Below are 113,150 nucleotides of genomic sequence, written 5' to 3'. Positions count from 1 at the left end.
GAAACTGGTCCAGCAAGGCATCCATCGATACGCGCGTCAAGGCATGCAGGGCGGCCGGATACAACATCACGACAAACGAATGCACGGGGCCGGGATTGTAGCTGACCAACGGATACGAGCGGGGGCCGCCGAACAGCGCGGTCGGCATGCGCACGTCCCGCAACGACAGGCCCGGCGCAGCCGCTTCCACGTCGCCCGCGACGGTCCAGATGATGCTGCACATGGGCGCGGCGGGAAAGCGGTTCAGGCGCTGCACCGGCGGCAAGGGCGCGCAGCCCGTGGTATCGCGCACGAGGAAGGCGCGCACGCAGGAAGCGAGCGCGGTGCGCGGCGCGATCAGGCGGGTCAGGGGCGGTGGGGCGGCAGGCATGGCGACGATTGTACCGGCAATTTCCGGCCGCACCCGATGTCGTATTCGTTCAAGACGCGGGCGCGCAAGCGCGCTACAGTGAGGTCATTGTCGCCATCCACCTGGAGTACGCCATGCCCCCGCTCGATCACGCCGCCGCACCCGCCACCGCCCTGCGCCAGATCCGCCACTTGCCTGGCCCCTTCGCCCTGCCCATCGTCGGCAACAGCCTGCAGATCAAGCTCCCGCGCATCCACCGCGACGTGGAAGCGTGGGTGCGGCGCTACGGCCCCTACCTGCGCGCCTGGTTCGGCCGCACGCTGGTGCTGGTGGTGGCCGACAGCGAGGCCGTCGGCGCCGTGCTGCGCGACCGGCCCGACGGTTTTCGCCGCCCCCTGAGCAGCTCCGTCGTGTCCGAGGAAATGGGTGGCATCCCCGGCCTGTTCCTGGCCGAGGGCACGGAATGGCGCAACCAGCGTCGCATGGTCATGGCCGGCATGGCGCCCGGCGCCATCAAGGCCTACTTCCCGGCGCTGGTGACGGTGGCGCAGCGCCTGCAGCGGCGCTGGCATCTTGCCGCCACGCAAGGCCAGGCGATCAACCTCGATGGCGACCTGAAACGCTACACGGTCGACATCATCGCCGGCTTGGCCTTCGGCACCGAGGTCAACACGCTGGAAGCGGGCGAAGACGTGATCCAGCGCCACATGGACGACATCCTGCCCGCCGTGGCGCGGCGCAGCCTGTCGATGTTCCCGTACTGGCGCTACCTCAAGCTGCCCGTCGACCGCCGGCTGGACCGCGACGTGGCGGCCCTTTCCGCCGCCGTGGCCGACCTGGTGCAGCAGGCGCGCACGCGCATGGCGCGCGACCCGGCGCGCCGCGAGCGTCCGCCCAACCTGCTCGAAGCGATGATCGCCGCCGCCGACCTGGAAGGCAGCGGCGTAACCGACCGCAACGTGGCCGGCAATGTGCTGACCATGCTGCTGGCCGGTGAAGATACGACGGCCAACACGGTGTCCTGGATCATTTACCTGCTGCAACGCCATCCGCACACCCTGGCGCGGGCGCGCGAGGAAGTGCGGCGCCTGGCGCCCGACGTGGCCCATTTCACCATCGAGCAGATGGATAGCCTCGACTACCTGGGCGCCTGCGCCAGCGAAGCCATGCGCTTGAAACCGGTGGCGCCGTTCCTGCCCGTCGAGGCGCTGCGCGACACGGTCATCGGCGATATCGCCGTACCGGCCGGCACCCTCGTATGGTGCGTGATGCGCCACGACACGGTGTCCGATGCGCACTTTCCCGACGCGCAAGCGTTCCAGCCCGAACGCTGGCTGGCCGAAAGCGGCGAGGCGAACAACAAGCGCGCCGCCATGCCCTTCGGCGCCGGCCTGCGCACATGCCCAGGCCGCTACCTGGCCTTGTTGGAAATCAAGATCGCCATGGCCATGCTGCTGGGCAGCTTCGACATCGCCGGCGTCGATACGCCCGATGGCGGCGAGGCGCAGGAGCTGATGGGTTTTGTCATGTCGCCCATCGGCCTGAGCATGCGCCTGGCGCGGCCGCAGTGATACCATGGGGGGAATCTCAGTCAACGTGCTTCCCCCATGCAAATTCACCTGGAATCGCCGCAGCAAGCCGACGTGCAAACCCTGATCGCCGAGCTTGATGCATATCAACAAACCCTGTATCCGGCCGAGTGCGTCTACTCGCTGGACCTGGCGTCCTTGCCGCCTGACACCCTGCTGTTCGCCGTCGCCCGCGATGCGGCAGGCGCGGCGCGGGCCTGCGGCGCCATCGTCGTCACGCCCGCATTCGGCGAGGTCAAGCGCATGTACGTGCACCCGGACAGCCGCGGCCTGGGCCTGGCCAAGCGCCTGCTGGCCTTGCTGGAAGAGCAGGCGCTGGCGCGCGGCTGCCGCTTGCTGACCCTGGAGACGGGCATCCACCAGCCGGAAGCGATCGCCCTGTACGCACGCCACGGCTACCAGCGGCGCGGACCGTACGGCGACTATCCAGACGATCCGTTCAGTGTATTCATGGAAAAACCGCTGCAGGCGGCCGCATGAACACGCCTGCCGACAGCCTGTTTGATATCCGTGCGCGCCTGCGCGCCTTTGCCGACGAACGCGACTGGGATCAGTTCCACACGCCGAAAAACCTGGCGATGGCCCTGTCCGTGGAAGTGGCGGAACTGGTGGAGCACTACCAATGGCTACCCACGGGCGCGGATGCAGAACTCGACGATGCCAAACGCACGGGCATCCGCCACGAACTGGCCGACGTGCTGATGTATCTGGTGCGCCTGGCCGACAAGAGCGGCGTCGACCTGCACGCGGCCGCCCTGGAAAAGATGGAACTGAACGCACAGAAATACCCGGCGCAGCAGGTGCGTGGCGACGCGCGCAAATACAGCGAATACTGATGCCCCCAGCCGTGCGTGGCTGCCGCGCAAAAAGGCGTAGCATCAAGCCATGCGTACTCCTGTTTCCCTGCTGCTCGTTGGCTTGCTCCACGGCCCAGTTGCGCTGGCGCAAACCGCGCCCGTGCCGCAGGTGAAAGTGGACGCCACGCGCGACCCCGTCGACAAATCCTACCGCAAGATGCTGCAGGGCGTGGACCGCTTCGAGCGCGACCATGCGTTGGCGCCGCAGGCGGTGCTGCGCTTTCGTTTGCTGCCACGCCAGCCCGGCGTGGACATGACGGGCGTGCAGCTGCGCATCGCCGGCGACACGGTCAGCATCCCCTTGCCCTTGGCCGAGGATAACAGCTTTGCCCCCGTGCGCCATGCGCAAGCGGCGCGCGAAGACGCCGTGCTGATCGCCAACCGCAAGGCCACCACCATGAGCTGGCGCGCGCAAGTGATCACGCCCGGCTTGCCGCCCGGCACGCGGCGCCTGGGCGATTTGCGCCTGGAATGCCGCGCCGGCATGGATTCGGGCCTGATCTCGAACGACCCGCAAATCATCGCCTGGCTGTCCAGCATGCTCTACAGCACGGACAAGGTGTGTTCCGAGCCGGACGGCAATTATCTGTTCTTCACGGACCGCCCCCTGTTCGGCGTGACCCTCGTGCATGGCGAACGCAGGGTTTCGCTACCGTTCAACATGCTGTACGCGGGCGGCGAGCAAACGACCGCCTCGCTGCCCTACTGCGATTGTCAGGTCTTGCTTGACCGCACGTATTACGCGCCCTTGTGGGACGCGAGCTGGCCCGACGATACCCTGCTGGAATTTAGCTATATGGACGAGGTGGCGCCATGAAGTGGCTCAGTGTCTTCGCGCTGGCGCTGCTGGCCGCCTGCTCCGGCACGCGCGCCTTGCAGGCAAGCAAGAACGTGCCTTACGCTACGCTGGAACAGACGGTGCAACCGGGCAGCAGCACGCGCGAACAGGTGCGCGCCGCGCTGGGCGACAGCACCGCCATCCGTTTCGACAGCGGCAATGAAATGTGGATGTACAGCTACCCGGCAGCCTCGGGCGCGCAGGGAGAATATGTGATTCTGTTTGGCGGGGATGGGGTGGTGAAGAAGGTGCGCAGCGGGGAAGTGTACCGGGTACAGAAGTAGCTCCCGCCAGCGTTGCGCTGGCGGGATGATGGTCTTAGCGTGCCTTCAGCAAGGCGCGCGACGCCACGCCCGTACCCACGCTGCGGCCCACGCCGGCAACCTTGCGCTTGGGCGACGCCTTCAATTTGAAGATGCCGATCGACTGGGCCACGCTGTCGGTGCGCTGCGCCAGGTTGGTGGCGGCCGCGGCCGCCTGCTCCACCAGCGCCGCATTCTGCTGCGTGATGCCATCCATGTGGATGACGGCCTGGTTGACTTGGCCGATGCCCTGGTTCTGTTCGCGCGTGGTCGAGGAAATCTCGTCCATCACTTCCGTCACGCGGGCGACTGAGGCGATCACCTCCGCCATGGTGGCGCCCGCATTGCTGGTCAGCACGCTGCCCGCGTTCACGGTGGCGATCGAATGGTCGATCAGGTTTTTCACCTCTTTCGCGGCCGTTGCCGAGCGCTGCGCCAGGCTGCGCACTTCGCCGGCCACGACGGCAAAGCCGCGGCCATGCTCACCCGCGCGCGCCGCTTCCACGGCCGCGTTCAAGGCGAGGATATTCGTCTGGAAGGCGATGCCGTCGATGAGGCCGATAATGTCGAGAATCTTGCGCGACGAGCTGCTGATCTCATCCATCGTGGTGACCACTTCACTGACGATGGTGCCGCCCTTGGCCGCAACAGTGGACGCCTGCGCCGCCAGATCATTGGCCGTGGCCACGTGGTCGGCGCTGTTTTGCACGGTCGACGTCAGTTCTTCCATGCTGGCCGCCGTCTGCTCCAGGCTGGACGCTTGCGATTCCGTGCGGCTGGACAGGTCCATGTTCCCCGTGGCAATCTCCGCCGTGGTGATGCGGATATCCTCGAAGTTGGCGCGTACATCGCCGATGATGCTGTGCAGATTGATATTGGTCTGGCGCAAGGCCGCCATCAATTGACCCATGTCATCGTCGCGCACCTTGTCGATGACGCCCGTCAAGTCGCCACCGGCCATCTTGCGCGCCATCGTGACGGCGTCGCCCAGCGGAGCGACGAGGGAATTGTGCAGATGGGCCCAGAAATACAACAGCAGCGCCACGGCGGCAGCAGCAGCGCCGCTGAGCCAGCTGCGCGTGGCCGTGCTCGTGTCACCGTCGATATTCCACACGGCGCAGCCGAGGATGGCCAGCACCACGCCAAAGACGATGCAATGCAGGGCCAGGTCTTGCGACAGAGTCAGCTTGCGCCACTCGGCCAGCTTGGCGGCCCAGCCCTGGCGCACGACGCGGCCATTGCGGATCGCCAGCTTGGCGGTATTTCCATCCTTAAAACTTTTATACAGGGCTGCCGCTTCGTTGATCTGCTCGCGCGTGGGCTTGGTGCGCACGGACATATAGCCGATCGGACGGCCGTTTTCGATGACGGGCGTGATATTGGCGAACACCCAATAAAAATCGCCATTCTTGCAGCGGTTCTTGACCATGCCGGTCCAGGGCATGCCCGTCTTGATCGTGTCCCACAGGTCGGCAAACGCTTCGGCCGGCATATCGGGATGGCGCAGGATATTCTGTGGTGCACCCAGCAGTTCCATTTCTGAAAAACCGCTGACTTCAATGAAATACTGATTGGCGTAATTGATGTTTCCCTGTAAATCCGTGGTGGAAACAATCGTCATGCCTTCATTTAATACGTATTCATTTTGCGTGATAGGCGTATTGACCCGCATCGTCGCTCCTCTATTTTTTTCAACTAGCATAACAAAAACATAAAAACAATATACCACATCAAGCACCCATGATATATCGCCCCGGCGACAGTGACGCCAGTCAAACAATTTAATAAAAGCCAATTTATTTATGTTTTAGAATTTACTTTGATTCAACTTGATTGATTTTATTGAAATGCAAAATTTAAATTGCGCGCACACACAATAATTAATAAAAAATTATGTATCGCTGCACCAGGCAATAAAGATGGCGTTTGCGCCGACAAAAATAGGTAAAGAAGCCGCGACCATTGCCAGCACATGACGAATCCTGCCGCCAACCATAACGCGGCAACCATGAACATTTCTTGAGGGAAAATAAAAACTGGCGCGAATGCGCCAGTGGGGGATGTGTCTCCAATCCGCGACACAGGCGCTGGAGCGCCCGTGGGGATGGCTTACTTGAACGTTTTGCGCGGTGGCGACTTCGGACGCGGTGGCGCAGGCTTGCGCTCCGTCGTGCCATCGTCCAGGCTGATGCGCAGTTTCTGACCAGAAACGACGACCGATTTCAGGTGGTCGAGGATTTCCGGCGGCATGCCTTCCGGCAGGTCCAGCACGCTGTAATTGTCAAAGATATCGATACGGCCGATATGCTTGGCTTCCAGGTTCGCTTCGTTGGCGATGGCGCCGACGATATTGCTTGGCGTTACGGCGTGCTCACGGCCCACTTCGATGCGGTACGCCGTCACGCCCGGGCGTGGACGTTCCTTCTTCGGCGCGCGCGGCGCTGCTGCTGCATCGCCCGCATCCGCTGGCGCATCCTTGAACGCTGGCGCGGACTTGGCGGCAAACGGCTTGCGCGGCGCGGCTGGCGGCGCCAGGTCCGGTGCATCGCCGTCACGGCTGATGCGCAGCTGCTGGCCCGCGACCCACACGGTTTTCAACTGGTCCAGCAATTCTTTCGGCATGCTGTCCGGCAAGTCCAGGACGCTGTAGTCGTCATAGATTTCGATGCGGCCGATGTTTTTCGAATCGATGCCCGCTTCGTTGGCGATGGCGCCCACGATATTGCCTGGTTTCACGCCATGCTGATGACCGACCTCAATGCGGAAAGTCTGCATGCCGGCGTCGGCTGGACGCTGGATGCGTTCCTTTTTCGGGAAGGCCGGGCGTTCGCCACGGTCGCTGCGCTCGTTACGGTCGAAGCGGTCGCCCCGTTCCGGACGGTCATTGCGTTCGAAACGATCCTGGCGCACAGGACGGTCGTCTTGCCACGTGGCTTGCTCGCGCGCCTTGTTCTTGTCCAGCAGCAGCGGCGTGTTGCCACGCGCCATCTTCGCCAGGGCGGCGGCAATTTCGATGGCGGGAATGTTTTGTTCGCGTTCGAAATCCTCGATCAGCGACTGGAACTGCTCCAGTTCGCCCAGGGCCAGGGTTTCGCTGATTTGTTCCTTGAACTTGGCGATACGCACGTCGTTGACGGCCTGGATCGTTGGCAGTTCCAGCATGCCGATCGGCTGACGGGTCGAACGTTCGATGGCTTTCAACAAGTTCTTTTCACGCGGGGTGATGAACAGGATCGCTTCGCCGCTGCGGCCGGCGCGGCCCGTGCGGCCGATACGGTGGGTATAGCTTTCCGGATCGTGCGGCACGTCGTAGTTGACGACGTGGCTGATGCGCTCGACGTCCAGGCCGCGGGCGGCCACGTCGGTTGCCACGAGGATGTCGATCTTGCCGTCTTTCAACTGCTGGATCGTGCGCTCGCGCTGGGCTTGCTGGATGTCGCCATTGATGGCGGCAGCCGAGAAGCCACGGGCTTGCAGCTTGCCGGCCAGCTCTTCCGTACCCAGCTTGGTGCGGGCGAAGATGATCATGCCGTCAAACGCTTCCGCTTCCAGGATGCGGGTCAGCGCGTCGAGCTTGTGCATGCCCGATACCAGCCAGTAACGCTGGCGGATGTTGTCGGCCGTGCCCGTCTTGGCGGCAACCGTCACTTCGGCCGGGTTCACTAGGTAAGTGGTGGCGATGCGCTTGATGACGGAAGGCATGGTGGCCGAGAACAGGGCCGTTTGATGGCCTTCCGGGGTTTCTTTCAAGATACGTTCGACATCGTCGATAAAGCCCATGCGCAACATTTCATCGGCTTCGTCCAGCACCAGGGTTTTCAGCTTGGACAGGTCGAGCGAACCCTTGTCCAGGTGATCGATGACGCGGCCTGGGGTGCCGACGATGACGTGCACGCCGCGGCGCAGGGCCGACAGCTGCGGGCCGTAGCTTTGGCCGCCGTAGATCGGCAGCACGTGGAAGCCGGGGATGTGGGCAGCGTACACCTGGAACGCTTCGGCGACCTGGATGGCCAGTTCGCGCGTCGGTGCCAGGACCAGGGCTTGGGGTGAGCTTTGTTTCAGATCAATGCGCGACAGGATCGGCAAGGCGAAGGCGGCGGTCTTACCCGTGCCTGTTTGCGCCTGGCCCAGCACGTCGCGGTTAGCGAGCAACAATGGAATCGTGGCCGCCTGGATAGGCGACGGTGTTTCGTAACCGACATCCTTGAGCGCGCGAATCAGCGGCTCGCTCAGGTTAAGGTCGGAAAATAAGGAAATTGGTGTATCAGACATGAAATCACTCACAAGTTCGCTCGAATCGCCCAATGCGAAAGAGTGTATCTGCTAGTTTACTCTTTACTGGACCTTACCGGGTGGCTGCATGCCGCAGAACGCCGTTTTTTGCGCCATATCTACGTAAAAAAGGCAGAAAAATCGGCGATCCGCACGCAATTGGCCCGTGATTTTGCCAACATTAAACGATACACAACAATATGCCGCCTGCGCCTGTTCTGCGTGGCAACAGCAATGGCAGGCGCCTCGCCGCCATGGCGCCCGCCCCTGTTTCAGGTGCGCAAGAACTCCAGCAAGTCCTCGTTCAGCCTATCCTTGTGCGTCGTCGCCAGGCCGTGCGGCGCGCCCGCATACACGAGCAGCTTGCTGCCGATGATGAGCTCGGCAGTGCGCCGCGCCGAGGCGGCGATCGGCACGATCTGGTCATCGTCGCCATGGATCACCAGGGTCGGCACGTCGAATTTGGCCAGGTCGCCGGTGAAATCCGTCTCGGAAAACTGCTTGATGCACAGGTAAGACGCCGGCATGCCCGCCTGCATGCCTTGCCGCCAGAAACCATCGCGCACGCCCTGCGAGGGCTTCGCATCGGGCCGGTTGTAGCCATAGAACGCCTCGCTCAGGTCGCGGAAGAATTGGCTGCGGTCAGCCTGCACGCCGGCGCGGATGGCGTCAAACGCGGACAACGGCAAGCCCAGCGGATTGTCCGGCGTCTGCAGCATCAATGGCGGCACGGCGCCCACGAGAACGGCGCCTGCCAGGCGCCCGGTGCCATGGCGGCCGATGTAGCGCGCCACTTCGCCGCCGCCCGTCGAGTGGCCGACGAGGGTGGCACCCGTCAAGTCCAGCGCGGCGATCAGCGCGGCCAGGTCGTCGGCATAGGTATCCATATCGTTGCCGCCGAACGGCTGGCTGGAGCGGCCATGGCCGCGCCGGTCGTGCGCGATGACGCGGTAGCCGCGCGAGGCCAGATAAAACATCTGGTCTTCCCACGCGTCGGACGACAAGGGCCAGCCGTGGCTGAAGACGACGGGCGGGCCGCTGCCCCAGTCCTTGTAGTGGATCAATGTGCCGTCGGCGGTACGCAGGGTATTGCTCGATTGCAAGTCAGGGGGTGTCATGGAACGCTCCTTGTCGGTGAACCAGCGGCCATTGTGGCCGCAATCGGCTTGCACGCGCCGCGCGCTACGCCAGGGCATTGCGGTAGAGTAAGATTGCCGCTGCTTTGCTTTCCCGTATTCACTTTTGGAGTTGTCATGCGTTTTCCCATCGTCCTCGCCGCCAGCCTGTTCAGCACGGCTACCTTCGCCCAACCGCTCGTTGCCGAGGCGCCCCTGCGCGCCCACCTGTCCTTCCTGGCCGACGATTTGCTGGAAGGACGCGGCACGGGCCAGCGCGGCGGCGACCTGGCCGTGCGCTACCTGGAAACACAGGCGGCCGTGGCCGGCTTGCAGCCCTTGCCGGACGGCACGTATCGCCAGGCGCTGACCATCGTCGGCAGCAAGGCCTTGCCATCGAGCACAGTGACCTTCAGCGCGGGCGGCAAGACCTTGTCTCCCGCCTTCGGCCAGGACATCGTCTTTGGCGCGGCGAATGGCCAGCAAAAAGTGGCGTTCGACGCGCCCGTCGTGTTTGCCGGCTACGGCATCCGCGCCCCGGAAGAGAACTGGGACGATTTCAAGGGTGCCGACTTAAAGGGGAAGCTGGTCATCATGATGGTCAACGACCCGCAGCCGACCACCGCCGAACCGAACCGCTTTGCCGGCAAGTCGCTGACCTGGTACGGGCGCTGGGTCTACAAGTACGAGGAAGCGCTGCGCCAGGGCGCGGCTGGCGTGCTGCTGATACACACGACGGCATCGGCGTCGTATCCGTGGTCAGTGCCGGCCAACGGTTTCGGCCATGAGCGCTTCAACCTGGCTGGCGCGGGCAATGCGATGGAAGGCTGGCTGCAGGAAGACATGGCACGCGCGTTGTTCCAGGCCGGCGGACAGGACCTGGACGCCTTGCGCGCGCAAGCGGAAACGCGCGCATTCCGCCCCGTGGCCCTGAACGCGACGGTCAAGGTGGCATTGAACAGCCAGATCCGCAGCATCGAGCAATTCAACGTGGCCGGCATCGTGCCGGGCACGGACCCGAAGCTGAAGGACGAAGCCGTCATCTACTCGGCCCACTGGGACCACCTGGGCAAGGATGACGAAGGCAGCCAACGCGCCGGACAAAGCGACCATATCTACAACGGCGCCATCGACAACGCTTCGGGCGCGGCGGCCCTGCTGGCCATGGCGCAAGTGGCCGTGAAACAACCGGCACGCCGCACGCAGATCTTCCTGTGGCCGGCCGGCGAAGAAACGGGCATGCTGGGCAGCACGGCCTATACGCGCAAGCCCCTGTGGCCACTGGCCAAGACGGCCGCCGACCTGAACCTCGACAGCATGAATTTTGTCGGCAAGACGCACGACATCGGCGTGGCCGGCGCCGAGCGCAGCAGCCTGTACGCGAGCGCCGCCAAGGTGGCCAAGCGCATGGGCCTGCGACTGGCGCCGACCATCCCCGACCTGTCCGGCGCGTTTTACCGGGCCGACCATTTTGCCTTCGCCAAGGCTGGCGTGCCCGCCTTCAACGTGGGCTCGGCCGTGTTTTCCGGCGATGGCTCGTTCGACTTCGTCCAGGAGCCGAAAGCGTCGGGCGAACGCCTGGTGGCGTTTAAAAAGGACTACCACCAGGTCACCGACGAGTACAACCCGTCGTGGGACTTGTCCGGCATGGTGCAGCAGGCGCAGTTCACCTTGAACCTCGGTTACGAAGTGGCGAACGACAAGAACTTGCCTACTTGGAACAAGGGCGAGGCGTTTGGCAAAGTAAAACGCTAGGCACCATGAAAAACACCGGCCTTGGCCGGTGTTTTTCATTCAAATCGCCATGATGCGTTTGAGGTCGACGAACGCCGTTTCATACAGGTGTTGAAATGCGCCCACCATGACTTCTTCCACGCCTTCGGCCGCGTCGAATTCGCTCGACCATTCCGCCACGCAAGAAGCGCCACCCGGTTCGCCCGTGACGCGCAGGGTAGAACGGTAGTTCTTGACGGGGATCGGGCCCGAGACGATGGTGTAGGTGTAGCTCTTGTCCGCCTCGCTGTAGCTTTGCAGGCGTTCGGCGATGATGGCGCCGTCCGTGGTTTTCAGGCGGCGCACGCGGCCGCCGTGCTCGGACAGGCTAGTCTTGATGGAGCTCGACCATTCATTCAGCGACTGGAAGCCACCGATAAAATCCCACACGCGTTCGGCGCTTGCCGCCAATGTTACAGAAACAATTACTTGGGCCATCTTTAATTCGGTTCCTCATCCAGGTTTGCCGGGCGCCGCGCCCGGCCGGCCGGAGTTGCCCGGCACAGCCGCTATTTTAGCGCCCATGCGGCTTTGCTGCTGAGCAAACCATGGCAACTGGCCAGCCTGGCGAGGCAGTCTTACAGATTTTCCGCGAGGAAAATCAAGGAATTGCCATGCGCGTGGGCGGCGGCGCGCTGCTGGTAACTGTCGCGGTGGGTGCAATTAAAACCGTGCTCGGCGCCCGGGTAGATATGGATTTCCACGTCTTGCCGGTCTTCGAAACGCTCGGCGATCTTTTGCACGGCTTCCGGCGGAATATGGCTGTCCTGGCCGCCGAAATGCATGAGCAGCGGCACCTTGATGTTGTCAGCCAGGTCCAGCTTGTTCTGGATGCCGCCGCCGTAATAGGCGATGGCGGCATCGACCAGGCCAGCCGCGGCCGTCTGGAACGACAGCCGGCCGCCGAAGCAGTAGCCGACGGAAGCCAGCTTGCCCGTCACTTCCGGGCGCGCGCGCAGGACAGCGACGGTGGCCTTGATATCGATCAAGGCATGTTCGTTATCGGTAGCCTGCATCAGCTCGACGGCGCGCTTCCAGCCGTCCGCGTCATAGCCGAGCTCGATGTGCGCGCCGGCGCGCCAGAACAGGTCGGGCACCAGCACCACGTAGCCATCGGCCGCGTACTGGTCGGCCACGGCGCGGATGTGCTCGTTGACGCCGAAAATTTCCTGCAACAGGATGATGGCGGGGCCCTTGCCCACATGCGGCACGGCCAGGTAAGCCTGGAAGCTGCCGTCCGGGCCGGCGATATCGATCCACTGCGAAGTTGTGCTCATAGGAAACTCCAGTCTGAGGTTGGGGGAGGAAATGCCACAGCCAGGCATGTTACTGGTTTTTCGCGCTGCCTGCCCCCGTCCTTGGTTCAGGCTAATACATCTCGCGCAGGTAAATCACGGGACCCGACTTGAAGACGCCAAAGACGACGGTGCCCACGGTGCTGGGCAAGTACGCAATGCCGGGCACGGAAACATCGACGCTGCCGCTCTTGCCGACGCCGGGCGCCGCCAGGGTCAGGCGTTTGCTCGGCGGCAAGATGCCCTTGTCGACCGTATAAGTAACAATAGTGTTATTGGGTAATAAAAAGTCCTTGCATACCAGGGTTTTCTTGCAATTGGCAAACACCACCAGCGTGTTGTCGAACGCACTGATGCTGTCCAGCAGACTGGTAACCCAGGTCTTGCCATCCCAGTACTGCGTCTGCACCGCCAGACGCACGGGATAGCGCTCGGAACCGTAGTCATGCGGCACCATCAGGCGGCCCGTGAGCACGGTCAGTTGCGCTTCCTTGCCATCGGCCGGCGCCGAGCTCACACTCCCGGCTGCCGGATAGGCATACGTCGCGCGCAGCAGCAGCCCCGTCGGCGATGCCAGTGCCTTTGGCTCTTTGGGCACGGCATAGGCGGCGGGGAAACTGTAGGCGATGGAGCGCGTGGCAACGCCATTGCTGAAACTGGTGACGGGTACGCCCGTCACGGCCGCAGGTGCTTTTGCCCCATCCGTCAGCGTGCTGCCCGATGGCGCCGTGGGCGGATAGCTGTTCTTCTCCGTGGCCGCGTCATACGGGACCAGCGTCACTTGCGTTTTGTTGATGACGTCATTCCTGGCGTCAAAATTCTTGGTGTCCACGCCACCCGAGGTCTGGGCGCGGATGGTCAGATCGAAAGGCTGGCGCGAATACACGGCACGGTCGCCGGCACACACGAACGGCGCGCTGCATGGGAAAGGAAACTCCGTCTTCGCCCCCCCCGGGAGGTCCACTTTCTTGACCACCAGTTCCGTCACAAAGTGGTGCGGATAGAAGAGCACGGCATCGCTCGTCCCCGGCGACGTCAGGCCGCTGCCCAGATAACCGTTTTCGTCTTGCAGCGCGGCCGTGAAATTGATCTTGCCCACTTCGGGCCAGACCAGCGGCGGCGCCGCGATGACGCCCCCTTTTTTCACGAAATCGAGATCGCCGCCGACTTCTGGATTGCTTACGCCTGTGTAGACCGGCGCCAGCAGATTACGGCCGAGCACGACTTTTTGCACGGCGACACCACTTTCGTTGCCAAAGTTTTTCGTCACGGCACCGAGCGCGTTGACGGCCGATAACGTGATGGGCGTCCCCGCCACGAGGGGCGCTGCCGCCAGGCCAGCGCGCTGCGTCGGCGCCAGCTTCGTCAACAGGAATTGCTGCGGCGCCACGATGACCGTGCCGCTGCCGCTCATGTCCAAACCTTTGTCGCTGCCGCTGTCGGGCTTGTAAGAGGCCGTCAGGAGCAGCGCTCCCGCATCGGCATACAGCATGTTCGGCTTGGCCACGCCATTGGCGCCGAACGTCACCCTCACCTTGGTGCTCGTCCCGCTGCAGCTGCTCTGGTCACTGGCCGCCAGGGCAACATAGTTATTTTTGGCGCTGTCAAAGATGCGCGCAGGCAATGTACCCGCATTCGGATTGCTGTACGCGCAACTCAGGTTCAAATCCTTGCTCTGGCCGGCGAACATGGGCACGCAAACGTCCCTATTGCCGGACGAGGTCTGCAAGGCGCTGATTTCCAGTGCGCCCGCCTCTTCCGCGTAGCGCGGAGCGCCGCTCACCTGGAAGCCGCTGGAGAGAAAGCTGATCTGGCAATTGCTCGTGCTGCCGCCGCTCTTGCACACCAGCGCCCCCGTCGTGGCGGGCGTGCTGACCAGGCCGAGGGTGGCGATGCCCACCGTAGTCTGGCGCACCGTGACATTGGGGTTGATGCCGCTGGTATCGATCTGCGTCGGCTCGCCGCCCGGGCTGACGGTGACATTCACGCCATTTTTGTAGACCGCGCTGCAACTGGCATCGGCGCAGGCTGTCACCGTCACCGTGGGCACCTGGCAAGTGAGCGCCGTCAGCGGGTGCTCGATCTGGAAATGGTGCAGTCCGCTCGGCGTACCGGGTCCGCATTTCGGCCCCATCGGTTCATTGAAGGCCCAGCCGCTGTTGTTCGTCACGCAGCTGCACGGGTTCGATGGCGTATACGCCTTGCAGGTGATGGTTTGCTGCACCCGGCCCTGCCAGCCCAGGGTGATGTGGTCGACCTTGGCGTTGCCCGTGATATAGGCGTTGGACGAGTCGAGCGTCACCTGGCCGGCGTCCACATTGCCCTTGATGCCATTGCCTGAGGCGATCGACAAGGAATTACTGGCGTCCACGTCCCCCGTGACGAGCAGGCCGGACGCCTTCAGGTCGATCGTCGGCGATTTCAGGTTGCCCGTCACCTGGCTGCCGGAACCGATGGTCAGCGATACGCTGGCCGTGATATCGCCCTGGATGCGGGTACTGGCGGGCAGGATATTGACGACGGTGCCGCTGATCGGCCCGTTGATGACGGAACCGGAGGCGATTTCCACGGGGCCCTTGGCGCTGATCTTGCCCGTCACCTTGACGTTGTTCGAGCCCATCTTGATGGTCGTGGCGGAAATATTTGCCGTGATGGTCTGTTCCTGAGAACCCATGAGGAAAGTGCCGCCCTCCGCTGTCAGGTTGCCGCCCGTAACTTTCAGGTTCGGCGGATTGATGTCCTTGATATCGAGATTGCCCTTGACCGTCAGCGTGGCATTGCCGCTCATCGTCAAGCCCTGGTTGTAGCTCATCGCCAGCGAACTGTTGACCGTCACGGCATACGCGCTGCCGATGACGATGACGTCGGTGGAGCTCAGCGCCAGCGAGGCGCACGTGTATTGCAAGCCATCCTGGCTCTGGCTGCAGTTGCTGACGGTGCCGCCATTGAAGTTGAGCGTGGCCGCGTGGGCAAGGGATGAGCCCAGCAGCAATGTCAGGGCGGCAAAAATGTGAAGTAAGCGCACGATATCGAGGAATCCGGTGGGTGGGGAGCCAGCGGGCGCGCCAATTATTTCATGCTAACCTACGCCATCGCTGTTGTTGCATTATGGCAGTATTTATCCCCCTCACGCATATCGCATGATCAAGCAAAGCCCCAAAGAATTCCCTCTGCGCACCGTCGACATCATCGTCTATCCCGGCTTCAAGGCACTCGAAGCCATCGGCGCCATGAAAGTGTTTGACTACGCCAATACCCATTTGCGCCTGCGCAATCTGCCCGGCGGCTACGACGTGCGCATCGTGTCGACAGCCATCGGCCCGGTCGAGTCGGACACCCTGATGTCGCTGCACGCCAGCAAGGCGCTCGATGCCAGCCGCCTGCCCGACTTGGCCGTCATCGTCGGCTGCCACCACGTCGAGCAAGTCTTGCAAGACATTCCCGCCCTCGCCGCCTGGGTGGCCGAGGCGGCGCCGCGCATCGACACCCTGGCGGCCCTGTGCACAGGCTGCTTCTTCCTGGCCGAGGCCGGCGTGCTCGACGGCAAGAGCGCCGCCACGCACTGGAGCGCCGTGGACAGCCTGCGCCAGCGCTATCCATTGATACAGGTCAATGCCGATGCGATTTTCGTGCGGGAAGGGAAATTCTGGACGTCGGCCGGCGTGACGGCCGGCATTGACCTGGCGCTGGCCCTGGTGGAAGACGATTTCAGCCGCGATATCGCGCTGGAAGTGGCGCGCGACCTGGTCGTGTATCTGAAGCGGCCCGGCGGCCAGTCGCAGTTTTCCGTGCACCTGTCGAGCCAGATGACGACGCATCCCACCATCCGCCAATTACAGGGCTGGATCATGGAACACCTGGCCGAAGAGCTCACTGTGCCGCTGCTGGCGGCCAGGCTGGCCATGAGCGAGCGCAATTTTACGCGCGTGTTCCAGCGCGAAACGGGCACCAGCCCCACGGAATTCATCGACACGGCCCGCTTTGAAGTAGCGCGCCGCTTGCTGGAAGACAATGTGTCTTCCTTAAAACAGGTGGCCGTGCAAGCGGGCTTGCATACCGAGGAGAGGCTGCGCCGCCTGTTTCAAAAGAAACTTGCCATCACGCCCCGCGATTACCGCGAGCGCTTTTCCAGCACGGCGCGCTAAGACGTCAGCGCGGCTTGCCGTGACGCACGTGGCGCGTGGCCAGCTGGCGGCTCTGCCGGGCCAGCGGTGTAAACAAGAGTGCGCACAGCAGATACGTGGCCAGCAGCGCCAGCCAGATGGCGGGCGTGGCGAGGCTGGCGGCATTGCTCCACCACAAGGCCAGCAGGGAAGACAGGGCAGCGCCGAGGAAGACGGGCAGCATGCGGCGCAAGGTGGCGAGGTAGGCAGTGGCAAACATGAACGGCTCCCAAAGCAAGGCGGTGATATCTTCACACTAGCAGGGGCAGGCAGCGAAGTACAGCCTGCCGCCCTGCCCCGTCCGTCAAGTGTTGCGCAATGAGTACATCCGTTAATATTAGTACAACACGACGGAACGGATCGACTCGCCGCTCTTCATCAGGTCGAAGCCTTCGTTGATGCGTTCGAGCGGCAGGCGATGCGTGATCAGGTCGTCAATATTGAGCTTGCCTTCCATGTACCAGTCGACGATCTTCGGCACGTCCGTGCGACCGCGCGCGCCGCCGAAGGCCGAACCGCGCCATTCGCGTCCCGTCACCAGCTGGAATGGACGTGTGGAAATTTCCTGGCCAGCCGCTGCCACGCCGATGATGAACGATTTGCCCCAGCCCTTGTGCGTGCACTCGAGCGCCTGGCGCATCAGGGTCGTATTGCCCACGCATTCGAAACTGTAGTCGGCACCGCCATCCGTCAGTTGCACGATGGCATCGACGACGTTTTCCACTTCGTTCGGATTAATAAAATGCGTCATGCCGAACTTGCGCGCGATAGCCTGGCGCGCCGGGTTGATGTCGATGCCGATGATTTTATCGGCGCCGACCATTTTGGCAGCCTGAATCACGTTCAGGCCGATGCCGCCCAGACCGAAAACGGCCACGTTGGCGCCCGCCTCGACCTTGGCCGAGAACAGGACGGCGCCCACGCCCGTCGTCACGCCGCAGCCGATGTAGCACACCTTGTCGAACGGCGCGTCGGAGCGGATTTTTGCGAGAGCGATTTCCGGCACGACGATGTAGTTCGAAAAGGTGGACGTGCCCATGTAGTGGAACAGCGGCTGGCCATTCAGCGAGAAGCGGCTGGTGGCGTCCGGCATCAGGCCGCGGCCCTGCGTGGAACGGATGGCCTGGCACAGATTCGTCTTTTGCGACAGGCAGAACTTGCACTGGCGGCATTCCGGCGTGTACAGGGGGATGACGTGGTCGTCCTTTTTCAGGGTCATCACGCCCGGCCCCACGTCGACGACGACGCCGGCGCCTTCATGGCCGAGGATGGCGGGGAAGATGCCTTCCGGATCAGCGCCGGACAGGGTGTAGTAATCGGTATGGCAAATCCCGGTGGCTTTCAGCTCGACCAGCACTTCGCCGGCGCGCGGGCCGGCCAGGTCGACTTCTTCGATCGTCAGCGGGGCACCCGCTTTCCAGGCAATCGCGGCTTTGGTTTTCATGTGTGTCATTCCTGCTCGGTTTCAGATGCGCCATTATCGGGCGGCAACGGACGTGACGGTGCGACTGGCCCTGCGCTTGTCTGAAAACGCGGCGCATTTGTCCGATGCCGCCGTACCGTGCAGCAGCGCACGGAAGCGTGACCCATGCGAGGCGTACGCTTGCGCAAGCTCAATCGTGCCGACGCCAAAAACGCGCATTCTTGCAGCAAACCTAGCGCCATACCGAGCAGCCAGCAGGAGACTGACATGCGCCACTTCCTATCCCGGCTTTCCCCTATCTGGCCAGCCCTGCTGCTGGCGTGCTGCCTGAGCCTGCTGGCATCGTGTGGCGGGGGCGGCGGTCACCATCCGCCTGCAGCCGGCACCGGCAGCCTGACAGTCACCATCGGCGGCTTGCCGGCCGGCGTGGCGGGCGCCGTCACGGTGAGCGGGCCTGCGACGTACAGCAAGACGCTGACGGCGAGCACCACCTTGACAGACCTGGCGCCCGGCGCCTACACGCTCAGCGCCGCCAGCGTGGCGCAAGGCACGCCCACGCCCGTCACGCAGCAGGTGCAAGTCAATGCGGGGGCGACGGCCAGCGCCAGCGTCACCTATGCGGCCAACGCGCCGCTGGCCCTCTCCCTGCAAGAGGTGGCCAGCGGCTTGAACGCCCCCATCTTCCTCACGGCGCCGCCCGGCGACAGCCGTTTGTTCATCATTGAACGGGCCGGCCGCATCCGCGTGGTGCAGAACGGCAACCTGCTGGCCACGCCCTTCCTCGACATCAGTACGCTCACCACCACCAGCGGCGAGCGGGGCTTGCTGTCGCTGGCCTTCCATCCGCAATACGCCAGCAACGGCTATTTCTTCATTTATTACACCAACCTGGCCGGCGATATCGTCATCGAGCGGCGACAAGTGTCAGCTGGCAACGCCAACATGGCCGATCCCCTGTCCGCGCTGGGCATCCTGACAATTCCCCATCCCACGTTCAGCAACCACTATGGCGGCTTGCTCAGCTTTGGACCGGACGGCTATCTGTATGCGGGCACGGGCGACGGCGGCAGCGGGGGCGATCCGCCCGGCAACGCGCAAAACACCAACGTGCTTCTGGGAAAACTGCTGCGCCTGGACGTCAACGCCAGCAGCGTCGCCCAACCGTATGCCATTCCACCCGGCAATCCATTTGCCACGGCAGGCGGGCGCCCTGAAATCTGGGCCTACGGCTTGCGCAACCCATGGCGCTACGCCTTCGACGTGCCGGCCCAGCTGCTGTATATCGCCGATGTGGGCCAGGCCAACTGGGAAGAAGTCGACGTGCGGCCCATGGGCCAGGCGGGCAACAACTATGGCTGGAACATCATGGAAGGCACGCACTGCTACAACAGCGCCAGTTGCAACCAGGCGGGGCTGGTCCTGCCCGCCATCGAATACGGCCACGATGCAGCCGGCGGCTGCTCGATCACGGGCGGCTATGTCTACCGCGGCGCGGCCCTGCCGGAACTGGCGGGGCACTACCTGTATTCCGACTACTGCAGCGGCTGGCTGAAAAGTTTCAGCTACAGCAATGGGATGGCCTCGGCCTTAACGGACTGGGGCATCACGAACGTGGGCAACATCCTGTCGTTTGGCCAGGATGCGCAAAACGAGCTGTACATGCTGAGCGGCACGGGCAAGGTGTACAGGATAGTACGCAGGTAAGCGTACGCAAGCAGTCATGGCGGCGCACGCCTGGGGCGGCATTTTTCGACGGGGCGCGGGGAACCGGCTAGAATTGATATTTCCGCCGCGCCCTGCGCCCCAGCCCAAGAGAACACCATGGCCCGTTTGAAACTTGAATTTCCCGAAGACCAGTACTGCTATTCCTCGCAACTGACGGTACGCACGACGGACATCAACGCCGGCAACCATCTCGGCAATGATTCCATGATTTCCATGATTTCCGAAGCCCGCGCCCGCTTCCTGTTCGAATATGGCGTGCGCGACATCGAAGCGGACGGCACCGGCATCATCGTCACCGACCTGGCCACCACCTACCGCGCCGAAGCCCATGCGCGCGACCAGCTGTTGTTCGAAGTGGGCGTCATGGATTTCAACAAGTATGGCGGCGACATCACCTTCCGCATTACCCGCCCGCGCGACAGCACCCTGATCGCCATGGCCAAGTCCGGCTTTGTCTTCTTCAACTACAAGCGCAGCCAGGTCGTGCCCATGCCGGAAGATTTTGGCAGCAAGTTTCCGCAGGTGAACTGGATCGACTGAGGCGCGGTACATTCTGCTCATCATCCTGTATGCTTGTCAGGATGATATGCAAAATTAACCTGCGCCGCGCCGGCGCCTGCCTGCTGGCCGCCTGCGCGATGGCGTCACCCGGCATCGGCCATGCCGCGCCGCAAACCGTCATCCTGTACGGCGACGACGACTATGCACCGTACAGCTACGTGGAAAACGGCGTCTTCAAGGGCATGTATATCGATATCCTGCGCCAGGCGGCCAGCGCGATGCCCGATTACCGCCTGGAACTACAGCCGCGCCCCTGGAAGCGGGGCCTCGATGCGCTGGAAAAGGGCCAGGTTTTCGGCCTGTTTCCACCCGGACGCAAGACGGAAAGGCCGTACGTGCAACCGTATTCGGCCATGCTGTACCGCGAATCGGTGGTGCTGTTTTGCCATGAGGCCGTCATGCGCACGCCGCGCACGCGGTTTCCCGCCGACTTTGCAGGCCTGACCATCGGCGTCAACACGGGTTTTCTGCTCTCAGAAAAATTGATGGTGCCGGCCCGCGAAGGACTGCTGCGCCTGGAAGCGGCCAAGGGCAATGAAGCCAATCTGAAAAAACTGGCCTTGCGGCGCATCGATTGCTACGCCAGCGACCGCGGCGCGGCACGCCACACGGCGCGCCAGCTGGGCGGCGAACTGGCCAGTTACGGCTTTCAATTGTACGAAGTGCTGGAACTGTCGTCCGAAGCCACCTATATCGCCTACAGCGCGCGCAACACGCCGGCCTACAAGGCTGATTTCGTCGCGCAAATGAATGCCGCCCTGCTGGCCCTGCGGCAGAGCGGCCAGCTGGCGCGCATCGAACAGGCTTACTTGCGTTGACTACTTGCGTTGACTATTTACGTTAATTAGCCCGGCACTGCGCCCGGCGGCAAGATCATTTGCGTACCGGACGCTTCACTTGCGTGCCAAACGTGTCCGAGAACCAGTCATCGATCATCTTCTTCTCGTAGCGCAGCTTGTCGCCGCTCGCATAGCGATTGATGCGCGTCAGATAGGACATATCGGACAGGGCCGCATCCGCACTGCCGATGACCTTGCCATCCTGCTCCAGCACATAATGCAAGCGCATGCGCGGCCAATCGGCCTGACCGGTCATCACGCGGAAATCCTGCGTGGAGCGCATGGAGGTATTTTCACGGCCAGCCATGTCCAGATCCGTCACATCGATCTTCAGGGTCAGGCCAGGCTTGAGCGACTCTCCCAGTTTCTCGAAATGCGCCGTCAAGTCCTTGAGCACTTTGTCACGCTCCGTCTGATCGAAAGACACGTCCGAAAATTGTTCCGGCTTGGTGAAATGAACTTCCGTGCCCGCCCAGGCGGCAGTGCTCGCCAGCAAGGCAAGACCAGCAATGAAGGTACGCGTCGTTTTCGTTTTCATGATGAGTCCTTTCAAGAATGTGGATGGCACTCCGGCCACTTTTTACGTCTTACTATAGCGCGATGAGTTTCATTCTAAAGGGAAACTAATACATTGTTACTTTTCTTGCACCGCGTAACGAACAGGGCTCAGGCCACAGACTTTTTTTACAGATTCATTGGCAATATTAATTAAAACAAAGTATTGTCTTGAAAATATAGTTGCCTAAGCGATAAAGTATAGATAGTGTCGCCAGCGTGGATTTAAAGTGCTTTTTTGATATGCATGTTGCATGAATTTAGTCAATTATTCTTGCTTGTTGTTAATACTTGGCTGTCAGTCTACAATCGATAAAATGCGCCCGAAAAACGCGCAACGCCAGTAGTGGCGCACAGGCAAGCCTGGCGCAGGCGTCTCAGCATTGCGTCAGTTATGCCTTTTAGCGGAACTCGCCCTTATGTCATTTTTGTCTTCAGCCTCGCCCAAGTTACCTCCCTGGAAAGTCCTGCTCGTCGACGATGAACCCGACATCCACGACATCACCAAACTGACGCTGAGCCGTTTTCGCCTCGAGGGCCGCGCCCTGAGTTTCGTGCATGCCTACAGCGGCGCCGAGGCCAAGCAGGTGCTGGCGCGCGAAGAAGGCATCGCGCTGGTGTTTCTCGACGTGGTGATGGAGCGCGAAGACAGCGGCCTGGAAGTGGCACGCTGGATGCGCGAAGACCTGGGCAACCAGTTTACGCGCATCGTGCTGCGCACGGGACAGCCGGGACAGGCGCCGGAAGAGCGGGTGATCGTCAACTACGACATCAACGACTACAAGGAAAAGACGGAACTGGACCGCACCAAGCTGTTCACCACCACCTTTGCCGCCCTGCGCGCCTACCGCGACATCATGAAGGTGGAAGAGGCACGCCAGGCCCAGCTCCATTACCGCGAGGGACTGGAAAGAGTCATCGCCGCCTCGGCGCACATTTTCAAGCAGCGCAACCTGCGCGACTTCGCCAGCGGCCTGCTGCAGCAAGTCGTCGCCCTGCTGCGCCTGGAAACGAGCATGTTGCTGCGCCTGCGCGGCGCCAGCGCCATCTCGGGCGAACAGGATTATGAAATCCTCGCGCAGATCGGCGACACGGACGACGGCATCCTCAGCCCTTCCCTGCTGTCGCAACTGGACGACGCCAAGAGCAACAAGATCTCGCGCCTGCACGGCGACACCTATGTCGGCTATTTCCCGAACAGCAGCGGCAAGGCGTCCTTGCTGGTACTCAAAGGCGTGGAAGAGATTTCCGACCTCGACGCGCAGTTGCTGGAAGTATTCTGTTCCGGCGTGGCCATCGCCTTCGACAATATCCTGCTAACGCAGGAAATCACCGATACCCAGGCCGAGCTGATCCTGCGCCTGGGTGACGTGGTCGAATCGCGCTCGCACGAAGGCGGCAACCACGTGCGCCGCATGGCCGAAGTGTGCCAGCTGCTGGCGCAGGCGTCCGGCATGTCGGAAGAGGAAACCATGGTGCTGCGCCACGCGGCGCCCATGCATGACATCGGCAAGATTTCCACGCCCGACGCCGTGCTGCTGAAACCGGGCAAGCTCGATGCGGCCGAATGGGAAATCATGAAACAGCATCCGACGGTGGGCATGTCCATCCTCGACGGCTCGCAGCGTCCGCTCTTGAAGGCGGCTGCCGTGATTGCCCACCAGCACCATGAAAAATACGACGGCAGCGGCTACCCGCAAGGCCTGGTCGGCGAAAACATCCACAAATACGCACGCATCGCCGCCGTGGCCGACGTCTTCGACGCCCTCATGCACAAACGCTGCTACAAGGATGCCTGGCCCCTGGAGCGCGTGGTCAGCTACCTGCGCGAAGTGAGCGGCAGCCACCTCGACCCGCAGTATGTGGAGTTGTTGATTGCGAACCTCGATGAAGCGCTTGCGTTGAATCAGCGTTTTCCGGATTAAGTGCCCCCCGAGCGATACGCACACCGGCAAAACACGCTTCGGCCCAAGCCCCCAACATGGGCGTTCCGGGCCAAGCGGGCCTGAAAAATGTCGAGGGCAAGGCGCAGCGACGCAGACAGTACGCATGTACGGCAAGGAGCTGCAACGCCGCCATCGGCATTTTCTCAGGCTCGCGTCTCCGGCCCGCCATTTTTGGCCGCCTGCGTCGGACTACGGCCTGCGGCCTAATCCGACCTACGTGGCTCCAGAGGGAAGCGTATCTTGTAATGCAACCCCATCCCCGCCGCACTAACCACCTTCACCGTCCCTCCCAGCGGTCCCGTCACCAGGTTGTACAGGATATGCGCACCGAGTCCGCTGCCGCCGGAACCGCGCTTGGTCGTGAAGAAGGGGTCAAACAGCTGGCCCAGGGTCGCGCTGTCCATGCCCATGCCGTCGTCGCTGTAGTCGAGTTCCAGCATCTCGCCGGCCATCCTGGCTGAAATCTTGATCTTGCCCGGCTCGCCTTCGGCAAAGCCGTGCACCAGTGAATTGACCACCATGTTTGTGACGATCTGCGAGACGGCGCCCGGATAGCTGCGCAGCTGCACCTCGGGCGCACAGTCGATCTCCACCTTGATCGGCTTGCCCTTCAGCTTGGGCTGCAAGGACAACAGGATTTCATCGAGGTATTTGCGCAAGTTAAAGCTGCGCAATTCGTCCGAAGACTGATCCACGGCCACCTGCTTGAAGCTGCGCACCAGCGCCGCTGCGCGCTGCGTATTCGTCGTCATGATGCGCAGGGTCTGGTCGATGATGTCGAAGAATTGCCGCAAGCCGTCCTCATCGAGCTGGCCGCCCTCCAGGTCTTCGCGCGTGAGTTTCAATTCCTGCACCAGGTGGCTGGTGGCCGTCACGCAAATGCCCAGCGGCGTATTGATTTCATGCGCCACGCCCGCCACCAGGCGCCCCAGGGACGCCAGTTTTTCCTGGCGCACCAGTTCCGACTGCGCTTCCTGCAAGGCGCTCAGGGCGCTGTTCAGGGCCGCGTTCTGCTCTTCCAGCGCTTCCTTGGCCTGGCGCATGGCGCTGTCGGCCTGGATGCGGGCCATCGCCACGGCCACGTGGCTGGCCATGAAGGCCAGCACGTCCAGTTCCGCCTGGCCATACACGACGGATTCGTCGTAGCTTTGCACGATGATCACGCCATATTTCCGCTTGCCCAGCAGCATGGGTGCGCCCATCCAGCTGGCGATGCTGGTATTGCCCAGCGGCTCGTCCATCTCGCCGCTGGCCACCAGCGCCGCATAGCTGCTGGCATCGAGCAAGCAAGCCTGGCGCCGCGCCAGCACATACGAACTCATGCCGATGCCGTAATGAAAGCGTTTTACGGGCGCCTGCGCATCCTTCTCGTCGACAAAATACGGGATCGTGATGTCCTTGTTGTCCGGGTGGTACAGGGCGATGAGGAAATTCTTTGCCGTCACCAGCTCGCTGATGATGGCGTGCAGGCGCGCGTACAAGGTCGTCGCATCGGCTGCCTGCGCCGACAGGTTGGCGATTTCATACAGCGCATGCTGCAGGTTTTCCGCGCGGCGCCGCTCGGCCACCTCGTGCGCCAGCAGGGCCGTGCGCTCCTGCACCGCCTTTTCCAGGCGGTCCATGCTTTGCATGCCTTGCAGCGCGCTCGATACATGCGTGGCGATCAGCGCGAATAGGGCCTGGTCTTCCAGGCTGAAGCGGTGCTGCGCGTCATAGCTCTGGATGACGATGGCGCCCAGCACCTGGTGCTGCTGGTCCAGCAGCGGGCAGCCGATCCAGTGCTCGGCCGCCGTGCCGCCGCCCCAGGCGCCGCCGCCGATGGCGCGCATGGCGTCGTCGTCGGCCGTCATCACCAGCTGCTTGCGGTTGACGATGACCCACGCCGTGGGCGACTGCGCGGCGCTGGCCAGGCGCACGCCCTCGTCCGGATCGGGCGCGGCGTCGAATTCGTCGACAAAGTAGGGAAAGCGCACGAGGCCATCGTCGTGGTCGCTGAGCGCCACGTAAAAGTTGGCCGCATACATGATGCGTCCCAGCGCCGCATGCACCGCCTGCAGGAATTCGCTGATATCGCTGCAGGTGCTCGAGCGTTGCCCGATTTCCAGCAACACGGTTTGAACGGCTTCCAGGCGGCTGAGACGGCTTTCCATGGGTGACTATGTACCTTGTGCAAGTATATGTTCTGAAAATCAATATTATCAGTTCAGCCCAGCCTTGGCACGGCATAAAACGCAGAATCTTGCCTTGAGGCAGAGCAACACACGCCACGCGCGCATTTGCCATGCTGGCAATACAGTGGCAGACTAGGCCCCTTCCTACAGACCAGACCGTCCTCATGACTGCCACGCTACGCGCCTCGCTTCGCCCCTACACCCTCGCCGGCCTGCTGGCCTTTGCCGCGCTGGGCATGCCGCCGCTGTGCGCCGCGCCAGCCAAGGCGCCGGCGGCGGAAACGGCCGATGGCGGACGCTATTTCGGCCCCCTCGTCGCGGGCAAGATGCATGGCCAGGGCCGGCTCGAATACGCGAGCGGCGCGTTCTACGAAGGAGGTTTTGCGCGCGGCGTGTTTTCCGGCCAGGGCAAGCTGCGACAGGCGTCCGGCGTCGAATACACGGGCGCGTTCCGCCAGGGCGCCTTCGATGGCCTCGGCCGCTACACCTCGCCCAAGGGCGAAATTTACACGGGCAGCTTCGTCAAGGGCAGCTTCGAGGGACAAGGCCGCTTCCAGGGCGCCGATGGCGCCACCTTCGAAGGCCATTTCAAGCACTGGCGCCCGCACGGCGCCGGCAAGCTGACCGACACGGACGGCACCGTCTTCGAAGGCGAATTCGTCCAGGGCCAGGTGCAGGGCAAGGCCAGGGTCACCACCAGCGATGGCATCCACTACGAAGGCGAGCTGAAAGACTGGAAATTCGAGGGTGTAGGCGTGCTGCGCACGGCCGACGGCGACGAATACCGGGGCGGCTTCAAGAATGGCCAGTTCGACGGCAAGGGCGTGCTGCGCTATGCCGTGGCGCAGGCAGACGGCCGGCGCGAAGACAGCGGCAACTGGACGGAAGGCCAGCTGGACGACCCGGCCTTGGACAAGCTCACGCGCGACAATATAGAGCTGGCCCTGTATAACCAGCGCGCCCTGCTCGACAGCGCCCTGGCCAGGATCGCGCCGCGCGATGCGGCGAAGAAAATCAATCTGTATCTGCTGGGCGTGGCCGGCGATGGCGCGCAGGAAGTGTTTCACCGCGAAACGGCCTTCGTGCAGCGCCAGTTCGACCGCGATTACGGTACCGTGGGCCGCTCCTTGATGCTGGTCAACAGCCGCAACACGGTGGCGCAGCAGCCGATGGCCACGCGCACCAGTATCGCAGCCAGCCTCGACGCGCTGGGCGCGAAAATGGACAAGGCCAACGACATCCTGTTTTTATTCCTCACCAGCCACGGCTCGCCCGAGCACGAACTGGCGCTGGCGCAAAACGGCATGGACCTGCACAGCCTGCCCGCGCAAGAGCTGGCGTCCATGCTCAAGCACAGCGGCATCCGCTGGAAAGTCATCGTGATCTCGGCCTGCTATGCGGGCGGCTTCATTGCGCCATTGAAAGATGACAACACCCTCATCATCACGGCCGCGCGCAGCGACCGCACCTCGTTCGGCTGCGACGACCAGAACGATTTTACGTATTTCAGCGAAGCGTATTTCAAGGAAGCCTTGCCCAAGAGCACCGGCTTTGCCGAAGCGTTCGACCAGGCCAGGGGGCTGGTGCAGGCGCGCGAGGCAGCCGATTTCCGCGAAGGCGGCATGGAGGCGGAAGAGCATTCCGAGCCGCAGCTGTTCCAGGGCAAGGCCATCGCCGCGCAGCTGAAGGCGTGGCGCGCCCAGCCACGTTAAGCGCTTCTTTCTGTACAATAGCCGTCACCATGCGACGATTCTTCCTCATTTTGCTGCTGTTCGTGCTTCCGCTCCAGATGTCCTGGGCCGCGGCGAGCGCGTATTGCCTGCACGAGGAAGGCAAGGCGGCGCAGCACCTGGGCCACCACAGCCACCAGCACAAGGCCGAGGCAGATGCGGACAAGCAACCCGCCGGTGACAAAAAGGTAGCTGACCAGCAGAAAAAAGGCCAGCCGCACAGCGATTGCAACGTCTGCCACGGCATCGGCCATGCATGGCTGCCGGCCGGCTCCAGCCTACCCATCGGTGACATGGCGTCCGTGAACGCGGACACCTCCCCCTTCTTTTACGCTTCCCACATCCCGGACGCTCCCAAGCGCCCTGACTGGTCGTCGGCCACCTAGGCCGACGGGACGTTTCAATCACTTTTCGCTGTAAGCCAGGCGCCAGCCTGCGCGTCCCGTCGAATTCTTTTTCCATACCTTGGAGAATTCGATGCACCGTTCCATCTATCTGTTATTGCTCTCCGCTGGCCTGCTGGCCGGCAACTTTGCCCATGCGCAAGCGCCACAGGAGCCTGCCGGCCCCCTGACCTTGCCCGCCGCGCTGCTGCTGGCCGAAGGCGGCAACGCCACCCTGTCGGCCGCCCGCCATGAGCTGGCGGCGCAAGGCGGCGCGTTGCAACAGGCACGCGCCCTGCCCAATCCGGAATTGCAAACCGTGCTGGAAGACACGCGGCGCGCCACGCGCAGCACCACCGTGCAGCTGAACCAGTTGATCGAACTGGGCGGCAAGCGCGGGGCGCGCGCCGCCGTCGCCCAGCGCGGCGCAGACCTGGCGCAAGCGGGCCTGTCCCTGCAGCAAGCCGACACGCGCGCGACCGTCACGTCCGCCTTTGTCGACGTGCTGGCGGCGCAGGAAGGCTTGCGCCTGGCCGACAGCGCACAGGCACTGGCCGCGCGCGCCAGCGACATCACGGCGCGCCGCGTGACGGCCGGCAAGGCCTCGCCCGTCGAGGAAACCCGCGCCCGTGTCGCCGAAGCGAGCGTGCGGCTGGAGCTGAACCTGGCCCGCAGCACCCTGGCCAGTGCCCGCAAGCGCCTGGCCGCCCAGTGGGGCAACGCCACGCCACGCTTCAGTATCGCCGAGGGACGCCTGGAAACTTTGCCAGAGCTGCCCCAGGCAAGCGAACTGGCAGCGCGCCTGGGGCAAGCCCCGGCCGTGCGACAGGCGCAGAGCGCGCTGGCCCAGCGGCAAGCCATGCTGGACGTGGAACAGCGGCGCGCCACGCCCGACGTCACGGTCAGCATCGGCATGAAGCGCTCGGAAGAACTGGGCCGCAACCAGGCCATCATCGGCCTGGCCCTGCCGCTGCCTGTGTTCGACCGCAATGCGGGCAACAAGCTCGATGCCTTGCGCCGCAGCGACAAGGCCAGCGACGAGCTGGCCGCCGCCCGCATCGCCGTGCAAACGGACGTGGCCGCCGCCATCGAACGGCTGGCCACGGCCCGGCTCGACGTGGAAAGCTTGCGCCAGGACATCTTGCCTGGCGCACAAAGCGCCTACGACACGGCCAGCAAGGGTTTCGAGTTCGGCAAGTTCGCCTTCCTCGACGTGCTCGATGCCCAGCGCACCTTGCTGCAAGCCAAAAACCAATACTTGCGCGCCCTCACCGAAGCACACCAGGCCGCCGCCGACATCGAGCGCCTGCTGGGCGCACCAGCTTCCCTGTAAGGAATCCCCGACCATGAATATCAAACTCGACAAAAAACAGACGATCGCCATCGCGTCCATCGCCGCCGCCGGCATCGTGCTGGCCATCCTCATCCTCGGCACGGGCAAATCCAGCGCCCCTTTGGTCCCTGCCGTCAAGGCGGAAGCACATGCTGAAAAGAAAGACGAACATGGCCACGAAGAAGTGGAAGGCAAGCTGGAATTGAGCGCCGCGCAAAGCAAGGCCGCCGGCGTCGTCATCGCTACGGCCGCGCCCGGTCGCATCAAGACGACGGTCGCCCTGCCCGGCGAAATCCGTTTCAATGAAGACCGCACGGCCCACGTCGTGCCGCGTCTGGCCGGCGTGGTGGAAGCCGTGCACGCGGACCTGGGCCAATTGGTGAAAAAGGGGCAAGTGCTGGCCGTCATCGCCAGCACGGAACTGTCGGAACAGCGCAGCGAGCTGCTGTCGGCGCAGCGGCGGCTATCTTTGGCCCGTTCCACGTATGAGCGCGAAGAAAAACTGTGGCGCGAGAAAATTTCGGCCGAACAGGATTATCTGCAGGCGCAGCAGGCGTGGCGCGAAGCGGAAATCGCCGTGCAGAACGCGCAGCAAAAGCTCAGCGCGCTGGGCGCCACGAGTACCAGCAAAGGGCCGCTGAACCGCTACGACATCCGCGCGCCGTTCGACGGCATGGTGCTGGAAAAACACATCACCCTGGGCGAAGCCGTCAAGGAAGACGCGAACATCTTCGTCATTTCCGACCTGTCGACCGTGTGGGCGGAAATCGCCGTGCCGGCGAAAGACCTGGCCACCGTGCGCATGGGAGGCAAGGCGGAAGTCAAAGCCAGCGCTTTTGATGCCAGCGCGCAAGGCACGATCACCTATGTGGGCGCCTTGCTGGGCGAACAGACGCGCACGGCCAAGGCACGCATCAGCTTGCTGAACCCCGACATGGCGTGGCGCCCGGGCCTGTTCGTCACGGTGGAAGTGGTGTCCGGCGAAGCGGACGCGCCCGTCACCGTGCACAGCACGGCCATCCAGACGGTGGAAGACAAGCCCGTCGTCTTCGTGCAGGTCAAAGATGGCTACCAGGCCACGCCCGTGGTGCCGGGCCGCAGCGATGGCACATTGACGCATATCAAGCAGGGCCTGGCCGCTGGCACGCCGTATGCGGCGCAAGGCAGTTTTGTCCTGAAGTCCGAGCTGGGCAAAGATTCCGCCGGCCACGAACACTGATCACGTCAAACTAAAGGAAACCATCATGTTTGAACGCTTGATCCGCTTCGCCATCGACCAGCGCTGGCTGGTGATGCTGGCCGTGGCCGCCATGGCTGGCCTGGGCATCTACAGCTATCAAAAGCTGCCCATCGACGCCGTGCCCGACATCACCAATGTGCAGGTGCAAATCAATACCCAGTCCGCCGGCTATTCGCCGCTGGAAACCGAGCAGAGGGTCACTTTCCCCATCGAGACGGCCATGGCCGGCTTGCCCAACCTGGAGCAGACGCGCTCGCTGTCGCGCTACGGCCTGTCGCAAGTGACCGTGATTTTCAAGGATGGCACGGACATCTATTTTGCGCGCCAGATGATCAACGAGCGCTTGCAGGAAGCAAGGGAAAGTCTGCCGGCCGGCATCACGCCGAAGATGGGGCCCGTCTCCACGGGCCTCGGCGAAATCTACCTGTGGACGGTGGAAACGCAGGCGGGCGCGAAAAAGCCGGACGGCACGCCGTACACGCCGACGGACTTGCGCGAAATCCAGGACTGGATCATCAAGCCGCAGTTGCGCAATGTCACGGGCGTGACGGAAATCAATGCCATCGGCGGCTACGCCAAGCAATACCAGGTGGCGCCCTACCCGGAAAAACTGGCCGCCTACGGCATCAGCCTGCAAGACGTGGTGACGGCGCTCGAGCGCAACAACAGCAACGTGGGCGCCGGCTACATCGAACGGCAGGGCGAGCAATTGCTGATACGCGCGCCGGGCCAGGTGGCCTCAAAGAGCGACATCGCCAACATCGTCGTCGCCAATGTGCAGGGCGTGGCCATCCGCATCCGCGACGTGGCCGACGTGGTGCTGGGGCGCGAATTGCGCACGGGCGCGGCCACGGAAAACGGCCGCGAAGTGGTGCTCGGCACCGTCTTCATGCTGATCGGACAGAACAGCCGCGCCGTCTCGCAAGCCGTCGACAAAAAGATGGTGGAAATCAACCGCAGCCTGCCGAAAGGCGTGCACGCCGTCACCGTGTATGACCGCACGGTATTGGTCGACAAGGCGATCAATACGGTGAAGAAAAACCTGCTCGAAGGCGCCGTATTGGTGATCGCCATCCTGTTCCTGTTCCTCGGCAATATCCGCGCGGCCGTCATCACGGCCATGGTGATTCCGCTGGCCATGCTGTTCACGTTTACGGGCATGGTGCAATACCATGTGAGCGCCAATCTGATGAGTCTTGGGGCGCTCGATTTCGGCATCATCATCGATGGCGCCGTGGTGATCGTGGAAAACTGCGTGCGCCGCCTGGCCCATGCCCAGCAAAAACTGGGACGGCCCTTGACCTTGCAGGAACGTTTTCACGAAGTGTTTGCGGCATCGCAAGAGGCGCGCCGCCCCTTGCTGTATGGTCAGCTGATCATCATGGTCGTGTACCTGCCCATCTTTGCGCTGACGGGCGTGGAAGGCCGCATGTTTACGCCGATGGCCCTGACGGTCGTCATCGCCCTGCTGGGCGCCATGCTGCTGTCGATCACCTTCATCCCCGCCGCCGTGGCGCTGTTTATCGGCGACAAGGTGGCGGAGAAGGAAAACGCCATCATGCGCGCCGCCAAGCGCTGGTATGCGCCGCTGCTGGACAAGGTGATGCGCAACACGCCCGTCGTGCTGACGGGCGCGGCGGTGGCCGTCGTGCTGTCGGGCTTGCTAGCCACGCGCATGGGCAGCGAGTTCGTGCCCAGCCTGAACGAGGGCGACATCGCCATCCAGGCCCTGCGCATCCCCGGCACCAGCCTGAGCCAATCGCTGGCCATGCAGCAACAGTTGGAAAGCAAGCTGATGGCAAACCACAAGGAAATCGCGCGCGTCTTCGCCCGCACGGGAACGGCCGAGATCGCCTCGGACCCCATGCCGCCGAATATTTCCGACGGCTACATCATGCTCAAGCCCCGCGATCAGTGGCCGGAACCGGGAAAATCGCGCGAGCAATTGCTGGCGGAAATCGAAGCGACGGCCACCAGCTTGCCTGGCAATAACTACGAGTTTTCGCAGCCGATCCAGCTGCGCTTCAATGAACTGATTTCCGGCGTGCGCAGCGACGTGGCAGTGAAACTGTTCGGCGACGACATGGCCGTGCTCGACGGGACGGCGGCGAAGATCGCCGGTGTGCTGGGCAAGATTCCTGGCGCAACAGAGGTGAAAGTCGAGCAGACGACGGGGCTGCCCATGCTGACGGTGCAGATCGACCGCGAGCAGACGGCGAGATACGGTCTCAACATTGCCGACGTGCAAGCGGCGATTGCCACGGCCATCGGCGGGCAAGAGGCAGGCACCCTGTTCCAGGGCGACCGCCGCTTCGACATCGTCGTGCGGCTGCCCGACAGCCTGCGCAGCGACCTGGAGCAATTAAAGCGCCTGCCCATCGCCCTGCCCCTGGGCGCGGCGACGGAAGGCCGTGCCCGCTTCATCCCGCTCGGTGAAGTGGCCAGCCTGCAAGTGGCGCCGGGGCCGAACCAGATCAGCCGCGAAGACGGCAAGCGCCGCATCGTCATCAGCGCCAACGTGCGCGGACGCGATATCGGCTCGTTTGTGGCCGACGCCACGCAACAGCTGCAATCGCAGGTGGCCATCCCGGCCGGCTACTGGACCAGCTGGGGCGGCCAGTTCGAACAGTTGCAGTCGGCCACGAAACGCCTGCAGCTGGTGGTGCCCGTGGCGCTGGCCCTCGTCTTCGTCTTGCTGTTTGCCATGTTCGGCAACGTGAAGGATGGCTTGCTCGTGTTCAGCGGCATCCCGTTCGCCTTGACGGGCGGCATCGTCGCCCTGTGGCTGCGCGATATCCCCATGTCGATCTCGGCCGCGGTCGGCTTCATCGCCCTGTCCGGCGTGGCCGTGCTGAACGGCCTGGTGATGATCGCCTACATCCGCCAGCTGCGCGAACAGGGCATGCCCTTGCAGGAGGCGATACGGGAAGGGGCGATCACGCGCTTGCGGCCCGTGCTGATGACGGCGCTGGTGGCCTCGCTGGGTTTCGTGCCGATGGCCATTGCCACGGGCACGGGCGCCGAAGTACAGCGCCCGCTGGCCACCGTGGTGATCGGCGGCATTTTGTCGTCGACGGCATTGACCTTGCTGGTGCTGCCGCTGCTGTACCGGCTGGCGTACCGCCGGCAAGAGGAGGTGGAAATGTCCGCCTCACGCGAAGGCGCAGCGGTGCAGATGTAGCGGCGGTGCCGGACTACGGGCGGCGGTAGCCGCCCTCGATCCAGTTCGCTGCGGACGTGGCGTTGAACTTGAACGCGGCCGAGGTACGCACCTTGGCGATCTGTTCGCCGTCGGCGTCGTAGGCACTCAGTTCCGCATACGGGTGGTCTTCGTCGGGGACGATGTCGAACATCACCTTGACTTGCCCCTCGTCCGTGGCGACAAACAGGTTCTTGTGCAATTGCGCATGCAGCTGCTGCTCATGGCGACGCAGCACTTCCGACGCCGTCTTGACCAAGGTATTGAACGCGTTGACGTCGAGCGGCTTCGGGTTTTTCTTGTCGCGGCCCATGGTCCACGGACCCACGAGGGCCGGCTCCGGTTCGCCATCCTTGATCATGGCCACGGCCCAGCCTTCATCTTCCTCGTTCTTGATCACGCGCGCCGTCCAGCCATTGCCTACCCACAGGCGCGGCTCCTGGATCGGGGCGTCGTTGTCCTGCTCGGCTGCTTCGTCGGAAAAGTCGGGGATATCGGTACTCATGGCGGTGCTCGTGATGGAAGGTCGGGGCTAGCATGATAGTCGAAAACGCCCGCCCGTGCCGCCTTGCCGCAAGGTAAGGCGCGGCCCACCATAGTCGATCCCGGCAAGAAGACAAGCTATCAATGTAGTAGCTTTACTCTAGCAATCGCGCTTTGATATTTCTCAAGTAAACCTATTATTATTTTGCAATCTGAATTGTGTTTTTTGTATTTAAATATTGCATGTAGTAATGCTTGGCCTCCAGAAACTCTTTTCTCCTGCGACGCCCCTCGTCCCCGCGCGCCGCACTGCCTCGCCACGCCGGGCACTTTCGTCGTTCCTGATAAAAATAGCTGTGTACACCAATACATTCGAGGGAATCAACATGAAAATCCTGTCCACTCTGGCCTGCGCCACGCTCGCCGTCGCCGCAGGCAGCGCCAGCGCAATTCCCACCTTCACTACCGGCGGTACGGTACTGGCAGGCGAGGGGCTGGTCACGTCGGTCGCGGGCGCCACCACCATCGATTTCAATGATGGCCTCGTACCCGGCAATTACACGGGTAACGTCTTTACCAGCGATCACCCAAGCTATGCCGCGCAGCCACCGAACGATCTGACGGCCTTCTATTCCGTCGGCGTGACGAATGGCCAGATCACCCCTGGCGTCGCTACCTTCGGTGGCGGATTGAGCTATTTTGGTTTCTACATGGGTTCGCCAGACGCGTATAACAGCGTCGTCTTCACCATGGGAGATCAAAGCACGGTCACCTTGACGGGATCGCAAATCGCCACCTTGGGCAGTGTCAGCGCCAATGGTGATCAATCGGTGGGCCTGTATGTGAACGCGTGGGCGGGCGAAGGGGCAACATTTACCACGATCGCCTTCCACTCGACAGGCCAGGATGCATTTGAAAGCGATAACCACGCCTTCATCGCCGCCGTGCCCGAACCGGAAACCTATGCCATGTTGCTGGCCGGCCTGGGCTTGCTGGGCTTCATGCTGCGCCGCAAACCATCCTGATTCCAGGCATGCACCGACAAAAGCCCGCACTGCGGGCTTTTGTCACTACCAGGCGAGGCATGTCTTGCAACGACCACGCATCAGCACATGGACATGGCAGGCCGGTTGGGCCAGGTCAGCGGTGGACCGGGCGGCACCCAGCGCGGGTCGATGGCCGGCAGCGGCGCATGGTAATTGAAGGGGTTGATGATGATCGGCGGTATCGCCGATGGCGCGCCGACGGGCTCGGCGCAGGACTGCCTGGCGCTACGCTGGCGCGTGCTTCGATGGTGGGAAAGGGATAGCGATTGATCCCCGGTATCTGCAAACAAAAGCATGTTGCCCTCCTTGCGAGACTGAGGTGTTCAGTATAGGACGGCTTGCGCACATTACAAGAAAAGAAATCTTGTTCCAGATCAGCGTTTTTCTGTCCCCAGCGCCTTCCATACCGTGAAAATGACGGCCTGTCGCACGCCACTGGCGGCCAGCCGGGCGCGCCCCTACAGTGTGACCATGCAACACCCCATCACCCACACACTGAGGCTTACCATGAAAAAATTGCTCACCTTCGTCCTCATCGTCATGCTTGCCTGCCTGTTCCTCGACAAGATCAGCGGCAGCGACATGCACATGCAGTTCCACGGCGACGATGTCGACGGGCCGCTGGAGTGGCTGTTCGGCCTGGTGTTTGCCGGCGGTGGCTTGCTGATCGCCGCCATTGCGGTGGTGTGCGCCGCCATCATCACGGGCGTGGTCCTGGCGGGAGTCGGCGTGGTGCTGATCGCCGTCGTGGCCCTGTGCGTGGTGCTGGCGCTGGCCTTGAGCACGCCCGTGCTGCTGCCGTTGCTGATTCCCGTCGCCATCGTCTGGCTGATCGTCAGCCGCAACCGCAAGCAGGCGCAAGCGCGTCAGCACAGCCTGTAATCACTGCGCCATGAACTTGCTGAGCACGCCGTCGCTGCCGCCGTCATTCTGTTCGATGCGGTTGCGCCCGCCACGCTTGGCCCGATACAGCGCCTCGTCGGCACGCGCCAGCACGGCTTCGCAATCAGCATCGGTACCGGCCATGGCGGCCATGCCGATGCTCACCGTGATGCTGATCACAATGCCACCATCGATGGTCAGCGAACTTTCCGCCACGCGCCGGCGCAACCGTTCGGCAAACACGGCGGCGGCGCTCAAATCCGTGCCGGGCAGCAAGATGGCGAATTCCTCGCCACCCACGCGGCCCGGCACGTCGACCTTGCGCAGCGCCTGGCACATCAGCGCGCCCAGGTGGCGCAGCACCGTATCGCCCACGGCATGGCCATACTCGTCGTTGACGCGCTTGAAGTGATCGATGTCGAGCATCAGCACGCTGGCGCAGCTGGCCAGTTCGCGCTGCAAGCGGGCGTGCTCGTTTTCCAGCGACGCCATGAAGTGGCGCCGGTTCGGCAAACCGGTTAAAAAATCCGTAGTGGCCAGTTGCAACAGTTCCGCGTTCATGCGTTTACGCTCGGTGATATCGAGCGAGGACACCATGACGAAATCGAGGCTGTCCGCATGGCCGGGCATCACCAGCAAGCTCAATTCATTTTGCCGCGCCGCGCCATCGAGACGCACGAAGCTGCTTTCGCACTCGAACAGGTGGGCGCCGCCAGCCAGCGCCAGCAGCGCATCGCCAAAGCGCGGCAAGGCGCTGTCGTCGAAATTCTGCGCCAGGCCCAGCGCGCCGCGGCGCTGGTCATCCTCGTTGGCGCGCACCTGCGCCAGCGCGGCGCCGTTCGCATCGATGATGCGCACCAGCCCCGCCAGTTGCCGCAGCGCATCCGGATTGGCCTGGAAGTGGGCGCCCAGGTCGTGCACGCCGGCTAGCTCGAGAGCATCGAGCGCGGCGCGCACGGCCGACCAGTCCTGTTCCCACAGGGCCACGGGCGCATGGTCGTACAGACTGCGGAAACGCGCTTCGCCCGCGCGCAGGGCCAGCGCCACCTGCGCCTGTTCGATGGCCATGCCGGCCAGGTGCGCCGCCTCGCTCAGCCGCGCCAGATGGGCCGCGCCCGGCAAGGTCGGATGGCGGTGATACGCCATCAGCACGCCTAGCAGCTTGCCCGAGCCGCCACGCACGGGCTCGGCCCAGCACGATTGCAGCTGGGCCTGCCACGCCAGTTCCATCGTCTCCTGCGCATCCGCATGCAAGTCACCGACGATCACGCGCTGACCATCGCGCACGGCTTGCGCGGCGATGCCATGCACGCCCTGCAGGGTGTCGAGGTCATGGCCATGGCTGGACAGGTTGAAAAACGCGGGCAAGCCCGGCGCCGCTCCCAGCACCAGGCGGTGGCGGCTTTCATCGAGCAGCAAGATGCTGCACAGCATGGCGGGATGGTCGGCTTGCACGCTCAGCACCACGCTTTCCAGCACCCGTTCCAGCGGCGCGCCCGTGGCCAGCATTTCCAGCACTTGCCGCCGCGTATGTTCGCGCCGCTCCATCTGGCTGCGCTCGCTGATATCGCGGAAGGTCCACAAACGCGCCTGCTCATTGCCCAGTTGCATGCTGCGCACATATTGCTCGACCACCCGTCCATCGCGCAGGTGCAGCACGTCGCGCCGTTCGCGGTGGCCATGCGGCGCATGGACGCGTGCTCCGAGGAAAGGCGCCGCCTGCTCCAGCTGGCTTTCCACATGGCGTACCAGCGCCGCGCCATCGGCTTGCCAGTCGAGCGCGTCGGGCACTTGCCACAAGTCGCGAAAACGCCGGTTCGACGTGAAGATGCGTCCCTCGGTATTGTCGACCAGAATGCCGTCGATGGTCGAATCGAGGATGCTGCGCAGCATGGCCTGGCTGCGCTGCGCCGCCTCGGCCATCGCCAGCACGCTCGCCTGCCCCTGCTCCAGCTGGCCGGTCAGCTCGCTCGAACGCGCCAGCGCCGCCTGGGCGCGGGCGCGGCCCGCCGCCAGCAGCCAGGCGGCCAGCGCCAGCACGATACTGGCCAGCACGCCGGTCAAGGCCACCAGGCGGGGCCGCGCCAGCAGTTCGCCATCAAAGCCCGGCATGGCGCGCACGCGCAAGGTCCAGGCATGGCCGGCGATGCTGATCGCTTGCTGCGAAACCAGGCTGTCCGAGGCGGCAGACGACAAGGCGCCCGGCAAGCTGTCATACATCAGGGCCGCCTCGGCCAGTTGCGCGCCGTCATAGATTTCCAGGTCCAGCTGGCGCGCGCTCTCGCCGCCCACGCCCGCCATCAGGTCGCCCATGCGAAATGGCGCAAACACCCAGGCGCGCAAGGCGGCGCGGCGCTGCTCCACGCTGGCATGCGGCAAGCCATTGTCATACACGGGCAGCACGACGAGGAAGCCATGCGCCTGGGCGCTGCCGCCATCCTGCACCAGGTGGATCTTGCCCGTCATGGCGGCTTGCCCCGTGTCGCGCGCCTGTTCGAGCGCGGCGCGGCGCACGGGTTCGGAGCCGATGTCGTAGCCGAAGGCCAGCAGGTTGCTCTCGCTCAAAGGTTCCAGATAGGTGATCGGCGCATGCCAGGCACGCTGGCCGTGCGGACGCACGGCATAGCCGGGATAGCCGTCCGCGCGCACGCCGGCCTCGTGCCGCGCCAGGGCGCCGCCGGACAACAGCGGCAGGTAGCCGATGCCATGGATGCCGGGAAAGTGGCGGTCCACCTGCTGCACCGCCAGGTAGGCATGGAATTCGCGGCGCGTGACTTCCTGCGAACTGGCATACAGTCCCTGCACCCCGTGCAGCACCTGGATATAGGTCTGCATGCGGCCGACGATGTTGCCCACCAGTTCGCGCACGCGGAAATCGAAATCGGCCTGCACCTGCTGCTCGCTGGCATCGTCGGCATTGCGCCAGGCGCCGTACGTCAATCCCAGGCACAGCGCCAGCACCAGCGCGGCCAACGCGCGCGGTCCCACCCAGTGCGATACTGGCCAGGCAAACCACGACGAAGACGCACGTGTAGGCATGACAGGTGGACAAGCAGAACGGACATCAAACCGCTACACGGCCAGCAACATGGCTGGCAGCGGGCTGCACGACTACCATCGGTAGTCGATGAGAATGATAGTACGTTACAGCGGGCGGCCATGCAATGCTGAATATTGTATTAAAAAAATCACATATTTCATCAATGCAACGATACGTACTCCAGGAAAATTCGATGCCATGAAAACCATCCCCGCCGGCTGGTATGATCGCCCCGCAATCCATCACCTGGGAGTCGCGTTTGCAACAGGATAGCTGGCAGGGAACACTTTGGCTGGCGCCGGACTTTGCCATCTTGCATGGCGCAGCAGGCGCCACGGACAGCCACGCCCATTATGCGCACCAGCTGATGCTGAGCACGGGGGAGCCTTTCACGGCCGAGCTCGACGGCATCGTCCACACGGCGCGGCACTTGCTGGTCGATAGCCTGCGCCCGCACGCCATCCTGAGCGCGCCGGCGCCCATGCTGACCATCTATGCGGAACCTCAGCGCCTGCGCGGCGCGACCCTGCTGGCCGCGGCCGGCAGCGCAGGCGTGCCCAGCCTGGACAATCTGGCTGCCGCGCTGCAGGCCCAGCCACGCGAAGACTTGCCCGATCCCCGCCTGCGGCGGGCGCTGGACAAGGTCGACGCGCTGCTGTCGGGCAAGGTCAGCGCGGCCACCGTGGCCGAGGCGGCGCATTTGTCGCTGAGCCAGCTGGAACGCCTGTTCAGCGCCCAGCTGGGCCTGCCCGTGCGGCGGCTGGTGCTGTGGCGCCGCTTGCGCCTGGCCATCCGTTTCATCTTGCTCGGCAGCACCTTGACGGACGCGGCCCACGGCGCCGGCTTTGCCGATGCCGCGCATTTTTCGCGCACCATGCGCAGCCTGTTCGGCGTGCGCGCCGACCGCAGCTTGCGCCAGCTCAACGTCAAGCTGCTCGATTGATGACGCCTTTGAGCGCCTGCTTCAAGCCGGCCGGCAACTCGGGCGCGCGCACGCCCTCTTCCGCGCGGAACGGTTCCAGCAGTTGCGCCCCATATGCGGGCGGGTAATCGGGACGGCTGCCGATGCCCAGGTCCTCGCCCCGCATGCGGTAATCCGGGGCATCGAAACGCGTGCCCAGCAGGCGGTCCCAGCAGGTAAAGAACAGGCCGAAATTCACGTCGCCGGCCGTGCCGTATTTCATGTGGTGAAAACGGTGCAGGGGCGCCCAGGCAAACACGTGGCGCAGCGGCCCCATGCGCATGTCGACATTCGCGTGCTGCAGCAGCAACTGGATCGCCACGGCAAACGCCAGCACGGCCATGACAGTTTCCGGTATGCCCAGCAGCAGCAAGGGCAGCATGCCGCCCGTCGCTTCCAGCAGCAAATGCAGCGGATGTTTCATCCAGCCATTAAAACCGTACAGGCGCGTCACGCTGTGGTGCACGGCATGCAGTTTCCACAGAAAATAATAGCGGTGGCTCAGGTAATGCACGAGCGTGATGCCGCAGTCGGCGAGAAGGATGGCCAGCAGCAATTGCAGCCAGAACGGCCAGGTGCCGGGCCAGAAGTCTCCCAGCGCCAGGTATCCGGCCAGCAAGGGAAACGCCGCCAGGCCCAGCAGGTATAGCGCTTCATTGACGAACGCATGCAGCGTATCGCGCCAGCCATCGCCGTGATCGTGGTTCCACGCGCCGTCATACGGCAGACAGCGTTCGGCAAGAAAGGAAGTGAGCAGGGCCAGCAGCAGCAAGGGCGGCAAGACCCAGAGAGAATAGTCGCACACCGCGACCAGGCAACTGGCGGCGCCGATGAAGCCGGCCCAGAACACGGGGCCGTACAGCGCGGCAAAGAGGGATTTCATGGCAAGACGCTCCTGTGGCAAAAACCACAGCATGGCGTGTCCCCCTGCCGCGCCGCTTGAAGAAACGGCGCAAGCTGTTTTTTACTTTGCTGCCTTGCGCGCAGCGTATTGCTGGTAGCCATTCGCGCGCAGGGCGCAGGCGGGGCAGGTGCCGCAGCCATAGCCCCAGTCGTGCAGCTCGCCACGCTCGCCCAGGTAGCACGTATGCGTACCGCTACGGATCAGGTCGACCAGCGGCTGGCCGCCCAGGTCTTCCGCCAGGTCCCAGCTTTGCGCCTTGTCCAGCCACATCAGCGGCGTTTCCAGCTTCAATCGTGTATTCATGCCCAGATTCAGGGCCACTTGCAGGGCCTTCATCGTGTCGTCGCGGCAATCCGGGTAGCCGGAGAAATCCGTCTCGCACATGCCTCCCACCAGCACCGTCAAGCCGCGGCGGTACGCCACGGTGGCGGCCACGGTCATGAACAGCAAGTTGCGTCCAGGAACAAAGGTGTTTGGCAAGCCGTTTTCCTGCATGACGATCTCGACGTTCTGCGTCATGGCCGTATCGGAAATGGCGGAAATGAGCGACAGGTCGATCATGTGATCCTCGCCCAGGCGGCTGTCCCACTCGGGCGACTGCTGGCGCATCTGTTCCAGTACGCCGGGCCGCACGGTCAGTTCGATCGCATGGCGCTGGCCGTAATCAAAGCCGATGGTTTCCACGCGGCTATAGTGCTTCAAGGCCCAGGCCAGGCAGGTGGTGGAATCTTGCCCACCGCTAAAGAGCACCAGTGCGGAGTCCGTTGCTAGCATAAATTTTCTTTCTATGTTTTTATCTGTTGCAATAGTGCGCGGGGAAACATGATTCCCCATGCAAAAAATACTTATTCGTCCGCCATCAGTTTACCTATTCCGGTAACATGCAGTCAGCATTTACTCATCTGGAGCACCATGTTTTCTGCACGACCCATACGGCATACGGCTGCCGGCAAGGCGATACGACCACGAATTTTGGCACAAGTAGTGACAAAAGTAATGGGGCAACTGACACTGGCGGCCGCCGGCGGTGCCATATTGCTGTTTCCCATCGCCCATGCCGGCGCGCAGGAGGCGACGCAAGAGCGCCCGCAAGACGCCGTTGCCGACAGCCCCGCCGCCACGGAAGCGGCGCCCGCCCCGCTGCAGTACGAGGTCAAGGTCAACGCGCCCGGCGACCTCGATGAGTTGCTTGAAAAAAACCTGGATCTGGAACGCTTCCGCGGCAACCCGCGCATGGACCGCGAGCAATTGCGGCGCCTCGTGCGCGCTACGCCCGAAGAAGCCAAAAACCTCATCGCCACGGCCGGCTACTACACGCCCGTCGTCACGGTGCGCGTCGATACGACGGGCGCCAAACCCGTCGTCATCGTCGACGTCGACCCGGGCCAGCCCGCGACCATCGACAAGGTCGAGCTGGAATTGCGCGGCTTCGATCCCACGCCGCCGCTGGCCGCCAGCGAGCCCTACGATACGGAAGCCCTGAAGCGCAGCTGGTCGCTGAAGACGGGCAGCGTGTTTCGCCAGTCCGACTGGGAATCGGCCAAGCGCGCGCTGCTGCGCGAAGTGGTGCAGACGCGCTATCCGCGCGCCCAGCTGGTCGATACGCAAGCCGTGGTCGACCCGGAAACGCACAAGGTCTCCTTGCTGGTGGTGCTCGACAGCGGCCCCGAACTGCGCTTTGGCGAGCTGCGCATCGAAGGCCTGAAGCGCTACCCGGAAGCCATCATCCGCAACCTCGACAAAATCCGTCCCGGCGAGTACTACAGCGAATCGGCGCTGCAATCGTTGCAGGCGCGCCTGCAGGACACCGGCTACTTTGCCAGCGTGGAAGTGAGCGCCGACATGAGCAGCATTCTCAACGAGCAGATCGAAGCGGGCCAGGAAAGCCAGCAAGCCGAGGCCGCAAGTGCCAGCGCCGGCGCCGTGCCCGAAGCCAAACCCGTCAACCGCGGCCCCGCGCCGCAGCTGCCGCTGGTGGTGCGCGTAACGGAAAACAAGCAGCAGAACGTCAGCGCCGGTCTCGGTTTCAGTACGAATACGGGGAATCGCGCCCAGCTCAACTATGACAACCTGAACGTGTGGGGCACGCGCTTCAAGAGCGCGATCACCATGGAAACGAAGAAACAGGCAGCGCACGCCAATTTCTACTTTCCAACAACCGAGCGCGGCTACAACGATAGCGCAGGCGCCTCGTTCGAGCGCAGCGACATTTCCAACGAAATCACGGCCGTCACGACCATTTCGGCCAAGCGCAACTGGGGCGGCACCAACCTCGAGCGCAGCCTGACGTTCGAATTCCTCAGCGAAGACAAGACCGTCGTCGGCCTGGAACAGACGCGCAGCAAGAGCTTGCCGCTGACCTATGCCATCACCAAGCGCAGCCTCGACAGCCTGCTGTTTCCCACCAAGGGTTATGTCATCAATGCCCAGGTGGGCGGCGCCCTGCTGCCCGTGCTGACGGACGAGCGCTTCGTGCGCGTGGCCGGCAAGGCCGTGTATTACCGTCCGCTCGGTGAAAAAGGCGAGCTGATCGTGCGCGGCGAAATGGGCGCGCTCGGTTCGAAGGAAAAACGCGGCGTGCCGGCCGTCTACCTGTTCCGCGCGGGCGGCGACCAGTCGGTGCGCGGCTATGCCTACCAGGAACTGGGCGTCAAGGAAGGCGACGCCACGGTCGGCGGGCGCTACATGCTCACCGGCAGTGCCGAATACCAGTACTGGTTCAAGCCGAAGTGGGCCATTGCCGCCTTCTATGACGCCGGCAACGCGGCCGATACCGTGAAAGCGGCCATGACGCCGAAGTCGGGCTACGGCCTGGGGGGACGCTACAAGAGCCCCGTCGGCCCCATCAATGTCGACGTGGCGTACGGCCACGCCGTCCACGCCTACCGTTTGCACTTCTCTCTGGGATTCACTTTCTGATGTCCGATATGACCACCGAGGCGCCAAACGCCGCGCCCCAGCCCCCAGTAAAAAAAACGCGCCGCTGGCCCCGCTATGTGGCGATCGCCGTCGCCAGCCTGGCCGTGGTGCTGGGCGGCGCCTTCTGGTTCCTTGGCCGCGAATCGACCTTGCAGATGCTGGTGCAAAAAGTGGCCAGCGCCAGCGGCGGCGAGATCGCAGTGTCGGGCGTGTCCGGCTCGCTGTACAACCGCATGCACCTGGGCCACGTCAGCTACCGCAGCAAGACGCAGCACATCACGGCCGACAATATCGACATCAACTGGTCGCCGTTCCAGTTCTTCTCGGAAGGCATCGCCATCAGCGAACTGCACGTGGCCAGCTTGTCCGTGGAAAGCACGGCGCCGTCCGAAGAACCGTCGACCATGCCCGCCAGCCTGGCTTCGCCGTTCAAGATCGGCATCGCCGACGCGCGCCTGGACAAGGTGACCCTGGTCAGCGCGGGCGGCAACACGGTGTTTGAAAAGATCCACTTCACCTTGTCCGGCGACAAGTCGCAATGGCAGCTGGAAGACGCTTCGGCGCTGACGCCGTTCGGCCAGGCCACGGCCAGCGCGACGATTGCCGCCACGCAGCCATTCAAACTGTCAGGCAAGGCCGGCTTGACGCAGCTCAACCCCGCCGCCGGCGAAAAACCGGCCGCCCTGGCGCTGCAGCTGGGCGGCGACTTGAACGTGCTGAACGTGACAGCCAAGGGCAGCGCGGGCGCGGCCACGGCCGACGCCCAGCTGGCGCTGGCGCCGTTCGACCCTGTCATCATCCTGCGCTCGGCCAATATCCGTGGCCGCAACATCAATCCGGGCAAGTTTGACGCCACCTTGCCGCAGGCGGACCTGAGCCTGGAACTCGACGCCGCCATCGACACGCGTCCCAACGCGCAGACCGTGTCGGGCAAGCTGGCCATCCTCAACCACGCCACGCCGGGCCCCATCGACCAGCAAAAATTGCCGCTGCGCCAGTTCGAGGCGCGCCTGGGCGGCACCCTGACGGCCACCACGCTCGAATCAGCCATCATCGACTTCGGCAACGCGGGCAAGTTCACGGGCAGCGGCAAGCTCAACCGCGAGGCGGCCGACGCGCCCATCGGCGATGCGCAATTGACCCTGCACACGGACAAAATCGACTTGCAGCATATTTACAGCAGCATCAACAGCACGAAAATCGTGGGCGATATCGTGCTCGACAGCGACGGCAAGACGCAGACCCTGCGCGCCAAGCTCGGTGAAGCCAAGCTGCGCCTGGACGTGGAAGCCACCCTCGCCGATTCCTTGGTGCAACTGCGCAAGGCGACCTTGCAAGCAGGCAAAAGCAGCGTGAATGCGACGGGCCAGATCAGCCTGAAGGATGAGCAGCCCTTCAAGGCCGTGGCCAGTACCAGCCGTCTCAATCCCGCCGACTTCGGCGCCTTCCCCGTGGCCGACCTGAACCTCGACGTGCGCGCCAACGGCCACGTGGCCCCCCAGTGGCTGGCGAATGCGGACTTCACCGTGCGCCCCAGCAAGCTGCTCGACCAGCCCCTGTCCGGCAAGGGCAAGCTGACGGCCGATGCGGCCCATTTCAGCGGCATCGACGTGCAGTTGGCGCTGGGCAAGAACAACGTGACGGCCAAGGGCAACTTTGGCGGCGCCGGCGAAAAGCTCAACTGGAACGTCGATGCACGGCAACTTTCCGCCCTGCAGGGCGATTTGCTGGGTACCGTGCTGGCCAGCGGCGTGGTGCAAGGCACCCTGCAGCAGCCGCGCACGAGCTTCGTTGCGGATGCGAAAGGACTGGGATTGACCAGCGGCAAGCGTCCCGCGCCCGACAGCGCCATCCACGCCAGCGGCGACGTGGGCCTGACGGGACCGAAGAAGGAAGCGGAACTGAAAATGACGGGTTCCTTGCAGAAGATCAACCCGGCCGCGTTTGGTGCATCACTGCCCAATGGCAACGTCAATGCGGATTTCAACGGCAACGGCCGCCTGAGCGGCGACTGGCAAGTGGCCCTCAACCTGGCCCTGCGCGAATCGACCTTGCAAAACGCCCCGCTGGCCGGCTACGCCAAACTGTCGGCCAACGCCAAGCGCATCGACAGCGTGGATACGGAACTGCGCCTGGGGCCGAACAGCCTGCTGGCCAAGGGCGCGCTGGGCGGCGCCACCGACAAGCTCACCTGGAAACTCGATGCGCCGCAACTGTCGACCCTGGGCCCGCGCTTTGCCGGCGTGCTGCAGGCGGCCGGCTCCGTCTCGGGCAAGATGGATGCACCGGCAGCGCAACTGACCTTGGATGGCCGTGACCTGACCTTCTTTGGCGACCAGCAACTGAAATCCATCAAAGGCAGCGCCAGCGTGGGCGCTGGCCAGGGCGCGCTCGACCCCATGGTCAGCAGCCTGGACATCATGGGCTACAGCACGCCCACCTTCAAGCTGGCCAGCGCCCGCCTGGCCACGACGGGCACGCGCGGCAGCCACACCGTGAACCTGGCGGCGCGCAACGACGATTTCGATGCCACCGTGCAAATCCGGGGCAGCCAGAGCGGCGCCAGCTGGACAGGCACCATCGACAGCCTGCAAAACAAGGGCCGCTATGCGCTGGTACTGCAAGCGCCCGTGCCCGTCAAAGTGGCGGGCCCTGCCGGCAGCGGCGTGGCGGGCCTGGGCCAGCCTGAACAGATCAGCGTGGGCAACACCGTCATCAAATTGCCCGCAGGCAGCATCACCATGCAAAACCTCGTCAAGAACGGCCCCCGCTGGACCAGTTCCGGCCAGGCGGCCGGCGTGGCCCTGACCTATCTGGCGCAAGTGATTCCCGCGCTGCAAGCCAATGCGCGCAGCGACCTGACCTTGGGCGCGCAATGGTCGCTCGACATGCAAGTGCCGACGGCCAAGCAGAAAGATCCATCACTGGCCGGCATGCTGCACATCTACCGCGAAAAAGGCGACGTAACGGTGGGCGTGGAACAGCCGCTGGCACTGGGCTTGCGCACCCTCGATGCAAGAGTGGACGTGGCCAACCAGCAATTGCGCCTGGCCGTGAAACTCGATGGCGCGCGCGCGGGCCAGAGCGACATCAATGCCACTGTGCAAATGCTGGGCGGACGCATCAGCAATGACAGCGCCCTCTCGCTGACGGCCACCACCAACGTCGATACACTGGCCTGGCTGGCGCCACTGACGGGCCAGCCAGGCCTGGAACTGGGCGGCGCCCTGAAAATCGCGCTGGCTGGCAGCGGCACCATCGGCGCGCCGCAATTGAATGGCGACATCAACGGCAGCAAGTTGCTGGTGAACTGGGCCGACCAGGGCTTGAAATTGCGCAATGGCGTGCTGCAAGCCAAGCTGGCCGGCGATCAATTGCAATTGCAGCGCCTGAGCTTTGACGGCGGCGATGGCAAGGTGCAGGCAGATGGCTGGGTACGCTTTGCGAATGGCGAAGCGAGCCTGGAACTGAAATTGATGGCCGACCGCCTGCAGGCGCTGTCGCGCCCCGACCGCACCTTGATCCTGTCGGGCAACAGCACCTTGGTGCGCAACGACAAGCGTTTCAGCTTCGAGGGCAAATTCAAGGCCAACCGCGCGCTGATCGAACTGGCGCCGCAGGATACCCCGACGCAAAGCGGCGACGTGGTAGTGCTGGGCAAGGAAGTCAAAGGCAGCAAGGAAGCGCCATCCTTGCCCCTGAATATCGACCTCGAGTTCGACCTGGGCAATGCCTTCCACCTGCGCGGCATGGGCATCGATGCGGACCTGGCTGGCAATGTGCGCGCCAGAGTCATCAACCGCGCCGCGCCACGCGTGACGGGCAGCATCAAGGTTACCAGCGGCCAGTACGCGGCCTACGGACAAAAGCTGTCGATCGAACGGGGCTTGATCGCCTTCACGGGCGCCTACGACAACCCGTCCCTGAACATCCTGGCCGTGCGCAAGCGTCCCGAAGGCGAAGCCTTGTCGGAAACGAATGTGGAAGCGGGCGTGGAAGTGCGCGGCACGGCCCAGGCGCCAACAGCCAAGCTGGTCTCCACGCCGAGCGTGTCGGACAGCGACAAGCTGGCCTGGCTGATCCTCGGCCACGGCGCGGAAACGGCGGCCGGCGATGAAATGGCCCTCCTGACGACGGCGGCAGGCGCCCTCTTCGGCGGCTCCGGCGGCGGCTTGCAGGGCAAGCTGGCCAGTTCGCTGGGCCTCGATGAAGTGGGCCTGTCACAGGCACAAGGGCTGGAAAGCACGGTCGTCACCGTCGGCAAGCGCCTGTCCTCGCGCGCCTACCTGACGTTCGAGCAAGGCACGAGCACGGCGACGAGTCTGGTCAAGCTGCGTTACAAGCTAAACCGCCGCATCACTTTGCAGTTCCAGACGGGCACCAACAATGCGCTGGACGTCCTTTACACCTGGGCGTTCGATTGATTCATTGATTGATTCAACGCAAGCGAAAAACACAAAGGGCGCCTCGGCGCCCTTTTCTTTGCTCTACCGCAAAAGCGATCTTACTCAGCCACGTCGAGGCCCCGCTCGATCATGCCTTCGACATACGCGCGCAGGTATTGTTCCAGCGCGGGGCCGGACAGCACGTTGGCCGTCAGCGCGCCGTGCGGCGAGCCTTTCAGCACGCCGTCGTGGTACACGCGCGCAATCCAGGCCACGTCCGTGCCCTGGGTGTAATCGAGTTCATAGTCGAACGATTCTCCGCTGACTTTGCGTGTGTAGACTTCCTTGACAATTGCCATCTAAAACAGCCTTTCTTGACGAGATTAACTGGGATGCGGGTGCGGCACGGGATCATCCTGCGGCACCGGGTGCACGGGCCCCGGATGGTGCCCGGGCGCTTCTTGCGGCTCCGGCGCCGGCATGGGTTCGTCGACGGGCGCCGGGTCGGGCGCGCGGTGGGCATGGATGACTGACATGGCTGGCCTCCCTGCAGACAAAAGAAGACCATACCACGAGATGCCCGCCGCTGCCCTTATTTGCCTGCCAGTTTGATATCGGCGGCCAGCGCCCTGCCATGACAGACCATAGTGCTTGCATGCCAAGTAAATGTCAACATGCAACTTTTACCGTTTGACAAGCATCGCCGCCTGTCCCCATCTGGCTTACAATCGCTGTTTTACCCGTACCCGATTGCATACATGGAAACCACCACCCTCGCCCTGCTGTTACTGGTCCCGCTGCTGGTCTGGCGCATTTATTCGCGCCTGAAGAAACTGGTGGCGCGCCAGAAGTCGCAGCTGTGGCGGCACTGGACCGTGGCGATCGCGTTTCCCGTACTGCTGTTGTTTCTGGCGACGACGACGAAATTCGACACCCTGCCCCTGTCCAGCCTGGGCGCGGCCGCACTGGCCGGCGGCTGGCTGGGCGTGCTGGGCCTGAAGCTGACGCGCTTCGAGCACGTCGGCAAGGATTTCTTCTTTACCCAGCACCGCTACCTGGGCCTGGCCATCACGATGTTGTTCATCGCACGATTGCTGTACCGTGGCATGGAGATCTACCTGAACTCGCGCCAGGACGTGCCCGTGCCGCCGCCACCGTTCGGCCAGAGCCCGCTGACCATGGCTGCCTACGGCCTCGTCATCGGCTACTACGCCGTGTATGCGTGGGGCCTGGTGCGCTGGCGCCAGCGCAACAAGCCCTTGCAAGCCTCAGAGTAAATCAATAGTACTGGCACAGGCCAGTACACGTCGTCACCGACAGCGCCTGGCGTATCGTCGCCAGCGCCGGCGCCAAGGCAGGGTCGAGGTCCTTGTCCGCATCGGCCAGGCTGGTCAGCAGGCGCTCGCGCAAGGGCGGCGCCATCAGATTGGCATTTGCCGTGGCATGCTGCGCCGCCGTTGCCAGCATGACTTTCTTTTGCGCCACATTCCAGAACGGCACCTGCACAAACTGCACCACATTCGCAAACATGGTGCTCGATCCCTTGCTGAAGGCGCGGGCGCGCATGCGCTCGGCACCGCTCACGTCCTGCGCCGGCTGCGTGCTGAACTCGGCTTCCATCAAACCGATCAAGTGCGCATGGCAATGCACGCCGAAGGCAAACAGGGCGGCCATTTCATCGCCATAATTGGCCAGGTTCTGCGTCACCTGCTCCCGGCGCGCCTGCTGCAACTCCGCGCCGGACAGCAGCAGCGGCCGTTGCAAGCCAAACGTGTAATACGCCTTGCCCAGGTTGGTCGCCCGCTCGCACGCGGCCACGCTCTGGTTCATGTCCTGCAGCGCGGCCACGGGCGCCTGGAACAGGCGCGGGCCATCGGCGACCTGAGCAAACAATGCCGCCACGGCAGGGTCGGCCAAATGCGGCAAGCTGCCATCGGCAGTGGACGCGGCCATCATCGCTTCCAGGCGCGTGGCAGCTTGCTGGAAATCGGTATAGCTGTCGGCGCAGGCGACGGGTGCTACGAGGGCGGAGGAAAGGCAGAACAGGTGGCCGAGGCGGCGCAGCGGCGTGGAAATCAAGAAGGACATGGGATCAGGAAAACACTATTGGAAAATTGGCAATTATAGGCAATCTGTATCCACAGTGCATTTAATTGCGTTTTACACCACATTTATCTAGGCGATGATGGTGACGCGCGGCCAGTGCGCCGCATAGTCCTTGCTGGCCAGGCGCTGCGCATAGCCGTCCAGGCTGATGCGCGCCGGGTTGCGCCGCACCACCATATTGAACAGATCATCGAGGCCATGCGGCGCGACGATGCCGATCTCGCCGTCAGGCTGCAGATAAATGCCAACCGAGGTGGCAAATTCGGGCCAGGAAGCGATGGCGTCGTCGAGCGACAGCAGCGGCGGCACGGCATAGCCAAAAGCATCTTCGAACCACAGGTGCACCCGCGCCTGATTGCAGACCTCCCACGGCACGCCGGGCAACGCAGTTTCCAGGCGCTGGCGCAGTTCCACCTCGCGCCGGGGTTGCACATCGTGCGCATCGAAATACGCCACGTCGACGTCGCTCAAGGCCGACGGTTGCGCGTAGCCGTGCAAGGCGTCCCACACGAGGTTGCGCACGGCGCCGGCACCGATGCAGCAGTGGGGCAAGCGCAGCTGCGCCACGGCTTGCAAGGCTTGCATGCACCACGGTGTGGCGCGGGCGATGGCGCGCAAACGCACCGCCAGTGCCTGCTGCTCGCTCACGTGCTCACGGCCGGATCTGCGGCGCCACGCCGTCGTGGGCACCACCGATCTCGACATTGCCAAAGTACACGTCCAGGTCCTGTTTCGGATGGAAGTTGCGCAGCTTGACTTGCAAGGTGGTGGGGTTGATTTTCGTAAACGTACCGGGGAAGCACAGGCTGACCAGCTCGTCCGACTTGCCCTTGATCAGGTTCAAGGTAAAGTCTTCGATGCCATTCTTCCATGTATTGCCCGTCGTCAGAATGTACGAGACCCACACGGCATTAACGAAGCCGCTTTCACCCTGCTTGGCCGCCAGGCGGTTCCACGTCTTGTAGAAGGCCTTGTCGCCGCAGTATTTCTTTTCAAAGGCATTGCCATCGCCCAGGTAGGAAGCGCCAGGACCGGCCGCGACGAACGGCGCATATTGATGGCGCACGCGCACGACTTTGCCGGCGGGGAATTTCTGCTGCCACAGGTAGATGACTTTCACGGTCCAGGCCGGCACCCATTCCTCGTCGTACAGCTGGGCCAGTAGGCCTTCACGTATCATGATCTTGCTCTGCGCGGCCGTCAGCGGCGTCACTTTCTTGTCGAACGGCGTGTGCGAAGGGAAATAGGCAATTTGCGCATCCGACAAGCCCAGCTGGCGCAAGCGGGCCGTCACGTCCTCGGCATCGAGCTTGGCGACAAAGGTGGTTTTATAATCCTTGCGCTTGCCATCCACGTCGACAGTAAACTGCTGCGGCTGGCCATAATACGTGGGCGAGCCGTGGTAGCCGGACGCGTATTCTGGCAAGGGGAAGAAGATCGTCTCTTCCACATCCCTGGCCGATTCATTGAGGAATTCGTACTCGACCTTGATCAAGTCCGTGCTCACGCTGAGCACTTCCTTTTTCATGGCCACGGCATCCGTCTTGCCGAACAGAATGCCGCCCGCGCTCACGGAACCGATGCCGTCGTTGGCCACGGCCGTGCCGGCCAATGCCAGCGACAGGGCCGCGGCCAGAATGAGCTTGCCCATGGCCATCACGCCACCTTGCCCGATACGGGATCGACGCGGCGCTGCAGCACGAAAATCGGTTGCGCCCATTGGGTATCCTTTTTCTTCTTGCTGGTGATCAAAGTCAGTTCCGACGGATCGTAGACATCCGTGTTGTGCGTCAACGGCGTCGTCATCAGGTATTGCGCTTCCGTGTTTTTCAGGAACTCGCCGACCAATTGAATATTGCGGATATCGAGGTGGGCAAACGGTTCGTCGATGAAGACGAAGCCGCCGGAACCGTCCTCCGATTTCAGCAAGCCGATCAGCAACACCAGCGACTTCATCACTTGCTGGCCGCCCGACGCCTCGCCATCGTTCATGCCGATGACGCCCTTGCCGTCGAACTTGAAGCGCACGTGCAAGCCCGCCTGCGACAGCTGCACGTCGTCGTTTTCCAGGCGCACGGGGTCGGCATGCACTTCGATGCCGGCCAGTTCACCCAGTTCCTTGATGTTCTTGCTGTACGTCTTGATGGTGTAGCGCAAGCGTTCCATGTAGGCGCCGCGGGCATTGCCCGTCGCTTCGATGGCGCGGTTGTTCTGGTAGCGGCGCTCGTCCGTCTCAGACTGGCGGCCATGCAACTGGTCCGACAGGCGGTGATGCTGGTCGATGACGGTAGCGTCGAGTTCCCAGTCGTCGCGCGCCAGGCTGTTTTGCAGGCTGGCCACGCGCAGATCGACCTGGTGCGCATTCTGGTGTTCGGCCACCAGTGCCGCGCGTCGGCCCGGCCTGCGCCAGCTTTTCGGCAAGTGGCGCCACGCATGGCGCAGGGCCAGCAAGGCGCGCGCATGCTCGGCGCGCTGTTCGATCTGCTTCTTGTAGCCGAGGCGCGAGCCGGCTTCCGCCTCGGACAGGGCCAGGCGCGCGTTTTGCCACACGGTATCGGCACGCGTACGCGCCACGGTGGCGTTCTTGGTGAGGTTTTGCAGTTCGCCCAGGCGGCCGCCCACTTCCAGACGCTCTTCCTTGAGCGGCTTCGAATTGCGCAGCGCTTCGGCAAATTCTTCCTGACGCGCACTGAGTTCCTTGGCCGCGTCGACGCCGGCGATGCGCGCCTTCAAGGCGCCCACTTCGGCCGCCAGTTTCGAGATCGCCAGGGTCAAGGTGTCTTCCTGTCCTTCCAGACCCGGCAGGGAGCGCAGCAGCGCTTCCAGGCGGCCGCTGCGGCCAGCCTGGCCGAAGCGGTAGCGCGACGCTTCCACGAATAGGGAGCGGCCGCCGCGGCGTTCGCGGTGGTACGCCTCGGGCGTGATCCACTCTTCGTGATTGCCCAGCTTGAAGCCCGCTTCGACGGAATCGACGCGGGAAATGCGCGACAGCTGCTCGATCAGCCAGCTAGGCACGGGCGCGGAAAATTTCACCACGGCCAGCAAGCTTTCGTCTTTCGCCACTGGCGCCGTGACCAGCTCGGGCACGATGAAGTGGCGGTAGCGTTCCTTCTCTGCCAGACGGTAGGCGCTAGACGCATCCTTGGCCTTGTCGAGCAAGACGACCGAGGCGTAACCGCCCAACACGCCCTCGACGGCACCCTGCCAGCGGCTATCCGTCACCTCGACGATATCGGACAGCATCGCGTGTGCAATCCCCGCGTCGCGCAGCGCGCGGCGCATGCCGCGCACATTGTCCGGCTCCGGCATGGCCGTCTTGCCTTGCAGTGCGGCAATCGTCGCCTGCTCGCCCGCGATGCGGGCCGACAAGGCGTCGCGCTGCTGGCGCTGGCGCAGCAGTTCCGCTTCCTTCTGTTCCAGCTGAGCCGCCACTTCGGCGATATCGCTGCCCGAGTCCGCCGCTAGCTTGTGCAGGCGGTCCTTCTGTTCCAGCAGGCTGTCCAGCGGTTTCAGCTTGCTATTGATCAGGGACAAACGGCTCTGCAAGCCTATCGATTCCTGTTCCAGCAAGGTTTCATTCATTTGCGCGTCGGACAGGGCCTTCGCCTGCGCGGCCAGCGCATTGCGTTTATCGGTCAGTTGCTGGTCCGCCTGCGCCATCGGTTTGCGCGCATCGCGCAATTGACGGCTGGCCTGAGCCGCCTTTTCGCGCGCCTCGTGGTATTGCAAGCTGGGCAGCACTTCTTCCAGCAGGTTGCGACGCTCTTTATGCAGCCCTTCCCACTGGTGGTAATTGGCCACGCGCAGGCGCAAGCCTTCCAGATTGGTTTTCGACGCTTCAAGTTCCGTCTCGAAGCGTTTCAGTTCCACTTCCGTATCGCGCTGGTGGCGCTTGGCTTCATCGTAGGCATCCAGCACTTCCTTGTCGCCGAACACCTGGAACACCAGGTCGAGCAGCTGGCGCGGCGCGTATTCGCACAATTTGTCCGTCTCGCCCTGCTCCAGCGCCAGCACTTTCGACATGGCGGGCGACAGGCCCGCATTGGCCAGGCGCTTGCGGTAGTTTTCCACACCGAGCCAGTCGTTGGCATCCGTGATGTCCTCGATCTGCACATTGCCTGGACGCATCAGATACTGGCGCTTCCAGTCGCCACCATTCTTCTGGATCTGGCAAAACAGGGTCACTTCATCGTCGCTGAAGAAGCCGGAACTGCGGAACGGGCGATTCGACAGCTGCTTGCCCACGTTCTTGTTGTCGACCACGGCGCGCAGCCAGGCCGTCTGCTGGCCCGAGTGGCGCGCATAGTGTTTATACGTGCGGCCCATCGAGCAATCGAGGCCGAACAAGGTGCGCAAGGCGTCGAGCAAGGTGGTCTTGCCGGAGCCATTCTGCCCCGCGATGGTGATGATCTTCGCGTCGAGCGGAATATTCTTGATGCGCTGCCAATAATCCCAGTGCACCAGTTCAAGTGATTTGATATGAAACATGGGCGCTTTCAGTGAGGAAGGTCGGACGACGTCGTGTCATCGACATCGCCGGCGTCTGGCAAGTCGCCGATGTCGGCGGACAAATCAGCCGACAAGTCAGCATCGAGGTCGACGGCCACCAGGCGCGCCGGCGCGCGTTTGAACACGTCGGCCAGGGCGCCGTTGATGATGCGCTCTTTCAGGACGTCGGTATCCATCATCAGGTCCAGCAGCGGACCTTCCAGGATGAAATCGCCACGCCGCTCGATGAAGCCCAGCTTGGCCAGGGTGCCCAAATTCATGTCCATGCGCGTCTTTTTGCCCAGCTTGTCGCCGAAGTCCGACAGCAGTGCCTTGTAGGAAATGCCGATCGACGCGTCTTCCGCGCGCGGCAGCGGTTTTTCCGTGCCGAACATGTCGTTCTGGTCATCGTCCGCGTGCTGGTGCGTTTCCTGGCGTTCACGCTTGGGCAGGATGATCTGCGCCCACAGCACCACCAGCAAGGCCACGCCATCGCGCGCCAAACCGAAATTATTGTTTTGCCACACGTCACGCGCGCCGAAGATCTTCGGCTCGATGGTGCGCGTCAGGGCCAGGGTGACATGGTCGGCGTACACGTTGTCGAGCAGTTTCAAGCCGCAGGCCAGCAATCGCGCATCGATTTCGGCGCGGAACAGCTCGTCGGACAGCACGCGCTTGACGAGCTTGTCGTCGCGGCGCAGGGTTTGATGCGTGAGCAGGCGCGCAATCAGGATTTGGGAATCGTCATTCATCGGCGGTGCCGCTATCTAAATCAAGTGAAACATTCAGTGAAAGCGAGGCGATCGACATGGCCGCCACATGGGGGTCGGTCAGCTGGACCATCTCGTCGGTCGGTGTAAAGGTAATCGGCAAACGGGCCAGTTCGGCCGTCGAGCCTTGCAAGCTCGCTTCGGAAACATCGCCGAGCAGCGGCAGCATGGAGGCGCGGTACGAGGCCACGGCAAAGCTGGCCGGCAGCAGCGAGTCCTGCACGGGCACCGATTTCGGCCCCTCTTCGCCGATGCTGGGGAAATTGCCCAGGCTGGCGAAGTTTGACAGGCGGTCCAACAGGTCATCGAGTTCAAGCTGCATGGCGGGTCCGTCGCTGATGGTGGTGGGCGCATCCTCGCCGCTAGGCAGGCCCGTGTTGATGACGCCTGCCGCCCGCTCGGACAGCAGTTCCGTTTCGGCCACATCGATCATTTCGGCCGGCGTGGAGAACAGCGGTACGACGGGCTGGTCGATGGCGCCTTCGGCCAGGCTGGCCAGGTCGTCGTGCAGCAAGAGCCAGCGCTTGATGTCGGTAGTCGACAGGCCCGACTGGCCCAGGTGCACGCGCTGGCGCTCGATCTGGTTCAGGGCGCGCGAAAACATGCCTTGCATGTTCAGCAATTTACTTTGCGCGCGGCCAATCGCTTGCGCCGCCTTGTGCGTGGCGCTGTCCGCGTTTTCATCGGACGTGATCGCCACGAGAATCTCGGAACCCTTCTCGACCCAGTCGCAAGCCATGTTCCACTTCGCTTGCGCCGTGCGCAGCCGGAATTCGGAACCGGAAGCGATGGCATCGGAGAACTCCTCCGTCAAGTCCACCAGGCGCCCCAGCAAATGCTGGAGTTGCTCAACGGATACGCCGCCGACGGCTTGCGCACCAGCCACCTGCGACAGCAGAAAGCCCATTTCCGCTTCATCTTCCGTCTGCCCCAGGCCCAGCAGGCTGTCGATGGCGGACAGCACATTGCGCGCCATCGGGGTCACGCGGTACACGCCCTGCTGCGCATCCCAGGCCAGCAACTGGTTCGAGCGCAGGCGCAGCAAGACCGTTTCCAGGCTTTCCGGCAACAGATACGCCAGTTTCGTGTTGATATCGGCGCGCGTATAGGCGGACGTGGCCGCATCGGACGCCAGCTCGCGCAACACCAGCAGGCGCACCAGCACGCCATCGAAACCGCCGTGGAACAGGGCTGTAAACACTTGCAGCAGGGGCTGCGCCCGCTTCAAGTGAAATACCTGCTCGATCTCGTCGGCCGAAATATTGGGCTGGAAATGCGCCTGCAAGGAATCGTGATGCTCTTGCTCTGTCTGATTTGCATCCGTAGCCACGGCTGCACTTGCCATTATATCAATCATTCTTTTCCGGATGAGTGTTCAGCGGGCGGCGCTGCGGGCTAACGCGGCGCTGCGGGGCGGGGGCGTCAGTATATCAGTTCTGACATGCAATTTAGCGCATGGGAGGGGGAGGTGCGGACACGGCGCAACACAGCCGCTGCGCCGTGCCGGGCCAGGATGATGCAATGAGGGGACAAACACGGCATGCCTGGCCCCAAACCATTAGTGAACACTTACTTCTTGACGATCTTTTGCAAGGTTTGCTCGACGTAATCGCCGTCTTCATCGGCGAACGTCACCTTCACGGGATACCATTCCAGCGACGGCGCCAGCCACAGGTCCACCTGCTGGCCCTTCTTGTCCGGCGGCGGCGCCTTGACCAGGTGCACGGCCTCCACCAAACCCTGGCCGGTGGCGACGGTCTCCTGCTTGACGACCTTGAAGGTCCACGGTTCGGCGTCATGGCGGCCGGCAACGAAGAAGCTCCATTCCGAGCCAGGCGTAAATTTCTCGGGGATGGCGCGCGCCACGCTGACCAGTTGCCAGACGGTGCTGTTACGGTCCTGCTCGCCGCCTTTCAGCGGATAGCTGTCATCGCCTTCGCTGAAGACGATGGTCTTGCTGTCGCGTTTGAAGGTGGTCGTGGCCGCTTCCTTGCGGAAGCGCTTTTCCACGAACTGGACCGGCGCCAGGCCGTAATCGTCGACCGTGCCTTCGCTGCGCTGTTCCAGTATTTTGCCGAACAGGGCGGCCTTGGTTTCGGCCAGCAGCGAGTACTTGCCATCGCCGGCGCGCCAGTTGCTGACGGATTCGCCGGACAGCGCAATGCCGCGCTGTTTCGCCTTGATCGAATAGACGAGGTCAGCCGAGGGCGCCAGTTTGTACGGGCGCTTGATGACGGGGTGATCGACGGGCTCGTCCGCCGCCATGGCGGGGGACAGGGTGGCGGCCAGCAGGCTGGCGACCAGCAATTGTTTTAAAGTTTTCAAAGTAGTCATTTATTTTCCTGTAGCGTCATTGACGCGAATTTGGGTCACGGTTTGCGTGGTCAGCGCCCCGTTCGCTTCGGTATTGCGTATTTGTACCGGATACCATTGCATGGATGGCGCCAGCCAGATATCGAGCTGCGACGAATACGTGCCGGGCTTCGGCGGGCGGCGCAGATGCCACGTCACCAGGCGGCCCATCCTGGTTTCCAGTTCTTCCTCGCCCACCAGGTGGAAGCGGAACACGGTCGCTTCCTTTTCCTCGCCGACGAGTATGTCGATATTGCCCACCAGCTGGTTGACGTCGGCGCGGCCGATGGCGGCCAGCTGGAACGGCACGGTGGCTTTGTCTTGCGCCCCCTCTTGCCATGGCACCGTGGCCGTCGTGGCCGAAAAGGTGATGGCCTTGGCGTCGCGGTTGAAATGCGTGGCCGTTTGCGCGCGGCCCTTGCGTTTCTCCGTGGCCGTGACGGGCACGATGCCGCTGCCATCGATCACGCCTTCGCTGGTCAGCACCAGCAGGTTGATGCGCGTGATTAGCATGCTCAAACCCACTTCCAGCTTCAGCTGATACGTGTCGCCCCGGTTGTCCCACGCCATCGCGGCCACGCCCTGCCATTTGGTGCCATCCGCATCGCGCCGGTCCACATGCAGGTCGAACTGGGCCGAGGCAGGCGCATTCGTCTTGTAGCGGCGTGCCTGCTCGACGGGCGGCGGCGGCGCGCTGGCCGGCACGGGTGCGGCGGCCACGGCAGGCGCCGGCGCCGTGATGGCCGGGGCAGCCACGGCGGCCGCCTCGGTCGAGGCCGGGCCTTCCGGCACGTCGCTGGCGGGCGCCGTCAACTGGGGCGTTTCGCTCGACGCCAGCTCCGTCGGGGGCGGCGGTGGCGGCGGCCTGGGCTTGGGCACTGGCCGCAGTTCAGGCGGCGGTGGCGGCACCACCGGCAGCGGTTTGGGCGGCTCGGCGATCAAGGCCATGCTGACCACCTGCGCATGATTCTGTCCCAGCGGCACCATGCTGGCACGCGAAGTGAGCCATTCCAACGCCACGTAATGCAGTACGCCGATGACCGCGACAAAGACGACGGTGCGGCGGCGCGGTGGCGAAAAGAAGGAGTCAGGCATCATAGGCCGTAGTGTAACGCTTCCGCCCCGCTTCTCGCTTCTTGCCCGTGCTCAACTCTTAATGTTTTATGTAAGAAAATGTTGGCGGCATTGCGTCAGTTGCAAGCCGATATCTGCTACGCTAAGGCTATCCACCTACCAGGAGATTTCGCATGGCAAACCCGCAAATGCCCCAAATGCCGGGCGCAGCAGTTGTGACCGATACGCTCGACTTCGTCAAAAACCTGTGGGGCAGCATGAGCGTGCCCGGCATGGGCATGCCTGGCATCACGGCGCCCACCATGTCGGTGGAAGAGCTGGACAAGAAAATCAACGACCTGAAAGCCGTCGAAGCGTGGCTGAACCTCAACACCAGCATGCTGCGCGGCAGTATCCAGGCGCTGGAAGTGCAGCGCGGCACCATCGCCACATTGAAATCGATGGGCGCGTCACTGGCGGCGGCCATCACGCAACCGGGCGCCAGCGAGAAAACCGTGTTTGAATCCGTGCCCTACGCTTCCGCGTTTTTCCAGCAAGCCACACCTGCGGCACCTGAACCGAAACCGGCACCTGCACCAGCGCCTGCGCCTGCGCCCGTACCGGAACCGGCTGCTGCGGCTGCGCCCGGCGATGCCGGCAGCCAGGCGGCAGCCCAGCTCGCCAATCCAAGTGCATGGTGGAATTTGTTACAAGATCAGTTCAAGCAAGCCGTCTCGACGGCGATGTCGCCCGACGCCACCAGCGCGGCAGCGGCCAGCTTTGGCAGCGTGAGCAAAGCCAAGCCAGCGGCCAGCAAGCCGGCCAAACCTGCCGAGGCAGGCACGGCAGCCAAGGCCAAGGCCCCGCTGCGCAAGGCGCCCGCGAAACGCGCGGCACCCAAGGCGAAAGCGCCAGGCAAAGCCTGATGCTGCAAGCCGGCAATATGATCAGGCGATACGATGAATGCGGATCGCCTCGATCATGTTGTCGGCCTGGCGTTTTACGTCACCGATCGTGATCAGGCCTTCGTCGGCCAGCGCCTTGGCGTGCTCGTACGAAGACTGGAATGTTTCCAGCGTGTCTCCCTTGGCGGCGACCGGGCGTACCCAGGCAATACTGCCGACTTTCATTTTTTTGTACACTTCATTGACCACATCACGCATAGTTTCTTCCTTATTGTTGTAAAGCAACTCAAGCACGGGCGAACCCACGCTGGCCCCTAGTTTATCATCCGGCACGCTCACGCACGGCTTTTCCCCCTTTTTCCGGCGCCAAAGGCGCATTTTCCGGCGCCACGACGGCGTCTTCCGGCCCGGGCGGCGGTGTCAGCTGCACCAGTTGCTCCATCAATTGCGCGAAGCGCTGCTGCCCTGGTGCAATTTTGTCCACATATAACAACACTTCCTTGGCCTCGGCCGCCAAGTCGGCCTGAAACCCGCGCTGCTCCAGGCACGACACGATGATTTGCGCGGAATTGAACAGGATGCGCAGGTTGTTCGGCAGTTTTTCGCGCGCCGCGCGCATCCAGGCCACCGCCTCGTTGAGCTTATCGGTCTTCCACAGCAGCACGCCCTTGTTCATCAAGTCCGACGCTTCCTTGCGCGAGGCGATGATCAGGCTCGTGCCTTCGTCGCCCATCTTCGCCTTGTCGAAAATCTTTTGCACTTCGTCCTGCACCACCTGGTTGTCGTGGTTGTTCTTCACCACGTAGCACAGCAGGCCGGCCGGCGCATCCTTGACGCCGACGGCGAACAGCAAGGTGGCCAGCTCCATGCAGATGGCCTTCTCAGGCCGCGCCGGGTCTTCAAGCAACATGGCTTCGAGCTCGTCGCCGCACTTGCGCGCACGCCGGTAATCGCCCGTTTCGTGGTGCACCATGCCTTCCGTGATCTTCGCGCGCAGCCCGATCTGCTCGGGCGAGAACTCGCGCTGCGCCAGCAGCAGCCACTGCAGCGCCTCCTTGGCATCCTTCTTCAAGCCGCACACGCGCGCCAGTCCCAGGTAAGCGTCCGGCGTCTTCATGACGGAAAACTCACCGATGGAAATACACTTGCGAAAGGCCTTTTCCGCCATGCTGACATTGCCCACTTTCAGGGCCGCGAGCCCCAGGTTGCGCTGGCGCGGCACGGAATTGGGCGACAGGCGCGCCGCCTTTTCCAGCACGCCGCACGCTTCCTCGTGCTGGCCCATCAGCTGGTAGGCGACGGCCATCTGGTCGTAGGCGTCGATGTAATACTTGTTTTCGACGATCACGCCCTGGAAGATCTGCCGCGCCGCCTCGTGCTCGCCGTTGTTCATGCGGATCTTGCCCAGGCCCGCCTTGGCCCAGCTGTAATCGCGGTCGGCCAGCACTTTTTCATACACGGCGCGGGCCTTTTCCGGCTCGCCGCTTTTCAGCAGCAAACTGGCCTTCATGCGCAGCAATTCCAGCTCGTGCAGCTTGTTGAGCTCGATCTGCGCGTCGCACAATTTCGCCGCGCGCAGATAATCCTTTTCCATGCAGGCCTGGTCGATTTCGCGGAATACCTGCTTCTTGTGCCACACGCGGTTCAAGCGCGTCAGCAGCACGCCTTCCGTGATCGGCTTGATCAGGTAGGCGTCGGGCTGGTGCTCGGCCGCGCCCATCACGGATTCCACGCTTTTCTCGGCCGACACCATCAGCCACACGCTCGATGGCGCCGTCAGGTTGCGCACGCGCGTCTCTTCCAGCACTTGCTGGCCGTTCTTGCCTTCGCCCAGGTTGTAATCGCACAGCACCACGTCGTAGCGCGTCTTGGCCAGCAGCTTCATGGCTTCGCCGCCGCTGGCCGCCTGGTCGATATGGCGCGCGCCCAGGTTGCGCAAGGATTCGCGCAGCAGGATGCGGATGCCGATGAAATCGTCGACCAGCAGATAATGCTTGTCGGCCCAGTCGGTGCTGCCCGCTTCGGCGGCGGTGGCGTGGCTGTCTGTCGTCATGGGTTCCTCGTTCAGGGCAGGCGCAGGATGAAGCAGCCGCCGCCCAGGGCGCCGCCATTTTCCAGCGCGATGCTGCCGCTGCTGCCCCGGTGCTTGTGCATCTTTGCCACTTCGCTGGAAAAATACAGGCCCAGTCCCGTGCTGTTGGTGGAAAAATTCACGCCCGCCGCCATGCCATCCATGGCTGCGCTGCCCGCGTCGAGCAAGGCCTGCGTATAGCCGTCGCCATTGTCTTCCACGCGCAGCTCGAGCATGCCGTCGTGCTCCCGCACGGACAGGCGGATCGTGTCTTTCGTGTAGCGGATGGCGTTGTTGATGGCATGCGCGAGCACGCCGATGACCAGGTCTTCATCGAGAGTCCAGATCAGCTCGGGCGCACAAGCCGTCTCCAGCTGGATGCCTTTCGAGGCCAGCAATATCTTTTCCTGGTCCACCACCTGGTCGACCACCTGGCTCACCAGTTGCGGCTGCACGTCGAAAGGGTAGCCGGGCTTGCCCACTTCCTTGTACAGGGCCAGCAGCTGGATCAGGTTATCGTTGAGGCGCTTGGTCTGGTACAGCATCTGCGCCATCTGCAGGTAGGCGGGGTCGGCCTGGGGGGCTGTTTTCGCCTGCTCGGCCGCCAGCAGCGATTCCAGCGTGCCGCTGACCACGCTGATCGAATTTTTCATGTCGTGCACGGTCGACGCCAGGAACAGGAAAAGCTCGGGCGAGCTGTGTTGATCTTCCACCGGATATCTCCTTGGGGCCGCAGCTTGATTATTGCCAAGGATAAATTATACCGCCAGCCTGCGGGCGCCTGCCAGCCACGCGCAAAGTCCGTGACCTGACGCAACAATGCCGCCCCCGCTTGTGCCGGGGCGGCATCAGATTGTCAGGCCAGCAAGATTAGCGGCGCGCGCCCGCCAGGCGTTTGACCACGACGATCATGCGGTCGATTTCCTCATACGTGTTGTAGAAGGCGAACGATGGCCGCACGGTCGCTTCCACGCCGAAGCGGCGCAGGATCGGCTGGGCGCAGTGGTGGCCCGAGCGCACGGCGATGCCCTCGTCGTTCAGGGCGCGCCCCACTTCCGCCGGCTCGTAGCCGGCCAGCACGAACGAGGCCACGCTGGCCTTGTCCAGCGCCGTGCCGATCAGGCGCACGCCGGGAATGGCCTGCAAATGATGCGTCGCGTATTCCAGCAGCGCGTGCTCGTAGGCAGCGATGTTTTCCAGGCCGATGCGCTGCACGTAATCGATGGCCGCGCCCAGGCCCACGGCATCGGCGATATTGCCCGTGCCCGCCTCGAAACGGTTCGGCACGCCCTGGTACACGGTGCGCTCGAACGTGACGTCGGCGATCATGTTGCCGCCGCCCTGCCATGGCGGCAATTGCTCGAGCAAGTCCGCCTTGCCATACACGGCGCCGATGCCCGTCGGGCCAAATACCTTGTGGCCCGAGAAGACATAAAAATCGGCGCCCAGCGCCTGCACGTCCACGCGCAGGTGCGACACGGCTTGCGCCCCATCGACCAGCACGCGCACCCCGGCCGCATGCGCCAGCGCGATGATCTGCGCCACGGGCGTGACCGTCCCCAGCGCATTCGACACCTGCGTCACGGACACCAGTTTCGTGCGCCCATTGAGCAGCTTGCGGAATTCGTCGAGCAGTATCTGGCCGCTGTCATCGACGGGAATCACGCGCAAGGTTGCGCCCTTTTCCGCCGCCAGTTGCTGCCATGGCACGATGTTGGCGTGGTGTTCCAGCTGCGAGACGATGATCTCGTCGCCGCTGCCGATGTACTTGCGCCCAAACGTATTGGCGACCAGGTTGATGCCCTCGGTGGCGCCACGCACGAAAATGATTTCATTGGCCGAGGCGGCGCCGAGGAAATTGGCCACCTTGGCGCGTGCCGCTTCATACGCGTCGCTGGCGCGCGCCGCCAATGCGTGTGCGGCGCGGTGAATGTTCGAGTTCTCGTGCGCATAAAAATACGACACGCGGTCGATCACCGACTGCGGCTTGTGCGTGGTGGCCGCATTGTCGAACCAGGCCAGCGGCTTGCCGTTGACCCGTTCGGCCAGCACGGGAAAATCGCGCCGCACGGCGTGCACGTCGAACGGCGCCGGCGTCTGGTGTTGACCAGGCTTCGTCGCCGAGGGCAGCTCGGTCTGGAAATAGAATGCGGGCTGACCGGCGGCTGGCGCCACGGGCAGCTGGCGCGCGGGCATCTGCTGCTGCGTGGAAAACAGTCCCCGCAGATCATCGGGTGCCGCCTGCCCCAGCCCCTGCTGCGCCAGGCCGTCGAGCTTGCCGTTCGACGCGGGATAGCCATGCGCGCCGCCGACAAAGTAATACGGTGACGGCGCATCGAGGCTTGACGCCCGCGGCGTGGGAATCGATGCCGGCGCCGGCGCAAGCGGCGACTCCAGAGGCGGCGTCACGGGCGGCACTTGCGCCGTCGCCACGCCGGGGGCGATCGCAGCAAACGAAGGGCCGGGCTGCGGCGGCGGGCGGTTCGCATAGCGGGGCGCCGCATCGAGCACGCTGCCGGAACCACCGAGGCTGGGCGACTTGTCAAGCACAGGCGCCACCCCCGGCAGGCGCGCAAAGAATTCACCGGCCAGGCGGTTCAGGGTCGCTTCGTCAGGTAAGAACGGGACGGCAGGCAAGCCCGCCGCGCCATCACTTGTAGGTGTCTGGGTAGTCATGGTATTTACCGATCTCCACGTCTTCCAGTACGGCCAGCGCATCGTCGGTCAGCACGGCCAGCGAGCAATACAGCGAAATCAGATAGGACGAAATCGCGTGGCGGTTGATGCCCATGAAACGCACGGACAGGCCCGGACTTTGCTCGCCCGCCAGGCCAGGCTGGAACAGGCCGATCACGCCCTGGCGCTGTTCGCCCGCGCGCAGCAAGATGATCTTCGTCTTGCCGTCTTCGATCGGCAGTTTGTCGGACGGCACCAGCGGCACGCCGCGCCACGTGAGGAACTGGGAACCGAACAGGCTGACGGTCGGTGGCGGCACGCCGCGGCGCGTGCATTCGCGGCCAAAAGCGGCAATGGCCAGCGGATGCGCGAGGAAGAAGCCCGGCTCCTTCCACACTTTCGTCAGCAGTTCGTCAAGGTCGTCCGGCGTGGGCGCGCCCGTCAGGGTAAAGATGCGCTGGTCGTCATGCACGCTGGCCAGCAGGCCGTAGTCGGGATTGTTGATCAATTCACTTTCCTGGCGCTCCTTGATCGTCTCGATGGTCAGGCGCAGCTGCTCCTTGATCTGGTCGTGCGGACTGCTGTACAGGTCCGACACGCGCGTGTGCACGTCGAGCACCGTGCTGACGGCGTTGAGAAAATACTCGCGCGGCTGGTCATCGTAGTCGACGAAAGTCTGCGGCAGTTCCGACTCGTCGCGCTGCGAGCAGGCCACGCGCACGTCCTTCGGATTTTTTACGCGATTGAGGCGGTAGATACCCGCTTCCACGGGCAGCCATTGCAGCAGGTGCACGAGCCAGCGCGGCGTGATCGTGGATAACTGGGGGACGCTCTTGCTTGCATTGGCCAGCTGGCGCGCGGCGTTATCGCCCAGCGCGAACTGGTTCTCTGTTGCTTCTGCCATGACTACTCCTGATGAGAAAAGTGAATATGCTTATCTGAAAAACGAATAAAGTATCGGACGCCCCTCTCATTTACTCAACATGCTATCGCCATCATCGTGGCGCTTAATCCACCCGCTTTAATCCACCAGCTCCGGCTCGCAGCGCGCCATCAATCCCGCCAGGCCGACGCCCAGCGCGATGGCCAGTTTTTCCACCGTCAGCAGCGACGGCGTGGCGGCGCCCCGTTCAATTTCGCCGATGAACGAGCGGTTCAAGTCGGCCGCTTCGGCCAGCCGCTCCTGCGACCAGCCATGCCCTTCGCGCAACTGGCGCACGGCCAGTCCAAACTGTTTGATCAACATGCTGTCCTCATGGGTGGTGGGCAAAAGCGGGGTGGGATGGCGCCGGCAATTCGGGCGCTTCCTGCTGGTTGTGCGCTTGCGTGACATGGCTGCCGGGCGCCACGCTGCGGGTCAGCCAGACATTGCCGCCGATGACGGAACCCTGGCCGATGGTCACCCGTCCGAGGATCGTCGCGCCCGCATAAATGACCACGTCGTCCTGCACGATGGGATGGCGCGCCAGTCCCTTTTTCAGCACGCCATCGGCGCCGGCGGGAAAGCGCTTGGCGCCCAGGGTGACGGCTTGATAAATGCGCACCCGTTCGCCGAGGATGGCCGTCTCGCCGATCACCACGCCCGTGCCATGGTCGATGAAAAAGCTGCTGCCGATGATGGCGCCAGGGTGGATGTCGATGCCCGTCTGCGAATGGGCCACTTCGGCGATGATGCGCGCCACCAGCGGCGCACCGAGCGCATACAAGGTGTGCGCCAGGCGGTAATGGATGATGGCCAGGATGCCCGGATAGCACAGCAGCACTTCATCGACGCTGTGCGCGGCCGGGTCGCCATGGAAGGCGGCCGCCACGTCCGTGTCAAGCTGGGCGCGGATGCGCGGCAGCGCGCGGGCAAAGCGCTGCACGATGGCCAGCGCCTGCTGTTCGATGGACACCGTCTGCTGCAAGCCATGCTGGCGCGCGTGATAACTGAGTTCGCGCCGCACCTGTTCGTGCAGGCCCGTCAGGGTCGTGTCGAGCGTGTGGCCGACAAAGAAATCCTCGCTCTCCTGCTGCAGGTCGAGGGGGCCCAGGCGCATGGGGAACAGGGCCGCACACAGGGCTTTGATGATGTCGTGCAAATGCTGGCGCGACGGGAATTCGCGCGCACCGCACTCCTGGTTGCTGGCCAAACCTTCGCGCCACTGCTCGCGCACGGCGCGCAATTCATCGACGATCTGGTGCAGTTCCCATTGCGGCTGCGCGGCAAGGGAGGCAGGGGGAAGGGCTCGCTGGTTCATGGTGGGTCCGGGAAGAGATTTAATCTTGCAGCCAGGGCAGCGCATGCCAGCGCCAGCCACCGCTGTGGCCACGCTGCTGCTGCTCGTCGAGGTCGCCCTCGAAGCCTTGCGCGATATTGAAGACGTGCGTGAAACCAGCCTTGGCGGCCGCTTCGGCAGCCGCGGCCGAGCGCTTTCCGCTGCGGCACAGCAGCACCACGACGGCATCCTTGCCGCCCGCCTTTGCTTCCAGTTCGCGCGTAAAGCGGGGATTGCGGTTCATGGACGTGCCGGTCGCCCACGCCACGTGCAGCGAGGCGGGCACGTAGCCGACAAAAGTGCGTTCTTCATTCGTGCGCACGTCGACCAGCACGGCCTTGCCGGCCTGCACCAGCTGCCACGCATCCTGCGCGCTGACGATGCCCGCATACGGCAAGCCCTGCGCCTGCGCCTGGGTGCGCGCGAGATTGAGCACTTCGTCAAACGCCGCCTCGCCATGCGCGGCGCGGGGATCGAAAATCAGTTCTGCAGCAGCCATCTTTCCACCTCTTTATTCCGTCGTCAAAAACCAGCACGAGTCCACTGTAGCGAACTTATGTTGTTCGGAAAACAAATTAAAAAGAGTTTGGAAAGCTGAAAAACGTATATGGGAGATTTATGCAGCGCGGCGGCGTTCGCGTAGCAGGAAGCGCGCAGGATCAAGCGCAGCGGCCAATTGACTCTCCAGCGGCAACGGCTCCCCCTCCAGCTGGCAAGCCAGCAGCTCGGCCGCCAGCGGCGCCCAGATCAGGCCGCGCGAGGCGTAACCGAGCAAGCCAAACAGGCCGGGCCAGCGCGGTACGTCGCGCAAGCGCTCGCAGCGGCCTGGCACCCCAGGGTCGGGCAAGGCGCCCGCCAGCGGCAGGCGGTCCGGCGCCATGCAGCGAAAGCCCGTGCGGCCCGCCAGCGGCGCGGCGAACGGAGCGACACCCAGGATGTCGGCGATCTTCGCGATATTGTCTTCCTGGCTCGATGGGCGCAACTTGGCGTCCGTATCCGCATCGTAGCTGGCGCCCACGCACACCACGCCCTGGTGCGCCGGCGTCATGTAGGCCTCGCGGCAGACGACGAACGGCAAGGACGGCAAGCTGCCTTCGGCCAGGTGCGTGACCTGGCCGCGCACGGCGTCGAGCGGCAGGCCGGCCGCCTGTTCGAAATCGATGGCCCCCGTGCCCGCCGCCAGGATGACGTTGGGCGCGGCCGCAATCAGGGCGCCGTCCGCATCGCGCACCAGCCACTCCTGGTCGCCGCGCTCCAGGCGCAAGGCGCTGCTGGAAAAGCGCCGCGTGAGCAAGGCGCCGCAGGCGTCCAGCATGGCCGCGCAGACGGAAGACGGGCGCGCCCAGCCGCCCTGCTCGAACCACCAGGCGCCATCGGGCGCCGGCGCGCCCAGCATGGCGGTGGCCTCGGGCGCTTCCAGCCAGCGGGCGAATTCGCGCGGATACAAGCCACTGGCGGCGATCTGCCGCTGCACCTGCGCATGCGCGCCGTCGCGCGCCAGGTGCAGCACGCCGCTTTGCGCACCCTCGATGGCCGCGCCGATGCCGCCAAGGTCTTTCCAGCGGCGCAGCGAGTACAGATAGGCGGCGCGCGTCAGGCGCGTGGCGATGTTGTCGTCCTTCGACAGCAACGGCATGAAGATGCCGGCCAGGTTGCCCGACGCTTCGCTGGCCGGCTGCGCGTGGCGCTCGATCAAGGTCACCTTCCAGCCGCGCGCGGCCAGCCGTTCGCAGGCGGCCGCGCCAGCCACGCCCGCGCCGATGACGATGGCGCGCCGCTCGGGCGCCATGGCAGCCACGTGCTCGCCGCGCCGCGCATAAAACATGGCACGCAGGCGGCTCTCGTCGAAGACAAAACCGTTCTTTTGCAGCGCCGTGCGCTGCGCCTCGTCCAGGTGCACGGCCTGCAGGCGGGCGCCGTCCATCATCAGGCGCGCCAGCACCGGCGTGGCGGCCGGCACCCAAGCCAGATGCACTTCATCGACACGCGCCGACAATTGCGCCAGGCAGGCATCGGGCTCGCCGATCAGCACGTCGAGCGTGACGAGGCCATCGTGCGAGACCATGCGGTGCAGGCCCGGCACGCAAGGCGGCCACTGTGCCCGCCACTGCTCGGGCAAGTGGCGGGCATCGACGGGACGCGGCGCCAGCGCGATGTAGTGCAGGCGGCGGCCGCCATGCGCCGCGCAGGCGGCGCGCAAACGGGCGCCGTCAAAATCCGTGTCGAGCAGGACCAGCGCGCGGCGCATCAATGCCCCGCGCGGCAAAAGCAGGCGGGCGCATGGTCGTTGACCATGCCGATGCCCTGCATGTAGGCGTAGATGATGGTCGAGCCGACGAACTTGAAACCCCGCTTGAGCAGGTCTTTCGACAACTGGTCCGACAAGGCCGTCTTGGCGGGAAACTCGCCCGGCTGCCAGCTGTTGACGATGGGCTGGCCATCGACATACGCCCACAGGAAGCTGTCCAGGGTCTGCCCTTCCGCGCGCAGGCGCAGGTAGGCTTGCGCATTCGTGATGGCGGCCGCCACCTTCAGGCGGTTGCGCACGATGCCGGGGTCCGCCAGCAGCTGCGCCACCTTGTCCGGGCCGTACGCGGCGATCTTCTGCGCGTCCCAGTTGTCGAAAGCGGCGCGGTAGGTGTCGCGCTTGTTGAGGATGGTTTCCCAGCTCAGGCCAGCCTGCGCGCCTTCCAGGTTCAGCATCTCGAACAGCCGGCGCTCGTCGTGGCAGGGCACGCCCCACTCCGTGTCGTGGTAATCGAGATAGCGGGGATTGGCCGGATTGGCCCAGGAGCAGCGGGTGATGGTCATGGTCGTGTTCTTCATGTGCAGGCAACTGCCAGTATAGTTTATCGGCCGCGCAGGATGCGTCCCAGTTCCTGCAAGCCGTGCGCCATCTCGGCCGGGGGAATCGCAGCAAAGCCCAGCAGCAGCCCGGGCGGCGTGGCGCAGGCGGCACCGGCGTCGGGGTCGGCATAGTGGCCCAGCGGACGCAATTCGATGCCGCGTGCCATACCCGCGCGCGACACCATTTCTTCATCGTGGCCAGCGCGAAAGTACGCGCACAGTTCCAGGCCGCTGTCGGCCGGGCCGCACGCGAGCTGATCGTCGAGTTCGCGCGCAAGGCCACGCACCAGCGCATCGCGTCGCTCGGCATTGCTGTCGCGCGTACGGCGAATATGCCGGCCAAAGTGGCCCTCCGCGATGAAGTCGGCCAGCGCCATCTGCGGCACGATGGCCGTGTGCCGGTCCATCACGGCCTTGGCTTGCACCAGCGCGTCGGCCAGCGCGGGCGGCGCCACCATATAGCCCAGGCGCAGGCCGGGAAACAGCACCTTCGACAGGGTCCCCACGTACACCACGCAGCCGGCCCGGTCCAGGCTTTGCAGCGAGGCCAATGGCGCGCCCGTGTAGCGGTATTCGCTGTCGTAATCGTCTTCCACCAGCCACGCTTTATGTTGCGCGGCCCAGGCCAGCAAGGCCAGACGGCGGGGCAAGCTCATGCTAACGCCCAGCGGCATCTGGTGCGACGGCGTCACGTACGCCAGCTTCGCCTGCGGGCAGTGCGCCACGCCATACGCCACGTCCAGCCCCTGCGCATCGACGGGGACAGGAAAGACGCGCGCGCCGGCCGCGCGCAGCGGACCGCTGGCGCCCCGATAGCCGGGCGACTCCATCCAGGCCGCGTCGCCCGGCGCCAGCAGGATGGTCGACAGCAGGAACAGCGCCTGCTGCGAACCGGAGGTGATGACGATCTGCTGCGGCGTGCACTGGACGCCGCGCGACGCTTTCAGATACACGCACAGCAGTTCGCGCAGCGGCAGGTAGCCGGCCGGGTCGCTGTAGCCGAAATGGTGGTCGGGCCGGCGCCAGCGCCGCGCTTCCAGGCGGTTCCACACGTCGAACGGAAAATGGTCGATGCGCGGCATGCCGACGCGGAAGGCGCGCAACGGGCCACGGTGGAAGGCCACCTGGCGCATGGCTGTCACCACGCCCTGCCCGCGCGCCGACAGGGGCCGCAGCAGGCCCGGCGCCGCGGCAGGGGCAGAGGCAGACACCGGCAGCGGGACGTCGCGACTGACAAAGGTGCCGCGCCCCACGGCGCCATCGAGATAGCCTTCGGCCGTCAGCAGCGCATACGCATTGAGCACCGTCTGGCGCGACACGGCCAGCAGGCGGCAAAAGTCGCGCGTAGGAGGCAGCTGCATGCCGGGACTCATGCGGCCATCGAGGATGGCGGCCTTGATGGCCGCATACAGCTGGCGAAACAAGGGCTCGCGGGCGCCGCGCTGCAGTGGCAAGGCGGCGATGAGCTGGTGCAGATGGGAAGATGACATGGTGGCATTCTTGAATTGGTAGTTTCAAGATAGCACTTATTGGCTGTTTTAAATAGCCAAAACTGGCGCTAAGATGGCGCATCCCCCTACTCTTGCGGAGCACCCATGCATCAATTTTTCGCCACCGTGGCCTGGCAGCGTGACGGCCAGGATTTCGCCGGCCAGCGCTACAGCCGTGGCCATGAATGGCAATTCGACGGCGGCCTGACGGTACCCGCCTCGTCGTCGCCCCTGTCCGTGCCGCTGCCCATGTCGGTGGTGGCAAATATCGATCCGGAAGAAGCGCTGGTGGCCGCCACGTCGAGCTGCCACATGCTGTTCTTCCTGTCGCTGGCAGCGCAGCGCGGCCACGTCATCGACGACTACCGCGACGATGCCGTCGGTGAACTGGGCAAGAATGCGCAAGGCCGCCTGGCCATGACGCGCATCGTGCTGCGCCCGCGCATCGCGTTTGCGGGAACGCCGCCCTCGCCCGAGGCGCTGGCGGCCCTGCACCACGACGCGCATGAACGCTGCTACATCGCCAATTCGCTGACGGCCGACGTGGTCGTGGAAGGAGCCAATTAAATGTACACGCCAGCCAGCTTTCGCGAAGAGCGCCTCGACGTGCTGCATGGCCTGATCGACGCGCATCCGCTGGGCGCGCTGGTGCGCCAGAGCGTCGATGGCCTGTGCGCCGACCATCTGCCATTCGAGATCGCCGCACCCACGCCTGACGCCCCATTCGGCATCCTGCGCGCCCATGTGGCGCGCGCCAACCCGCTGTGGCGCGCGGCCGGCGGGAACGATGAATGCATGGTGATTTTCCAGGGGCCGCACGCCTACATCACGCCCGCCTGGTATGCGGAAAAGCAGCGCAGCGGCAAGGAAGTCCCCACCTTCAACTACGCGGTCGTGCATGCGCACGGCCCCCTGCGCGTCATCGACGATGCGGCGTGGCTGCTGGGATTGGTGGAGCGGCTGACGGCGCGCCATGAAGCAGGGCTGGCCGCGCCATGGCGGGTGAGCGATGCACCGGCCGGCTATATCGAAAAACTCTTGAAAGCCATCGTCGGCATCGAAATCCCCCTCACGCGCATCACGGGCAAATGGAAGCTGGGGCAGAACCGCACGCAGGAAGATCAGGCCACGATGGCGCGCGAACTGACCGCCGGCACCCAGCCCGGCGCGGCGCAGGCCCTGGGCGCGCTGATCGCCGCCAACGTCACGCCAGCCAGCTGACGGCCGCCGAAAACGTCAGAAACGACAGCGCCGTCGACACCAGGATGATGCGGGCGATGCGCGCCGTGTTCGCCCCGAAGCGTTCGGACAGCAGCGAGACATTGCTGGCGCTGGGCAGGCAAGCCACCAGCACCATGCAGGTCAGCGCGAACGGATCGAGCGGCGCGCCCAGTGCGATGGCCGCGTGGCCGATGCCCCACACCAGCAACGGATGCAGCAGCAGTTTTTTCAGCGCCACGGGCACATATTCCCCCAGCGGCGCCGGATCGCTCGTGCTCATTTGCGAGCGGGCCAGCACGGCGCCGATGGTAAACAGGGCAACCGGCGAGGCGGCGTCGGCCAGCAGGCCCACCGTCTGCATGATCGGCTTGGGCAAGGCCAGTTCCAGCCACGACGACAGGGCGCCCAGCACGATCGCCCACGGCATCGGGTTGCCGGCCATGCCCTTCAGGGCGTTGACGACGGCGGCGCGGCTGCCGTGCGCGCCGCCGCTGCCGATACGCGACAGGGCGATGCACAGCGAGCTGGTAATCAGCATGTCGACGACGATGGTGACGATGACGGGGCCAGAGGAACGGGGACCGAGCAAGGTCAATAGCAGGGGCACGCCCATGAAGCCTGTATTCGGGAAGGCCGCCACCAGCGCACCGAAGGCGGCGTTGTTCCAGTCGATGCGGTGGCTCAGGGTCATGGCCATGGTGACGCCCACCATGATCAGCGCGCACAGCAGGTAGACGCCGAACACGCTGGCGTCGAGCAGCTGCGCGATGGGCGTGGCGGCGCCGAAGCGGTACAGCATGCACGGCAGCGCGAAGTACAGGACAAAACTGTTCAAGCCGCCGATGGCGGCCAGCGGCAGCAGCTTGCGCCGCACGGCCAGGTAGCCGCACAGCACCAGGGCGAAGAAGGGAAAGGTGATGGCGAGGATGGTCAGCATGGAGCGCCATTGTAGCGCGCTGCACTGGCTGGCCGCCTGGTTCAAAAAAAGGCCGCTCGCGCGGCCCAAGGAGGTTTCGGGGATAACGCCGCTGGCCGGCTAGGGCTTGAGCTGGGCGCGGATCTCGCCGGCCGGGTAGGCGGCGCTGTGCACGTTCACGTACAGGTTGCCGGCCTGGTAGCTCGCATATTGGGGCGGCGTGAGCATGGCGCCGGGCGGCACGGCAAACATGCCTTCGGCCGTTTTCACCAGCGGCACGATGACAGGGCCATTGGCGCCGGCGGGCGCTTCATGGATATGCGCGACGGTGGCCAGCATGCCCGTGTAGCGCACGCCGCCGCTGACGCTGCGGTCGTGGGCGACGCGAAGATTGCTGCTGCCGCTGGCCGTGCTGGTATTGGCCGGCACTTCCTGCGCGCCCGTCAAGGTGACGTCATGCCCGCCAGGGTGATGCGGGCCGTGGGAACAGGCGCCCAGCAGGGCGGCCAGCGCCAGCACGCTGGCGGTGCGGCAGGCATGTTGTTGCAGTGTGCTCATCGCAATACTCCTTCAACGGACATCGGATCACGGATGGCGCACTGCCCTGCCCGCACAGCCGAGCCGGGCGTACGCCGCACTTGCGTTGCATGGTGCGACAGTAACGCCATGCCGCCGTGTCCGCTTTGCTTTGCGCCAAACTCGGCGCACGCCCAGCACCCGACCTCAGGCCAAATGCCCTTCCGCCACCCAGCCGCGGTTGGCGGCCGGCGCCTTCGGCTTGGGTGCGATGCCGCTGCTTTTTTCCGCATCGAGGATGATGCTGCGCATGCTGTCGCTGGCGGCAGGCCCAGGCGCGAACGCGTAGTACTCGTCATTGATGGGCAAGCCCGTCGTGGCGTCGACCAGCACCGGGTCGGCGGCCAGGCCCGTGTCGCGGCTGGCGATGACGAGGCTGGCGCCTTCCGGGGCGAAGTTTTCATTACCCCAGGCAATAAACGCCAGCAAGACGGGCTTGAAGGCGCGCCCGGACTTGGTCAGCACATAGTCGTAGCGGGGCGGCTTGGCGCAATACAGGCGGCGCGTCATCAAGCCGCCCTCCACCAGGTCGGCCAGGCGGCGCGTCAGGATGGTAGGCGCGATCTTGAGGCTTTTTTCAAATTCGTCGAAGCGCGTCTTGCCATAAAACGCTTCGCGCAGGATGAGGATGCTCCACCATTCGCCCACCTTGCCCAGGCTGCGTGCGATCGGGCAAGGCAAATTATTAAAGTTGGTATGTTTCATGACCATCTCCTCACATTGATTCAACACAACAATCGAAAAGTATTTCAGTTGCAACACGGAAACTTAGTTACTATCATTTTGAAAGTTAGGTGCGTGCCCCTGTGGCGGGCTGAAAATACACGAAAACTCACACTTTCCTTGTTCAAGTACAATCATGGCTGGTTCGGCTCCCCCAATCCCGGTGCGAAAAACGGTGTCAGCCACGCCTTCCGGCGCTGCTGCCCACGCCCGTTTTTCACTCGATGCTTTCACGATGACCCCTTTGAAATTTGCCGTCCTGCCTGCCCTGCTCGCCGTATCCCTTTGCCAGACCACCACCGCCGGTACCGTGTCTTCCGCGTCGTTCCAGGCCACCTTCGCCGTCCACGAAACGTGCACCATCGTCTTGCAGCGCAACAGCACCCAGGTGCGTTGCCAGCACAACACACCCTATTTTCTGCACCAGCAGGCAACGCCATCGGGCGCTGGCCTCGTCACCGTCACGTTCTAAAAATAAATCGTTGCCGTCACCGTGTCCTTGTAGTCACCGGGGCGCGGCGACACCTGCGCCGGCACGCGGCCGTAGATCGTCAGCGGCACGCTGGCGCCCGTGCCCGTGCCCGTCACCATGCTGGTCCCAGCCGTGCCATCGCCCCATGGCGCACCATCGAGCGTGGCTGACAGCAGGTAACTGACCTTGTCCGTGGTGACGGTGTTCTTCATTTGCCGGTTGGCCACATTGAGCGCCACGCTGCCGCCGTTCAGCGCAATCTGGTAGGCATTATTGTTCACGCAACGCACCGACAAGGTGCTGGTGCTGCGCAAGTTGCCCGTCAGGATGGAGGCGTTCGCAAACGCCATCGGCGTGGCCGTGATGGTGCAATCGTTGATGGCCGTGGCATTCACCGTGAAACCGAAGCTGCCGCTGCTGGCCGTGCAACCTTGCAGGTTGATGAGGCCGTACGTGGTGTAGGTATAGGTACCCACGCCGGCAAAGCTCGACGTATAGGCGGTATTCGCATTACCCACCGTGGGCACGGCGGCCAGGGCGGTGCCGGCAGGAATCTTCGCGTACACGGTAAAGGTGGTGGAATAGGTGCCAGGCGGCGCCAGCAAGCCGGCCGACAGGATCATGCCAAAGGTCGACGGCGCGCCCGTCACGCCGGCGCCGCCCCATATCTTCGCCGTCGCATACGAACTGTCCACGTACACGTTGTATTCCATGCGATTGCTACCGTTGCCCAGCTTGCGCGGCAGGGCCGAGGTGGAATTCGTGCCCAGCCCCAGCGAAATGCACACTTGCGCATTCGGCGTGAGCAGCTGCCCCAGGTTCAGCGACGAAAACAGGCAGCTGAAGGTCCCCGTTGCCTGCGCCACATAATCGGTGCCGGAAATCGGGCTGACGGAGCCGAAATCGATATTCGTCACGCTGACTGTGCAGGTATCGGCCGCCTGCGCCACGCTGCCCCAGGCGCAGCCCAGCAGCAGGGTCAGCCATAGCAGCAGGCGGCGCATCAGCGGCCTGCCCCGGCGCTGGCGGCAGCGGCTGCGCAGCGCAACGGCCCGATCACGGGCAAGCCGCCCGACGCCGGACGCACATAGGCAAAGCGCACGGTGCACGCGCTGTCGCCCTCGCCGACTTGCAACTGATTTTGCTCGAGCAGATCGTCGACGAAAACGATGCCGTCGAATCCCACGACCGTCTGCTTGCCGCTTTGCACGTGCAACACGGGCAAGCCCGTGGCCAGCGACTTGCCCTGCGCATCCTGGACAACGACGGTGGCCGCGCTGTAACGCTCGATGGGAAAAGCCGCCAGCACGCCCGCCAGGTATTGCGGCACAACATTGATATTGCTCACAGGCACCCGCGCGTCGACGTCAAGCTCGTCGGTGGCGATGCTGATCTGGTTGTTGCCATAGGGATTCAAATTCGGTACCAGCAGATAGCCGCCCCTGCCCGTCACGCCGATCTGGCGGTTCTCATGCAGCACAGGAATATCTGCCACGCCGCCCGTGGAGACCAGCGCAAAACCGTTGCCCACCTGGCGCGCCGCCTCGACATGGCCGTCCATCAACAGCAGCGCGCCGGCCGCGCCCAGCGAGGACGCATTGCCCATGCTGCTGCTTTGCGTGCGCGCGCTCACGCGGCCATCGCTGCCCAGGTATTCCACCTGCGCCTGGCGGTAGGCATTGCTGCCCGACGTGCCAGCCTGCACGTTCCAGCCGAAACCGCCGCCAAAGTCCGCCGCGCGCTGCGCGCTGATGCTGCGGCCACTCTCGCCGTTTTGCCGGCTGCTGTTTACGCTGATGGCCAGATTGTTGTCGAAGGCCATGCTCAGGCCAAAGTAAAAGCCCCGCTTCTCGCGTTGCCGCAAATCCTGGAACAGGCTGGCGTTGAAGAACAGGCCGTGAAACAGGGTGGCCGAATAGCCCACGGTGGCCAGCTTCGATGGCGGCGCGCCGGGCGTGCGGTAACTGATATAGCTGCTGCTGATGCTGCTTCCTGAAGGCAATGGCAAGCTGACGGTAAAGCGGTCGGCCGCGCGCACCACGGGGCTGCCGTCGCGCGAGGCCAGGTCGCCAAAGCCGGCGCTGGCGCGCACGCTTTGCACGTCGACGCTGAAGCGCGGCCCCATGTACTGGTAGCCGGCGCCCAGCTGCACGCCACGGCTGCGGCCGGCGCTGGCCGACAGTGAACCGTTGAGCACGCCCGCCTGGCCCAGCCGCACCAGCGCGCCCGCCCCCGCCTGATACAGGCCGGCGGCCAGTTCCGCATGGCCTTCGAGGGTGAGATTGTCGCTGACGCCGTGGCGGCCGGAAGCGCTGGCGACCAGTTGCCGCGCATAGCCGAACAGGCGGCGGCCATAGTCGCGCCGCACGGCGCCCGCCTCGACCGAGTAATCACTCAAACCGCTGGCCAGCATGCGCGTGTCGACATACAGGGGCAGCACGGTCGTCACGCTGCGCCCCAGCGCATCGCGCGTGATGATCGTGGCTTGCCCAGCGCCATTTATGCCGGCCACCTGATTCAGCACAAACGGACCACTGGGCACGCTGGCGGCATATTGCTGCACGCCATTGACGTACAGGCTCAGCGACGATGGCACGAGCGCCGTGCCATCGACGGAGGCGACGGGAAAGGTCAGCAGGTCTGGGCGCAGCTGGAAATTCTTGCGCCACTGCACGCCACCGACGCGCACTGCGCGGCTCCAGCTCAGTGACGAGGAAATCAGGTCGCCCACCTGCCACGTTTGCAAGGTCTCGGGGTCGGCGTGGCTCCAGAAGGTGTCGAAACGCATGTATTTGCGCTGGTCCGCCCCCAGGTTCACCGTGCCGGTATTGCTGAAGACGCCGCTGTCATTGAAATAGCGCAAGTCGTTGAAGATGGCGGCGCGCCGCGTCTGCCCCAGCTCCGCATAGGCTTCGTAATTGAGGACGGCGCCGGGCGTGACGCTCGATGGCGGCGTCTGCGCCGCCGTGCGCGCGCTGATGCGGTAAGGCGAGCGCAACGCGTCCGCGACCTGCAGCGACACGCTCTGGCGCGCCGCATCATATTCATAGCTGAGTCCGGGAATCGCCTCGAGCGCCACCTCGGTCTGACCGGGTGCGACCAGGCGCGCCGGGTCCAGCCCCAGCTGCTGCAAGTTGGCCACACTGCTGCGCAAGCCTTTGCCCACCTGGGTAAAGCGCAAGATCAGCCCGGTTGATTCAGCATTCACAGTGACCTCCAGATACAGTTCATTCGGCGCCGCCGGATCGCTGGGCAAGCTGGCAGGGCCAGGATCGGCGCCCGTCAGGCCCACCGCGCCATCGGCCCTGGCCAGCGGCGCCATGGCCAGCAACAGCAACGCTGCCAGTACGCGTTTCATGGTGTGGCCGCTTGCGCCCAAGGCGCGCGGCAAGCCGGCCCGTCATGGCAGCCATGTTCAAGGTGTCGAATTCTTGGCAATGAGTGCCTTGGCATTCACATTGACCGCAATACTCAACGGCCCATCCAGTTCGGCCTCCCTGGCAACGGGCAGGCGCCAGACGCGCATGCGTGCCGCCAGGACATAACCAAACAGCCCCTTGCTGATGACAAACTCCTTGCCCGCCTGGTTCGTCAACGTCATCGCACCGATCTGCGCATGGAAATTGCCACTGTTCTTGACACGCAGCATCCACTCGCCCTGTTCGCGGAAAACCTGCCAGTCGAGCACTTCCTTGCCCGGCGCACCGGCCGGCAGCACGAATACGGGCACCGAATAGCGCAGGCGGATATCGACGCCACTGCGGCCCGCCTCATCCTCGCGGCTGACTTCATCGATGAGCACGCGATACGTCTTTTCCTGCGCGACAGGGCCAGCCTGGGCACGCACGAGGCGGATGGTCTGCCGGCTGTTGGCGGCGATTTCGACGATCGGCGGACTGGCCACCAGTTCCTGCGTTGGCGCCAGCGTTTCTTCGCCATCGCGCTGATCCCAGACAAACACCCGCACTTGCCCGTAGATGGGCTGGTCACCGAGGTTTTGCAGGTTGAGGCCGGCCGCATTCTGCGCCGCGCGCAAATTGAGCGTCACTGGCGAAATCTGCAGACTGGCGCCGTGCGCGCCCGCGGCACAGCAGACCAGCAGCGCCAGCACGCCTTTCATCAGGGAAGCAACACCGGCCTTCACGCAGCGCCTGGCTTAAAAGTAAACGGTGGCCGTGATGGTCGACTTGTAGGTATCGGGCGCCGGTGTCGCCTGCGGCGGAATATTGCCGTACACCGTGATCGGCTGCGAAGAGCCATTGCCGGTGCCGCCGACGGTATTCGTGCCCTGGGTATCGCCCCACAAGGTGCTGCCGGCCGTCTGGTACAGATTGAATTGCACCGTCCCCAGGTTGCCGCCAGTGCCGCTCAGGTAGCGTGTCGTGCCGGTCGAGCCGGTGCCCGAGCCAGCCGTCAGGCCCACGTTATACAGCGTGGTATTGGTGCAGGTGACGTTCACGGTCGTATTGACGTTCACGGCAGTAGCCAGTACACCCTGACTTTGGCCAAAGTCGAGATTGGCCGCCGCGATGGTGCAATTGGCGATGATTTTCAGGGTGACGTCAAAGGTGGTGCTGGCGCTGCCATTCAGATACACGGCGGCGTCGGCGCCACGCGGCAGGAACGCCGTGGCGGCAACAGCCACGCTGGCAGCAACGATAAGGCGGGGGAAAATAACTCGCAACATGATACCTCCTGATGATGGAACATCATTAATGAGCCCGCCAATTTGAGGGGCGTCGAGGATAGTCACGGTATTGCCGGCGTTTTCTTGGGCACGCAAACCAGGACGACAGAATACTTGCGCCGAGAGTCAGGAACCCGGGGACTCCGGCACTTTTTGCAGCATTGGCAAAACAGATTTTTTGGCAATCGACATTGCTTTAAATCAATGCATGAATGAATTATTAGCGATCTGGGAAATCGCCGCTTCTTCTGGCGGAGAAACATCTTTTGAAACACGAGAAAAGCAGAAAAAAAAGAAAAAGCAGGGCATAATAAACCACAACTTGCTTTTTGGTTAAGTCATCCATGCCATGCCATTGACCAGCGAAACCATCAAAAAGAACATCTTGATCGTGGACGATTCCGCGTTCGAGCAGCGCATGCTGATGGAGCTTCTCAGCGAGCAGCCCTACCGTTTCAGCATCGCGTTCAACGGCTACCAGGGCTACCAGCTGGCACTGGCCACGCATCCCGACCTGATCCTGCTCGATGTGCGCATGCCCGAGATGGATGGCTACACGGCCTGCCGTTTGCTCAAGGCCAATCCCGAAACGGAACAGATACCCGTGATCTTTCTCAGCGGTGCCGATGCCGCCAAGGAACGCATCATGGGCTTGCAGGTGGGGGGCGTCGACTACATTTCGAAGCCGTTCACGCCGGAAGAACTGGCCGCGCGCATCCATATCCACCTGGGTTTGATGCGTAAAAGCAACAGTACCCTGCCGGCGGCGACGCCGATCAGCGACAAGCTGCAACATCCCGACCTGGTCTTCGTCAATGCCGTCAAGCAACTCATTCTCGACAACCTGGGCAGCCTGCCCAACCTGTCCGAAATCGCCCGCAGCGTGGGCACCTACCGCGAAAAGCTGACCCTGATGTTCCGCGAGCAGACGGGCATGACGGTGTTTGCCTTCATCCGCGAAGCGCGCATTGCCCGCGGCGTGGAATTGCTGCAGCAGACGGACATCGACGTGCAGGATATCGCCCTGCTGATCGGCTTTCACAACGCGGGCAACTTCGCCACCGCCTTTCGCGAACGCATGGGCGTTCCCCCCAGCGCCTACCGCCAGCGCCTGCAGGAGCAGACGGGCCAGCGGCAGGCGGCGGGCGGTTAGAACTTGTAGTTCAGCTTGAGCGCCGCGACGCGTCCACGCGGATCGGCCTGGGTAAAGTCAAAGCCGGTGGAGGCATAGTCCCAGGGCGCGCGCTTGTTGGCCAGGTTTTGCACGATGAAGGTGACGTTTGCCTGTGGCGTCACCTGCCAGGTGCTGGTCACGTCAAACGTGCTGAAGGCGGCCACCGATTCGTCGAGGTGCTGCTGCTGCGCATAGCTGCCCACGTAGTTCCAGGTCAGAGTCGACGACCACTTGCCCTGTTCCCAGGTGGCCGACGAGACGCCGCGCCATTTCGGGATGGAACCGAAGTAATTGGTGCCGGCGCCATCGGTCAGCGGCGCGCCATCGGACAGCGGTTCGGCAAAGCGCAGCACGCGGCTCAACTGGCCGGCCAGGGTCAGCTTGCCCCAGTCCTTGTCGACGAAGCGCTGGCGCAGGTCGATATCGATGCCCGACACTTCGCGCTGACCCTGGTTGCGGAACTGGCGATACAGGGTCGTGATGCGCCCATCGGCACCGCGCGTTATCTGTTGCGGCGCCGTGCCTTCATTCTCGAGAATGGTGGTGGCGCTGGCCGTGCCGATCACGCCATCCTGCTTGATGCGGTAGTAATCGAGGCCGATGCTCGAACTGCTGGTGGGAGAGACCACCACGCCCAGGTTCAGGTTTTTCGAGCGCTCGGGGCGCAGGTTCGGATTGGCGATGGTCATCACCGTCACGCCGCGCGACTGCGTCGGCGTCAGCGGATCGCGGGCATCGATCACGCCGGTATAGCTGACGGCCGTGCTGTCGGTGATTTCCGGCAGCGACGGCGCGCGGAAGGCCCGTGAAACGGTGCCGCGCAGCAACAACCATGGCGCCGCCTGGTAGCGCGCGCTGGCCTTCGGCGAAAACGCATTGCCAAAGTCGCTGTAATGGTCGGCGCGTCCCGCCACGTTGACGGACAGGTCTTTGACGACGGGTACATTGAATTCGGCAAACAGGGCCGACACATTGCGCGAGCCGTTGATGATATTGAGTGCGGGGCGCAGTTCCGTGCCCGACAGCACGGCCGTCGAGGTTTGCGAATCCATCTTTTCGCGGCGCCACTGGGCACCGGCGGCAAAGCCCAGCGGGCCGGCGGGCAAGTCCCAGATATCCTTGGCCGCCGAGAAGTCGAGCGTGTCGAGCGTCGATTCGGCCGGGCGCAGGGTCGACAGGCGCAGGCGGTTGCGCACCGCTTCGCTGTTTTGCGACTGGTCGAAGAAATTGTAGCTGCCGTCGGCCAGCACTTTCTGGAATTCGTAGCGGTTGACGAAGTTCTGCACCGTTTCCTCCAGCTTGCTGCTGGAATGGGCCACGGCCGTATCCCAGTCCCAGCCCGCCCAGGTGCCCTTGGCGCCGGCCAGCGCACGGTAAAAGGTGACGCGGTCCTGTTTCAGGCGCGGTCCCAGGTCGAACAGGGTGGCCGTGAACGGCAAGGGCGTCGTGCCCGGATTGTTCGGATGGCCCACGGGCAGCACCACGGGAATGGTGTCGAGCAGCTTGGTGCTGTTATTCCACACGCGCGTGGCGTTATTCACCGTCAGCGGCGCGCTGAAGGTCTGGTCGGCGCGCGAATAGCTGTGCAGCAAATCGACATAGGCTTCCGTGTCCGCGTTCAGCTTGAGGGTGCCGCGCAGCGACGAGTGGATGCGCTGGATGCCCGGAATCAGCGTCTTATACGGCGCCGGATTGTAGGCCAGCACCTGGCCGCTGCGATCGGGATTGATATCGTTGTATGGCACCAGTTGCAGCGGGCCGCGCACGCCGCCGAGGGTCTGCGTAGGATCGTTGCCGGCGTAATTCGTGGCAGCCCAGCCCAGGCTGCCGCGCTGCTGCTGGCGGTAATCGGCGTCGCGCAGCCAGGCCACGTCGCTTTGCTGCAGCTTGTCGCGCTGCTGCGCGTCGACCGAGAAGACCACGCTGTAGCCATCTTCCTCGAGCTTGCCGAAACCCGTTTGCAGCGCCGCGCTCTTTTCATGCTGGCCCGTGCCTTGCGTCGAGCCGCCCCATTGCGCCGTGATGTCCGTGCCCGTGAATTCCTTGTACAGGATGATGTTGACCACGCCGGCCACGGCGTCGGAGCCATACACGGACGAGGCGCCATCCTTGAGCACCTCGATGCGCTGCACGGCCGCCATCGGCAGGCTGTTCAGGTCAACGAAGGTCTGCTGCAAATCCTGCGCCGTGGCGTAGCTGGCCACGCGGCGGCCATTCACGAGGATCAGGGTGTTTTGCTGGCCGATGCCGCGCAGCGACAGGCCCGAGGTGCCGGCCGAGAAACTGCCCGTATATTGTTCGTTGTAGCTGTTGCCGCTGTTGGCGGAGATGGCGCGCAGCACGTCCGACACGCTGGTCTTGCCGCTGGCTTTCAATTCCTTGGCCGTGATGACTTGCACGGCGCTGGCGCCCTCCTTTTCGCTGACGCGGATATTCGATCCGGTGACGTTCACGCGCAGCATGTCGTCCTCGGCATGGGCGATGGTGGAAACGGCGGGAAAGGCGGCGGCGATGGCAAGACTGATGGCGAGTGGTTTGAACATGGTTTCCTCTTATTGGGATTGCAGCCTTTTTCCGATAAAAAAGGCCGAGCAGGGGCACGCAGACCGGGTGGGCCTACGGGCAGACGACAACGAAACGGATGGATTGACTTAAGGGATGCGTGGACGGGCACGCACCGGCATCCACTGCGCCATGCATTGCATGGTCAGCTGGTGCGGGGCGGCGTAAAAACAGGCAGAAAGGGTAAAACGCAACATAAAAGACACCGGTAAGCGGGGAAAGGCCACTATATCCCGGTGTCTTTATCGCGTGAACGAATTAAAAATTGATTGTATATACGATTTGAATCTAAGGACTTGGTGTAAGGCAAGATCAGGCGTCGGCAATCACTGCAGGCGCTTGCGCCGCGCGGCGTGCCTGCACGCTCCACCAGTACCAGGAAATCACGGCGTTGACCCAGTAGGCCGCATACAGCACGGCCGTCAGGTGCAGGCCGCGGCTGTAGTACAGCGGCACGGCCACGGTGTTGACCAGCAACCAGAAAGCCCAGGTTTCGATGCGTCGGCTCATCAGCAGGAATTGCGCGATGATGCTAAATACCAACACTGCCGAATCGATGAACGGCGCGTAGGCATTCGTGAAGCGGTGCAGCAGCATGCCGTAGATCGCCACGGAGACGATGCCGGCCGGCACCACCCAGGCCAGGCTGCGCCAACCCGTGCGCGTGATCGGCAACGGCTTGCCGCCGGCGCCGCGCCGCCATTGCATCCAGCCTATAACGCAGGTGACGATGAAAAACAGTTGCAGCATCACGTCGGCGTACAGGTTGACCTGGAAAAACAGCACGGCAAACAGCACGCAGCCGACCATGCCGATCCACCAGGAATGAATATTATTGCGTCCGGCCAGGATGATGGAGGCAGTCATCAATACATTGGCGGCGATCTCGAGCGGGGCAGTCAAGCGGTCTTCCTTTGCGGGGCAGTGGTGGCACCGCGTCACTATAGCCGATTACACTGCACGGTGTTCGCCACGCCGGAGCCGACACCCATGGGGGAAAGCGGCAAAAAACGCGCAAACATCGAGGAAATGCGAACCAGGCCGGCCTTCAGCCGCCGCAGCCCTTGACTTCCGTGGCCATTCTGGCAAATTGAATAGCAAGTTGAAACTCCAGGAAGCCCCCTTATGCGCATGCGCCATCTCCTGTTTGCGGCAGTGCTCGGCGTATCTGCCCTGCCCGCCGTAGCTTGCCGCATGACGATGGCGCTGGAGCAGTGGCCGCCGTATGTCTACCGCGATGCCCAGGGCCGCCATACGGGCCTGGACCTGGAATTGCTGAAGGCCATTTTCAAGGAAGCCCGCTGCACCCTGGTCACCGTGCCGGAGCTGCCCACGGCGCGGCGCCAGCTGCTGTTCCAGAAAGGGGGGCTGGACCTGATGCTGGCCGCGTCCGAGACGCCGGAACGCCAGTCCTATGCGCGCTTTTCCCTCTCGTACCGCGATGAAGCCGTGGGCGTCTTCAGCAAATCCGGCTCGCCCGGCAACCACCAGCAGATCGCCAGCTTCGCGCAGCTCGCGCGCGGCAACGCGACCTTGCTGGCGCCCAAGGTGGGCTGGTATGGCGCGCAATACGCGGCGGCCCGGCCGGCGCTGGAAAAGGCCGGCCGCCTGAATGCATTCGGCAGTTTCCAGCAAGGCGTGCGCATGCTTGACGCGGGCCGCGCCGACCTGCTGCTGGGCGACGTGCTGGCCGTGCGCCACGAAGCGCGCCTGCAGGGCGTTGCCTTGCGCACCCTGCCCTTCCTCGTCCTGCGCGCCCCCGTGCACCTGATGCTCAATGCGCGCACGACCAGCGCCGGCGACCTGGCGCGCCTGAACGCCGCCATCACGCACCTGGAACAGCGCGGCGTACTGGCGGCGATACGCAACAGCTACGAAGCGCCGTAGCGACGGTCAGCCCTTGCCGGCCGCTTCGAGGATTTCCAGCTTGGTTTCGCGGCCATTCTTTTGCACGCCCTGCGCCTTGTCGTAGCTTTCGATCAGGGCGCGGTATGGCGGCACGATATGGTCGGTCATGATGGCGGCGAATTCCATCGCGTCGGCGCGGTTCCAGGTGCTCATCACTTCAGCCAGCACGGCGTACGTGTCGATCGGCACGGCGCCCGCCTGCGTCACGCGCGCCATGGTAATGTCGGTGGCCATCTTCGACCAGTTGCCCGAGGCATCGATGATGGCGAACACCTTGTAGCCGGCCGCCAGCGCGCTGATGGTCGGGAAGGCCATGCACACGCTGGTGAGCGTGCCGGCGATCAGCAGGGTCTTGCGGCCCGTCTTTTCGATGGCTTCGACCCAGGCCGGATTGTCCCAGGCGTTGATCTGGCCCGTGCGCGGGATGTAGACGGCGTCCGGGTTGAAATGGTGGATTTCCGGGATCAAGGGGCCGTTCGGACCGTCGGGCACGGACGCGGTGGTAAAAGTCGGCATGTTGGCCAGGCGCGACAGCTTGGCCAGCGCCGTGACGTGGCCGCGCAGCACGTGCTGCTCGATGTCGCGCACCAGCTGGAACAAACCGCTCTGGTGGTCGATCAGCAGCATGACGGCATCGTCGGGATCGATCATCGGTGGCAAACCTTGGAAGTTGGCGGGGGTGCTCATGGTGGTCTCCTGAAAAACCATGCCGCGGGATGCGGCATGGGTACTACACAAATTCACTGCACAAATTACGTCGCGATACGGGCGAAGCGGCCGCTGTTGAAATCCTCGAACGCCTGCGCGATTTCCGCCTCGGTGTTCATGACGAAGGGACCGTGGCCGACGATGGGTTCCTCGATCGGCTCACCGCTCAGCAGCAGTACCACGGCGTCGTTGTTCGCTTCGATGGTGATGCTGTCGCCATCGCGCTCGAACAGCGCCATCTGCGCTTCGCGCACCACGCTCTCGCCATTGACCAGCACCGTGCCGTGCAAAACGATCAGCGCCGTGCTCCAGCCTCGGGTCACGGGCAGCTCCGTCAGCTTGCCCTGGGCCAGGCGCATGTCCCACACCTGCATCGGCGAGAACGTGCGGGCGGGTCCATGCTGGCCAGCGAAGTCGCCGGCGATCACGCGCACGGAACCGGCATCATCGGGCAGCGCCACTGTGGGAATCGTGTCGCTGGTGATGGCCTGGTAGCCGGGCGCCGTCATCTTGTTTTTCGCCGGCAGGTTCACCCACAGCTGCACCATTTCCAGCGTGCCGCCCGACTGCGTGAAGGCAGGCGAGTGAAACTCTTCATGCAGGATGCCGGCGCCGGCCGTCATCCACTGCACGTCGCCGGGGCCGATCACGCCGCCCTGGCCCGTCGAATCGCGGTGCGCCACTTCGCCCTTGTAGACGATGGTCACCGTTTCAAAGCCGCGGTGCGGATGCGAACCGACGCCGGGCGGACGGGTGCCGGGCGCAAATTCGGCAGGACCGGCATAGTCGAGCAGCAGGAAGGGGCTCAGCTGCTTGCCATGGCCGTTATACGAAAACATCGAGCGCACGGGGAAACCGTCGCCGACCCAATGCTGGCGGGGTGCGCTGTAGATACCTGTGACTTTGTTCATCTCGATCTCCTGTTGGGGTTTGCATTACGATGAAGACAGAATACGCTTGCAACGATGAAGGCGGTAGACGGTAAAATATGCCATCAGCGTTCCATAAATAGAACGATCAAGGAGGCGACATGCAGGACCTGAATGACTTGTATTACTTTGTGCAGGTAGTCGACCATGGTGGTTTCGCGCCGGCCGGGCGCGCGCTGGGCATGCCGAAATCAAAACTGAGCCGGCGCATCGCGCTGCTGGAAGAGCGGCTCGGCGCGCGCCTGCTGCAACGCACGACGCGGCATTTTTCCGTCACCGATGTGGGGCAGACGTTTTACGAGCATTGCAAGGCCATGCTGGTGGAGGCGGAGGCGGCGCAGGAAGCGATCGAACTGACGCGCGCGGCGCCGCGCGGCACGGTGCGCCTGTCCTGCCCCATCGCTCTGCTGCACTCGCTGGTCGCCCCCATGCTGGCCGGTTTCATGCGCGAGCATCCGCAAGTGACTCTGCTATTGGAAGCGAACAACCGCCGCGTCGACCTGGTGGCCGAGGGTATCGACGTGGCCATCCGCGTGCGTCCGCCTCCGCTACCCGACAGCGATCTGGTATTGCGCGTGCTGGCCGAACGGGGCCAGTGCATGGTAGGCAGCCCGCTGCTGTTCGCCGGCGCGGCCTTGCCGAAGGCGCCGGCCGACCTGTCCGACTGGCCCAGCCTGGCCCTGGGCACGCCGCAACAGCACTACCAGTGGGATTTGCACGGCCCCGATGGCGCGCGCGCCCAGCTGCGCCACGTGCCGCGCTTCGTCACGGGCGACATGCTGACCCTGCGCGACGCGGCCGTGGCCGGCGTGGGCGTGGTGCAGCTGCCGACCATGATGATCACGGAACAGGTGGCCGATGGCAGCCTGCTGCCGCTGATGGAGCAGTGGCGGCCGCAGCGCGAAATCATCCACGCCGTGTTCCCGTCGCGGCGCGGTCTGCTGCCTGCCGTGCGCGCGCTGCTCGACTACCTGGCGCACAGCTTCGCCGCGCTGGAGGAAGAGTGAGGGTTTTCAGGTACGATGGCGTACTCTCCAATCGCCTGGATGCCGCATGCGTTTATTGATTCTGTCGGACCTGCACCATGAGTTATGGCGCGACGAAGCGCCGCAGGGCGACCTCGCGCTCAGCTGCCCCGACGCCGTGATCCTCGCCGGCGATATCGACACGGGCGCCCGCGCCGTGGCCTGGGCCGCCAGTGCATTCGCGGGACTGCCCGTGCTGTACGTGCATGGCAACCACGAAGGCTATGGCCACCACCTCGACAAGGTGCGCCAGGAACTCCACGCGGCTTGCGCCAGCACGCAGAACGTGCATTTCCTCGACTGCGGCACGCACGTCATCACCGACCAGGCAGGCCACGCTGTGCGCTTCCTGGGCGCCACCCTGTGGACGGATTTCCGCCTGCTGGGCGACGACACGCGCCAGGCGGCCATGCGCGACGCGGAAGCCGTCATGAACGACTACAAGCGCATCCGCCTGGCCAACATGGGCTTTCGCAAGCTGCGTGCGGCCGATACGGCCATGTTCCACGCGCAGCAAAAAGCGTGGCTAACGCGCGAACTGGCGCAGCCATTCGACGGCAGCACCGTCGTCATCAGCCACATGGCACCGTCGCTGCTGTCGGTCGACGATGCCTACGGCAGCGAAGGATGTTCGCCCGCCTATGCCTCGCGCCTGGACGAACTGGCTGCGCGGGCGAACCTGTGGGTGCATGGTCATATCCATGCTTCGCGCGACTACCGCATCGACCAGTGCCGCGTCGTAGCTAACCCCTGCGGTTACAAGACGCGCAGCGGCGCGCCGCAAAATCCCGCTTTTGATCCGAACTTCATCATTGACCTGCCGGCCCGCTAATCGTCAGCCTTGAGGCGGCCCGCCAGCCATTGCTGCAGGCGGTGCTTGCCGGCCCGGCGCGCCACGCGCGGCGACACTTCCGACTGGTGCGCGCCGGCGCCGCCGCGCAGCCTGGCGGCGGCCACCAGCGGATTGCGCGGCTTGGGCGCGGCTTTTACTTTGATTTTCATGCTGTTTCCTTTCAACCCAGTCGTGCAAAACAAAAAACCCCGGCGAGTTTCCTCACCGGGGTTTGAAGGACACCGGCTCGGGATCGGCAATGCTGCCGTTGGCCCCGAGCGTCATGCGCGGGGCTAGTGGTAAGTCAACTTGCTGCCAGCCTGCTCGAACATGGGTTTCCTTTCTTTTGTGTGGTTGATCTGCACTGCGGATGACGATTCTGCGCCGGATGCAGCAGTGCGTCAACCGCTTTTCATGGCACATGCGCCAACGTTGTTATTTTGTCGCAGTCTCGCCAGCCATGGCTTTTTCCTTGGCGATGCGCGCTTCGAGCTTGGCTTCATTCTTGGCAGCGTAGTTGCTGCACGCCTGCGCATCGATGAAGGGATTCGGCGTGACGCCTTCCAGCAATTGCGTCAGCTTGCGATCGCCGCCCGAGTGGTCGGGGTGGGCCGAGATCAGGATGTCGCACGGCAGTTTGGCGAAGTCCTGCATGACGCGGCGGAAGGCCGGCGTCAGGTCCGCATGGCGTTCATCGCCCAGGTAGTGAAAATCGTCGGCCGCCACCGGCGTGAGGCTGGCGCCGAACACCACGTTCAGGCAGTCCTGACGCTCCGCATCCTCGCACGACACCCAGGTCCAGCTGGTGCTGCCCGGCGTATGGCCAGGCGTGTAGCGCGCCGTGACGGTCACGTCGCCCAGTTGCAAGGTTTCGCCATCGGCGATCTCGCGCACGTTTTCCACGGCCGGCATGGGGTCGATTTCGCCCGCTTGCGGGTCCATGGCGAGCACCGAACCCGCGCGCAGCGCCTGCGCACCCAGCGGGCTGGCGACCACTTGCGCGCCGCTGTCGCGGGCCAGGGCGGCGATGCCGCCCGAATGGTCGAAATGCGCTTCCGTATTCAGGATGAACTTGATGTCTTCCAGGCGAAAGCCCAGCTCGAGGATATGTTCCTTGATGGCGGCCACCGATTGCGGCAGCGCGCCATCGATCAGGATCAAACCTTCGCGCGTGTCGATCAGCACCACGCTCAAGCCGCCCACGCCCACGTAATACGTGTCGCCGTGGATGCGCGCCGGCTGCTGCGGGCGGTTCCATTGCGCCGCATACGGCGAGGCAATCGGCTGCGTCAAGGGATCGACGGCGGGCGTGGCGGCATGCGCGGAAAACGGCAGCGCCATGGCGGCCAGCGCGATGCTGAGCAAGGTCTTGGAAAGGAAGAAAGGCGGCATGCGGCTCCAGTAATGAGTGTGCGGTAATCGATGCCACAGGGTAACGTCGCCCCCGCGCGCGGTCAAGCAGACGGGCGTGGCGACTTGCGCTACGATAGAGGCCCATTCACTGCCGTGCGCCATGCCGCGCCTCCTGCCATGCGTTTGCTGATCCTGTCCGACCTGCACCTGGAAGTCTGGGGTGACGACACGCCCGCCATCGACCTTGCCGCCTGCCGTCCCGACGTGGTGATCCTGGCCGGCGACATCGACACGGGCAACAATGCCATCGCGTGGGCCGCGCGCACCTTCGGCGCCCTGCCCGTGCTGTACGTACATGGCAACCACGAGGGTTATGGCCACCAGCTCGAACACATGCAGGACGCCGTGCGCGACGCCTGCGCCAGCGCGAATACACAGGGCGCCAACATCCGATTGCTCGACGGCGACGCCGTGGTCTTGAACGGCGTGCGTTTTCTCGGCATCACGCTGTGGACGGATTTTTTACTCTTCGGCGCCGACAGGTACGAGGAAGCCTTGAACGCGGCGCAAAGCTACATGCCCGACTACAAGCGCATCAGCACGGGCGGCGACACGCCGCGTCTCTTGTGCGCGGCCGACACGGCGCAGCTGCACGCGCAGCATCGCGCCTGGCTGGAACAGCAACTGGCGCAACCGTTCGATGGCAAGACGGTCGTCATCACGCACATGGCGCCATCGATGCAGTCGGTGGAAGAGCAATACGCGACCAATCTCGGCTCGCCCGCCTTCGCCTCGCAGCTGGACGCGCTGGTGGCGCAGGCCGACCTGTGGGTGCATGGCCACATGCACGCCTCGCTCGACTACCGCATCCAGGACTGCCGCGTCGTGTGCAACCCCTGCGGCTACAAGCGGCCGGACGGCACGCCGGAAAACGAACGTTTTGACACAGGCTTCATCGTCGACCTGGCCAGCGCTGGCTAGTTTTTGCGATAGCGTAGCTGCACCACGCCACTCGGCAACTGGCGCGTGTGGTCCAGGCGCCAGTCGCTGCGCGGCAAGCCGTCCTCGAACAGGCGCACGCCCTTGCCCAGCACCACGGGCAGCACGGACAGGGTCAGGCTGTCGATGACGCCCTCGCGCAAACCGGCACGGATGACGGCGCCGCCATCGAGATACACGTGACGGCACCCCTCCTCTGCCAGTCCCTCCAGCACTGCCCGCACGCTGCCTGCGCGGCGCTGCTCGCCATGGCGCGGCGCGAAGTCGCGGCGGCTCAGGACCACCACGCGCTTGCCCGCATACGGCCACGGCTCAAAACCCAGCACGGCGTCATACGTGGTGCGCCCGATCAGCAGGGTATCGACCTGCTCCATCAAGGCCGTGTAGCCGGTGGCGTCGGGCGAGTCGGGCGCCAGTTCGGTCAGCCAGGACAGGTCGCCGTTTTCTCCCGCGATGCAGCCATCGAGGCTGATGCCGAGAAAAACGCTGACGAAAGTTTTTTGCATGGATGCTCCTTGATTTAATTCTACGGTGTAGAATTATGCCCATGAAAACCCCAAAACTTCAAGCCGTGGCATCTCCCGTGCGCCGCGCCGGGCGTCCGCGTCGCGCCGCGCCCGCGCTGGACAACGCCAGCATCCTGCAGGCGGCCCTGGCCCTGCTGGAAGAAAAAGGCGAAGCGTTCTCCATGCGCGCGCTGGCGCACAGCCTGGGCGTCGATGCCATGGCCCTGTATCACTACTACGCCGGGAAAGAGGAATTATTGCAAGCGTTGATGGTGCAGCGTTTTGCCGCGCTCGATCCGCAGCAGCCGCCATTCACGCGGCGCCAGGCAGCGCCACGACGCCTGCTCGCGCTGTGCGCGCTGTACCTGGAACTGGTCAGCGCCACGCCATATTTCGTGCGCCTGATGGCGCGCGGGCTGGTGACGCAAGCCGATGTGGCCGAGCGGTTTACGGCCCTGTTCGAGCTTGCCGTCGAGGGTCTCGCGCTGAATAAAAAATCCCGGCTGCGCGGGCATGATGCGCTCGTCGATTTCCTGCACGGCTATGCGCTGGCCGGCAGGCCGGCCAGCGAGACGCAATGGCACGCCTCGGTCAGCCTGATCCTGGCGGGCATGGTCGCCACACACAATGCCGTGTGACGACCAGCGGCCGGACGCCCTACCCTGGCATCAGGCCAGCAGCTTGAGCAGCGCCTGGGCGGCCGCTTCCGACGATGCGGGATTCTGGCCCGTGACCAGCAAGCCATCGGTGACGGCGTACGGCTGCCAGTCGCCCAGCTTCGAGTAGACGCCGCCATTTTCCTTGAGCATGTCCTCGACCAGGAAAGGCACGATGGCCGTCAAGCCGACGGCGTCTTCCTCGGTATTCGTAAAGCCTGTCACTTGCTTGCCACGCACCAGCGGCGCGCCATCGACAGCCTTCACGTGGCGCAGCACGCCCGGTGCGTGGCAGACGGCGGCAACGGGCTTGCCGGCGGCAATCATCTGTTCGATCAGCGTGATCGAGTGCCGGTCTTCGGCAAGGTCCCACAGCGGGCCATGGCCGCCCGGGTAAAACACGGCGTCAAAGTCGGCCGCCTTCACGTCGGCCAGCTTGCCTGTGTTGGCCAGCACGGCTTGCGCATCGGCGTCCTGCTTGAAGCGGCGCGTGGCGTCCGTTTGCGAATCCGGCTCGTCGCTTTTCGGGTCGAGCGGCGGCTGGCCGCCCAGCGGCGAGACGACCGTCAGCTTCGCGCCCGCTTCTTGCAGCGCATAGTAGGGCGCGGCGAATTCTTCCAGCCAGAAGCCGGTTTTCTTGCCAGTGTCGCCCAGTTGATCGTGCGAGGTCAGTACCATCAGGATGTTCATGTTGTTTCCTTTTATGTCAGGGTTACAGTGCTGCTTCGAGGATACGGCGGCTGCGCGCGAGGTCGATATCGCGGTGTTCGCCGAGGGAGGTCATGCCATGTGCTTCCAGTTGCGTCAGTACCGCTTCCACCGCTTCCTGGCCCAGCTGATAGGCCGACAAACGGGTCGGGATGCCCAGGCCTTCGAAGAAGGCGCGGGTTCGCGCGATGGCAGTATCGATGCGCTCGTCGTCGCTGCCGCTGGTGATGTTCCAGACACGTTCGCCATACTGTAGCAATTTGCCGCGTTTCTGCTCGCGCTGTACGTCCAGCAGAGCCGGCAACACCAGGGCCAGGGTGCGCGCATGGTCGATGTCGTACAGGGCCGTCAATTCGTGGCCGATCATGTGGGTGGCCCAATCCTGCGGCACGCCGGCGCCGATCAGGCCATTCAGGGCCAGGGCGGCCGTCCACATCAGATTGGCGCGGGTATCGTAATCGTCGGGCGAGGCGATGGCCTGCGGCGCGATCTCGACCAGGGTTTGCAGCAAGCCTTCGGCAAAGCGGTCCTGCACCTTCGCCTGCACCGGATAGGTCAGATACTGTTCCGTCGTGTGGACAAAGGCGTCGACCAGGCCATTGGCCACCTGCGTGGCCGGCAAGGTAAAGGTTTTGCTCGGGTCGAGCACGGAAAACTGCGGGTACAGCAGCGGATTGCGAAAACTCAGCTTGTCATGCGTGGCTTTTTTCGTCACCACGCCGCCGCTGTTCATTTCCGATCCCGTGGCCGGCAAGGTCAGCACCGTGCCGAACGGCAGGGCGCGCTGCACATTGGCGCCGCCGCGCTCGGCGATTTCCCACGGCTCGCCATCGTACAGGGCGGCGGCAGCGACGAACTTGGTGCCGTCGATCACGGAGCCGCCGCCGACGGCCAGCAGGAAGTCCAGCTTTTCGCTGCGCACCTGCGCCACGGCGCGCATCAGGGTTTCATAGCTGGGATTGGGTTCGATGCCGCCAAACTCCTGCACGCTGCGCTGGCCCTGCGCAAGCGCAGCGCGCACTTCGGCCAGGGTGCCCGTCTTTTCCGCGCTGGCGCCGCCGTACAAGATCAGCACGCGCGCATCGTGCGGCACCAGCGTGGACAATTTGGCGATGGTATTGGCGCCGAACACAATCTTCGTTGGATTATGGAATTCAAAATTCTTCATGCTGCTGCTCCCTCATTATTAGACTGGTCGTCTAGAGTAAAATTCAAAAAACCGCGGACGTTTGCCATCCGCGTACCTAGCGTCCTTATTGATCCGGCGGCAACTGCAGCATGGACAGCGTCGCCCGCCATGCCGTTTGCAAGGCGCTGGCGTCGCGCCGCAGCTTGGTCAGCATCGCCGCGCCCAACCACAGCTGGTACAAGGTGGCAGCCATCTGCGCCGGATCGGCCACCGATGGCAGGGTATCGTCCACCCTGCCCCGCGCGATGGCCAGCGCCAGCCTGGCGATGATGCGGTGGGTGCCATCGAGCAGCGCCACGCGCATCGGTTCCGACATATCCGCCACTTCGCTGCTGAGCTTGACCACCAGGCAACGGCAGTCGCAACCGCTGCCATCGAGGCTTGCGCTCGTCCAGCTGGCCCAATACGCCATCAGCGACTGCGCCGCGCTCTGGCCCGGCTGGCCCAGCACGAGCTCCATTTCGTCCAGGTAGCCGGTGACGTAATCTTCCAGCATCGCCTCGCCAAACAATTCCTTGGACTTGAAGTAATGGTAGAACGACCCCTTGGGCACGTCGGCGGCAGACAAAATCTCATTCAGTCCCACGCCGGCAAAGCCCTTGCGCGTGATGATGGCCTTGCCCTGGTCGATAATGTGCTGGCGCACGTCGGTGTATTCAGCTTTCATGCGAAGCATTGTAGCACAATTAGACCAGTCGTCTAGATTAAATTGAACCCGGAAGAAAATGTTGGGGTCAGACCCTCGAGGCCGCTAACGCAGAGGTTTGCTCTCACGGCTAGGGGGGGGCTGCCCCCGGCAGTCAGCTTAGGCAAACTTCTTGAAATCCGGCTTGCGCTTTTCAAAGAAGGCCGTAAACGCTTCCTTCGCTTCGGCGCCGCCCAGCATGGCGCTGAACAGTTTGTTTTCCTCGGCGATGGCCGCCTTCATCGGCTCCATGCGGCTTTGTTTCATCAAGCGCTTGGTGGCGCGGATGGAGGCGGCCGGCAGGGCTACCAGCTTGGCGGCCTGGCCTTGCGCGTACGTCATCAGGTCGTACAGGGGCACGACTTTCGACACGAGGCCCATTTCCAGCGCTTCGCTCGCCGGGAAAGACTCGCCCAGCATCAGCTTTTCCGCCGCGCGCGGGTAACCGGCCAGTTGCGTGAGCAGCAGGCTGGAGCCGAATTCCGGGCACAGGCCCAGTTGCGTGAACGGCATCGAGAAGCTGGCATTGTCGGCCGCGTAGACGAGGTCGCAGTGCATCAGCAAGGTGGTGCCGATGCCAATGGCCGGGCCGGAGACGGCCGCCACCACGGGCTTGCTGCTGCCGTACAGGGCGCGCATGAACTGGAACACGGGACGGTCATGGTCGAGCGAACCATCCTTCGGGCGCGCCGTCTTCATGAAGTCATCGAGGTCGTTACCGGCCGTGAAAATCTCGCGCTTGCCGCAGATCAGGATGGCGCGTACTTCATCGTCTGTCTCGGCCGCCACCAGCGCGTCGGCCAGGGTCTGGTACATGGCGCCCGTGATCGCATTCTTGCGTTCCAGGCGGTTGAATTCCAGGGTCAGAATGCCCTCGCTCTTGCTGCACAAAATATCCATGTCATCTCCAAAAAGATAAAGGGCGCCGAGGTATCCCCAGCGCCCAAGTTTGACCAACCTAATCTGACCTCTTACGTCACGACGCCCGGCAGATCAGACGCGCTCGAAGATTCCTGCCGCGCCCATGCCGGCGCCCACGCACATGGTGACCATGCCGTACTTCTGCTTGGTGCGCTGCAGTGCGTGGATCACGGTCGCGGCGCGGATGGCACCGGTGGCGCCCAGCGGGTGGCCCAGGGCGATCGCGCCGCCCATCGGATTGACCTTCGATGGGTCCAGGCCCAGGTCGCCGATGACGGCCAAGGCTTGCGCGGCAAACGCTTCGTTCAGCTCGATCCAGTCCAGCTGATCTTGCGTGATGCCGGCGGCGGCGCACGCTGCCGGAATGGCGAATTTAGGACCGATGCCCATGATTTCCGGCGGCACGCCGCGCACGGCGAACGAGGAGAATTTCGCCAGCGGGGTCAGGTTGTGCTCGCGCAGGATTTTTTCGCTGACGATCAGCAGCGCACCGGCGCCGTCGGACATCTGCGAGCTGTTGGCGGCCGTGACGGAACCCTTGGCGGCGAAGACGGGCTTCAGCTTGGCCAGCGATTCCATCGACGAATCGGCGCGCGCGCCTTCGTCGGTGTCGACGGTGCGACGGCTCACGTCGACCTGACCGGTAGCCAGGTTCGGCGTGCGCGTGATGATTTCCACGGGCGTCGTTTCCGCCTTGAAGAAACCGGCTTGCTGCGCGGCGATGGCGCGGCGGTGCGATTCAACGGAGAACGCGTCCTGCTGTTCGCGCGACACTTTCCATTGCTGCGCCACTTTTTCGGCCGTCAGGCCCATGCCATAGGCCATGCCGATGTTCTCGTCGCTGAACATGTCCAGGTTCATCGATGGGTGGTGGCCCATCATCGGTACCATCGACATCGATTCGATGCCGCCGGCGATCATGACGTCGGCTTCGCCCACGCGGATGCGGTCGGCGGCCATGGCGATGGCCGTGATGCCCGAAGCGCAGTAACGGTTGACGGTGACGCCGCCGACGGTTTTCGGCAAGCCGGCCAGCAGCACCGAGTTACGCGCGATATTGAAGCCCTGCTCCGCTTCCGGGAACGAGCAGCCGATGATGGCGTCGGTGATCAATGCAGGGTCCAGGCCAGGTGCTTGCGCCAGGGCCGATTGCAGCACGCGCACCAGCAGGTCGTCCGGGCGGGTGTTTCTGAACATGCCGCGCGGCGCCTTGCCGATCGGGGTGCGGGTTGCAGAGACGATGTACGCGTCTTGAAGTTGTTTGCTCATTTTATGCTTTCAAAGATGTTGAACGAGGTTCGTGTTCTGTCGAATGTCCGGGATGCTGGCCTATCGCTTCTGCGACAAATACCAGTCCACCGTCACCTGTGCCGCCAGCGTGCCTTCGGAATCGAAAATATCGACTTCCACGGGAAACGCCACCTTGCCATCCTGCGCCAGCTGCGCCTTCAAGGCAGCCAGGTCGCCCGGTACCCGGCCTTCGGCGCGCGTCGCGCCCCGGGCCACCTTCTGGTACTGGATGCGCGACTCCTTGGCCACCGGGCGCAAGCCCATAATGAGCTCGGCGAAGCCGCCAGCCATGGCCGCGCCGGAAGCCGTTTCGGCCAGGGTAAATAAGGCGCCCGCATGCTGCGTGCCCAGGTGATTATTCAGTTTTGGATCTTCCGGCATCGACACCTTCGAGGTGCCGGCGCCGATGTCGTCGATGCTGATCCCCAGCAGCCGCACGAAGGGCAAGGTGTCCATCATCTGTTGTTTGATACGGTCATACACCATGCTTGGCCTCACGCGCAGCAATACTTTAAAAATAATGGACAGGATCGTCATCGACGTCAGGCTTAGTTGCGTACCGGCTTACCGGTTTGCATCATGCCCATGATCCGTTCCTGGGTTTTCGGATGGTTCAACAGCTCCAGGAATGCCTTGCGTTCCATATCCAGCAGCCACTGCTCGCTGACGAAACTGCCCTGGTCCACGTCGCCGCCCGATACGATCTCGGCGATCATCTCGCCCAGCTTGAAATCGTGCGCCGAAATGAAGCCGCCGTCGCGCATGTTGACCAGCTGCGCCTTGATGGTGCCCCAGCCGTAACGGCCCGTGACCTGGATCAGCGACGGCAGTTGCGGACGGAAGCCCGCGTCGAACATGGCGCGCGCTTCGACCTTGGCCACGTGCAGCAACTCGTAGGCGTTGAACACGATCACGTCGTCTTCTTTCAGGTAGCCCATTTTTTTGGCTTCCAGCGCCGATTTCGACACGTTGGCGGTGGCCGCATTGGTGAAGCCCGTTTTCAGGAATTGCAGGATGTCGTTACCCTTGGCTTCCTTGTAGGCGCGCTGCGCCGCTTCCTTCAAGCCGCCGCCGGCAGGAATCAGGCCCACGCCCACTTCCACCAGGCCGATGTAGGACTCGATCGAGGCCACGCGCTTCGAGGAGTGCAACGCCAGCTCGCAACCGCCGCCCAGGGCCAGGCCAGCGACCGCGGCGATGACCGGCACGTTCGCGTATTTCAGCGACATGAAGGTGTTCTGCAGTTCCGCGATGATCGGATCGACGGCTTTCACGCCGCCTTGCATGAAGGCCGGCAAGGCCGATTGCAGGTCGGCGCCGGCCGAGAAGGCACCGCCTTCGGCTGCGTCGGCATGCCAGATCACCAGACCTTTGAAGTTCTTTTCCGCTTCCGCTAATGCGAGTTTGAGTCCATTAATCACGCCTTCGCCGATCACGTGCATCTTGGTCTTGAACGAGATGATCAGGACATCGTCACCCGTATGCCAGACGCGCACGGATTCGTCTTCGAAGACGGTGGTGCCGGCGGTCTTGCCGTCGATGGCGCCGCTGCCCAGTACCGGCGCGCGGAACGGCTGGCGGTCATACACGGCCAGGGTCGAACGTGGCACGAAGCTGTTCGACACGGCGGAGTAGGAGCCTTCCGGCGTGTGCACGCCGCCTTTTTCAGCGACCGGCCCTTCGAAGACCCAGGCTGGCAGCGGTGCGTTGCACAGCGCGTGGCCGGCGTCGATGTCTTCCTTGACCCAGTTGGCCACTTGCAGCCAGTTCGATGCCTGCCACGTTTCAAACGGACCGACGTTCCAGCCGAAGCCCCAGCGCATGGCGAAGTCGATGTCGCGCGCATTGTCGGCCACGGTATCCAGGTGGATGGCGATGTAGTGGAAAGCGTCGCGGAAGATCGCCCACAGGAACTGGCCTTGCGGATTCGTCGATTCGCGCAGCGCCTTCATCTTCTTGACCGGATCCTTTTCTTTCAGGATGCGGGCGATGATGTCGGCAGCCTTGGCGCCGCCGGCCACGTATTCACCGGTGGCGAAATCGAGGCGTTGAATCTCCTTGCCGACTTTCTTGTAGAAGCCCGCGCCGCTCTTCTGGCCCAGCGCGCCTTTTTCCACCAGCTGCGCCAGCACGGCCGGCGTCTTGTAGACGGCAGCGAAGGGATCGTTCGGCAGGTAGTCCTGCATGGTCTTGATCACATGGCCCATGGTGTCCAGGCCGACCACGTCCGCCGTGCGGAAGGTGCCCGACTTGGCGCGGCCCAGCTTGGAGCCCGTCAGGTCATCGACGACGTCCACGGACAGGCCGAATTTCTCGGCTTCGTGCACGATGGCCAGGATGCCGAACACGCCAACGCGGTTGGCGATGAAGTTCGGCGTGTCCTTGGCGCGGACCACGCCCTTGCCCAGGGTGGTGGTCAGGAAGCCTTCCAGCTGGTCGGCGATTTCCGGCTTGGTAAACTCGGTCGGGATGATTTCGACCAGGTGCATATAGCGCGGCGGGTTGAAGAAGTGCACGCCGCAGTAGCGCGATTTCAGGTCGGCGTCGAAGCCTTCGGCCAGCTTGGTGATCGACAGGCCCGAGGTGTTCGAGGCAAAGATCGCGTTCGGGCCGATGTGCGGAGCCACCTTCTGGTACAGGTCATGTTTCCAGTCCATGCGCTCGGCGATGGCTTCGATGATCAGGTCGCAACCGGCCAGCAGGTCCAGGTTGTCTTCGTAGTTGGCGACCTGGATCAGCGCGGCGTCATCCTTGTTACCCAGCGGGGCAGGCGACAGCTTTTTCAGGTTCTCGATGGCGCGCAGCACGATGCCATTCTTCGGACCTTCCTTGGCCGGCAGATCGAACAGCACGACCGGCACTTTCGCGTTGATGCAATGGGCGGCGATCTGCGCGCCCATCACGCCGGCGCCGAGGACGGCTACTTTTTTAACGATGAAATTGGTCATATTTTCCTCAAGTCTTAGAACAGGTCTGCGTCGAGTGCCATCAGGTTGGCCGAACCGGAACGCGCCTGACGGATCAGGGTTGCCGTCTCAGGCTGCAAGCGGGCGAAGTAGAAACGTGCGGTAGCCAGTTTGGCGGTGTAGAACTTGTCGCCGCTGGATTCTTTTTCGAGGGCGATCTTGGCCATCTGCGCGAACAGGTAGCTGTAGATCATGTGGCCGACGACGCGCAGGTAAGGCACGCATGCCGCGCCCACTTCGTCAGGGTTCTGGAATGCCTTCATGCCGATTTCCATGGTCAGCTTGGTGACTTTGTCGCCCAGGTCGCCCAGTGGCGTGACGAATTCGCTCATCGCTTCATCGGTGCCGTTGTCTTCGACGAAAGCCTTGATCTTTTCGCCGAACTTGCGCAGCTTGGCGCCGTTGTCACCGAGGATCTTGCGGCCCAGCAGATCGAGCGACTGGATCGTGTTCGTGCCTTCGTAGATCATGTTGATGCGTGCATCACGCACATACTGCTCCATGCCCCATTCCGAGATGTAGCCGTGGCCGCCGAACACTTGCATCGCGTCCGAAGTGGCGATCCAGGCGTTATCGGTGATGAAGGCCTTGATGACGGGCGTCAGCAGCGCCACTTCGTCGGCCGCTTCCTTGCGCACGTCGGCGTCAGGGTGGTGCAGTTCACGGTCGATCTGCAGCGCCACGTAGGAAGTGAAAGCGCGCGCGCCTTCGGCGTAGGCTTTGCCCGTCAACAGCATGCGGCGCACGTCAGGGTGCACGATGATGCGGTCGGCCGGCAGTTCCGGGTTCTTGATGCCGGACAGCGAACGCATTTGCGTGCGGTCCTTGGCGTAGATCAGCGCGTTCTGGTAGGCGATTTCCGTCAGGCCCAGCGACTGCATGCCCACGCCCAGACGGGCCGCGTTCATGAAGACGAACATGGCGTTCAGGCCCTTGTTCGGCTGGCCGATGATCCAGCCTTTCGCGCCGTCCAGATTCATCTGGCAGGTCGAATTGCCGTGGATGCCCATTTTTTCTTCGATGGCGCCGCAGGTGATCGGGTTGCGCTCACCGACCGTGCCATCCGCGTTCGGCAGGAATTTCGGTACAAGGAACAGCGAGATGCCTTTCGAGCCTTCCGGCGCGTCCGGCACGCGGGCCAGCACCAGGTGCAGGATGTTTTCCGCCATGTCATGTTCGCCGGCCGAGATGAAGATCTTGTTGCCGGTGATGGTCCAGGAACCGTCCGCCTCAGGCAGCGCTTTCGAGCGCAGCAGGCCCAGGTCGGTGCCGCAGTGCGGTTCGGTCAGGCACATGGTGCCCGTCCATTCGCCCGACACCAGTTTCGGCAGATACACTTCCTTCTGGTGGTCGGTGCCGTGTTCCTTCAGGCACTCGTAGGCGCCGTGCGACAGGCCCGGGTACATGGACCAGGCCTGGTTCGACGAGTTCAGCATTTCATAGAACGAATTGTTCAGCACGACCGGCAAGCCCTGGCCGCCGTATTCCGGATCGCAAGCCAAGGCCGCCCAGCCGCCTTCGACGTACTGCTTGTAGGCTTCTTTAAAGCCTTTAGGCGTGGTCACGCTTTTAGTGACGGGATCGTGGTGGCAGCCTTCGCGGTCGCCGGAGTGATTCAGCGGGAACAATACTTCGGAAGTGAACTTGCCGCCCTCTTCCAGTACCTGGTTGATGATGTCGGCGTCGACGTCGGCGTACGACGGCATTTGCTTCAGTTCTTCTTCCACTTGCAGGAACTCATGCAGGACGAATTGCATATCCCGGATTGGCGCGACGTATTGACCCATAATTTTCTCCTGAAGGCGATTAGCTAAAGTGTTGTACTTGTGAACTGCGTATGCGTTGTTGCGGATACTGCCTGATGGCTTATTTGCTTGTGACGGAATTCTGATACGACGCCAGCAGGCGAATAAAGCCCGCTTGCGCCCGTTCGATGCTGCCCGGCACGCGCAGGAAACGCGCGTCGTGATGCAGGGCCAGGATCAGGCCATACATCTCGTACACCAACTGCTGGGCGTCCGTGTCCGCTTTCAGGTCGCCCGTGGCGATCGATTGCTCGACACAGCGCAACAGCGCGCCCTGCCAGGCCCGCACCATGGCCACGAGGGCTTCACGAATAGGACCGGGACGGTCGTCATACTCGACGGCGCCGCTGATATAGATACAGCCGGAAGCGATTTCCACGCTGACCCGCTTGACCCAGCGCGCAAACATCGATTGCAAGCGCTGGATGCCGCGTGGCTCTTTCATGCTGGGGAAAAAGACTTCTTGCTCGAAACGATAGTGGTAGAGCTTCAGCACTTCCATCTGCAAGTCTTCGCGCGAGCCAAAGTGGGCAAACACACCCGACTTGCTCATGTTCATTTTGTCCGCAAGCAGCCCAATGGTCAGGCCCTCCAGGCCGTCGCGGCTGGACAGGTCCAGCGCCACGTCGAGGATGGCTGCACGGGTCAGTTCGCCCTTGCGCATGAATTTGACTGAAGTATTCAAGATTACCGTTCTAAAAGTGATGTTGCCGATTTGGCGGACTGAAGCGAGGGTAAAAAAAAGCACGCTCCGAAAAAATCCGAACGCTCGTACTATTATCCACTACCACGTAAAAGTCAAACGGGAACTTTAGAGCCGGCGTTCTATTGGTGCAGCGCAGCATTTTTTGGCTGCGTGTTTATCGCGATTTCGGGAGGCAAAAGCGTCGCGCGCCCCTGCCATCCCAGCCCGGCGAACCTCAGGAAAGGTCGCCTGCCTTGCTCAGTTGACGGCGGTCGCGCTTGGTCGGCCGCCCCTTGATGGTGGTGCCTGGCTCGCGGAACAGCTTGCGCTCCTCGGCCAGCTGCTCGCGGCGGGCGATGCTGGCCGGGGTTTCCCCGTACAGCAGGCGCGCCACGGGTGCCGCGCCGCGCTTGTCGGACAGGCCCAGCACGGCCACTTCCCACGTCTCCGCGCCATTGTCGATGGCCAGCTCATCGCCCACGCGCAGGCTGCGCGCCGGTTTTACGCGTTCGCCGCCCACTTTGACTTTCCCCGTGTCGACAGCTTCGCTGGCCAGCGAGCGCGTCTTGAAGAAACGCGCCGCCCACAGCCATTTGTCCAGCCTGACCATTGTCATCTCGTTCATGCGTACTTGCCTACTGAAAAAATGCGCATCACCAGCCGGTACGCGAGGAATGCCGCTTCATAACCGAGCCGGCGGAAACGGCCGATGTGCTTGAAATCATCCTGGTGAATCACGATGCCGTCGGCCACGCCCTGCTCGATATGCTGGCGCAAGCTTTGCGCGAACGCCACGTCCTTGATCACGACGTTCGCTTCCTGGTTGAGGAACAGGCTCAGCGCGTCAATATTACTGGAACCGACCGTCGCCCAGTCATCGTCGACGACGGCCACCTTGGCATGCAGCTGCGTCTTGCGGTATTCGACTATCTTGACGCCGGCGGCCAGCAGTTTCGGATAAAACGAGTGCGCCACGGCATCTTGCATGCGGAATTCGCCCACGCCGATCAACAGCACCACGTCGACGCCCCGCTGGGCCGCCTGGGCCAGGGCGCGGCGCAGCTTGTGCCCGGGCGCGAAATACGGGTTGGCCAGCATCACGCTCTTGCGCGCCTGGCCCAGCGCCTGCAGGTAGGCGCGCTGGATGGTGCGGCGGTTGCGCAGGTTGTCGCGCACGACAAAGCCGGCCACCACGGGGTTCTTCGCCAGCTCCTTGCTGACGACGCGCATCTTGCGGTACAGCTTGATACGCCGCACCAGGTTCATCTTGCCCAAGCGTGCCCACTGCGCCTGCACTTCTTCATGGATGGCGTCCACCAGCGGGCCCTTCACCTGCACGGCAAAGTCCCAACGCGGCGCTTCCAGGCTGATGTTGTGGTCGTAGTCGCAAAACATGTCGTCGTTGATATTGATGCCGCCCACCAGGGCAATTTCGCCGTCGGCCACGCAAATCTTGCGATGCGTGCGCGTGATGCCGCGCCGGAACCACGGGTTGAAGATGCGGTGGTGCACGCCCGCCGCTTCCAGCTGCGCATGCATGGCGTTGACCCGGCGGTTGCCCGTGCCGAACCAGTCCGTGATCATGCACACCAGCACGCCGCGCGCGGCGGCGCGTTTCAGGGCATCGAGCACCAGGGTGCCCGTGGCGTCATCGGCAAAGATATACGTTTCAAAATACACTTCCGAGCGCGCGCCATCGATGGCCGCAATCAAGGCAGGAAAATAGTCGGTGCCGCAATACAGCAGCTGGATGTCGTTGTGGGCGATGAAATTGACTGTGCGCATGCCGGCAGTCTACGCGAGTTTCAAAGCGGCAATGATCGGCGCATGGTCCGACAATTTCGCCCACAGGGTGCCATGCATCACTTGCGCGCCTTCCACGTGGAAACCGCGCACATAGATGCGGTCCAGGCGGAACCACGGCAAGGCGGCGGGAAAGGTACGCGCCGGCACGGGGATCGGCGTTTTCGTCTGGCGCCGCGCCAGGGTGCGCACCAGGTCGCCCAGGGCCGAGTTCGACGCACGCTGGTCGAATACCTCGACCACACCGAGCGCATTGCGCAGCTTGTCGCTGAGCGTGTTGCGCCAGTCGTTGAAGTCGCCGGCAATGATGACGGGCTCGCCATTCGGCGCCGACTCCATGACGGCGTCGATCAGCGCCTGCGTCTGCCTTCCCCGCCCCGATTCGAACAGGCCCAGGTGAACGACATAACAGTGCACGTCGGCCTGCGGCGTCTGGAGCACGCAGTGCAGGATGCCGCGCTGCTCATAGGCATGGTCAGACACGTCGTGGTTGGTTTGCGAGGCGATGGGAAACTTGCTCAGCAAGGCGTTGCCATGGTGGCCATGGTCATACACGGCATTCATGCCATACGCGGAATGGTGTTCGGCGCCGGCAAAGAACTCGTGCTGCGACGCTTCCGGCCAATGCTTGTGGCCGTTTTTCTCGGCGCCATAGCGGGCCGCATTGCGGTCGTGCTTGCCTTGCACTTCCTGCAAAAAGACGACATCGGCATTGAAGAGAGCGATCGCCTGCTTCAATGCGTGCACCCTGGGCAAGCCCCGCACGGAGGAAACACCCTTGTGTATATTATAAGTTGCTACGCGGATTTTCATGCCTTGATTCTACTCCCTGACAGGCCCCGCGCGGCGCCGGCGTAGGTGCGCGTGCGCACCTAAAACCCACAATCAGGCCAGCATGCGTCCTACGCCCGCCGTCACGCTGACGATCAGCGCGGTGATGCCGGCCGCCCAGACGATTTTGACCAGCAACGGCGCGCCGCGCCAGGCCACGGTACGCTTGCCCTTGGCAAAGGCGCCCGGATGCAGCAGCCAGCCGATCGCCATCAGCGGCATGCCGATCGGCGGCGTGCGGCCAGGCACCGTAGAGCTGAACAGCAGAAAGATAAAGCACAGGCAAAAAACGATGCCCAGGGTGCCCAGCAGTTTTTGCTGCGTCGTCAAATGTAACCAGTTCAACATGGAATGCTTTCTAGGAAAATCAGGTGGGGCGCGCCAGGCCCGTCATGGCCGGCAATTGCAAAATCGCTTCCGCGTTGGAAGACGAGAAACAGCGGTCGGCCGCCGCCAGGTAAGGCAGCCACGCGTGCTGCAAGTGCTCGCGCGGGCTCAGGGTGATGGCGATGTCGCGCGGCACTTGCACGCTGAACACGTGTTCCGTGTTGCGCGTCACGCCGGGCGCATAGCGGTGGCGCCAGATCGGATAGATCTCGTACACATTCGACAAGTTCCAGTCGCGCAGCACGATGTCATGGCCATCGGCAACGATGCCGGTCTCTTCCGCCAATTCGCGCGCGGCCGTCTGCAGCAGCGGTTCGTCGACGGCATCGACGGAACCCGTCACCGATTGCCAGAAACCGGGTTGGCCCGCGCGCTCGATCAGCAAGACGTCAAGGTCAGCCGTATGAATGACGACCAGCACGGAAACAGGAATTTTATGAGTCATATCAACAATGAAAAAGGCGCCACAACAGCGCCTTTTTTTGCATAGTGGATCAAACAGCGGCCACCTGGGCAGCCGCATGCTTCATTACACTACTTTTGGCTCGGCGCTGCGCAGACGGATGTGCAGTTCACGCAGTTGCTTCTCGTCCACTTCCGACGGCGCATGGGTCAGCAAGTCTTGCGCGCGCTGGGTTTTCGGGAAGGCGATCACGTCGCGGATCGATTCGGAACCCGTCATCATGGTCACGATACGATCCAGGCCGAATGCCAGGCCGCCATGCGGTGGCGCGCCGTATTGCAGGGCGTCGAGCAGGAAGCCGAATTTCAGCTGCGCTTCTTCGGCATCGATCTTCAGTGCGCGGAAGACCTTGCTTTGCACTTCTTCGCGGTGGATACGGATCGAACCGCCACCCAGCTCCCATCCGTTCAAGACCATGTCGTAAGCCTTGGCGATGCAGGCGCCCGGATCGCTTTCCAGCATGTCTTCATGGCCGTCTTTTGGCGCCGTGAATGGATGGTGGGTCGCCGTCCAGCGGTCCGCTTCTTCGTCGTGCTCGAACATCGGGAAGTCAACCACCCACAATGGCTTCCACACGTCTTCGAACAGGCCGGCTTTCTTGCCGAACTCGCTGTGACCGATTTTCACGCGCAGCGCGCCGATGGCGTCGTTGACGACCTTGGCCTTGTCCGCGCCGAAGAAGATCAGGTCGCCGTCTTGCGCGCCCGTCTGCTCGAGGATCGTGGCCAGCACGTCGGCCGGCAGGAACTTGACGATCGGCGACTGCAAGCCTTCAGGACCCTTGGCTTTCTCGTTGACCTTGATGTAAGCGAGGCCCTTGGCGCCGTAGATGGCAACAAATTGCGTGTAGGCATCGATTTCCGAACGGGGCATGCTGCCGCCTTGCGGTACGCGCAGGGCAACCACGCGGCCGCCTTTCATGTTGGCGGCGCCGTTGAAGACCTTGAATTCGACCGACTTCATGACTTCGGTCAAGTCCGTGAAGGCCAGCTTGACGCGCATGTCCGGCTTGTCGGAACCGTACAGGCCCATCGCTTCGGCGAAATCCATCACCGGGAACGGGTTCGGCAGGTCGATGTTCAAGGTGTTCTTGAAGACGACGCGGATCATGTCTTCGAACAGGTCGCGGATTTCCTGTTCCGTCAGGAACGAGGTTTCGCAGTCGATCTGCGTGAATTCAGGCTGACGGTCAGCGCGCAAGTCTTCGTCGCGGAAGCACTTGGTAATCTGGTAGTAACGATCGAAGTTGGCGACCATCAACAGTTGCTTGAACAACTGTGGCGATTGCGGCAAGGCGAAGAAGCTGCCTGCGTTGACGCGCGACGGCACCAGGTAATCGCGCGCGCCTTCTGGCGTCGACTTGGTCAGCATCGGCGTTTCGATGTCGATGAAGCCCAGCGCGTCGAGGTACTTGCGCACTTCCATCGTCACCTTGTAGCGCAGGCGCAGGTTGTTTTGCATTTGCGGGCGGCGCAGGTCCAGCACGCGGTGCGTCAGACGCGTCGTTTCCGACAGGTTGTCGTCGTCCAGTTGGAACGGCACGGGCACGGAAGGGTTCAGCACTTCCAGCTCCGAGCAGACCACTTCGATCTTGCCCGACTTCAGGTTGTTGTTGATGGTGCCTTCGATACGGTTGGTCACGACGCCCGTCACGCGCAGGCAGAATTCGTTACGCACGGCTTCGGCGACCTTGAACATCTCCGCTTGTTCCGGGTTGCAAACGATTTGCACCAGGCCTTCACGGTCGCGCAGGTCGATAAAAATCAGGCTGCCGTGGTCGCGGCGGCGATGTACCCAGCCGCACAGGCTCACGGTTTGTCCCAGCATGGCTTCGGTAACGAGGCCGCAGTATTCAGTACGCATAGACATAAAATTCTCAGTTCAGGTTAGTGAGTGTTCAATCCGGCCACGTCCCATGTGGGACGCCTGCCTTTATTCTTTGGCTGCCGGGGCCGGTACAGCAACAACTTCCGCAGGCGCCACCACGCCCATCGAGACGATATATTTGAGCGCCGCATCGACGCTCATGTCGAGTTCGACGACATCGCTGCGTTTCATCATCAGGAAAAAGCCCGATGTCGGATTCGGCGTCGTTGGCACGTACACACTGACAAAGTCGCCCACCAGGTGGTTCGCCGCATCGCCGCCCGGCACGCCGGTCAGGAAAGCGATGGTCCAGGAGTTCTGGTGCGGATATGGCACCAGCACGGCCTTGCGGAAGGCATTGCCCGACGGGGAAAACAGGGTATCCGACACTTGCTTGACGCTCGAATACAGGGAATTGACGATGGGTATGCGTTGCAGCAATTTTTCCCACAGTTTCACCACATAATTACCGACCAGGTTATTCGTCAGCAAGCCCGTGAAGAAGACGATCAGTACCGTCAATACCGTGCCCAGGCCGGGAATGGTGCTCAGCGCGGGAATCTGGCGACCGAACCAGACGCTGGGCTGCTTACTGCCGGGCACCAGCAATAGCGACTGGTCCATCGTGCTGATCACCAGATTCAGGACCCAGGCCGTAATGGCCAGGGGCACCAAAATCAGTAATCCGGTAATAAAGTATTTACGCATCGGTTTCTCAGTAAGGGATCGTAGCGGCGCGGCGCGCTTTTCAGTCCGCTTTCGGCGCAGCGGCAGCCGGGGCGGGCGCAGGTGCCGCGGCAGGCGCGCTCTCGGTGGTTGCAGCAGGCTTGGCGCCGTCGGCCGGACCCGTCGGAATGGCCGTGGTGGGCGCCGTGCCGCCGCGGAAATCGGTCGCGTACCAGCCGGTGCCCTTCAATTGGAAACCGGCGGCCGTCAATTGTTTCTTGAAACTGGGCTTGCCGCACGACAGGCACACCGTCAGTACTGGATCGGAGATCTTTTGCAAGACGTCCTTGGCAAAACCACACTCGTCACAACGGTAAGCGTAAATCGGCATCTCTACTCCGAGAAAATCATCAAAAACCCTGAATTATAAAGCTTTTCCTTTGCTCCCAGCAGAAATTGCCCCGCCCGCCTCAGTCCGCCCGGCGGCGCCAGCTCATCCAGCGCTCCTTGCCGGCGAAGACGGCGATGGAATCATCCACGACTTCGTCGGCGAGGCAATCGAAATGCGGCGCCAGCAAGTCTTGTAATTGCTCACGCGAAATACCAAATGGTGGCCCCTTGACATTGTCGTCAAAGAAAAAGTAACCGGCCAGCATGGCGCCCGGCGCCAGCAGCTGCGCCCAGCGGGCCGCCACCTGCGGCCACATGGCGCGCGGCATGGCGCACAGGAAAGCCCGCTCATAGATCAGGTCCAGTGGCGCTGCGGGTTCCCACGCAAAGAAATCCGCTTCCAGCACCTGCCCTGCCCGCGCGCCGACGACGGCGCGCGCGGCGGCCACGGCGGCCGGCGAAAAGTCGATGGCCGTGGCATCCCAGCCGTGATCGAGCATGAAGACCAGTTCATAGGCCGAGCCGCAGCCTGGAATCAGGCAGCGCAGCGGCGCCGGGCTGCCTGCAACGAAGCTGCGCAGGCGCGACGGCACGCCACCGTGGTCCCAGGGCGTGAATTGCTTCTCGAAACGCTCGTCCCAGAAGGCGGGCGAGAGTGGATCGCGGGTATGGAAGTCAGCCATCACTTACGTCCTCAGCCTTTAAAACGGCAGTTGATGCCAGCGCATGAACACTTGCAAGCCCAGTGCGCCGAGGGCGAAAGCACCGACGAAGTACACGATAAAGCTCAGCAAGCGGTTCGTCTGGCGTTGTTCAGCCAGCAAGGTTTTCATCAGTTCCACATCGTTTTCACGCGGTTCGCCATGCACCGTCAAGGCCTGGTGCAGCAAGCGCGGCAGTTGCGGGAAAATGTGCGCATAGCGGGGCGCCTCGGCGCGCAGGCGCTCCATGAAGCCTTGCGGCCCCACTTGGTTGCTCATCCATTTTTCCAGATACGGCTTGGCCGTTTGCCACAGGTCCAGTTCCGGGTCCAACTGGCGGCCCAGGCCTTCGATATTGAGCAGGGTCTTTTGCAGCAGCACCAGTTGCGGCTGCACTTCCACGTTGAAGCGGCGCGAGGTCTGGAACAGGCGCAGCAAGACTTGCCCAAAAGAAATATCTTTCAGCGGACGGTCGAAGATCGGCTCGCAGCAGGCGCGCACGGCCGCTTCCAGCTCATCGACGCGCGTGTCTTTCGGCGCCCAGCCCGACTCGATATGCGCCTCGGCCACGCGCTTGTAGTCGCGGCGGAAGAAGGCGAGGAAGTTTTGCGACAAATAATCTTTGTCGTAGTCGTTCAAGGTACCGACGATGCCGAAATCGAGCGCGATATAGCGGCCGAACGATTGTGGCGCGATCGACACGAGAATATTGCCCGGATGCATGTCCGCATGGAAAAAGCCATCGCGGAACACTTGCGTGAAGAAAATCTCCACACCATCGTTGGAGAGTTTACGCAAATCCACACCGGCCGCCACCAGGCGCTCAGTCTGCGACACGGGGATGCCATACATGCGTTCCATGACGATAACGCTGCTGGAGCAGTAATCCCAGTGCATTTCCGGCACCAGCAACAAGTCCGAGTTGGCGAAGTTGCGGCGCAGCTGGCTCGCGTTGGCCGCTTCGCGCATCAGGTCCAGCTCGTCGTGCAGGTATTTGTCGAACTCGCCCACCACTTCTTTCGGTTTCAGGCGCTTGCTGTCGGCCCACAGGCGGCTGGTCCAGTCGGCGGCGATGTGCATCAGGGCCACGTCTTCGTCGATCAGCTTTTTCATGCCTGGACGCAAGACTTTCACGGCCACTTCACGGCCGTCTTTCAGGGTGGCGAAGTGCACCTGGGCAATCGAGGCGGACGCCACCGGCTCGCGCTCGAAGCGGGCAAATAACTGATCCGGATGCGCGCCCAGCGACTTGGTGATTTGCGCAATGGCCAGGTCGGAATCGAACGGCGGCACCCGGTCTTGCAGACGCGCCAGTTCTTCCGCGATGTCGAGCGGCATCAAGTCGCGCCGGGTCGACAGCACCTGGCCGAATTTGACGAAAATCGGGCCCAGCTCTTCCAGCGCCAGGCGCAGGCGCAAGCCCCGTGGCGACGACAGGTCGCGCCAGAAAATCAGGGTGTCGATCAATTTGGCGGTGCGGGGAACTTGCAGACCAGAAATCGCTATCTCATCCAGACCGTACTTGATGGAAACACGGATGATTTTAAACAGGCGCAGGAATTTCAATATCATGTAGACAAATCCGGTAAGGAGGACTGCGGCTGGGCGGCGGCAGCCGCCTTTTCCAGCCGGGCAAGGCGCTTGGCCAGGCGTTCGACGTCATCGCGCACGCGCGTCACGCCAGCGGAATACTCTTGCAGGGTAGAAGGACGGATCAGCATGGGCTGTTCGTCGAGAAAATATTCGGCCACGTTTTCCGCCAGCTTTTGCTGGCCCGTGCGGACAAAGGCGGCGGCATCTTTCGCCCCGGCAACGAGGCGCGTGGCCAGCATGGGCCCGACGACCTTTTCCAGGTCGTGCTCGGCTTCCCAGCGCAAGCCCTTGCTCAATTGCGAAATCGCATTGGCAAACTCGGCATCGCCTTCGATTTTCACATACGAAAACGCCCGCTCGCGGTTTTGCAGGATCAGCGGCACGTCGGACAATTTCACGCGGATGGTGACGTTGGCCGGCATGTCGGCAGGCGCCGCCTCCAGCATGCCTGCGCTGTCGACGCGCAGGCGCAAGGCCACGGCGCCCGTGTCGATGCAGGCCAGCTTGCCGGCGTGCACGGCCAGCTGCTGGCGCGCCCACGGCTCTTGCGCCAGCAAGTGGTTGAGTGTCGCGATGACGGGCGTCATCAGGGAGAGATCGGAAAGTGGTGCCATCATGTTGCGCGCTTCGCGCCCCTAAAAAGAAAAAACCGCCCGTAAAACAACGTGGGCGGTTTCGATCTTACCAGTTCAGCAGGAAATATCTGTTAAGCATCATGCATTCCGCATGGACTTAAGCCAGTATTCAGCAAGTTTTTACAATTAATTCAATTGCTGGATGCCTGCCAGGACCCAGCCGCTATTGCCGCTGACGGGTTTCGACATATTCCATACTTCCGCGAACGGTTCGGCCGCGGCGCCCGGCGCCGAACGGATCAGGCCCGTAAACTTTACGCTAGCCAGGTAATCGTTGACGCTCGTCTCGATGCCCAACAGTTCGGCATCGATGGTGACGACATCCGTAAAGTCCGGCTGCGCGCCCCGTTCCTGGATTTGCATGCGCAATTCCGCATACACTTCCGGCGACGTGAATTCGCGGATATCGTTGACGTCCGCCTTGTCCCAGGCCGCTTGCAGGCGAATGAAATTGCTTTTCGCGTGGCGCAGGAAGACATCCTTGTCGAAGTCGCCTGGTACGCCCCATGGCGCGGCAGCCGGGGCCGGCTTGTCCAGGCCTACGCCGGACGAGACAGGCTGCAGCGGCGGCAGCGGCGGGATGCGCGAACCGATGTCAGGCACGTTGCCTGCTGGCGCAGGCTGGTTGCCGCCAAAACCCGCGAACGGCGCATTACCGCCGGCATTGCTGTCACGCTTGCCGCGCACCATGCGGTAGATAAAGAAGGCTACGCCGGCCAGCAAGGCCACCATCAGCAGGGTGCTGATCATGCTGGCCAAGGCGCCGCCCAGGCCAAAATGCGACAGCAAGGCGCCCAGGCCCAGACCGAGCAAGGCGCCGCCCAATAAACCCTTCCAGCGGCTTGGTGCCTTGGCGGCAGGGGCCGGTGTGGGAGCCGGCGCAGGTTGCGCCTGGCGTGGCGCGGCGGCCGGTGCCGGGGTTGGTGCCGGTGCGGGCGCCTGGCGGCCCACGTTTTGCGACTGGCGACCAAACGAACGGCCACCGCCCATGGGACGGGCCAGCGCCTCGCCCAGCATGGATACCG

General features: G+C 63.3%; 105 protein-coding genes (2 of these 105 running past the window's edge). 33 read left to right on the top strand and 72 right to left on the bottom strand.

From position 1 onward, the window contains the following. Positions 1–370 carry the 5' portion of a helix-turn-helix domain-containing protein gene (locus tag CSQ93_RS14185; RefSeq protein ID WP_233516175.1) on the bottom strand. It extends 488 nt beyond the left edge of the window, so only the first 370 of its 858 coding nucleotides appear in the window; the start codon lies at positions 368–370; its stop codon lies beyond the left edge, outside the window. Between the two features lie 113 nt (positions 371–483). Here CSQ93_RS14185 and CSQ93_RS14180 point away from each other — a divergent pair, with 113 nt between their 5' ends. From CSQ93_RS14180 to bamE, 5 genes are read left to right on the top strand one after another with little or no spacing between them, the layout of a single operon-like run. Then, positions 484–1,920, top strand: coding sequence for a cytochrome P450 (locus CSQ93_RS14180; RefSeq protein ID WP_099378638.1), 1,437 nt, complete (start codon positions 484–486; stop codon positions 1,918–1,920). A 36-nt stretch (positions 1,921–1,956) separates the two neighbouring features. After that, positions 1,957–2,418 (top strand): GNAT family N-acetyltransferase, encoded by a 462-nt coding sequence (locus CSQ93_RS14175; RefSeq protein WP_099378581.1) that lies wholly within the window; start codon positions 1,957–1,959, stop codon positions 2,416–2,418. Further along, entirely contained in the window at positions 2,415–2,774 is a 360-nt protein-coding gene (locus CSQ93_RS14170) for a nucleotide pyrophosphohydrolase (protein ID WP_099378580.1), read from the top strand. The genes CSQ93_RS14175 and CSQ93_RS14170 overlap by 4 nt, the downstream gene beginning before the upstream one ends. Positions 2,775–2,823: 49 nt before the next feature. Next, positions 2,824–3,612, top strand: a complete 789-nt coding sequence (locus tag CSQ93_RS14165) for a hypothetical protein (protein ID WP_099378579.1) — start codon at positions 2,824–2,826, stop codon at positions 3,610–3,612. After that, positions 3,609–3,917 (top strand): outer membrane protein assembly factor BamE domain-containing protein, encoded by a 309-nt coding sequence (gene bamE / locus CSQ93_RS14160; protein ID WP_099378578.1) that lies wholly within the window; start codon positions 3,609–3,611, stop codon positions 3,915–3,917. The genes CSQ93_RS14165 and bamE overlap by 4 nt, the downstream gene beginning before the upstream one ends. A gap of 34 nt (positions 3,918–3,951) precedes the next feature. Here bamE and CSQ93_RS14155 read toward each other — a convergent pair whose 3' ends face one another. The 3 genes from CSQ93_RS14155 to CSQ93_RS14145 form a co-directional block, all read right to left on the bottom strand. Further along, a complete protein-coding gene (locus tag CSQ93_RS14155; RefSeq protein WP_099378577.1) occupies positions 3,952–5,607 on the bottom strand; it encodes a methyl-accepting chemotaxis protein in 1,656 nt (551 codons plus the stop codon). Between the two features lie 437 nt (positions 5,608–6,044). Next, entirely contained in the window at positions 6,045–8,207 is a 2,163-nt protein-coding gene (locus CSQ93_RS14150; protein WP_099378637.1) for a DEAD/DEAH box helicase, read from the bottom strand. A gap of 272 nt (positions 8,208–8,479) precedes the next feature. Further along, positions 8,480–9,325, bottom strand: coding sequence for an alpha/beta fold hydrolase (locus tag CSQ93_RS14145; RefSeq protein ID WP_099378636.1), 846 nt, complete (start codon positions 9,323–9,325; stop codon positions 8,480–8,482). Between the two features lie 135 nt (positions 9,326–9,460). Here CSQ93_RS14145 and CSQ93_RS14140 point away from each other — a divergent pair, with 135 nt between their 5' ends. Next, on the top strand, positions 9,461–11,077 hold the full coding sequence (locus CSQ93_RS14140; RefSeq protein ID WP_099378576.1) for a M28 family peptidase: 1,617 nt from the start codon (positions 9,461–9,463) through the stop codon (positions 11,075–11,077). 39 nt (positions 11,078–11,116) lie between these two features. Here CSQ93_RS14140 and CSQ93_RS14135 read toward each other — a convergent pair whose 3' ends face one another. The 3 genes from CSQ93_RS14135 to CSQ93_RS14125 form a co-directional block, all read right to left on the bottom strand. Beyond that, entirely contained in the window at positions 11,117–11,533 is a 417-nt protein-coding gene (locus CSQ93_RS14135) for an SRPBCC family protein (protein WP_099378575.1), read from the bottom strand. Between the two features lie 140 nt (positions 11,534–11,673). Beyond that, complete coding sequence (locus tag CSQ93_RS14130) at positions 11,674–12,372, bottom strand: dienelactone hydrolase family protein (protein WP_099378574.1); 699 nt, start codon at positions 12,370–12,372, stop codon at positions 11,674–11,676. Between the two features lie 91 nt (positions 12,373–12,463). After that, a complete protein-coding gene (locus tag CSQ93_RS14125) occupies positions 12,464–15,415 on the bottom strand; it encodes a polymer-forming cytoskeletal protein (RefSeq protein ID WP_158301229.1) in 2,952 nt (983 codons plus the stop codon). 115 nt (positions 15,416–15,530) lie between these two features. Here CSQ93_RS14125 and CSQ93_RS14120 point away from each other — a divergent pair, with 115 nt between their 5' ends. Next, a complete protein-coding gene (locus CSQ93_RS14120; protein ID WP_099378572.1) occupies positions 15,531–16,535 on the top strand; it encodes a GlxA family transcriptional regulator in 1,005 nt (334 codons plus the stop codon). A gap of 4 nt (positions 16,536–16,539) precedes the next feature. Here CSQ93_RS14120 and CSQ93_RS14115 read toward each other — a convergent pair whose 3' ends face one another. Together CSQ93_RS14115 and CSQ93_RS14110 are read right to left on the bottom strand one after the other, a co-directional pair. Further along, the gene (locus CSQ93_RS14115; protein ID WP_034784311.1) at positions 16,540–16,773 is read right to left on the bottom strand and encodes a hypothetical protein; all 234 of its coding nucleotides are present in this window, start codon (positions 16,771–16,773) and stop codon (positions 16,540–16,542) included. Between the two features lie 117 nt (positions 16,774–16,890). After that, a complete protein-coding gene (locus CSQ93_RS14110) occupies positions 16,891–17,997 on the bottom strand; it encodes an S-(hydroxymethyl)glutathione dehydrogenase/class III alcohol dehydrogenase (RefSeq protein WP_099378571.1) in 1,107 nt (368 codons plus the stop codon). A gap of 246 nt (positions 17,998–18,243) precedes the next feature. Here CSQ93_RS14110 and CSQ93_RS14105 point away from each other — a divergent pair, with 246 nt between their 5' ends. The 3 genes from CSQ93_RS14105 to CSQ93_RS14095 all read left to right on the top strand — a co-directional run bounded on the left by CSQ93_RS14105 (position 18,244) and on the right by CSQ93_RS14095 (position 21,080). Continuing rightward, the gene (locus tag CSQ93_RS14105) at positions 18,244–19,680 is read left to right on the top strand and encodes a PQQ-dependent sugar dehydrogenase (protein ID WP_099378570.1); all 1,437 of its coding nucleotides are present in this window, start codon (positions 18,244–18,246) and stop codon (positions 19,678–19,680) included. Positions 19,681–19,797: 117 nt separating this feature from the next. Further along, positions 19,798–20,241, top strand: a complete 444-nt coding sequence (locus tag CSQ93_RS14100; RefSeq protein ID WP_099378569.1) for a thioesterase family protein — start codon at positions 19,798–19,800, stop codon at positions 20,239–20,241. A gap of 41 nt (positions 20,242–20,282) precedes the next feature. Continuing rightward, positions 20,283–21,080: a substrate-binding periplasmic protein gene (locus CSQ93_RS14095; RefSeq protein WP_158301228.1), complete on the top strand. Its 798-nt coding sequence runs from the start codon at positions 20,283–20,285 to the stop codon at positions 21,078–21,080. Positions 21,081–21,135: 55 nt separating this feature from the next. Here CSQ93_RS14095 and CSQ93_RS14090 read toward each other — a convergent pair whose 3' ends face one another. Then, positions 21,136–21,639, bottom strand: a complete 504-nt coding sequence (locus tag CSQ93_RS14090; RefSeq protein ID WP_099378567.1) for a DUF3016 domain-containing protein — start codon at positions 21,637–21,639, stop codon at positions 21,136–21,138. A gap of 436 nt (positions 21,640–22,075) precedes the next feature. Here CSQ93_RS14090 and CSQ93_RS14085 point away from each other — a divergent pair, with 436 nt between their 5' ends. Then, a complete protein-coding gene (locus tag CSQ93_RS14085) occupies positions 22,076–23,581 on the top strand; it encodes a DUF3369 domain-containing protein (protein ID WP_099378566.1) in 1,506 nt (501 codons plus the stop codon). Positions 23,582–23,805: 224 nt separating this feature from the next. On the opposite strand, the gene CSQ93_RS14080 is transcribed toward CSQ93_RS14085, so the two are convergent. After that, positions 23,806–25,752: a GAF domain-containing sensor histidine kinase gene (locus CSQ93_RS14080; protein WP_099378565.1), complete on the bottom strand. Its 1,947-nt coding sequence runs from the start codon at positions 25,750–25,752 to the stop codon at positions 23,806–23,808. Between the two features lie 185 nt (positions 25,753–25,937). On the opposite strand from CSQ93_RS14080, the gene CSQ93_RS14075 reads away from it, so the two are divergent. From CSQ93_RS14075 to CSQ93_RS14055, 5 genes are all read left to right on the top strand, one after another. After that, positions 25,938–27,485, top strand: coding sequence for a C13 family peptidase (locus tag CSQ93_RS14075; protein ID WP_099378564.1), 1,548 nt, complete (start codon positions 25,938–25,940; stop codon positions 27,483–27,485). A gap of 29 nt (positions 27,486–27,514) precedes the next feature. Further along, complete coding sequence (gene czcI, locus CSQ93_RS14070; RefSeq protein ID WP_099378563.1) at positions 27,515–27,889, top strand: cation efflux protein, CzcI family; 375 nt, start codon at positions 27,515–27,517, stop codon at positions 27,887–27,889. A 91-nt stretch (positions 27,890–27,980) separates the two neighbouring features. Continuing rightward, on the top strand, positions 27,981–29,219 hold the full coding sequence (locus tag CSQ93_RS14065) for a TolC family protein (protein WP_158301227.1): 1,239 nt from the start codon (positions 27,981–27,983) through the stop codon (positions 29,217–29,219). A gap of 13 nt (positions 29,220–29,232) precedes the next feature. Further along, a complete protein-coding gene (locus CSQ93_RS14060; protein ID WP_099378562.1) occupies positions 29,233–30,438 on the top strand; it encodes an efflux RND transporter periplasmic adaptor subunit in 1,206 nt (401 codons plus the stop codon). Between the two features lie 25 nt (positions 30,439–30,463). Next, positions 30,464–33,640 (top strand): efflux RND transporter permease subunit, encoded by a 3,177-nt coding sequence (locus tag CSQ93_RS14055; RefSeq protein WP_099378561.1) that lies wholly within the window; start codon positions 30,464–30,466, stop codon positions 33,638–33,640. A gap of 13 nt (positions 33,641–33,653) precedes the next feature. Here CSQ93_RS14055 and CSQ93_RS14050 read toward each other — a convergent pair whose 3' ends face one another. Beyond that, positions 33,654–34,163 carry a hypothetical protein gene (locus tag CSQ93_RS14050; protein ID WP_099378560.1) on the bottom strand — a complete coding sequence of 170 codons (510 nt, stop codon included), beginning with the start codon at positions 34,161–34,163 and terminating at the stop codon, positions 33,654–33,656. 364 nt (positions 34,164–34,527) lie between these two features. On the opposite strand from CSQ93_RS14050, the gene CSQ93_RS14045 reads away from it, so the two are divergent. Further along, positions 34,528–35,166, top strand: a complete 639-nt coding sequence (locus CSQ93_RS14045) for an Npun_F0296 family exosortase-dependent surface protein (protein WP_099378559.1) — start codon at positions 34,528–34,530, stop codon at positions 35,164–35,166. A gap of 80 nt (positions 35,167–35,246) precedes the next feature. On the opposite strand, the gene CSQ93_RS28850 is transcribed toward CSQ93_RS14045, so the two are convergent. After that, positions 35,247–35,483 carry a hypothetical protein gene (locus tag CSQ93_RS28850; RefSeq protein WP_158301226.1) on the bottom strand — a complete coding sequence of 79 codons (237 nt, stop codon included), beginning with the start codon at positions 35,481–35,483 and terminating at the stop codon, positions 35,247–35,249. Between the two features lie 211 nt (positions 35,484–35,694). On the opposite strand from CSQ93_RS28850, the gene CSQ93_RS14040 reads away from it, so the two are divergent. Beyond that, complete coding sequence (locus CSQ93_RS14040; RefSeq protein ID WP_099378558.1) at positions 35,695–36,069, top strand: hypothetical protein; 375 nt, start codon at positions 35,695–35,697, stop codon at positions 36,067–36,069. Here CSQ93_RS14040 and CSQ93_RS14035 read toward each other — a convergent pair whose 3' ends face one another. After that, complete coding sequence (locus CSQ93_RS14035; RefSeq protein WP_233516174.1) at positions 36,070–39,108, bottom strand: sensor domain-containing diguanylate cyclase; 3,039 nt, start codon at positions 39,106–39,108, stop codon at positions 36,070–36,072. A 224-nt stretch (positions 39,109–39,332) separates the two neighbouring features. Between CSQ93_RS14035 and CSQ93_RS14030 the strand changes: the two genes are divergently transcribed. Further along, positions 39,333–40,052, top strand: coding sequence for a helix-turn-helix domain-containing protein (locus tag CSQ93_RS14030; protein WP_099378556.1), 720 nt, complete (start codon positions 39,333–39,335; stop codon positions 40,050–40,052). Here the strand turns inward: CSQ93_RS14030 and CSQ93_RS14025 are convergent. Further along, positions 40,036–40,953 carry a sterol desaturase family protein gene (locus CSQ93_RS14025; RefSeq protein WP_099378555.1) on the bottom strand — a complete coding sequence of 306 codons (918 nt, stop codon included), beginning with the start codon at positions 40,951–40,953 and terminating at the stop codon, positions 40,036–40,038. The genes CSQ93_RS14030 and CSQ93_RS14025 overlap by 17 nt on opposite strands. An 81-nt stretch (positions 40,954–41,034) precedes the next feature. Continuing rightward, on the bottom strand, positions 41,035–41,748 hold the full coding sequence (gene queC / locus CSQ93_RS14020; protein ID WP_099378554.1) for a 7-cyano-7-deazaguanine synthase QueC: 714 nt from the start codon (positions 41,746–41,748) through the stop codon (positions 41,035–41,037). Between the two features lie 222 nt (positions 41,749–41,970). Between queC and CSQ93_RS14015 the strand changes: the two genes are divergently transcribed. After that, on the top strand, positions 41,971–43,893 hold the full coding sequence (locus tag CSQ93_RS14015; RefSeq protein WP_099378553.1) for an autotransporter assembly complex protein TamA: 1,923 nt from the start codon (positions 41,971–41,973) through the stop codon (positions 43,891–43,893). After that, positions 43,893–48,317, top strand: a complete 4,425-nt coding sequence (locus CSQ93_RS14010; RefSeq protein ID WP_099378552.1) for a translocation/assembly module TamB domain-containing protein — start codon at positions 43,893–43,895, stop codon at positions 48,315–48,317. The genes CSQ93_RS14015 and CSQ93_RS14010 overlap by 1 nt, the downstream gene beginning before the upstream one ends. An 80-nt stretch (positions 48,318–48,397) precedes the next feature. On the opposite strand, the gene CSQ93_RS14005 is transcribed toward CSQ93_RS14010, so the two are convergent. Both CSQ93_RS14005 and CSQ93_RS29220 read right to left on the bottom strand, forming a co-directional pair. Continuing rightward, positions 48,398–48,637: a hypothetical protein gene (locus CSQ93_RS14005; RefSeq protein WP_099378551.1), complete on the bottom strand. Its 240-nt coding sequence runs from the start codon at positions 48,635–48,637 to the stop codon at positions 48,398–48,400. Positions 48,638–48,661: 24 nt separating this feature from the next. Further along, the gene (locus CSQ93_RS29220; protein ID WP_168208500.1) at positions 48,662–48,814 is read right to left on the bottom strand and encodes a hypothetical protein; all 153 of its coding nucleotides are present in this window, start codon (positions 48,812–48,814) and stop codon (positions 48,662–48,664) included. A 222-nt stretch (positions 48,815–49,036) separates the two neighbouring features. Here CSQ93_RS29220 and CSQ93_RS14000 point away from each other — a divergent pair, with 222 nt between their 5' ends. Continuing rightward, positions 49,037–49,555: a hypothetical protein gene (locus tag CSQ93_RS14000; protein ID WP_099378550.1), complete on the top strand. Its 519-nt coding sequence runs from the start codon at positions 49,037–49,039 to the stop codon at positions 49,553–49,555. 1 nt (position 49,556) lies between these two features. Here CSQ93_RS14000 and CSQ93_RS13995 read toward each other — a convergent pair whose 3' ends face one another. The 8 genes from CSQ93_RS13995 to CSQ93_RS13960 all read right to left on the bottom strand — a co-directional run bounded on the left by CSQ93_RS13995 (position 49,557) and on the right by CSQ93_RS13960 (position 59,092). Beyond that, the gene (locus CSQ93_RS13995) at positions 49,557–50,366 is read right to left on the bottom strand and encodes a hypothetical protein (protein ID WP_099378549.1); all 810 of its coding nucleotides are present in this window, start codon (positions 50,364–50,366) and stop codon (positions 49,557–49,559) included. Positions 50,367–50,453: 87 nt separating this feature from the next. Beyond that, the gene (locus CSQ93_RS13990) at positions 50,454–51,032 is read right to left on the bottom strand and encodes a nucleotidyltransferase family protein (RefSeq protein ID WP_324847121.1); all 579 of its coding nucleotides are present in this window, start codon (positions 51,030–51,032) and stop codon (positions 50,454–50,456) included. Between the two features lie 4 nt (positions 51,033–51,036). Beyond that, complete coding sequence (locus tag CSQ93_RS13985; protein ID WP_158301225.1) at positions 51,037–52,035, bottom strand: DUF4424 family protein; 999 nt, start codon at positions 52,033–52,035, stop codon at positions 51,037–51,039. Positions 52,036–52,040: 5 nt separating this feature from the next. After that, on the bottom strand, positions 52,041–54,872 hold the full coding sequence (locus tag CSQ93_RS13980; protein WP_099378547.1) for an ATP-binding protein: 2,832 nt from the start codon (positions 54,870–54,872) through the stop codon (positions 52,041–52,043). Positions 54,873–54,880: 8 nt separating this feature from the next. After that, positions 54,881–55,624, bottom strand: a complete 744-nt coding sequence (locus CSQ93_RS13975; protein ID WP_099378546.1) for a hypothetical protein — start codon at positions 55,622–55,624, stop codon at positions 54,881–54,883. Continuing rightward, positions 55,617–56,987 (bottom strand): hypothetical protein, encoded by a 1,371-nt coding sequence (locus tag CSQ93_RS13970; RefSeq protein ID WP_099378545.1) that lies wholly within the window; start codon positions 56,985–56,987, stop codon positions 55,617–55,619. Before CSQ93_RS13970 ends, CSQ93_RS13975 begins: the two co-directional genes overlap by 8 nt. Positions 56,988–57,211: 224 nt before the next feature. Further along, complete coding sequence (locus tag CSQ93_RS13965) at positions 57,212–57,976, bottom strand: DUF3108 domain-containing protein (RefSeq protein ID WP_099378544.1); 765 nt, start codon at positions 57,974–57,976, stop codon at positions 57,212–57,214. Continuing rightward, on the bottom strand, positions 57,977–59,092 hold the full coding sequence (locus CSQ93_RS13960; RefSeq protein WP_233516173.1) for a DUF3108 domain-containing protein: 1,116 nt from the start codon (positions 59,090–59,092) through the stop codon (positions 57,977–57,979). A 149-nt stretch (positions 59,093–59,241) separates the two neighbouring features. On the opposite strand from CSQ93_RS13960, the gene CSQ93_RS28845 reads away from it, so the two are divergent. After that, positions 59,242–59,973 (top strand): PhaM family polyhydroxyalkanoate granule multifunctional regulatory protein, encoded by a 732-nt coding sequence (locus CSQ93_RS28845; RefSeq protein WP_158301224.1) that lies wholly within the window; start codon positions 59,242–59,244, stop codon positions 59,971–59,973. Between the two features lie 21 nt (positions 59,974–59,994). Here CSQ93_RS28845 and CSQ93_RS13945 read toward each other — a convergent pair whose 3' ends face one another. From CSQ93_RS13945 to pdxR, 11 genes are all read right to left on the bottom strand, one after another. Beyond that, entirely contained in the window at positions 59,995–60,291 is a 297-nt protein-coding gene (locus CSQ93_RS13945) for a hypothetical protein (protein WP_225242919.1), read from the bottom strand. Next, on the bottom strand, positions 60,275–62,005 hold the full coding sequence (locus tag CSQ93_RS13940) for a response regulator (RefSeq protein WP_099378541.1): 1,731 nt from the start codon (positions 62,003–62,005) through the stop codon (positions 60,275–60,277). The genes CSQ93_RS13945 and CSQ93_RS13940 overlap by 17 nt, the downstream gene beginning before the upstream one ends. 11 nt (positions 62,006–62,016) lie before the next feature. After that, positions 62,017–62,736 (bottom strand): sensor histidine kinase, encoded by a 720-nt coding sequence (locus CSQ93_RS13935; RefSeq protein ID WP_099378540.1) that lies wholly within the window; start codon positions 62,734–62,736, stop codon positions 62,017–62,019. A gap of 157 nt (positions 62,737–62,893) precedes the next feature. After that, positions 62,894–64,699 carry a family 2A encapsulin nanocompartment cargo protein cysteine desulfurase gene (locus CSQ93_RS13930; RefSeq protein ID WP_099378539.1) on the bottom strand — a complete coding sequence of 602 codons (1,806 nt, stop codon included), beginning with the start codon at positions 64,697–64,699 and terminating at the stop codon, positions 62,894–62,896. Beyond that, the gene (locus tag CSQ93_RS13925; protein ID WP_034784363.1) at positions 64,674–65,603 is read right to left on the bottom strand and encodes a family 2A encapsulin nanocompartment shell protein; all 930 of its coding nucleotides are present in this window, start codon (positions 65,601–65,603) and stop codon (positions 64,674–64,676) included. Before CSQ93_RS13925 ends, CSQ93_RS13930 begins: the two co-directional genes overlap by 26 nt. Before the next feature lie 117 nt (positions 65,604–65,720). After that, positions 65,721–65,945: a helix-turn-helix domain-containing protein gene (locus CSQ93_RS13920; RefSeq protein WP_086147172.1), complete on the bottom strand. Its 225-nt coding sequence runs from the start codon at positions 65,943–65,945 to the stop codon at positions 65,721–65,723. Positions 65,946–65,952: 7 nt separating this feature from the next. Then, the gene (gene epsC, locus CSQ93_RS13915; RefSeq protein WP_099378537.1) at positions 65,953–66,939 is read right to left on the bottom strand and encodes a serine O-acetyltransferase EpsC; all 987 of its coding nucleotides are present in this window, start codon (positions 66,937–66,939) and stop codon (positions 65,953–65,955) included. A 19-nt stretch (positions 66,940–66,958) separates the two neighbouring features. After that, on the bottom strand, positions 66,959–67,456 hold the full coding sequence (locus CSQ93_RS13910; protein ID WP_099378536.1) for a rhodanese-like domain-containing protein: 498 nt from the start codon (positions 67,454–67,456) through the stop codon (positions 66,959–66,961). 117 nt (positions 67,457–67,573) lie between these two features. Then, positions 67,574–69,205 (bottom strand): FAD-dependent 5-carboxymethylaminomethyl-2-thiouridine(34) oxidoreductase MnmC, encoded by a 1,632-nt coding sequence (gene mnmC, locus CSQ93_RS13905; protein ID WP_099378535.1) that lies wholly within the window; start codon positions 69,203–69,205, stop codon positions 67,574–67,576. Beyond that, positions 69,205–69,768 carry a DNA-3-methyladenine glycosylase I gene (locus CSQ93_RS13900; protein ID WP_099378632.1) on the bottom strand — a complete coding sequence of 188 codons (564 nt, stop codon included), beginning with the start codon at positions 69,766–69,768 and terminating at the stop codon, positions 69,205–69,207. Before CSQ93_RS13900 ends, mnmC begins: the two co-directional genes overlap by 1 nt. Before the next feature lie 38 nt (positions 69,769–69,806). Next, positions 69,807–71,294, bottom strand: a complete 1,488-nt coding sequence (gene pdxR / locus CSQ93_RS13895; protein WP_099378534.1) for a MocR-like pyridoxine biosynthesis transcription factor PdxR — start codon at positions 71,292–71,294, stop codon at positions 69,807–69,809. Between the two features lie 105 nt (positions 71,295–71,399). Here pdxR and CSQ93_RS13890 point away from each other — a divergent pair, with 105 nt between their 5' ends. Together CSQ93_RS13890 and CSQ93_RS13885 are read left to right on the top strand one after the other, a co-directional pair. Next, positions 71,400–71,861 (top strand): OsmC family protein, encoded by a 462-nt coding sequence (locus CSQ93_RS13890; protein ID WP_099378533.1) that lies wholly within the window; start codon positions 71,400–71,402, stop codon positions 71,859–71,861. Next, complete coding sequence (locus tag CSQ93_RS13885) at positions 71,862–72,515, top strand: FMN-binding negative transcriptional regulator (RefSeq protein WP_099378532.1); 654 nt, start codon at positions 71,862–71,864, stop codon at positions 72,513–72,515. It begins immediately after the preceding gene. On the opposite strand, the gene CSQ93_RS13880 is transcribed toward CSQ93_RS13885, so the two are convergent. From CSQ93_RS13880 to CSQ93_RS13870, 3 genes are all read right to left on the bottom strand, one after another. After that, positions 72,499–73,452 carry an AEC family transporter gene (locus CSQ93_RS13880; protein WP_099378531.1) on the bottom strand — a complete coding sequence of 318 codons (954 nt, stop codon included), beginning with the start codon at positions 73,450–73,452 and terminating at the stop codon, positions 72,499–72,501. The two genes, CSQ93_RS13885 and CSQ93_RS13880, sit on opposite strands and share 17 nt — an antisense overlap. Before the next feature lie 99 nt (positions 73,453–73,551). Then, positions 73,552–73,989: a CHRD domain-containing protein gene (locus tag CSQ93_RS13875; protein WP_099378530.1), complete on the bottom strand. Its 438-nt coding sequence runs from the start codon at positions 73,987–73,989 to the stop codon at positions 73,552–73,554. Between the two features lie 165 nt (positions 73,990–74,154). Beyond that, positions 74,155–74,712 carry a winged helix-turn-helix transcriptional regulator gene (locus CSQ93_RS13870; protein WP_034753667.1) on the bottom strand — a complete coding sequence of 186 codons (558 nt, stop codon included), beginning with the start codon at positions 74,710–74,712 and terminating at the stop codon, positions 74,155–74,157. Positions 74,713–74,965: 253 nt separating this feature from the next. Here CSQ93_RS13870 and CSQ93_RS13865 point away from each other — a divergent pair, with 253 nt between their 5' ends. Beyond that, positions 74,966–75,202, top strand: coding sequence for a hypothetical protein (locus CSQ93_RS13865; RefSeq protein ID WP_099378529.1), 237 nt, complete (start codon positions 74,966–74,968; stop codon positions 75,200–75,202). Here CSQ93_RS13865 and CSQ93_RS13860 read toward each other — a convergent pair. The 4 genes from CSQ93_RS13860 to CSQ93_RS13845 are packed head-to-tail and all read right to left on the bottom strand — an operon-like array spanning position 75,199 to position 79,889. Next, the gene (locus CSQ93_RS13860; RefSeq protein WP_099378528.1) at positions 75,199–76,206 is read right to left on the bottom strand and encodes a Csu type fimbrial protein; all 1,008 of its coding nucleotides are present in this window, start codon (positions 76,204–76,206) and stop codon (positions 75,199–75,201) included. The genes CSQ93_RS13865 and CSQ93_RS13860 overlap by 4 nt on opposite strands. Then, positions 76,206–78,560, bottom strand: a complete 2,355-nt coding sequence (locus CSQ93_RS13855) for a fimbria/pilus outer membrane usher protein (RefSeq protein WP_158301223.1) — start codon at positions 78,558–78,560, stop codon at positions 76,206–76,208. Before CSQ93_RS13855 ends, CSQ93_RS13860 begins: the two co-directional genes overlap by 1 nt. Positions 78,561–78,617: 57 nt before the next feature. Beyond that, positions 78,618–79,346, bottom strand: coding sequence for a fimbrial biogenesis chaperone (locus tag CSQ93_RS13850; protein WP_233516172.1), 729 nt, complete (start codon positions 79,344–79,346; stop codon positions 78,618–78,620). A gap of 12 nt (positions 79,347–79,358) precedes the next feature. Continuing rightward, positions 79,359–79,889, bottom strand: coding sequence for a Csu type fimbrial protein (locus tag CSQ93_RS13845; protein WP_099378525.1), 531 nt, complete (start codon positions 79,887–79,889; stop codon positions 79,359–79,361). 70 nt (positions 79,890–79,959) lie between these two features. Between CSQ93_RS13845 and CSQ93_RS28840 the strand changes: the two genes are divergently transcribed. Beyond that, positions 79,960–80,226 (top strand): hypothetical protein, encoded by a 267-nt coding sequence (locus CSQ93_RS28840; protein ID WP_158301222.1) that lies wholly within the window; start codon positions 79,960–79,962, stop codon positions 80,224–80,226. A 12-nt stretch (positions 80,227–80,238) separates the two neighbouring features. Then, the gene (locus tag CSQ93_RS13840; protein WP_099378524.1) at positions 80,239–81,042 is read left to right on the top strand and encodes a response regulator transcription factor; all 804 of its coding nucleotides are present in this window, start codon (positions 80,239–80,241) and stop codon (positions 81,040–81,042) included. Here the strand turns inward: CSQ93_RS13840 and CSQ93_RS13835 are convergent. Continuing rightward, on the bottom strand, positions 81,039–83,606 hold the full coding sequence (locus CSQ93_RS13835) for a TonB-dependent receptor (protein WP_199534413.1): 2,568 nt from the start codon (positions 83,604–83,606) through the stop codon (positions 81,039–81,041). The two genes, CSQ93_RS13840 and CSQ93_RS13835, sit on opposite strands and share 4 nt — an antisense overlap. A gap of 331 nt (positions 83,607–83,937) precedes the next feature. Further along, the gene (gene pnuC / locus CSQ93_RS13830; protein WP_099378523.1) at positions 83,938–84,528 is read right to left on the bottom strand and encodes a nicotinamide riboside transporter PnuC; all 591 of its coding nucleotides are present in this window, start codon (positions 84,526–84,528) and stop codon (positions 83,938–83,940) included. Positions 84,529–84,756: 228 nt separating this feature from the next. On the opposite strand from pnuC, the gene CSQ93_RS13825 reads away from it, so the two are divergent. Beyond that, entirely contained in the window at positions 84,757–85,512 is a 756-nt protein-coding gene (locus CSQ93_RS13825) for a substrate-binding periplasmic protein (RefSeq protein WP_233516171.1), read from the top strand. A 6-nt stretch (positions 85,513–85,518) separates the two neighbouring features. On the opposite strand, the gene CSQ93_RS13820 is transcribed toward CSQ93_RS13825, so the two are convergent. Both CSQ93_RS13820 and CSQ93_RS13815 read right to left on the bottom strand, forming a co-directional pair. Continuing rightward, a complete protein-coding gene (locus CSQ93_RS13820; RefSeq protein ID WP_199534412.1) occupies positions 85,519–86,220 on the bottom strand; it encodes an isochorismatase family protein in 702 nt (233 codons plus the stop codon). A 65-nt stretch (positions 86,221–86,285) separates the two neighbouring features. Further along, positions 86,286–87,152 carry a pirin family protein gene (locus CSQ93_RS13815; RefSeq protein ID WP_099378521.1) on the bottom strand — a complete coding sequence of 289 codons (867 nt, stop codon included), beginning with the start codon at positions 87,150–87,152 and terminating at the stop codon, positions 86,286–86,288. 119 nt (positions 87,153–87,271) lie between these two features. Here CSQ93_RS13815 and CSQ93_RS13810 point away from each other — a divergent pair, with 119 nt between their 5' ends. Together CSQ93_RS13810 and CSQ93_RS13805 are read left to right on the top strand one after the other, a co-directional pair. Continuing rightward, positions 87,272–88,177: a LysR family transcriptional regulator gene (locus CSQ93_RS13810; RefSeq protein WP_099378520.1), complete on the top strand. Its 906-nt coding sequence runs from the start codon at positions 87,272–87,274 to the stop codon at positions 88,175–88,177. Positions 88,178–88,223: 46 nt separating this feature from the next. Next, positions 88,224–89,027 carry a metallophosphoesterase family protein gene (locus tag CSQ93_RS13805; RefSeq protein WP_099378519.1) on the top strand — a complete coding sequence of 268 codons (804 nt, stop codon included), beginning with the start codon at positions 88,224–88,226 and terminating at the stop codon, positions 89,025–89,027. Here CSQ93_RS13805 and CSQ93_RS29215 read toward each other — a convergent pair. Together CSQ93_RS29215 and bla are read right to left on the bottom strand one after the other, a co-directional pair. Beyond that, positions 89,024–89,197: a hypothetical protein gene (locus tag CSQ93_RS29215; RefSeq protein WP_199534410.1), complete on the bottom strand. Its 174-nt coding sequence runs from the start codon at positions 89,195–89,197 to the stop codon at positions 89,024–89,026. The two genes, CSQ93_RS13805 and CSQ93_RS29215, sit on opposite strands and share 4 nt — an antisense overlap. 265 nt (positions 89,198–89,462) lie before the next feature. Next, positions 89,463–90,419 carry a subclass B3 metallo-beta-lactamase gene (bla, locus tag CSQ93_RS13800; protein ID WP_099378518.1) on the bottom strand — a complete coding sequence of 319 codons (957 nt, stop codon included), beginning with the start codon at positions 90,417–90,419 and terminating at the stop codon, positions 89,463–89,465. A gap of 84 nt (positions 90,420–90,503) precedes the next feature. On the opposite strand from bla, the gene CSQ93_RS13795 reads away from it, so the two are divergent. Then, entirely contained in the window at positions 90,504–91,361 is an 858-nt protein-coding gene (locus CSQ93_RS13795; RefSeq protein ID WP_233516170.1) for a metallophosphoesterase family protein, read from the top strand. Here the strand turns inward: CSQ93_RS13795 and CSQ93_RS13790 are convergent. Next, positions 91,358–91,885 carry a dihydrofolate reductase family protein gene (locus CSQ93_RS13790; protein ID WP_099378516.1) on the bottom strand — a complete coding sequence of 176 codons (528 nt, stop codon included), beginning with the start codon at positions 91,883–91,885 and terminating at the stop codon, positions 91,358–91,360. The two genes, CSQ93_RS13795 and CSQ93_RS13790, sit on opposite strands and share 4 nt — an antisense overlap. Before the next feature lie 41 nt (positions 91,886–91,926). Here CSQ93_RS13790 and CSQ93_RS13785 point away from each other — a divergent pair, with 41 nt between their 5' ends. Then, entirely contained in the window at positions 91,927–92,523 is a 597-nt protein-coding gene (locus CSQ93_RS13785) for a TetR/AcrR family transcriptional regulator (protein WP_158301221.1), read from the top strand. Positions 92,524–92,553: 30 nt separating this feature from the next. On the opposite strand, the gene CSQ93_RS13780 is transcribed toward CSQ93_RS13785, so the two are convergent. The 21 genes from CSQ93_RS13780 to CSQ93_RS13680 form a co-directional block, all read right to left on the bottom strand. Continuing rightward, positions 92,554–93,231, bottom strand: a complete 678-nt coding sequence (locus CSQ93_RS13780) for a type 1 glutamine amidotransferase domain-containing protein (RefSeq protein ID WP_099378514.1) — start codon at positions 93,229–93,231, stop codon at positions 92,554–92,556. Positions 93,232–93,253: 22 nt separating this feature from the next. Then, a complete protein-coding gene (locus CSQ93_RS13775; RefSeq protein ID WP_099378513.1) occupies positions 93,254–94,417 on the bottom strand; it encodes an iron-containing alcohol dehydrogenase in 1,164 nt (387 codons plus the stop codon). 85 nt (positions 94,418–94,502) lie between these two features. Beyond that, positions 94,503–95,105, bottom strand: coding sequence for a TetR/AcrR family transcriptional regulator (locus CSQ93_RS13770; RefSeq protein ID WP_099378512.1), 603 nt, complete (start codon positions 95,103–95,105; stop codon positions 94,503–94,505). Between the two features lie 138 nt (positions 95,106–95,243). Further along, a complete protein-coding gene (locus CSQ93_RS13765; protein WP_058050031.1) occupies positions 95,244–96,023 on the bottom strand; it encodes an enoyl-CoA hydratase in 780 nt (259 codons plus the stop codon). 93 nt (positions 96,024–96,116) lie between these two features. Then, positions 96,117–97,313 carry an acetyl-CoA C-acyltransferase gene (locus tag CSQ93_RS13760; RefSeq protein WP_099378511.1) on the bottom strand — a complete coding sequence of 399 codons (1,197 nt, stop codon included), beginning with the start codon at positions 97,311–97,313 and terminating at the stop codon, positions 96,117–96,119. A 60-nt stretch (positions 97,314–97,373) separates the two neighbouring features. Further along, positions 97,374–97,820: a PaaI family thioesterase gene (locus CSQ93_RS13755; RefSeq protein WP_099378629.1), complete on the bottom strand. Its 447-nt coding sequence runs from the start codon at positions 97,818–97,820 to the stop codon at positions 97,374–97,376. Positions 97,821–97,882: 62 nt separating this feature from the next. After that, positions 97,883–100,282, bottom strand: a complete 2,400-nt coding sequence (locus CSQ93_RS13750) for a 3-hydroxyacyl-CoA dehydrogenase/enoyl-CoA hydratase family protein (protein ID WP_099378510.1) — start codon at positions 100,280–100,282, stop codon at positions 97,883–97,885. 14 nt (positions 100,283–100,296) lie between these two features. Then, the gene (locus CSQ93_RS13745; protein ID WP_034753387.1) at positions 100,297–102,087 is read right to left on the bottom strand and encodes an acyl-CoA dehydrogenase C-terminal domain-containing protein; all 1,791 of its coding nucleotides are present in this window, start codon (positions 102,085–102,087) and stop codon (positions 100,297–100,299) included. A gap of 79 nt (positions 102,088–102,166) precedes the next feature. Beyond that, the gene (locus CSQ93_RS13740; protein WP_034753385.1) at positions 102,167–102,769 is read right to left on the bottom strand and encodes a TetR/AcrR family transcriptional regulator; all 603 of its coding nucleotides are present in this window, start codon (positions 102,767–102,769) and stop codon (positions 102,167–102,169) included. A 256-nt stretch (positions 102,770–103,025) separates the two neighbouring features. After that, positions 103,026–103,415 (bottom strand): RNA-binding S4 domain-containing protein, encoded by a 390-nt coding sequence (locus CSQ93_RS13735; protein ID WP_099378509.1) that lies wholly within the window; start codon positions 103,413–103,415, stop codon positions 103,026–103,028. Further along, the gene (gene clsB / locus CSQ93_RS13730; protein ID WP_099378508.1) at positions 103,412–104,575 is read right to left on the bottom strand and encodes a cardiolipin synthase ClsB; all 1,164 of its coding nucleotides are present in this window, start codon (positions 104,573–104,575) and stop codon (positions 103,412–103,414) included. The genes CSQ93_RS13735 and clsB overlap by 4 nt, the downstream gene beginning before the upstream one ends. 9 nt (positions 104,576–104,584) lie before the next feature. Next, positions 104,585–105,406: an endonuclease/exonuclease/phosphatase family protein gene (locus tag CSQ93_RS13725; RefSeq protein ID WP_099378507.1), complete on the bottom strand. Its 822-nt coding sequence runs from the start codon at positions 105,404–105,406 to the stop codon at positions 104,585–104,587. Positions 105,407–105,478: 72 nt separating this feature from the next. After that, positions 105,479–105,772 (bottom strand): hypothetical protein, encoded by a 294-nt coding sequence (locus CSQ93_RS13720; protein WP_077398985.1) that lies wholly within the window; start codon positions 105,770–105,772, stop codon positions 105,479–105,481. A gap of 19 nt (positions 105,773–105,791) precedes the next feature. Continuing rightward, positions 105,792–106,256 carry a dihydroneopterin triphosphate diphosphatase gene (gene nudB, locus CSQ93_RS13715; RefSeq protein WP_099378506.1) on the bottom strand — a complete coding sequence of 155 codons (465 nt, stop codon included), beginning with the start codon at positions 106,254–106,256 and terminating at the stop codon, positions 105,792–105,794. Between the two features lie 84 nt (positions 106,257–106,340). Next, positions 106,341–108,137 (bottom strand): aspartate--tRNA ligase, encoded by a 1,797-nt coding sequence (gene aspS, locus CSQ93_RS13710; RefSeq protein ID WP_070221635.1) that lies wholly within the window; start codon positions 108,135–108,137, stop codon positions 106,341–106,343. A 69-nt stretch (positions 108,138–108,206) separates the two neighbouring features. Further along, the gene (locus CSQ93_RS13705) at positions 108,207–108,848 is read right to left on the bottom strand and encodes a DUF502 domain-containing protein (protein ID WP_099378505.1); all 642 of its coding nucleotides are present in this window, start codon (positions 108,846–108,848) and stop codon (positions 108,207–108,209) included. A gap of 40 nt (positions 108,849–108,888) precedes the next feature. Continuing rightward, positions 108,889–109,197, bottom strand: coding sequence for an FmdB family zinc ribbon protein (locus tag CSQ93_RS13700; RefSeq protein WP_099378504.1), 309 nt, complete (start codon positions 109,195–109,197; stop codon positions 108,889–108,891). A 79-nt stretch (positions 109,198–109,276) separates the two neighbouring features. Continuing rightward, positions 109,277–109,879: a methyltransferase gene (locus tag CSQ93_RS13695; RefSeq protein WP_099378503.1), complete on the bottom strand. Its 603-nt coding sequence runs from the start codon at positions 109,877–109,879 to the stop codon at positions 109,277–109,279. A gap of 18 nt (positions 109,880–109,897) precedes the next feature. Beyond that, on the bottom strand, positions 109,898–111,469 hold the full coding sequence (gene ubiB, locus CSQ93_RS13690) for a ubiquinone biosynthesis regulatory protein kinase UbiB (RefSeq protein WP_099378502.1): 1,572 nt from the start codon (positions 111,467–111,469) through the stop codon (positions 109,898–109,900). Continuing rightward, positions 111,466–112,104 carry a ubiquinone biosynthesis accessory factor UbiJ gene (locus tag CSQ93_RS13685; protein WP_233516181.1) on the bottom strand — a complete coding sequence of 213 codons (639 nt, stop codon included), beginning with the start codon at positions 112,102–112,104 and terminating at the stop codon, positions 111,466–111,468. The genes ubiB and CSQ93_RS13685 overlap by 4 nt, the downstream gene beginning before the upstream one ends. Positions 112,105–112,251: 147 nt before the next feature. Continuing rightward, a protein-coding gene (locus CSQ93_RS13680) for a Tim44 domain-containing protein (RefSeq protein ID WP_099378500.1) crosses the window boundary here: on the bottom strand, positions 112,252–113,150 show its 3' portion. The gene runs 46 nt beyond the window's last position; only the last 899 of its 945 coding nucleotides appear in the window; the start codon falls outside the window, past its right edge — the gene reads right to left on this strand; its stop codon occupies positions 112,252–112,254.

This window comes from Janthinobacterium sp. BJB426 (assembly GCF_002735705.1).
Taxonomy (GTDB): Bacteria; Pseudomonadota; Gammaproteobacteria; order Burkholderiales; family Burkholderiaceae_D; genus Janthinobacterium.
The sequence above is the reverse complement of the archived record's forward strand: the minus strand, read 5'-3'. Positions and strand labels throughout refer to the sequence as shown.

Excerpts from the sequence above, each read along its gene's own strand:
- CSQ93_RS14180 (WP_099378638.1), top strand. The coding sequence starts at position 484 with ATGCCCCCGCTCGATCACGCCGCCGCACCCGCCACCGCCCTGCGCCAG.
- CSQ93_RS14175 (WP_099378581.1), top strand. The coding sequence starts at position 1,957 with ATGCAAATTCACCTGGAATCGCCGCAGCAAGCCGACGTGCAAACCCTG.
- CSQ93_RS14170 (WP_099378580.1), top strand. The coding sequence starts at position 2,415 with ATGAACACGCCTGCCGACAGCCTGTTTGATATCCGTGCGCGCCTGCGC.
- CSQ93_RS14165 (WP_099378579.1), top strand. The coding sequence starts at position 2,824 with ATGCGTACTCCTGTTTCCCTGCTGCTCGTTGGCTTGCTCCACGGCCCA.
- bamE (WP_099378578.1), top strand. The coding sequence starts at position 3,609 with ATGAAGTGGCTCAGTGTCTTCGCGCTGGCGCTGCTGGCCGCCTGCTCC.
- CSQ93_RS14155 (WP_099378577.1), bottom strand. The coding sequence starts at position 5,607 with ATGCGGGTCAATACGCCTATCACGCAAAATGAATACGTATTAAATGAA.
- CSQ93_RS14150 (WP_099378637.1), bottom strand. The coding sequence starts at position 8,207 with ATGTCTGATACACCAATTTCCTTATTTTCCGACCTTAACCTGAGCGAG.
- CSQ93_RS14145 (WP_099378636.1), bottom strand. The coding sequence starts at position 9,325 with ATGACACCCCCTGACTTGCAATCGAGCAATACCCTGCGTACCGCCGAC.
- CSQ93_RS14140 (WP_099378576.1), top strand. The coding sequence starts at position 9,461 with ATGCGTTTTCCCATCGTCCTCGCCGCCAGCCTGTTCAGCACGGCTACC.
- CSQ93_RS14135 (WP_099378575.1), bottom strand. The coding sequence starts at position 11,533 with ATGGCCCAAGTAATTGTTTCTGTAACATTGGCGGCAAGCGCCGAACGC.
- CSQ93_RS14130 (WP_099378574.1), bottom strand. The coding sequence starts at position 12,372 with ATGAGCACAACTTCGCAGTGGATCGATATCGCCGGCCCGGACGGCAGC.
- CSQ93_RS14120 (WP_099378572.1), top strand. The coding sequence starts at position 15,531 with ATGATCAAGCAAAGCCCCAAAGAATTCCCTCTGCGCACCGTCGACATC.
- CSQ93_RS14115 (WP_034784311.1), bottom strand. The coding sequence starts at position 16,773 with ATGTTTGCCACTGCCTACCTCGCCACCTTGCGCCGCATGCTGCCCGTC.
- CSQ93_RS14110 (WP_099378571.1), bottom strand. The coding sequence starts at position 17,997 with ATGAAAACCAAAGCCGCGATTGCCTGGAAAGCGGGTGCCCCGCTGACG.
- CSQ93_RS14105 (WP_099378570.1), top strand. The coding sequence starts at position 18,244 with ATGCGCCACTTCCTATCCCGGCTTTCCCCTATCTGGCCAGCCCTGCTG.
- CSQ93_RS14100 (WP_099378569.1), top strand. The coding sequence starts at position 19,798 with ATGGCCCGTTTGAAACTTGAATTTCCCGAAGACCAGTACTGCTATTCC.
- CSQ93_RS14095 (WP_158301228.1), top strand. The coding sequence starts at position 20,283 with ATGATATGCAAAATTAACCTGCGCCGCGCCGGCGCCTGCCTGCTGGCC.
- CSQ93_RS14090 (WP_099378567.1), bottom strand. The coding sequence starts at position 21,639 with ATGAAAACGAAAACGACGCGTACCTTCATTGCTGGTCTTGCCTTGCTG.
- CSQ93_RS14085 (WP_099378566.1), top strand. The coding sequence starts at position 22,076 with ATGTCATTTTTGTCTTCAGCCTCGCCCAAGTTACCTCCCTGGAAAGTC.
- CSQ93_RS14080 (WP_099378565.1), bottom strand. The coding sequence starts at position 25,752 with ATGGAAAGCCGTCTCAGCCGCCTGGAAGCCGTTCAAACCGTGTTGCTG.
- CSQ93_RS14075 (WP_099378564.1), top strand. The coding sequence starts at position 25,938 with ATGACTGCCACGCTACGCGCCTCGCTTCGCCCCTACACCCTCGCCGGC.
- czcI (WP_099378563.1), top strand. The coding sequence starts at position 27,515 with ATGCGACGATTCTTCCTCATTTTGCTGCTGTTCGTGCTTCCGCTCCAG.
- CSQ93_RS14065 (WP_158301227.1), top strand. The coding sequence starts at position 27,981 with ATGCACCGTTCCATCTATCTGTTATTGCTCTCCGCTGGCCTGCTGGCC.
- CSQ93_RS14060 (WP_099378562.1), top strand. The coding sequence starts at position 29,233 with ATGAATATCAAACTCGACAAAAAACAGACGATCGCCATCGCGTCCATC.
- CSQ93_RS14055 (WP_099378561.1), top strand. The coding sequence starts at position 30,464 with ATGTTTGAACGCTTGATCCGCTTCGCCATCGACCAGCGCTGGCTGGTG.
- CSQ93_RS14050 (WP_099378560.1), bottom strand. The coding sequence starts at position 34,163 with ATGAGTACCGATATCCCCGACTTTTCCGACGAAGCAGCCGAGCAGGAC.
- CSQ93_RS14045 (WP_099378559.1), top strand. The coding sequence starts at position 34,528 with ATGAAAATCCTGTCCACTCTGGCCTGCGCCACGCTCGCCGTCGCCGCA.
- CSQ93_RS28850 (WP_158301226.1), bottom strand. The coding sequence starts at position 35,483 with ATGCTTTTGTTTGCAGATACCGGGGATCAATCGCTATCCCTTTCCCAC.
- CSQ93_RS14040 (WP_099378558.1), top strand. The coding sequence starts at position 35,695 with ATGAAAAAATTGCTCACCTTCGTCCTCATCGTCATGCTTGCCTGCCTG.
- CSQ93_RS14035 (WP_233516174.1), bottom strand. The coding sequence starts at position 39,108 with ATGCCTACACGTGCGTCTTCGTCGTGGTTTGCCTGGCCAGTATCGCAC.
- CSQ93_RS14030 (WP_099378556.1), top strand. The coding sequence starts at position 39,333 with ATGATCGCCCCGCAATCCATCACCTGGGAGTCGCGTTTGCAACAGGAT.
- CSQ93_RS14025 (WP_099378555.1), bottom strand. The coding sequence starts at position 40,953 with ATGAAATCCCTCTTTGCCGCGCTGTACGGCCCCGTGTTCTGGGCCGGC.
- queC (WP_099378554.1), bottom strand. The coding sequence starts at position 41,748 with ATGCTAGCAACGGACTCCGCACTGGTGCTCTTTAGCGGTGGGCAAGAT.
- CSQ93_RS14015 (WP_099378553.1), top strand. The coding sequence starts at position 41,971 with ATGGGGCAACTGACACTGGCGGCCGCCGGCGGTGCCATATTGCTGTTT.
- CSQ93_RS14010 (WP_099378552.1), top strand. The coding sequence starts at position 43,893 with ATGTCCGATATGACCACCGAGGCGCCAAACGCCGCGCCCCAGCCCCCA.
- CSQ93_RS14005 (WP_099378551.1), bottom strand. The coding sequence starts at position 48,637 with ATGGCAATTGTCAAGGAAGTCTACACACGCAAAGTCAGCGGAGAATCG.
- CSQ93_RS29220 (WP_168208500.1), bottom strand. The coding sequence starts at position 48,814 with ATGTCAGTCATCCATGCCCACCGCGCGCCCGACCCGGCGCCCGTCGAC.
- CSQ93_RS14000 (WP_099378550.1), top strand. The coding sequence starts at position 49,037 with ATGGAAACCACCACCCTCGCCCTGCTGTTACTGGTCCCGCTGCTGGTC.
- CSQ93_RS13995 (WP_099378549.1), bottom strand. The coding sequence starts at position 50,366 with ATGTCCTTCTTGATTTCCACGCCGCTGCGCCGCCTCGGCCACCTGTTC.
- CSQ93_RS13985 (WP_158301225.1), bottom strand. The coding sequence starts at position 52,035 with ATGGGCAAGCTCATTCTGGCCGCGGCCCTGTCGCTGGCATTGGCCGGC.
- CSQ93_RS13980 (WP_099378547.1), bottom strand. The coding sequence starts at position 54,872 with ATGTTTCATATCAAATCACTTGAACTGGTGCACTGGGATTATTGGCAG.
- CSQ93_RS13975 (WP_099378546.1), bottom strand. The coding sequence starts at position 55,624 with ATGAATGACGATTCCCAAATCCTGATTGCGCGCCTGCTCACGCATCAA.
- CSQ93_RS13970 (WP_099378545.1), bottom strand. The coding sequence starts at position 56,987 with ATGGCAAGTGCAGCCGTGGCTACGGATGCAAATCAGACAGAGCAAGAG.
- CSQ93_RS13965 (WP_099378544.1), bottom strand. The coding sequence starts at position 57,976 with ATGACTACTTTGAAAACTTTAAAACAATTGCTGGTCGCCAGCCTGCTG.
- CSQ93_RS13960 (WP_233516173.1), bottom strand. The coding sequence starts at position 59,092 with ATGATGCCTGACTCCTTCTTTTCGCCACCGCGCCGCCGCACCGTCGTC.
- CSQ93_RS28845 (WP_158301224.1), top strand. The coding sequence starts at position 59,242 with ATGGCAAACCCGCAAATGCCCCAAATGCCGGGCGCAGCAGTTGTGACC.
- CSQ93_RS13940 (WP_099378541.1), bottom strand. The coding sequence starts at position 62,005 with ATGACGACAGACAGCCACGCCACCGCCGCCGAAGCGGGCAGCACCGAC.
- CSQ93_RS13930 (WP_099378539.1), bottom strand. The coding sequence starts at position 64,699 with ATGACTACCCAGACACCTACAAGTGATGGCGCGGCGGGCTTGCCTGCC.
- CSQ93_RS13925 (WP_034784363.1), bottom strand. The coding sequence starts at position 65,603 with ATGGCAGAAGCAACAGAGAACCAGTTCGCGCTGGGCGATAACGCCGCG.
- CSQ93_RS13920 (WP_086147172.1), bottom strand. The coding sequence starts at position 65,945 with ATGTTGATCAAACAGTTTGGACTGGCCGTGCGCCAGTTGCGCGAAGGG.
- epsC (WP_099378537.1), bottom strand. The coding sequence starts at position 66,939 with ATGAACCAGCGAGCCCTTCCCCCTGCCTCCCTTGCCGCGCAGCCGCAA.
- CSQ93_RS13910 (WP_099378536.1), bottom strand. The coding sequence starts at position 67,456 with ATGGCTGCTGCAGAACTGATTTTCGATCCCCGCGCCGCGCATGGCGAG.
- mnmC (WP_099378535.1), bottom strand. The coding sequence starts at position 69,205 with ATGCGCCGCGCGCTGGTCCTGCTCGACACGGATTTTGACGGCGCCCGT.
- CSQ93_RS13900 (WP_099378632.1), bottom strand. The coding sequence starts at position 69,768 with ATGACCATCACCCGCTGCTCCTGGGCCAATCCGGCCAATCCCCGCTAT.
- pdxR (WP_099378534.1), bottom strand. The coding sequence starts at position 71,294 with ATGTCATCTTCCCATCTGCACCAGCTCATCGCCGCCTTGCCACTGCAG.
- CSQ93_RS13890 (WP_099378533.1), top strand. The coding sequence starts at position 71,400 with ATGCATCAATTTTTCGCCACCGTGGCCTGGCAGCGTGACGGCCAGGAT.
- CSQ93_RS13885 (WP_099378532.1), top strand. The coding sequence starts at position 71,862 with ATGTACACGCCAGCCAGCTTTCGCGAAGAGCGCCTCGACGTGCTGCAT.
- CSQ93_RS13880 (WP_099378531.1), bottom strand. The coding sequence starts at position 73,452 with ATGCTGACCATCCTCGCCATCACCTTTCCCTTCTTCGCCCTGGTGCTG.
- CSQ93_RS13875 (WP_099378530.1), bottom strand. The coding sequence starts at position 73,989 with ATGAGCACACTGCAACAACATGCCTGCCGCACCGCCAGCGTGCTGGCG.
- CSQ93_RS13870 (WP_034753667.1), bottom strand. The coding sequence starts at position 74,712 with ATGAAACATACCAACTTTAATAATTTGCCTTGCCCGATCGCACGCAGC.
- CSQ93_RS13865 (WP_099378529.1), top strand. The coding sequence starts at position 74,966 with ATGACCCCTTTGAAATTTGCCGTCCTGCCTGCCCTGCTCGCCGTATCC.
- CSQ93_RS13860 (WP_099378528.1), bottom strand. The coding sequence starts at position 76,206 with ATGCGCCGCCTGCTGCTATGGCTGACCCTGCTGCTGGGCTGCGCCTGG.
- CSQ93_RS13855 (WP_158301223.1), bottom strand. The coding sequence starts at position 78,560 with ATGAAACGCGTACTGGCAGCGTTGCTGTTGCTGGCCATGGCGCCGCTG.
- CSQ93_RS13845 (WP_099378525.1), bottom strand. The coding sequence starts at position 79,889 with ATGTTGCGAGTTATTTTCCCCCGCCTTATCGTTGCTGCCAGCGTGGCT.
- CSQ93_RS13840 (WP_099378524.1), top strand. The coding sequence starts at position 80,239 with ATGCCATTGACCAGCGAAACCATCAAAAAGAACATCTTGATCGTGGAC.
- CSQ93_RS13835 (WP_199534413.1), bottom strand. The coding sequence starts at position 83,606 with ATGTTCAAACCACTCGCCATCAGTCTTGCCATCGCCGCCGCCTTTCCC.
- CSQ93_RS13825 (WP_233516171.1), top strand. The coding sequence starts at position 84,757 with ATGCGCCATCTCCTGTTTGCGGCAGTGCTCGGCGTATCTGCCCTGCCC.
- CSQ93_RS13820 (WP_199534412.1), bottom strand. The coding sequence starts at position 86,220 with ATGAGCACCCCCGCCAACTTCCAAGGTTTGCCACCGATGATCGATCCC.
- CSQ93_RS13815 (WP_099378521.1), bottom strand. The coding sequence starts at position 87,152 with ATGAACAAAGTCACAGGTATCTACAGCGCACCCCGCCAGCATTGGGTC.
- CSQ93_RS13810 (WP_099378520.1), top strand. The coding sequence starts at position 87,272 with ATGCAGGACCTGAATGACTTGTATTACTTTGTGCAGGTAGTCGACCAT.
- CSQ93_RS13805 (WP_099378519.1), top strand. The coding sequence starts at position 88,224 with ATGCGTTTATTGATTCTGTCGGACCTGCACCATGAGTTATGGCGCGAC.
- CSQ93_RS29215 (WP_199534410.1), bottom strand. The coding sequence starts at position 89,197 with ATGAAAATCAAAGTAAAAGCCGCGCCCAAGCCGCGCAATCCGCTGGTG.
- bla (WP_099378518.1), bottom strand. The coding sequence starts at position 90,419 with ATGCCGCCTTTCTTCCTTTCCAAGACCTTGCTCAGCATCGCGCTGGCC.
- CSQ93_RS13790 (WP_099378516.1), bottom strand. The coding sequence starts at position 91,885 with ATGCAAAAAACTTTCGTCAGCGTTTTTCTCGGCATCAGCCTCGATGGC.
- CSQ93_RS13785 (WP_158301221.1), top strand. The coding sequence starts at position 91,927 with ATGAAAACCCCAAAACTTCAAGCCGTGGCATCTCCCGTGCGCCGCGCC.
- CSQ93_RS13780 (WP_099378514.1), bottom strand. The coding sequence starts at position 93,231 with ATGAACATCCTGATGGTACTGACCTCGCACGATCAACTGGGCGACACT.
- CSQ93_RS13775 (WP_099378513.1), bottom strand. The coding sequence starts at position 94,417 with ATGAAGAATTTTGAATTCCATAATCCAACGAAGATTGTGTTCGGCGCC.
- CSQ93_RS13770 (WP_099378512.1), bottom strand. The coding sequence starts at position 95,105 with ATGAAAGCTGAATACACCGACGTGCGCCAGCACATTATCGACCAGGGC.
- CSQ93_RS13765 (WP_058050031.1), bottom strand. The coding sequence starts at position 96,023 with ATGGATATTTTGTGCAGCAAGAGCGAGGGCATTCTGACCCTGGAATTC.
- CSQ93_RS13760 (WP_099378511.1), bottom strand. The coding sequence starts at position 97,313 with ATGAGCAAACAACTTCAAGACGCGTACATCGTCTCTGCAACCCGCACC.
- CSQ93_RS13755 (WP_099378629.1), bottom strand. The coding sequence starts at position 97,820 with ATGGTGTATGACCGTATCAAACAACAGATGATGGACACCTTGCCCTTC.
- CSQ93_RS13750 (WP_099378510.1), bottom strand. The coding sequence starts at position 100,282 with ATGACCAATTTCATCGTTAAAAAAGTAGCCGTCCTCGGCGCCGGCGTG.
- CSQ93_RS13745 (WP_034753387.1), bottom strand. The coding sequence starts at position 102,087 with ATGGGTCAATACGTCGCGCCAATCCGGGATATGCAATTCGTCCTGCAT.
- CSQ93_RS13740 (WP_034753385.1), bottom strand. The coding sequence starts at position 102,769 with ATGCGCAAGGGCGAACTGACCCGTGCAGCCATCCTCGACGTGGCGCTG.
- CSQ93_RS13735 (WP_099378509.1), bottom strand. The coding sequence starts at position 103,415 with ATGAACGAGATGACAATGGTCAGGCTGGACAAATGGCTGTGGGCGGCG.
- clsB (WP_099378508.1), bottom strand. The coding sequence starts at position 104,575 with ATGCGCACAGTCAATTTCATCGCCCACAACGACATCCAGCTGCTGTAT.
- CSQ93_RS13725 (WP_099378507.1), bottom strand. The coding sequence starts at position 105,406 with ATGAAAATCCGCGTAGCAACTTATAATATACACAAGGGTGTTTCCTCC.
- CSQ93_RS13720 (WP_077398985.1), bottom strand. The coding sequence starts at position 105,772 with ATGTTGAACTGGTTACATTTGACGACGCAGCAAAAACTGCTGGGCACC.
- nudB (WP_099378506.1), bottom strand. The coding sequence starts at position 106,256 with ATGACTCATAAAATTCCTGTTTCCGTGCTGGTCGTCATTCATACGGCT.
- aspS (WP_070221635.1), bottom strand. The coding sequence starts at position 108,137 with ATGCGTACTGAATACTGCGGCCTCGTTACCGAAGCCATGCTGGGACAA.
- CSQ93_RS13705 (WP_099378505.1), bottom strand. The coding sequence starts at position 108,848 with ATGCGTAAATACTTTATTACCGGATTACTGATTTTGGTGCCCCTGGCC.
- CSQ93_RS13700 (WP_099378504.1), bottom strand. The coding sequence starts at position 109,197 with ATGCCGATTTACGCTTACCGTTGTGACGAGTGTGGTTTTGCCAAGGAC.
- CSQ93_RS13695 (WP_099378503.1), bottom strand. The coding sequence starts at position 109,879 with ATGGCTGACTTCCATACCCGCGATCCACTCTCGCCCGCCTTCTGGGAC.
- ubiB (WP_099378502.1), bottom strand. The coding sequence starts at position 111,469 with ATGATATTGAAATTCCTGCGCCTGTTTAAAATCATCCGTGTTTCCATC.
- CSQ93_RS13685 (WP_233516181.1), bottom strand. The coding sequence starts at position 112,104 with ATGGCACCACTTTCCGATCTCTCCCTGATGACGCCCGTCATCGCGACA.